This window comes from Sphingobacterium humi (assembly GCF_009768885.1).
In the GTDB taxonomy this organism is placed as follows: Bacteria; Bacteroidota; Bacteroidia; order Sphingobacteriales; family Sphingobacteriaceae; genus Sphingobacterium; species Sphingobacterium humi.
On record NZ_WSQA01000018.1, the window covers coordinates 1 to 80,982 of the forward strand.

Sequence of the window (80,982 nt, forward strand, 5' to 3'; positions counted from 1 at the left end):
AAGGATCTTTAGGCTATCACTATGAACAGCTTGTCCTCCTGTTTTACGTTTCTTCTCCGGATTTCTCATAACTATTAAAGTTAATTCTTAATGTCCGCTTTTTGTAAACCATTTTTAGGAATGGACAGAGATATGAGATATGAGATATGAGATGTGAGATGTGAGATGGGTGGGCTGCTGTCATCGTTTTGTTATCGTTTTGTCATCGTTTTGTCATGGTGAGCGGAGTCGAACCACGAACCACGAACCACGAACGACTGGTACGTCAGTGCAATCAATCATGTTTAGTGTATTGATTGTCAACGCTTTGCAAAGTGTGTCATTGGTAACGGTGTAAGCAAATAAAGCAGTTGTACGTCGGTGTATAAAGTGATTAGCTTTGCTTTTGCAAAATAGTTATCACAGTAAAATGCTCTATTTTTTAGGTAAAAGAAAATGGCAACCTGTAAAGATTGCCATTTTTATTATTTGAGTGCTGTTAAAGCTATTTGTTAATGTATTGACGTACCAGTCGTTCGACTCCGCTACCAATGACATATTATTAAGGAGTGTTCGTAGTAAGCTTGTTATGCATGATGGTTTGCACTGACGTACCAGTCGTTCGACTCCGCTCACGATGACAAAACCATGACAGCACGGGCCAAAATGATGACAGCACGCTCTAAATACTAACTACTCCATACTAACTACTACGAATTAATGCTTAAAATGTCTCACACCCGTCGTTACCATGGCTACTTTCTTTTCGTTGGCCATATCGATTGATAACTGATCTTTAATAGATCCTCCGGGTTGTAATACGGCTGCTACGCCGGCGTCTCCAGCGATTTCAACACAGTCTGGGAATGGGAAGAAGGCGTCGGAAGCCATGACGCTACCTTTTACGTCAAAACCAAAAGATTGTGCTTTTTCGATGGCTTGTTTCAAGGCATCTACACGGGAGGTTTGACCTACTCCTGATGCGATTAGCGTGCCGTTTTTTGCAAATACGATGGTATTTGATTTGGTATGTTTAACAATTTTGTTGGCGAAGTAAAGATCTTTCAATTGCTCGGCGGTAGGTTGTACATCTGTTACGGCATTCATTTGATCTGGACCTTCAACGGTATTGTCTTTATCTTGTAGAATGACCCCGTTCAATAAAGTTTTGAATTGCTGGGTTGGCAAAACCACTTCTTTGCGACGTAAGATAATACGGTTTTTCTTTGCTGTTAGAATTTCTAAAGCATCTGCGCTGTAAGAAGGAGCAATTAATACTTCGAAGAATAAGTTGTTGATTTCTGCAGCTGTTGCTTGATCTACCTCGCGGTTACAGATAAGCACACCACCGAAAGCAGATACAGGATCGCAGGCTAAGGCCGCATCCCAGGCATCTTTGATGGAATCGCGAGAGGCAACACCACAAGCGTTTGTATGTTTTAAGATGGCGAATGTAGGCTCTTCGAACTCGTCGATAATGGCTACAGCAGCATCTACGTCAACCAGGTTATTGTACGAAAGCTCTTTACCATTCAACTTATCGAACATAGCGTCTAAGTTACCGTAGAATACCCCTTGTTGGTGTGGGTTTTCGCCGTAACGTAAAGTTTGCGCTTGTTGTTCAGATTGTTTGAAAACCGCTAAAGGCTCTTCTTGGTTGAAGTAGTTGAAGATGGCCGTATCGTAGTGAGAAGAAGTGTTGAAGGCACGTTTCGCGAAGGATTTACGTTGCTCCAAGGAAGTTGCTCCTTCTTGGTTTTTCAAGATTTCTTCTAACTCTTGGTAATCATTTTTTGAAGAGATGATTACGACGTCGTTGAAGTTCTTGGCTGCGGCACGAATTAAAGAAATGCCACCGATATCGATTTTCTCGATGATATCTTGCTCAGCAGCACCTGAAGCTACGGTTTCTTCGAATGGATATAAATCAACAATTACTAAGTCGATTTCTGGAATATCATACTGTTCCAATTGTTTTTTGTCATCAGCCAATGGGCGACGGGAAAGGATTCCGCCGAACACATTAGGGTGTAGCGTTTTTACGCGTCCACCAAGGATGGAAGGGTAACCGGTTAGGTCTTCAACACGTTCAACAGGGATGTCTAGATCGCGGATAAAGGCTTCTGTACCACCGGTTGAATAAAATGTAACACCGTACTGATGTAATAATTGAATTAAGGGCGCAAGGTTATCTTTATAATATACGGAAACCAATGCATTTTTAATCTTAACAGGATGATTCATTGTATTTTGTTTGGAGCCGCAAAGATAAAGATTTTAATATATTTTTCGCGAATATTATCATAATAATAAAGCTTGCTGGAATCCATTATCATTTTTATTATCTTTAAGGAAGATTCATTTCAACCCCGCTAACCAATGAAACGTAGCTTTTTAATCCTCTTTAGCCTGTTGTTTAGTTTTGTTTGCCCTGTTTGTTTTGGGCAGGAGAATATTGCTAAACGGCCGGAGCAGCTTTTGTCGCCTGAAGTGAAGGCCGATAATACGGTTGTTTTTCGATTATATGCACCCGAGGCAAAGTCTGTTGCCTTACTTGGCAATTGGATGGATGCAAATAGCCCGGGGGGCAATAAGCGGGAGATGGAGAAAGGCGCGAATGGGGTTTGGACGGTAGAACAGCCCGCTATGGCGCGTGATCTGTTTATTTATAATTTCTTGTTGGATGGGGTGCGCATCAGCGACCCGTTGAATGTGTATCAGATTCGCGATGTGGGCAATATCTTCAATTATTTTATTACCCATGGCGGGCAGGCGGAGCTGTATAAAAATCATGTTGTTCCACACGGAACCTTAAGTAAGCGCTGGTATGCTTCAAGCTTAAATGCAGCCGAGCGTAGATTGAGCGTGTATACGCCACCCGGCTATGAAGCGGGGAAGCAGAAATACCCGGTATTGTACCTTTTACATGGCATGGGTGGCGATGAGGAGGCTTGGCCAACCCTGGGTAGGGTTTGTCAGATTATGGATAACCTGATTGCTGCTGGTCGCATCGTACCGATGATTGTGGTGATGCCGAATGGGCATACAGCCAATAGCGCGGCGCCGGGCTATTCAGAAAGAGGGGAATATCCGGTGACTTTCGCCAGTCCCGATGTCGGATCTGGTGCCATGGAATCTACGTTTATGGAAGTTGTAGCCTTTACGGAGAAGAATTACCGCGTGAAGAAGGATAAGAAACACCGGGCCATTGCAGGCTTGTCGATGGGCGGATCGCATAGTTTGTTTATTGCGGCAGCAAATGCAGGAACTTTCGATTATGTGGGTTTATTCTCCGCTGCCTTTCGCATCAATGATAAAATAAAACAAGCGGTTTACGATGATTTCCCGGCAAACTTACAGCGCCAAAAGGAGAAAGGATATCGCTTGTACTGGATAGGTATGGGGAAAACGGATTTTTTATACCAAGTGGGGGCCGACTATAGAAAGCGATTGGATGAGATGGGCATGAGCTACAGCTATTATGAGTCGGAAGGCGGCCATACCTGGTCGAACTGGCGGGATTATCTGGTTAAGTTTTCCGAGCAATTGTTTCGGTAGTTTTGATACTGGGGAAAACTGATTATATTTGGGCTTAACCTTATAATAAAACTAATCCATTTAAAATTGGGAGCGTTTATTTAAGCAGCATGTTTTTGTAAATGCTTAGTTCAATGGTTGTTAAAAATCCATTTGTCATCAGGTCTTCGTAAGATGTTAACTACCTGTGGTAAAACCTTAATGGAATTATATTAGAAGCGCTTATCGCTTAAGTAAACTTAAACCTACAAATACTCAAAAATAATACCATGAAAAAAATAATTATTCTATTAATTACTTCTGTTATCGGGGTTCATTTCTCTTTTGCCCAGCAGCAGAAACCAAATATTATCATTGTGTTTATGGATGATATGGGCTATGGCGATGTATCCGTAAATGGCGCCTTGGATTACCATACACCTATATTAGACAAGATGGCCGCCCAAGGGATTCGCTTTACGAATTTCTTAACACCACAGGCAACCTGTACGGCATCTCGCTCGGCCTTATTGACGGGAAACTATCCCAACAGAATGAATATGTTTGGTGCTTTTGGGCCGAATGCGAAAATGGGGCTCAATCCGCAGGAGGTAACCATTGCGGAAATGCTGAAGGAATTTGGCTACCAAACGCACATGATTGGTAAATGGCATTTAGGCAACGAACCTGAGTTTTTGCCGACCAAACAAGGTTTCGATAGCTATGTAGGTTTGCCTTATTCGAATGATATGTGGCCGGTAGAATATGATGGTACTCCTGCCAAGGCCGGTGGTCGGGTAGCGCATTACCCGGTTTTACCTTTATTATCCATCAACAAGAACCAGCAAATACCGGATACCTTAAGGAAAATTCAAACGTTGAAAGATCAAGCCAGTCTTACCGGTACTTATACCAAGGATGCGGTTCGATTTATCAAGGAAAATAAGAAAAAACCTTTCTTTCTATACCTCGCCCATAGCATGACCCATGTGCCTATTGCGGCCTCTGCTGCCTTTGCAGGGAAATCTAAACAAGGTGAATTTGGCGATGTGATGATGGAAATCGACTGGTCTATGGGTCAATTGTTTAAAACGCTGAAGGAAAACAAGCTGGATAAAAATACACTGGTTATTTTTACCAGTGATAATGGTCCTTGGTTAAACTTTGGCAATCATAATGGCAATGCAGCGGGTTTTCGGGAAGGAAAAGGAACCAGCTGGGAGGGCGGTACCCGCATTCCATGTTTTATCAGCTGGCCTGCGGTTATTAAAGAAGGTCGGGTGGTCAATCAGTTGAGCAGTTCCATGGATATATTCGCCACCATTGCTGATGTGCTTGGCTATAAATCGCACCCCTACCAAATTGATGGCATTAGTTTTCTGCCTTACTTGAAGAAACATACCGATGAAACCCTACGTCGTGAGTTTTATTACTATTACAATCGGAACGACCTGGAGGCGGTGCGTCTGGATCAATGGAAGTTAGTGCTTCCGCACAATTATCGTTCATACGAAGGCGTAGCGCCGGGGGATGATGGGCAGGGTGGGCCTTATGCGAAAGGACAACAGCGAGAAATGGCTTTATATGACTTACGTCGGGATCCGGGAGAACGTTATAATGTTATTGCGCAATATCCGGAGAAAAAGGCAGAGCTGTTGAAATTAGCTGAAAAAGCGCGTCAGGATCTGGGCGATAATTTAACCAATCAGGAAGGGGCTAATCGTAGGCCTATTGGAAAACTTAAGGATTAACCGATGCAAAAAATAGCAATTTTAATGGCTGTTTTCGGGCTACTAGGCGGAATGCTCAAGGCACAGGAAAAGCCTAATATTATTTATATCTATGCGGATGATTTGGGTTATGGTGAATTGGGGCCTTATGGTCAAAAGATAATCAAAACACCGCATTTAGATAAGATGGCCAAGGAGGGGATGAAATTTACCCAACACTACACCTCAACACCGGTTTGTGCGCCGGCAAGGGCAATGCTCCTGACCGGAAAACATGGGGGCCAAAGTTACATTCGTGGGAATTATGAAATGGGTGGTTTTAAGGATGAGGAGGAAGGCGGACAAATGCCTTTGCCTGAAGGAACCTATACCCTGGCGCATATGTTGAAAAATGTAGGCTATACCACAGGTATTACAGGGAAGTGGGGCTTGGGTATGCATTTTACAAGTGGTAATCCGAATAAGCATGGCTTTGACTATGCCTATGGCTACCTGGATCAGAAACAAGCACATAATTATTACCCGACCCATTTATGGGAGAACGGTAAATGGGATAGCCTGGATAATAAAGCCATGAATGTGCATGTGCGTTTGCAAGAGCATGAAGCCACAGATGCCGCCTTTAACCAATTTAAAGGGAAGGAAAATGCCATTGATAAAATGACCGAAAAAGCCTTAGCCTTTATAAAGGATAATAAAGAAGGACCATTTTTCTTATATGTTCCTTATACGCTTCCGCATGTGGGGCTACAAGCTCCAGATCGTTGGATAGACCATTACAGAGCCGTATTTAAGGACGAGAAGCCTTATTTAGGCACGCAGGGCTATAATCCTCAAAAATATCCGTTGGCCACCTATGCGGCCATGATTAGCTTCTTGGATGAACAAGTGGGCCTATTGATGCAAGAGCTAAAGCAGCTGGGACTGGATAAAAACACCATCGTGATGTTTTCTTCTGATAATGGTCCTATCTTTAATGGAGGTGTGCGTGCTGATGTGTTTGAAAGTACAGCGGGCTACCGTGGCTTAAAGATGGATGTCTTTGAAGGAGGAATTCGCGTTCCTTTTATTGCGCGTTGGCCGCAGCATATTCCTGCCGGACAAACCACGGAATTGCCTTCGGTGCAATATGATTTAATGGCGACCTTAGCGGAGCTGACGGGAGGAAAGATTAACCAAACGGATGGTACTTCTTTTTTACCGACGCTTTTGGGTAAACCTGGGGAGCAGCATGCGCGGGAGTTTATGTATTTTGAATACCCGGAAAAAGGAGGGCAAATTGCTATCCGCGTGCAAGATTGGAAAGGCGTAAAAATTGGCGTGAAGCAAAACAAGGAAGTGCCTTGGCAATTGTTCGATCTAAAAAACGATCCGAAAGAAAGTCGGGATGTAGCCAAGCAGCATCCGGAAATCATCCAGAAACTCGATGCTATTTTAGCTAGGGAACATCAAAACGCACATATTAAAGAATGGGAGTTTATCAATAATAAAATGCCTGAATAAACGGCCTTAAAACAAGAAACGGCTATAGGGATACTATAACCGTTTCTTGTTTTATATCGTATCTTAATTATACTTTTTCAGTAAATTTTCAATGACTTTCGGGTAGTGTAAATGCTCCAATTGTTGGCCATTAAATTTAATGATTTCTAAGGTGTCGCCAGGTTCCACACGGAACTTCGCCTGATAGATCACTTCCCCTTCATCGAAATGCTCGTTTACAAAGTGGATGGTAATGCCATGTTCTTCCTCGCCAGCTTCCAATACTGCTTTATGCACTTTATCGCCATACATGCCTTTGCCACCAAACTTTGGAAGCAGGGCAGGGTGGATATTGATAATTTTGTTAGGGAATGCCTTCAATAAGTTATCGGGCACCAACCATAAGAAACCGGCAAGCACGACAATGTCAATCTCCAAGCGTTTCAATAGATTGACTACGTCGTCGGTTTGGTAGAAGTCGTGTTTATCAAAAACATGTGTTGGGATTTCGAAATTATCAGCCCGTTGTAAGACATAGGCTTCGGGGTTATTACTTAAAACTAAGGCTACTTCGGCGCTATCTGAATATTTGAAATGCTCCATGATTTTTTGAGCATTTGAACCAGAACCGGAAGCAAAAATAGCGATGCGTTTTCTCACAATGTTTTCTATATTGATAAATAAAATAAATGAATAGCCATCCAAATATAAAGGTTTTTTTGTAAAGAAGGGTTAAAAAGGGGGTAGTTTGCTTGGAATTCAGTAGATTTAGAAAGGTTTTTAGCTGAATTTACGATTTTATGAATAAAGTATTTGCCCTTCTCGCCCTATTGATGTTCTCCTGTTTGAGCCTGATGGCTCAGGTTCCGAAAGAACTGCCTGCTTTTGCCAAGATGGTTAACCTGAAAGATGGAACGCCTTTTAGCTCGGATTCCCTACGAACAGAAGGCCCAAATGTGCTGGTTTTGTATGACCCGGGTTGTGGCCATTGCCAAGAGTTAGGGTCAGAAATTGCTGCCGCCTTAGGGAATGTGGATAAAAAAATACACTTCTATTTTATCGCTTTACAAGGCAACCCCGAGGTGGAGGGCTATATCAATATGTTTGCAAAGGGCTTAAAAAATAACCCTCAAGTTCATTTTATTCATGATCCTGAGGGTCAGTTTATTTTGAGCTTTAATCCGAGTAATTTCCCTTTCACTTACATCTATGATGGGAAAACCAAGCAAAAGCTTCAACATTTTAATGGGGAGAGCAAATTTAAAAAACTTGCTCCTTTTTTAGAGGTAAAAGAACCCGCAGTTAGGCCCCTCTAGTCTTTTGTTTTCAACACTTTCTCCAGCAGCTTCACGCCAATAGATTCACAGCTTAAGGCTGAGTTGGATAAAACTATGACCACTGATTTTTCATCAGGAACTATGGCTATAAAACTCGATGAACCACCTGTTCCACCGCTGTGGTGGAAATAGATTTGATCTTCTACCATATTCATGTGCCAAGCCAAACCGATGTCGGTATTGGGTGGGTTGAAATAGGTGAATTGTAAGGTCTGTGCCATCGCACGTTGTATGTCTGTTTCCGGGAATTTTAACTGGGCAATGCTATAACGTAGCAGGTCGTCCATGGATGTTTTAATAGCACCCGCACCAGCCATGGCTTGAAAGTTCCAGAAAGGGACTTCCTTTCCGGTTTTATCATGCGGTTTCGCGATGTTTTTATTTTTAGGATCTATTTTATCGGAGGAAGCCGTCATTTCCAATGGGGTAAACAACTGCTCTTTCATCACCTGCATGAAAGGTTTTTTATAGATGATGCTGATCAATTCGCCTAATAGTCCAAACCCTAAATTGCTGTACTCGTAGGCAGTTTCAGGTTCGCGGTTAAGTTTAGCGTCTTTTAAATAGCTGAATAAGGCCTTACGATCGTATATAGCATATGGGTCAGCATCTTTAAACTTAGGCATTTTACCGATGTTTCCAGGAAGTCTTGGTAGACCGGAGGTATGGTTGGCCAACATTTTAAAGGTAATTTTCTGGATATCCGGATTTTGTGCGACCGAGTCTGGTAAAAACTTAGCGATAGAATCATCCAATGCAATGGTACCTTTGTTAACCAACTCGGCCAACAGCGTGGCGGTCATGGTTTTGCTGATGGACCCTATTTCATAAATGGTATTCCCATCGGGTAAAGTGCCATTGCCCGGTGCTGTTTCGCCATAGAAAAAGCTGTTTAATTTATTCTTATGGATGACAGCTACGGCCAGCGATTGTGCATGTTGCTGTTGCACATAGGTGCGCGCTAAGGAGTCAATAAAAAAGTCAAGTGGATTCTTTGTTTCTACTTTAGCTAACACTTCCTCCTTTGGCTTTAGGTTTACTTGTTTCGCCTCAATGGCCTGGAACAATAAACCTGTATACTGCATGTTAGCGTCTATGCTTAGCACCATACCGAGGTCGGTACTTTCGAAACTTAAGCGATATAGAGCTGCCCCTTTGCTGAATTTTTCGACATTGGAGTTTTTGATTTTTCCTAAGGCATACAGATTGGTTAAGCTGCTGCTTAAATTTTCCTTACTGATGGCTTCCTGAAAAGAAGGAGCTGCCATGGCATAGATGGAGTCGGTTTGCTGCGTATTGAGAAAGAATTCTAATTTGTTAAATACAGCTTTATTGCGTTGTTCCTCTTCCGATTGTGCGAAACTATTCGTCGTAAACACAAAGATGGCAACTGAGAGGATGCTTAAATTTTTAAAAATCATTTTCAAAAATACAAAACTAATTACAAACCAATAACCTGTTTCAAACGGGCATATCCGGATTTGGAGATGTTGACTTTTCCACCGCTGCTTAAGGTGGCGATGTAACTGTCTTTTTCCATCGGTTCTATCTTTTGCAGTAATTCTACGCGAACAATAAAGGAACGGTGAACGCGGACAAACTGCTTGTTGTCAAGCTGTTTCTCGAAGGAACTCATGGTTTTGTTTTTCAAATACATGCCATCGTTGGTATGGATCTTCACATAATCGTCGTAAGCTTCCAGGTAGTTGATCTGTTGAACAGGAATAATTTTGATCTGTGATCCTGTTTTTACGACAATTCGCTCTAAGGACTCCTCTTCGGCGAGGGATTCCTGCAATTTCTCGGTATCTAGTTTTGGTTGGGTATTCGATTGAAAGGCCGACTTGAACTTATCGATGGCTTTTTCAAAACGATCAGGGCGGATAGGCTTTAACAAATAGTCAATGGCATTTTTCTCGAAAGCCTTTAAAGCATATTCATCAAAAGCTGTTGTGAAAATAATATGCGGGTGGCTATCGAGTAATTCTAGCATTTCAAAGCCCGTAAGTTTGGGCATTTGTATATCTAAGAAGATCAGATCAGGCTGGTGTTGCTGTATGGCTTTCACCCCTTCAAACCCATCGTTGCATTCGGCTAAAACCTGGAATTCAGGATGCTGTTGTAAATATTCCAAGACCATGCTGCGTGCTAGGGGTTCATCATCGATGAGGATCGTCTTTATCATGATTGTGGTATTCTTAATGTGGAAATAAATATGTGTTCGTGTGTTTCTGTTTGTAAAAGGTCGGTGCGGCTAAATAACAGGTACAAGCGTCGTTGTATGCTAGATAAACCAAAACCTGTCCCTTTTTTCTGTTCGGTTTGATCCGTCTCAAAGGGGTTGCTGATTTTGATGGTCAGCATTTGCTCGTCTAAAGTTAATTGTATTTTTATTAAAACTTCCTCTGTTACGTTATATAATCCGAATTTTATGGCATTTTCTACTAAAGGCTGTAGAATCATAACGGGGATTTTGCTGCTTAATACATAGTCATCAAATTCAAACTCTGTGGATAAGCGATGACCGAAACGAACCTTTTCGATATCTAAGTATAGCTTCAGGTGATTGATCTCTTCTTCCACCGTGGTAAATTGCTTCTCATCTTTACGCATAGTGCCCCTGAGAAAGTCGGATAATTGAAAGACCATATTGCGGGCTTCATTAGGTTTGCTACCTATGAGGGCAATAATGGAGTTTAAACTGTTGAATAGGAAATGGGGCTGAAGCTGTTGCCTTAAATTGTAAAGCTCTGCATCGCGGACCATCCGCTCACTTTCATCTTTGCGACGTTTGTTTTCCAATAGCTCCTCCTGTATGTTCCAAAAGATATTGATGATCATGACGCAGGTGATAATCAAGAAATTTATTACAAACCGGAAGGGTAGACTGAACGTGAGGTAAATAAGATCCTCATTCGGTAGGAATTGGATAATGAGAAAACGCGTAATCAGGATACTGATCAACGTATAAATGGCTGCAATGGAAAATAGCTTCCAGATGTTTTTGTTGTTAGGCAAATAGTACTGCAAGGAGCTATAGACCAAGTAGGTGATGCCCGTAATGGTTAAAGCACTAATGATAGCATCATACAGTGCAGCATCTTTGGCCACCTTAGACCACCATAATAAGCTGTAAACTATCAAAAAGTATAAAACACAAATAATCCAAGAGGAAGCATGGATTACAGATCGTTTACTTTGTTCGTTAAGTGGCTTTCGCATATAGGCTGTTAGCTATTTTTTATGGTTAATCCACCGAAGATTGACGTTCCGGTAATATAGATCTTCTTATTCTCATCCGTGGTTACTTCCATAATAGGTCTGCGGTCATCCAGTTCGCCAAATACAGAGGCCACATTGGAGGATACACGCCAGTTGGTAGGAACGATGATTTTAGTGCTTCCGAACAGTTGAAAGGTGTCAATAACAACAGGTTGCTTTAAGTCCGCCTGTAGGAAATTCAAATTGGTACTGCCGAATATGCTGGTGATATTGCCTCCCAAGAAGTTCTTGCTTAAGATGACCTTCTTGGTGTCGGAAAAGAAGTTGTCGACTTTCAGGTAGTTCTCAAAATCGGGTTGGTAATTACGGAATCCAGTATTCTTATGCTCATTGCTAGTCGAATGAGCATAAGAATCGTTGTTTGCATTGTTGTTGTCGTTGTTATTATTTTCGGCGCTCGGCTCACCATAGCCTACGCGTTTGTCCCAATCGTACTCATCATCTTGTGGTGAGGTAGGGGGCAATTTTGGGGTAGTTCTGTTGCGGTTGATCAGGTAAAACCCGAGGATAATAGCTGCAACCGGAATAATAAAGCGACCCATGGAAAGATTCAGCTCGTTCTTTAAGAGGAAGATACTTCCGATGGCAATTAAGATCACGGAAGATTTCTTTTCGAATTTTGAGTTTACCCCGATTACTAAGCCGATAATAATAAGGATTGTTTCCCAACCGAAGAGCCATGATGGGAATAGGTTGCCCATGTTCATGTTCTTGAATAGAATGGCCAGTCCGAAGAAAACGATCAATACCCCGGCCATGGTAGACGAGCGATTGTTTCTTGGTGGTTTTTCAGTGTTGTTGTTAGCCTGTTGGTTGTTCATAGCGTTGCGTCATTTAATTAAGTATGCCCAAAAGTAGAGCGAATATAAGGATATGGCCATAGCTACTAGGTCTTCGGGGCATTTTTTTCGGTGAATGCACAGAAAAAATCGGTGAATTACTTTTTGTTTGCTTCCTAAGCTTTACAGGCTAGGCGATTAGCACTATAATATAATAATATTTTTTTTTAATAAAATTTGGATGATTGATTTTAATTATTATATATTTATAACTGAAAATAGAGGGTTAAACTTAAATTTTATACTAATCTAATGGGAGATTTTGATAACAAAGAGCGTGAAGAGGTATTTTCAAAAAAGGTGAGAGCAGGTAAGCGTACTTATTTTTTTGATGTAAAAGCAACCCGCTCCAACGATTATTACGTGACAATTACGGAAAGCAAGAAACGCTTTGAGGACGGACAATTCATTAAACACAAGATTTTCTTGTATAAGGAAGATTTTGAGAAGTTTGCTGAAGGATTGCAAGATGTGGTAGAATATATCAAAGCAAACCAAGAAGTAGTAGAGAAAAGATACGAACCTAACCAAGACGATTCTAATTTTGAAAACAACGGTCAATTAGTACAAAAGGACGATTTTTCGTACTAAGAAACCTGGAAACGAAATATGAGCCACTGTTGAAGTGGCTTTTTTTTATCGCGGTATTTTACCTATTTAGACCAATTATTAGCGTATTTTTCTTTCAACTAAAGAAGTTACAGCGAAAAAGAATAAGAACGATTTGTTTTTCTTAATTTCGGAACTTCACTACGTTAAATAAACATTTTTTATGAACAGACTTTTACCTGTTGCTTATGTGGCCTTATTGTTTTTGACAGTAGATGCTGCCACTGCGCAAACTAAAAAATTGTCTTTTGAACAATCTTGGGGGCAGCAAGCTTCCTTAACAAAGCCTATCAGTTCGTTTCGCGACTGGGCTGATGCCTCACATTATATTGAAAGTAGCCAAGGCAAGCTTTACCAAGTCCATATTAAAACTGGCGAAAAGCAAGCGTTTAGCTATCCTACCAATTCATCTACGACGGTTTTTGTAAAAGATAAGGATGTATTCATCAAATATCCGGATGCTGCAGCCAAGCAATTGACGCAGTCGCCGGAAGTGGATGAACAAAACCCTACGCTTTCACCCGATGGGAAATATGTTGCTTTCACACGCAAAAGTAACCTGTATAGCATTGAAGTGGCTACCGGAAAAGAAGTGCAGTATACCAACGATGGCACAGACGTAATCTATAATGGTTGGTCCTCATGGGTATATTATGAAGAAATTCTAGGTAGACCTACCAATTATAAAGCATTTTGGTGGTCGCCAGATAGCAAGGGAATTGCTTTTATGCGTTTTGATGATACCCAAGTGCCGATGTTCCCGATTTATGTTTCGAAAGGACAACACGGTTATTTGGAGGAAACTCGCTATCCGAAAGCTGGGGATCCTAACCCGGAAGTAAAGGTTGGTTTTGTGAAAGTTGAGGGCTCGCCTGTGGTATGGGCAGCTTTTAACGAGAAAGATGATCAATACTTTGGAGAACCGTATTGGAGTTACGATAGCAAGTCGATTATGGTTCAATGGATGAACCGTGATCAGACGAACTTGAAATTCTATGCTGTAAATCCGAAAGATGGCAGCAAAAAAGAAATCTATAACGAAGAGCAAAACTCTTGGATTAACCTAGATCACGCTGAACGTATTACCTACTTAGCCGATAATAAGCATTACATCTTAAAGTCAGATAAAACGGGATGGGCACATTATTACCTGTATACCTTGGATGGTAAATTGGTAAATCCAATGACAGCCGGCGATTGGCAGGTTACTGAAATTAAACACATCGATGAAAAAGGAAAGGTGCTTTATTTTACCGCTAGAAAGGAAAACTCGGCAACCGTAGATCTTTACCGTGTTAATTTCAATGGTAAAAACCTTAAGCGTTTGACCTTTGGTGACTATACTCACGATGTGGTGGTCGCTCCGGATGGAAAACACTTTATTACAACCTATTCCAATATCCATACGCCTTTTAAAGTGGCCTTAGTGGATAATAATGGGAAAGTAATGAAGGAATTGGCCGACAGTAAATCAGAGAACTTCGATAGTTATAAGGTTGGAAAACGGGAGTATTTCACCATTCCTTCAGAAGATGGTAAATTTAACCTACCTGTCATCATTACCTATCCTACAGATTTCGACGAGTCTAAACCTTACCCGGTTATCATGAGTATTTATGGTGGGCCAGATGCAGGTACGGTTCGGAATACATGGAAAGGTATAAATGGACAATACTGGGCTAATGAAGGTGTTGTTCAAATTGAATGTGACCATCGCGCGTCCGGACATTTTGGTAAGCAGGGTGTCGCATGGATGCACCGTAATTTAGGTAACTGGGAGTTGGTCGATTACATTACTATTGCGAAATGGTTGAAAGCTAAGCCCTGGGTGGCCAAAGATAAACTGTTGATTACCGGACATAGCTACGGAGGCTACATGACTTGCCTGGCCTTGACCAAAGGTGCTGATTATTTCGATTACGGAATTGCAGGCGCCCCAGTAACCGGTTGGGAACTCTATGATACTCATTATACCGAACGTTGGATGGATACACCACAGGATAATCCGGAAGGCTATAAAAACGGATCGATCTTAAGTTATGTAGATCAATATAAAGGTACCTTACGCATTATGCATGGTGATTTGGATGATAACGTGCATATGCAGAACACCATTCAACTGGTGGATGCCTTGACCGATCGCTCGGTTCCTTTCGAACTGATGATCTATCCGGGAAGTCGTCATGGTTTTGGACGCTCTAAGCAAGCTTATGACTTTAAGGAACGCGTAAGATTCTATTACCAATATCTATTAGAAAAGCCTGTTCCAGAGGCTATGAAATAAACAAAAGGCTAAGAGAAATCTTAGCCCTTTTTATTGCTTCCACCAAAAAAATTATCATCTTTGCAGTAATACAATAGCCATGCTTAATTTTCTCAAAGACATTACTTTCAAAGCGAATGAAGTATTTTTTAGGGCGATCGATATTTTAATGCGTAATTATATTTCGATAGCCGGATTATGCTTTCTACTTTTCATTACGTCTAATCTTTCCACCTTCCTCGCGCTTTATCTTGATGGTACCAGTCTGTTTATTAAAGTAGTTTTGCTTTTAGCCTTTGTGGGCTTGTACTTTAGCTTGCAGCTCGTGTTGCTGAAGAATGCTATTACGCTGGCGAAAGGGGAGAAAAGCCCCGGCTTTTGGGGCTATGTGCCGTCCTTTTCGCAATTCGCCAATTACATCTTTGGCTTGATATTGTACAGCTTAATTACTTTGCTGGTCTATTCCATTATGTATGTGTTGTGCTTCCCATTATTGTTCTTGGGCATAAGCATGGATACCGTACGTTATGAAGTGCATCCCTTCCTAACGGGTGTAGTGATGTTGTTTATTTTAATTCGTACCACCTTTTATCCATTCTTCATTATCGAGAATGGCTTTAATACCATCCGATCTTATAAATTCAGTTTAGCAATGACCAAGGGGAATGTGATGCGCCTATTGGTGATTATATTGGTTATTGCCTCCACGCATTTGATGCAACTGGGAGCTGAATATTTTGGGTATATGCTGGTGTCAAAGATCCTAAGCTTAGTGAATTCGTTTATTATTATCCCTGTGGTGAGTGTGGTCATGTCTGTGGTATACATCGATATGATGAAAGCCTATAAAGGCGGTTCTGACCCCTCAGTAATGGATAATATTATTTAACTTACCGAAAACAAATACCTTGAAGAAGAAAAACATTGCCATATTAGGTTCTACAGGCAGTATTGGTACACAAGCATTAGAGGTTATTGAATCTTTTCCGTTGCATTTTGAGGTTTCTGTATTAACAGCTGCACGCAATGCCGCGTTGCTGATCCAACAGGCTTTAAAATTTCAACCTCAGGTAGTCGTGTTATCTGATGAAATGGCTTACCAGCAGGTGAAGGAAGCATTGGCAGGAACGAATATCCGGGTATATTTCGGAGAAGATGCCATTGTAGATGCGGTGCAGCTGGATGAAATCGATGTGGTATTAACAGCGGTTGTAGGTTCTGTGGGCCTTCGTCCAACCGTAGCTGCTATCAAAAAAGGTAAAGACATTGCCTTAGCCAATAAAGAAACGCTGGTGGTAGCCGGCGAATTGATTACGCAATTAATCGCAGAACATCAAGTCCGCCTATTACCGGTGGATTCGGAGCACTCTGCTATTTTTCAATGCTTGGTAGGTGAAGCTGATAATCCCATTGAGAAGGTTATCTTGACGGCTTCTGGCGGCCCCTTTCGAGGGAAAACAAAAGCTGAGCTTGCCCATGTGACCAAAGCACAAGCCCTAAAACATCCGAACTGGACGATGGGCGCTAAGATTACCATCGACTCGGCATCCTTAATGAATAAGGGGCTCGAAGTTATTGAAGCCAAGTGGCTGTTCGATCTGCAACCTCATCAGGTTGATGTGGTGGTGCATCCACAATCTATTATACACTCCCTGGTGCAATTTCAAGATGGTTCGTTGAAAGCGCAGATGGGATTGCCAACCATGAAGCTGCCTATTCAGTATGCATTGACTTATCCGGAGCGTTATGAAAATGGATCGGAACGTTTTAACTTTATAGATTATCCGAATCTTAGTTTCGAGCGTCCAGATCGGGAAACCTTCAAGAACCTGGAGCTGGCTTTCCAAGCCATGGAAGAGGGCGGGAATAAACCTTGTGTCATGAACGCAGCAAACGAAGTGGTGGTTGCTTCCTTTTTAGCGGATGAGATTAATTTCTTGGCCATGAGCGAGATCATCGAAGAGACAATGTGTCAGGTGGAACAACAAAATCAATTGGCTCTGGCCGATTATTTGTATTTTGATGCAGAAAGTAGGAGAGTGGCACGAAGTTTAATAGAACGAAAATATAAATAAATCATAATTAGAAATAGATGGGAGTAATCATCATGATAGGACAGGTTTTATTAGGCCTGTCGTTATTAATTATATTACATGAACTTGGCCACTTCCTGGCGGCACGAGCTTTTGGAATTAAAGTAGAGAAATTTTACCTGTTCTTTGACGCCTGGGGTGTCAAACTTTTCAAATTCAATTATAAAGGATGTGAGTATGGTGTGGGCTGGCTTCCATTAGGGGGCTATGTGAAAATCGCCGGAATGATCGATGAGTCGATGGATACCGAGCAGATGAAAGGCGAGCCACAGCCTTGGGAGTTCCGTTCTAAACCAGCCTGGCAGCGCCTAATCGTGATGCTGGGAGGGATTATCGTGAATGTTATTGTCGGTATCGTGGTATTCTGGATGCTGACCTTTACTTACGGGTCCAACGATTTGGATACCCATAAACTTTATGGGGTGAAACCCGGAATCATCGGCCAGAAGGTAGGTCTTCAGAATGGCGATAAGATTCTTGCTGTAAACGGTAAAACTACCAACCTTTTCTATGCCGACATCATGGCTTCGGAAGTGCTGATGGGAGATGCTGAATTGACGGTAGAAAGAGCAGGTCAACAAATGCAGATCAAAATGCCGGCAGATATCTTAAACGATGTTTCAGAGCATAAGAAGAACGAATTTGTGGAACCTATGTTCAAGATGTTGCCTGTTGTAGAGGTTGCCAAAGATTCGCGAGCCGAGAAGATGGGACTAGCTGTAGGTGATAGTATTGTGGCTATTAATGGGGTGCCCGTTGTTCAATTGGAACAGTTTAAGCATGAATTAGAAGCTAACAAAGGAAAAGAAATCAACCTGGCAATCGTTCGCCAAGGTGCTGCCATGGAATTAAAAGGTGCAGCCGATACAACCGCTGTATTAGGCTTTAGTAATCTTCCTTTGGTGCAGCAGAAATATGGCTTTATGGAATCCCTGCCGATTGGTGCTTCCAAAGCCTTCTCCGTGATTACCGATAATATTAAAGGGTTTGGAAAGATCTTTAAAGGTGAAGTACGTGCCGACAAGGCACTATCAGGCCCGGTAGGTATTGCGACCATGTTTGGAACCGAAGTAAACTGGCTTCGTTTCTGGGGATTGGTTGGTATGCTTTCTATGGCTTTAGCTTTTATGAATATCCTGCCTATTCCAGCACTGGATGGTGGACATGTCATCTTCCTCTTAATCGAAATGATACAAGGGAAACCACTCAGCGAGAAATTCCTGGAAAGAGCCCAGATGGTCGGCTTCTTTATCCTAGTCGCCCTGATGATATTCGTCTTTGGAAACGACATCTTTAAATTATCGAAATAACTTAACCAAAGAGGCTGCCCGCAAGGCAGCCTCTTTGGTTAGATATGAGATATGAGACAGGAGATTTGAGACCGTAGTTGGTTAGGAAAAACTTGTTAAAGGAAGGAGAGATGCTAATTCCGCTAAGCTTAGATTTTCAGTATACATTAGCTTATTTACTTTCAGGGAATACAAGGAGCTTTCTTTTAATTTAAAGGATTACAAAAAGCTATTCCGCCATACAATTCTCATATCTCATATCTCACATCTCATATCTTCCTTCATAAGTTTGAAAAAAAATATTTTTTTTTCAAACTTATGAAGGCTATTTACTACCTTTGTCTCCCAATAAAATGAAAGAGACCTTCTTCCCAATATCGTTGCAAATCGTATCTGTACAACAGATCAATTCATAAATTGATACAATAGCCCGTTTGGGCTTTTTTTGTGCACGATGGGGAAGGGTTTTCAGGAATGAAGAATTAATTTAACTCGAAATAGAAATGACCAACTACAGCAAATTGCCGGCAATTTTAGTCCTTGAGGATGGAACTGTTTTTCATGGGAAAGCAGCAGGGAAAATTGGTACCACGACGGGAGAGATTTGTTTCAACACCGGAACCACGGGTTACCAGGAGATTTTTACCGATCCTTCCTATTATGCGCAGATTATGGTAACCACCAATGCCCATATCGGAAACTACGGTATCGATGATGCGGACGAAGAGTCGAATAAAATACAGATTGCTGGATTGGTTTGTAAGAACTACAATATTAACTACAGCCGTAAAATGGCTGATCAGTCTATTCAGAATTACTTTGAAGAGGGCAATTTAGTAGGTATCTCCGATATCGATACCCGTTCTTTAGTGCGTCATATTCGCAGTAAAGGTGCCATGAATGCCATTATCTCTTCAGAGAATTTAGATGTAGATTCCCTGAAAGCAGCTTTAGCGAAAGTGCCTTCCATGGATGGCTTGGAGCTATCTTCTCAAGTATCTACGAAAGAACCGTACTTCTACGGGGAGGACTCAGCACCTACGCGTATCGCTGTACTTGATTTAGGTATTAAAAAGAATATCCTACGCAACTTCGATTCTCGTCAGGTATATGCGAAGGTATTCCCAGCGAAAACAACCTTTCAGGAAATGGAAGCTTGGAATCCGGATGGATACTTCATTTCGAATGGCCCTGGCGATCCAGCAGCCATGGATTACGCTATCCAGACCGTAAAGGATATCCTGGAAGCTGATAAACCGATGTTCGGTATCTGCTTAGGACACCAGATCTTAGCCCTAGCAAATGATATCCGTACGAGCAAAATGCACAATGGACATCGTGGTATCAACCACCCGGTTAAAAATATCATTGCCAACAAATGTGAGATTACCTCTCAGAACCATGGCTTCGGTGTGGTAGCAGAGGATATTGAAAAATCAGATAAGGTAGAAGTAACCCACGTGAATTTGAACGACAATTCCATCGAAGGTATTCGCGTGAAAGGCAAGAAGGCATTCTCGGTGCAGTATCACCCAGAATCTTCTCCAGGTCCACACGATTCCCGTTACTTATTCGATGATTTCGTAGCGATGATTAAAGGATAAGATAAGCTATTATAAAAAGCCTCAGGAATTCCTGGGGCTTTCTTATGATTTCTAGTCTATAATTGACAAAAAAGGGAATTGCTTAGCTTTAACCTTATACTTTTTTCCTATTTTTGATTAAGACATATAAATTACTATATTAGTTTCTTTAATACACTAAGCAAATACAAGAATTAAAATAAACCACAGAAAAATGAGCTTGATAATCGATGTACATGCGCGTCAAATTCTAGATTCGCGCGGAAACCCTACTATAGAGGTTGATGTAACTACACAAAACGGTTTCGTAGGCCGTGCAGCTGTTCCTTCCGGAGCATCTACTGGAGCACACGAGGCTGTTGAATTGCGTGACGGCGACAAAAAACAATACCTAGGAAAAGGCGTATTGAAAGCGGTAGAAAACGTAAATACCAAAATTGCGAAAGCCTTAGAAGGAGTTGATGTATTCGAGCAAAATGCCATCGATAAATTGATGATCGATCTTGATGGATCAGAAAACAAAGGTAAATTAGGCGCTAACGCGATCCTAGGTGTATCCTTAGCTGTAGCAAAAGCAGCTGCGCAGGAAAGCCGCCAGCCATTATACCGTTATATTGGCGGTGTAAATGCCAATACATTGCCATTGCCGATGATGAACATCGTGAATGGTGGTGCCCACTCTGATGCACCGATTGCTTTCCAAGAGTTTATGATTATGCCTGTAGGCGCATCTTCATTCTCTGAAGCGTTACGCTGGGGTGCAGAAGTATTCCACAACTTAAAGAAAATCTTACACGATCGTAACTTATCTACTGCCGTAGGTGATGAAGGTGGTTTTGCACCTACATTCGAAGGGACAGAAGATGCGATCGAAACGATCCTTGAAGCCATTAAAAAAGCAGGTTACAAACCAGGAAAAGATATCTGTTTAGCATTAGACTGTGCTTCTACCGAGTTCTTCGTAAAAGGTAAATACGACTATGCGAAGTTTGAAGGAAAAGGTGGAGCTGTTCGCACGGTTGAAGAGCAAGCACAATACTTAGCAGACTTAACGGCAAAATACCCAATTATCTCCATCGAAGACGGTATGGCCGAAGACGATTGGAAAGGTTGGAAGTTATTAACAGAGAAAATCGGCGACCGCGTACAGTTGGTTGGTGACGATTTATTTGTTACAAACACAAAACGTCTTCAAGACGGAATCGATAAAGATACAGCAAACTCGATCTTAGTAAAAGTAAACCAAATCGGTTCTTTAACAGAGACGATCAATGCGGTACACTTGGCTCAAACAAATGGCTATACGTCTGTAATGTCGCATCGTTCTGGTGAAACAGAAGATACCACAATTGCTGATTTAGCGGTTGCATTAAACTGTGGACAGATCAAAACCGGTTCTATCTCTCGTTCAGATAGGATTGCAAAATACAACCAATTGCTTCGTATTGAAGAAGAATTGGGAAGCAATGCGAAGTTCATCGGAAAGGACTTCAAATACGCACCTAAAAAATAAGGGTATAAAGGGAGCTTCGAATAAGCTCCCTTTTTATTTCTCCTATCTTCCGTCAACATTCCAACTTGTTTTCTTCCACAGTAAATTCTATCTTTATCGAGGTTTTAGGCTTTATATCAATCCCTATGGAACGTTTTATCAATACCATCCGAAATAAGTACTTAATTGCAGGTGTCGCCTTTGTGGTGTGGATGTGCTTTTTTGATCGTTATGACTTCGCCACGCAGTATAACTTTCAATCGGAGAAATCGAAATTAGAGGAGGAGAAGGCCTATTATACCAAGGAGATTTCCACTATTGAAACAGCCATTAAGGATGTGCAATACAATCCCAACGAAATCCAACGCATCGCGCGGGAGAAGTATAAAATGAAAAAAGATAAAGAAGATATCTATATCGTCACGGAAGTAGAAGCGACGACAAAAAATTAAAGCTAGCCTCAGGCTAGCTTTTTTATTAGGCTGATTTCACCAGCGAAATCTCTTGATAGGTATCTGAAATAGCAAAAATCCGATAACCATGTTGATACAAGGCTTTAAAGAATTTATCGCCTTTCGCTTTACCATCCGGAAAGAAGCGTTCATGCGTTTCAATCAGTATTTGTTTTATACTAACACCTGAGTTTAGAATGCCTTCAATTACAGCGTATTCAGAGCCCTCAATATCCATCTTTAACACATCGATGTGTGTATGCCCTAATTCCGTAGTGATGTCCTTAAAGTCTTTTAAAAGCACCTCTACAGCATTATGCTCATCCACCAATTTATGCTCATATACACTACCCGACACATGGTCCTTATTCTTGGGCAGGTTAAAAGTTACTGTACCGGTTTGTTCGCCAATGCCAAAGGGATGGAAATGGAACCCCGCGGGAATATCCTGCTTACTGATGTAATCGATAGACTTCGGGGTAGGGTCAAATCCAAAGACCTGACTGCCATGTTTCGCGATGATATCCAGGTCGAAGGAGATGTCTTCGCCAATTCCGAAAGAATAGACAATGGCATCCTCAGGTACGAGGGTAGGGTCAATATAGAAGCCACCATAGCCGTTGCCATACCATTTCTTTTCGTGTTTCTCTTCGATATCGATAAACGATATTTTACCAATACGGGCTTTTATCCAGTATTCTAGACGTTTTAGGTTGCTATTTCTTTCCATTCTTTTTGGCAGATATTATTAAATATAGCCAAAAAATTGAAAAAACTATATTTCTGAAATCGCTGAGATAATATCGTATTGGGTAATGATATTGAATTTCCCAAACTCATCCTCTACCAGAACGGCCTGGGTATCTTTATCGATCAACCTGGAGATCTTTTCAATGGAGGTGTTTAAATCCACAAACGGGAAAGGTTTGGAGGCAATGCTCTGCACTTCGGCCGATTTTAACGCCGGATTTTCCAATAAGGCAGTCAAGATATCCGCTTCGGTCACTTTGCCAATCACCATACCTTGTTGGGTTAAAGGGATTTGGGAAATGTTCAAGGACTTCATGATGTTAAAGGTCTCCATTACCGATTGGTTTACATCGGCCGTTACGATTTCCTGATGTCCACGTTTCTTCAAAATAGATTTGGCGGTTAATTTCTCATCTTTCAAGAAGCCACGCTCACGAAGCCAATCTTCATTATACATTTTACCCATATAGCGGGATCCATGATCGTGGAAGATCACGACGACCACATCATCCTCGTTCAGGCTGTCGGCTAATTGTAACAGGCCTGCCACTGCAGCACCTGCCGAGTTGCCCGCAAATATACCTTCCTTACGCGCCAGTTCACGCGTCATTAACGCGGCGTCCTTATCGGTTACTTTTTCAAAGAGGTCAATAACACTGAAGTCCACATTCTCAGGTAGGAAATCCTCGCCAATGCCTTCGGTGATGTAAGGATAGATCTCGTTTTTATCGAAGATGCCTGTTTCTTTATATTTTTTAAATACGGAGCCAAACGTATCGATGCCCCATACTTTAATGTTCGGATTCTGCTCGCGTAGATAGCGTGCTGTTCCAGAAATAGTACCACCAGTACCTACACCAACAACCAAGTGGGTAATCTTTCCTTCGGTCTGTTTCCAAATCTCCGGACCCGTCTGTTCGTAATGTGCTTTACTGTTCGATAAGTTGTCGTATTGATTGGCCTTCCAGGCGTTTGGCACTTCTTTCTCCAGACGGCTGGATACGGAATAGTAGGAGCGGGGATCTTCCGGATCCACGTTTGTCGGACATACGATTACTTCCGCGCCAAAGGCACGCAGGGCATCTATTTTCTCTTTGGATTGTTTATCGGTGGTGGTGAATATACATCTGTAGCCTTTCACTACGGCAGCCATGGCCAGCCCCATGCCTGTATTTCCCGAGGTGCCTTCAATAATGGTTCCTCCAGGTTTCAAGAGGCCCGCCTGTTCGGCGTCCTCAATCATCTTTAAGGCCATCCGATCCTTAATCGAGTTACCGGGGTTGGTCGTCTCTATCTTGGCCAGGATGGTCCCTTTAATATGTTTTGTCACTTGGTTTAATTTAACCAAGGGCGTGTTTCCAATGGTTTCTAAGATGTTGTTATACCACATAGGTGAAAATATTTGCTTTCCTTTTTGGAGCTACAAAGGTAGCCAAATTTTAGAACTTCAAATGTTTCACCGTCAGGCCATTGTTAATAAGTTGTTTAAGCGCATCGATTCCAATTTTCAAATGCTGCTCCACATAAGATTTGGTAACCGATACATCCGATATTTCTGTTTTCACGCCTTCCGGAATCATCGGCTGATCCGATACCAATAATAAGGCGCCGGTTGGGATTTTATTGGCAAAGCCTACGCTGAAGATGGTGGCAGTTTCCATATCAACGGCCATGGCACGAATGCTCTTCAGGTATTTCTTGAAGTCCTTATCATGCTCCCATACGCGTCGGTTGGTGGTATACACCGTACCGGTCCAGTAATCTCTGGAATGATCACGGATGGTGGTCGAGATGGCTTTCTGCAAGGCAAAGGCCGGTAAGGATGGTACTTCGCTTGGGAAGTAATCGTTGGAAGTCCCTTCACCGCGAATCGCTGCAATGGGAAGGATCAATTCGCCAACACCGATTTTCTTTTTCAAGCCTCCAGTTTTTCCCAAGAACATCACGGCTTTTGGGCCAATGGCCGATAGTAAATCCATAATGGTGGCTGCCATCGGGCTTCCCATCCCAAAGTTAATGATGGTGATGCCTTCGGCTGTACAGCTTTGCATGGGCTTGTCCTCGCCAAGAATCGGCGCATCGCCATGCATCTGCGAAAACAGCTTTACATAGTTCGAGAAGTTCGTCAGGAGGATGTATTCGCCAAATTCAACTAATGGTCGGCCAGTATAGCGCGGCAACCAATTATTCACAATCTCTTCTTTGGTTTTCAAGCCTGCTTTTACAGGCGAGTTTACTTCTTCAACTTTCTTTTTCGACATAAATTCTCCTTTCTTAAAAATGTATAGATATAAAAAACCCTCGCGGCAAGGCGAGGGTCAATAGCTTAGGCAACTTGGAGCTTCTTAAAGTCGGTCTTTGCGAATTTGTTCTTCGCATAGTCCAACGTAATCTGCAGATCCTTGTCGTTGCTTTGCTCTTTGCTGCTTGGTATCTCGAACATGGCGTCCAGCATGATCGCCTCGCAGATACTTCGCAAGCCACGAGCACCTAATTTAAATTCCCAAGCCTTGTCTACAATAAACTCATAGACGGCTTTGTCAAACTTCAGGTTTACACCTTCATATTCAAATAACTTTTTATATTGCTTCACCAAGGCGTTCTTAGGCTCGGTCAATATACTTAATAAGGTCTCTTTATCCAATGGGTTCAAATGCGTCAGCACAGGTAAACGACCGATCAATTCCGGAATCAATCCGAAGTTTTTCAAATCCTGCGGCGTAATATACTTATACAGGTTGTTTAAATCGATCTCTTGTTCCTCATCCGACATTTTGTAGCCCACAGTCTGTGTCCGCAAGCGGTTGGCGATTTTCTTCTGGATACCATCGAATGCACCACCACAGATAAATAAGATGTTGCTGGTGTTCACCGAGATCATCTTCTGATCCGGGTGCTTCCGGCCACCTTGCGGCGGAACATTGACGTTCGTTCCTTCTAAAATCTTCAATAAGGCCTGCTGCACCCCTTCGCCAGAAACATCTCTGGTAATGGATGGGTTATCGCTTTTGCGGGCAATCTTATCAATCTCATCGATGTAGATAATGCCACGCTCGGCTGCGGCAACATCATAGTCTGCAGCTTGCAATAAGCGGGTTAAAATACTCTCCACATCTTCCCCCACATAACCTGCTTCTGTCAACACCGTTGCATCTACAATACAAAAAGGAACATTTAAAATCTTGGCAACCGTTTTTGCCAATAAGGTTTTACCGGTTCCCGTTTCGCCAACAATAATTAAGTTCGATTTCTCAATCTCCGTTTCATCATTGTCAACGCGTTGGTTTAAACGCTTGTAGTGATTGTAAACCGCCACAGAAATTACTTTCTTAGCGTCATCCTGACCGATAACATATTGGTCTAAATGTTCTTTGATCTCTTTCGGGCGAATTAATTTCAAGGCTGTTTGCAGCGATTTATTCTTGCGTTGCTTCAGCTCCTCGGCCAAGATCTCTCCAGCTTGTTGAACACATCTGTCGCAGATATGGGCACCATCGCCTGCAATAAGCATTTGGGCTTCATTCTTACTGATGCCACAAAAAGAGCAATGGATGTCTCTACTGTTCGATTTACTCATTTTCTTTATTTATTTTCCTTCTTGGGAAGCAATACCTCATCAATCATACCAAATTCTTTGGCTTCTAAGGCACGCATCCAGTAATCACGATCCGATGATTTTTCTACCCATTCGTAAGATTGGCCAGAGTGCTCAGCAATAATCGTGTATAATTCTTCTTTCAATTTCAACATTTCACGTAGGTTGATCTCCATGTCAGAAGCCACCCCTTGTGCACCGCCTGAAGGCTGGTGAATCATGACGCGGGAGTGTCTCAAGGCTGCACGCTTTCCTTTAGCGCCGGCAACCAATAATACAGCACCCATGGAAGCAGCGATACCTGTACAAATGGTCGCTACATCGGGTGAAATGTACTGCATGGTATCATAAATACCTAAACCGGCATATACACTACCACCTGGTGAGTTAATGTAGATTTGAATATCGCGTTGGGCATCGGTAGACTGTAAGAACAGCAACTGAGCTTGTACGATATTGGCAACCTGGTCATTGATGGCATCTCCTAAAAAGATAATGCGGTCCATCATCAAACGAGAAAAAACGTCCATTTGTGCTACATTTAACTGACGCTCCTCAATAATATAAGGGGTTAGGTTGGCAGGTACTTGTTGTTGTAGGCGAGAAATATAACCGTCTACATGTTGGCTACCGATTCTATGGTGCTTAATTGCGTACTTTCTAAATTCGTCTTTATTGATATCCATGTTGTATTTCCTCTAATTTGACTTACTAATATAATACTAATTTTAAAATCTCCGATAGCTAGCGTTGGAATGTTGGTAAATCCTCCAAAAACTGATAACTACCGCTATCGAAATCTATCTTACAATAATGGTGCTCAATTCCATTACTGACTAAAAGTAGCGGAATTTTGTAAATACTGTTGTAATTGGCAATCTGATGGAAGGTTTTTTCGGTAATTTTGACAGTCGGTGCTTTAAATTCTGCCAAAAGAATACGCTCGCCATCGGTGTTATAAATTAATAAATCGCTACGTTTTTGCAGGGAATTGAGAATTAAGCCGCCCTCGATTTTCATTAATGCTAAGGGGTATTTTTTCTCCTGATGTAAATACTGAACCCAATGTTGCCGAACCCACTCCTCCGGAGTAAGTAACAAATTCTTCTTCCGCAAGACATCAAAAATAAAATACTGGTCTTGTTTTTTACTGATCTTCGCCGGATAGGGAGGTAAGTTTAATGGGACTGGCCTAAACATTTACAAAAATACGAAAAATTATCCCCATTGGCAACGCGCCAACCGCAATTGGAATCGCTAAAATATATCCCCCGGCGCAGCAAGCGTTTCCTGCGTATTTTTTGTATTTTCGTAGGGCATGAATACCTCTTCTATTTTAGCAGATATTAAAAAGAAAAAGCTCAGTCCTGTATACCTCTTACATGGGGAAGAGCCTTATTTTATCGATCTGATCGCCAATGCGATTGAAAGCCAGGTCTTGGAAGAAGCCCAAAAAGGCTTCGACCAATCTATTGTCTATGGCAAAGAAACCGATTTTTCCACCCTCATCAGCATGGCCAAGCGCTATCCGATGCTAAGTGATCATCAGGTGATTATCGTCAAAGAGGCACAGAACCTAAAATGGAAAGACGATGAACTTTTGTTAAAATACCTGGAACAGCCAACACCATCTACCGTGCTTGTCTTCGCCCATAAATATGGCAAATTTGATAAACGGAAGAAATCCTATAAAGCCATGGATAAGGTAGGCATCGTTTTAGAATCCAGTAAATTATACGAAGATAAGGTGGCCGGCTGGATCAATGAGCAGCTTTCGGCGGCAGGTAGAAAGATCCACCCGCAAGCCGCAGCCATGATGGCGGATTACTTAGGAACCGACCTTTCTAAAGTGGCCAATGAAATTGAAAAGCTGCTGCTTAATGTGGCGGCCAGCCAGGAAATAGGCCCCGCAGAAATAGAACGTAACATCGGGATCTCCAAAGATTTTAACGTCTTCGAATTAAATACGGCCCTGTCAAAACGAAATGCCGTCAAAGCCTTTCAAATCGTCAATTACTTCGCCGCGAATCCCAAGTCGAACCCTATTCCCGTGGTCATCGGTTCTTTAGGTACCTACTTCACCAAAATACTCAAGTATCATTACCTGCCCGATAAGGCCTCTGCGGTGGCAGCAAAAGCATTAGGGGTACATCCTTTCTTTGTGAAAGAATATGAATTTGCAGCCCGGAACTTCAACCGCCGCAAAACCTTCGAAATCATTCACCTGATCAAGGAATATGATTTAAAATCCAAAGGGATGAATGTTGGCCAGCTCACCAGCGCGGGCGATTTAATGAGCGAGCTCATCTATAAAATTCTAAACTAAGCACACATGTTCAAACGATTTTTACCGCTCTTGTTGCTTCCATTTTGTTATACGCCTTCGGCACAAGCGCAACAGTCCTATTACACCCTGCTTCAAGGTGGTGGGCAATTAGGCGTCCTTAACCCCGGCAATGACGGCACCTTCAATGGCTATACCCTACATTTTATTTTTGGACGTAATTTTGATGAGAAGGCTTTCCTAGGCTTCGGACTTGGCAATGAAACCCTACGTGGCGACTATAGTAAGGCAGCAAGCGCCGAGGCGGAAGCAAGAACCTATGGCTATGATCGAAACTTGTTCCCTATATTTATCGATGCCCGATTGCCTTTTGCTGATTTCGGCGCCGCATCCCGCATCGGGGCACTGGCCAACGCCGGTTATTCGGTGAAGCTAGGGGCCGTTTATGATAAAGGGCCTTTGGCTAAAATAGGCTTCTTCTATTTACATGATAATATGAAACGCAGTAACTTCACCGTCTCTGCAAGTTATGCCTATCAGCAGCTCAATTATGGTGCCTTTCACGAACGCATGAATCACCAGAGTATTCAGCTTGCGGTCGGTTTAATGTTAAAATAAAAAACCCACATCATAAGAAAAGGCTATCCCATCGGATAGCCTTTTCTTGTTATATAAACCTAAATCCCTTAATGGGCACTTAGGTTTTTCTTTTTCTCTTCGTCGAAATTTGCTTCCAACTCCGCTAGTTTTTTCTTTCCGTAGGCCAATCGGGTAATCACCACGAATAGCACCGGAACGATAAAGATTGCTAAGAAGGTTGCTGCGGTCATCCCGCCGAATACCGTCCAACCGATGGTTTGACGGGAGATAGCACCCGCACCGGTGGAAAGCATCAATGGAATAATACCTAAGATAAAGGCTAGGGATGTCATGATAATCGGACGCAGACGCAGTTTAACTGCATCGATGGTCGCATCCAAAAGGTTCATCCCGATATCCACCCGTTCTTTGGCAAATTCCACAATCAAAATCGCATTCTTCGCCGCCAAACCAATAATAGTTACCAAACCAATCTGCGCATAGATGTTATTATCCAAGGCCGGGATTAAGGTTAAGGCCAAGATCGCCCCGAATACCCCTAATGGTACTGATAATAGAATTGAGAATGGAACCGACCAGCTTTCATATAAGGAAGCGAGGAGTAAGAACACGAACAAGATACAGAGCGCAAAGATCTGAATGGTTTTACTGCCCGATTGTTTTTCTTGTAAAGATAGACCGGAGAACTCGTACGAGTAGCCATCAGTCAGGGTCTGCGCAGCCACTTCTTCCAATGCCGCAATGGCATCACCCGAAGAATAACCTGGCGCCGCTTCACCTGAAATCTGAATCGCACGGAAGATGTTAAAGTGGTTGATAATCGATGGGTTGGTAATCAAATCGTATTTAATCAAATTACTAACCGGCACCGGTTGTCCTTTCACATTCTTCACATAGAGTTTGTTCAAGTCTTCAATATGCATCCGGTAGGAGGTATCTGCCTGGGTCACCACACGGAAGTTACGGCCGTATTTGGTAAAGTCGTTCACATAGCTGGAACCCATATAGGCTGAAATCGTACTGTAGATATTATTCAAAGGTACCCCCATGCGTTTAGCCATTTCACGGTCTACATTTAATTTGTAGTTCGGTGAATTACTGTTGAATAGGGTATAGGCCATGCCGATTTCCGGACGCTGATTGGCCGCCATCAAGAACTTGCCGATCATGCCTTCAAACTGCTTGATATCTACCGTTTGGTTATCCTGGATTTCCATGGTGAAACCACCCGATGATCCTAAACCTGGAATTGGTGGCGGTGTTGCCGCAATAACGTTCGCTTTGGTATAGCCTCGGTATTTACCCATAATGGCACCTGTAATATCGCTTGCTGTTTTCGAGCGCTGATCCCAAGGATATAGGGAAACAAAGAGTGAAGCCCCGTTAGGTTTTGCTGAACGGTTCAATAAGTTCATCCCGTTAATGGCCGTCACATATTGAATTTCTGGGAAAGTCTTGCGTAAGTCTTCCGACAGTTCCATCAGCACTTCTTCCGTACGCGCACTGGAAGCACCTTCCGGTAAGTTTACACCCATAAAGAAGATACCCGCATCCTCGGTCGGAATAAACCCGGTTTTCTTGCTGTTAAACATCAAACCAGTTCCTACGAAAATACAAACCAAGATAATCAGGGCCAATGGCGCCGCTTTAATCGCTTTTTTAACCCCGTTAGAATACCGGTAGGTCACCTTATCGAACCATACGTTAAAGAAGTAGAAAAATTTATTTAAGCCTCTGGAGTTTTTATGAATTTCCGAAGGTTTCAACATCAAAGAACAAAGGGCTGGCGTTAAGGAAAGGGCAATAAAAGCCGATAGCATAACGGATACCGCAATGGTAATCGCAAATTGCTGATACAATTGCCCCACCATACCTGGAATAAAGCCTACCGGAACGAATACCGCCGCCAAGATTAAGGCAATCGCAATAACCGGCGCCGTAATATCTTTCATGGCCAGGCGTGTTGCTTCCTTGGCATCCATCTTATAATGGTCGATGTAATGCTGCACGGCCTCCACCACCACAATGGCATCATCCACCACAATACCGATGGCCAGCACGAAGGCCAGCATCGTTAAGTTATTGATCGAGAAACCAAAGAGGGTAAAGAAAATGAACGTACCGACAATGGAAACCGGAATCGCTAATAAAGGAATCAAGGTTGCTCTCCAGCTCTGTAAGAAGAAGAACACCACCAAAGTTACCAAAATTAGAGCCTCTATAAGCGTATGGATTACCGAAGAAATGGAAGCATTCACCACCGATACGGTTTCGTAAGCAACCACATAATCTACCCCTTTAGGGAAAGATTTCTTCAATTGTTCCAAGGCAGCATAGATACCTTCGGCTGTTTCCACCGCATTTCCACCTGGAGTCTGCGATATCATCATCCCTGAAGTTACCTGTCCGTTTACTTTGGTAGTAATACCGTAGTTGAATTGTCCCAACTCTACGCGGGCCACATCTTTTAACAATAAGATGGAACCATCGGTATTGGTTTTTACCACAATATTTTCAAAGTCTTCCACCTCTTCCAAGTCGGAGTCTAAGATAATCGGGTATTCAAATACCTGCGCATTTTCCTGCGGACGTGCACCTACGGAACCACCGGCCATACGGGAGTTCTGCTCGTTAATGGCTTGGCTCACATCGGCTGGCGTTAAGCCTACGTTGGTCAACTTATTGGCATCTAACCATACACGCATGGCGAAGGGCTGCCCGAAGGCCTGCACATCACCCACACCTTTCACACGCAATAAGGCGTCTTTCAGGTATAAGTTCACGTAGTTGGCCAAGAAGTTGGCATCCCGGGAACCGTCAGGTGAGGTCAGGGAAATCATCATTAAGATATCCGTGTTCACCTTCCTGGTGGTTACCCCTAAACGGCGTACCGCTTCCGGAAGCACAGGCTCCGCAATACTCACGCGGTTTTGCACATCCAGGGTGGCAATATCAATATCGGTACCTACTTCAAAGGTCACGGTAATCCGCGATCCCCCGTCGGAGGTACTGTTTGAACTCATATAAATCATCCCCGGGGTACCGTTAATCTGACTCTCAATCGGGGTGGTTACTGTTTTTTCTACGGTTTGCGCATCGGCCCCGGTATAATTGGCCATTACCGATACCGTAGGTGGCGCAATATTGGGGTACTGACTAATAGGTAAGGTCGTGATGGAAATCGCTCCAATGATCGTAATCAATATGGAGATGACCATCGCGGTTACCGGTCGTTTTATAAATACTTCTGAAATCATTAGCTATGGAATAAATGAGGATCTCGCAATTATTATTTTTTCTGTGGATTATTTGCCGGATTAGCTGCGGCGTTATTTTCAACGATTTTGGCACCTTGTTTCAAGGCTGCAACGCCGTCTACAACAATACGCTCGCCTGCTTGTAGGCCTTGGGTTACCACTACTTTATCACCCAATTTCTGACCCAGTTTCACCTGTTTCAAATCCACGGTACTGCTATCGTTCACGGTGTATACCGAGAAGGTTCCTAATTGTTCGAAAATCGCACGGTAAGGAATCACCATTTCTTCGTGCGCGGTGGTGCTTTTCACGTTTAAGGTTAAGTTTAAGCCTGCACGTAAGGTGTTAGCCGGGTTATCAAAGGAGGCACGCACCTTCAAGGTTCCTGTTTGTGGGTCTACAGCACGGTCCATGGTCGAAATACGGCCTAAGCTACCATAGGTGCTCCCATCTGGCAAGGTCAGGTTAATTTCTGTGGATGATTTACCGGTTTGCAGGTTGCTGAATTCGCCGATTTCTTTTTCATTGATCTGGAATTCAACCGCAATAGGGTTGGTGGAAGATACCGTGTTCAATAGGGTAGAACCTGCGCTCACTAAGGCTCCTGTACGCACTTGTGAAATACCGATGTTTCCGGCAAACGGAGCAACAATAACGGCTCTGTTCAAGTTTGTTCTTGCCGTCGTTAAGGCTGCTTCTGCTGCTTGAACCTGTGCTTTCTGATTGTTTACATCGGTGAACGCATAATCTAAGGTTTGTTTCGCAATCGCGTCTTGATCGGCTAATTTCTGATAGCGTTGTAAGTCTTTCTCTACGCGGGCCAAATTCGCACGTGCAATTTCCAGATTTGCACGTGCTTGGTCTACTGCAGCAGAATAACGTACGCGATCGATCTCGTACAAGCGTTGACCTTTGCTCACATAGGCACCATCGGCAACATAAATATTGGTAATATATCCGGTTACTTCAGCACGGATTTCGGTTTCTTGCAAGGGAACAACATTGGCCGGATAGGCGCGGATGCCTGTCACCACTTCTTGCCCAACTTGGGCCGTGGTTACAGGAACGGCTGCGGCTTGCATATGTGCTGCTGCACCTTGCTTGCCAGCCTCTTTATTGCCGCATGACTGCAGCAACAATCCTGTTCCTAAAAGTAAAGCTGTAACTAAGTGATTCGTATTCATTATGTCGTGGATTTCTATGTATGTGGTTGATTAATTCTTAATTTCTACAGTGCCTAAGGCTTTCTGGATGTCCAGTTTGCTTGATAATACCGCGTATAGGGCATTTAAATAATTCAATTGCGAAGTTTTTAAGTCGGTTTCCGCAGTCATCAGTTCCAGGTATGTTTTTACCCCGGCGTCGTATTGCAACTTAATGGTGTTGTATACTTCCTCGGATAGACTCATGTTTTCTTTCGCATTGCGCCATTCATTCATGTTGGCGCGGTAACCGGCCATGGCAGCGGAATATTGCGCACCAATTTGGTTCTCCAAGTTTTCGATGTCCAGGGCAATTCTTGCTTCCTGTAATTCAGATTTGCGCACCTCTTGAATGCGTTTTGTGCCTTGGAAAATAGGAATGGTTAAACTTAAACCTACTCCTGAGTTTGGAATATTATCTTTAAATAAATCGCCAAATTCATTGTTACGGTAGTTCAGGGCGTAGTTGGCAAAGGCGCCTAAACGTGGTAGGTAGTTCCATTTTTGGTACTGCGTATTCAATTTTTGAATGTTCTGCAAGTTCTCCAATTGCTTAATCTCTACCCGGTTGGCATATTGTAAAATCTCTGTCGTGTCCAATAAGATATTGGATTCCATATTCTGATTCTCGAAAGAAAGGGAAATCGCGTTCCCAGCATTCATGCCCAAGAGGGTTTTTAAGTAATCGTATTTATACTTACGGAACTCACTTGCCGTTTTTAACTCCGCATTGGCATTGTTTAGGGAGATCTGCGCCCTTTTATAATCTGTTTTATCCACCAAGCCGGTTTCATAGCGCGCATTGGCTTCGGTATACTGTCTTTTTAAACGGGTGATATTCTCGTTAATGATGTTGATCTGTTCCTCACTGGTCAGAATATCGTAATAGGCCTTGCTGACATCAACGATGGTGTTGATGCGGGTATCTTCTACGTTTAAGTTATTTTGCTGACGGATATATTGTGCCGCACGGGAAGCCTGAAATAAACCCGGATTAATAATGGCTTGTTCTGCTTGAAACACCATACTGGCGGTGTTTTTTTGCCCCATCGGGATATTGCTGCCATTCATGTTAATGGTTGGCACCTGAATATTATGGGTATAGTTACCGGAAGCATTTAATTGCGGATACCAGCCGGATAAGGCCGAAGCAATCTCCCGTTCGCCGATTTCTTGATCTATTTGTGCTTGTTTCAGTTCAATCTTATTGCTCAACGCATAGTTAATCAGCTCATCCAAGGTTGCGTTGCTGTTCAAGTTGGGGGCTTGTTGTGCCTGGCTGATCCCGAGGCTCAAGCAGCCAAGGGATAGGAATGTCATCATTTCCTTAATTCGTAATCTCATGTTTCTTCTAATATTTAACGCCGTTCCAAATAATTTCTAGTAATTGATCGATCTCTTCTTTTTCCACCTTTTTCTTTGTCCATATGCAATTGCGAATCAGGGTGATAGGGCCGCCAAGGAACATGGAGATTAATAATCGAACACTTAAATCTTTTAAATGTTTTTCTCGCTTTCCCAGTTCCAAAAAATGCCATAGTTTGTTGCGCTCGGGTTTCTGCACGAAGACATTATTTCGCACCTCCTCGTAAAAAGGCGAGCCGTAAAACTGATCTAAAAAACTGAACAGTTCGATATGGCCTAGGTAAAACACAATCCAACGGCGAAAGACAATCTCAAACTTCTCCTGGTAGGAGAGCTCGGGATCGATCTTGTCAAATACGGCGGAGTTGAGTTTTTCCTTGCAATACCAATACAGTTCAATAATCAAATCTTCCTTCGAAGGGAAGTAATGATAAATAGAGCCAACCGCCACTTCGGCATGTTTGGCGATTTTACTCATAGGGCTGCCATGGAATCCATAGAGATGGATAAAATGCAGGGTACTGAGGAAAATCTGCTCTTTTTTGTCTGTCAATTGAATGTTCATTCGGTTGCAAATGTAGGCATTTTAAAGGGGGAATTGTGTCAAAAAATCGTTATAATTACCCTTTTCAAGCGGCATAAAAAATCCCAATGTTAACAAATTGTTAAATTTCACAAAAGCCCTTGACTTGTGTAGAAAATACACTTACCTTTGTGGTATCATAATTTAGGTTTATAATTGGTTATTAAAGGTTTTCATTCTCCCCGTTTGAAAACCTTTATCTTTTTATAGCAAGACCGGTTAATAAGATGAAAATCTAAGAATTAGGTGAGGAATTACACATTTGTTTAGGTAATCTGTCAAGGTGATCTGTCATGGTGTTGCCATGGTGTTGTCATGGTGTTGTCATCGTGAGCGGAGTCGAACGACTGGTACGTCAATGCAATCAAACATGTTTTTCATATTTGTCATCACTTGTTTTTTCTCCACAATTTTAATTAAGTAGATATGTTTTTTTGAGTGCATTGACGTACCAGTCGTTCGTCCTTCGACTTCGCTCAGGATGACAAAGCGGATGACAAAGCGGATGACAATTACGCTATAAAAAAAACTACGACCCACCTTCCACCCACCTCCCTTCTTCCAACGCTTTTTACGCCCCATTTCTCTCCCCATCATCACCCCTTTGCCAACGCCTTTGAAAGGGGTTTGAATTGGGTTTGAAAGGGGAGTGAAAGGGGACAAAGCCGAACAAGAAAGCCGGCTATTCCTAGCCGGCTCTTGCGAACATTTAATTGTTGGTATATTATAGGTTATTCGCTTCTTTTTCGATGGCTTGTATGGTTGGGCTGTAATCTACGCCTAACCCTTCTTGCTGATAGACCAATTCGCCGGCGCCGTTAAACAGGCTGATGATGTTGGAGTGGGAGAAGTCGATGGGGGAGATCTGCTTGTAATTGACGGCCAGGGTGGCGGCAAATTCTCGGGTGCTTTCTTCGTCGGAACGGAGAAAGAGCCATTGGGGGCCATCCATTTCGTTTTCTTTAGCGAAGGCTTTCAAGCGTTCCGGCGTATCGACCTTCGGATCGATGCTCACCAAGAGGTATTTGATGTTTGCTTTGTTCTTGGAGGCCACGGTTTTCTCGATATGGCGCATATCGGCCACTAAGCGTGGACAGGCGGCCTGGCAGGAGGTGTATATCATGGCGACGACCACAATATTTCCTTGTAGGTCTTTTAATTCCATTTCTTGACCATCCTGATTGGTCCATTTTGCAGGTAAGTTATAAACCGAGAGTTCAGAAAGGTCTTCCGTCAGGGTGGGTTGTTTTTCTGTTTGTGGGCTGTCTTCTGCTGGCTTAGATTGGCAGCCGATCAGGCTCATGGCCATCAGGAAGCTGGCCATAGCACTGTAAATTATTCTTTTCATAATCATATTCGTTAAAGAGGCTTTACCTCGCGCAGCGGAACCCTAAATTCCTGCTGCTATAATTAGCTTTCATACTACCGCGAAAGGCATAACGCATAAAGGCGGCATAGTTCATTAAATCACTGGCATTCACGGAAGCACCACCGCAAAATAGGTTGCTATCCTCACCCTTGTCTTTCCGCGATTCGCCGGATAAAAAGATGGAGTTGAAATCGGCCGTCCATTCCCACACCAAGCCATGCATATCATAGACGCCCCAAACGTTTTTAAAGGTACTGCCCACCGGGTTGTTAAATGTTTTGGAGGTTTCATACCAGCGCAGGATGTATTGGTTGTAGGATTCTTTTTTTCGGGCGTCCAGTTGTTTGGCATCGGCCATGGCCGCATATTCCCATTCGTCCATACTAGGCAGCCTTTTTCCTTTGCTCTCGCAGTATTTTTTGGCGGCAAACCAAGAAACTTGTGTTACCGGTGCTTTGGGGTTGGCGGCACCAAAATCCAGATCCCCTTTCCAATAACCCAAATAAGACTTGTCGGCAAAGATCCGCTTGATGGTCGACTTGCGGTAAGCCGGGTTCTTTTTTAGGAAGTCTAGGAAATCTTGATTGGTAACGGGGTAGATGTCCAATTGAAAGGCGGCCACTTGAACCGGCTTTTTATCGGCAGAGCCATACAGGGGGATATAGCTTCCTTTTTTTATCTGTACCATATCCTGCCCATGCAACGAGAGGTTTCCAAGGAGCATAAAGAATAAGCAGGATAGGGTATAGATGGTTGTTTTCATGTTATTTTCCGCGATGATTTTTAATATCTGCAGGGCTCAGCACTGTTTTATTATTGCCCCAGTTGTTATATACATAATTCAGCACGTCGGCCACTTCCTGGTCGGAGAGGGTTTGGCTCGGCATCACCGAGTTGTACTTCTGTCCGTTCACGGTAATTTCACCTTTTACGCCATTCAATACGGCGTCAATAGCTTTATCCTTGCTGTTGTTGAGGTAATCGGATTTGGCGAGCGGCGGGAATACCCCTTTTACGCCTTGGCCTTCGCTTTGGTGACAGGCAAGACAGGTGCGGCTGAAAATCGCTTTTCCATCAGCAATGGATTGCTCGGGCGTTTTGGCCACAGTGGATTCCACTTTCTTGCTGCTCGGCATTTTTTGAATGGTTCCCCCTTCCGGTAGGTAGATGCCATCCATCTGTTTTCCGGAATAGATTTTCGGGTTTTCCTCGCCTTCAATTTTCATCATACCTAAGGCTCCTTTGTTGAAGGCCCTGAAGATGGAATGGTCTACCAACACTAAGGTGCCCGGTACATCCACTTTAAATTCAACGATGGCAGCACCGCCGGCCGGAATCAAGGTGGTTTGGATATTTTTATTGATAAGGTCGCCACCTTCCACATGCACGCGGTCGAATATCTCGCCGATTACGTGGAAAGAAGAAACCAAGTTTGGTCCACCATTTCCCACAAACAGGCGGATGGTTTCTCCTACTTTAGCTTGCAAGGCATTATCGTTTACCAAGGCGTTTACATGGCCATTGAATACCACATAATCAGCTTCTTCTTTAATGGCCTTGTTCATATCAAAAGCTTGCAGGCCTTTATCGCCATAGCCGCCTTCGGTGTAGAAATCGCCCTGCATCACATAATATTCGCGATCTACAGGTGCTAAACCACCCTCAGGTTCCACGAGGATCAAGCCGTACATGCCGTTGGCAATATGCATACCTACAGGTGCAGTGGCACAATGGTAAACATAGAGGCCCGGATTTAAGCATTTGAAAGAGAAGGTTACCTCGTGACCAGGCGCTACCAAGGAAGATTCCGCACCACCACCAGGGCCAGTTACGGCATGGAGGTCGATATTATGGGGTAGCTTATTGTCGGGGTGGTTTTTCAATAAGAATTCCACTTCATCGCCTACGCGTGTGCGGATAAATTGGCCGGGAACAGAGCCCCCGAACGTCCAATAGGTATATTTTACGCCATCTACAATTTCACCTTCACATTCTAGGATTTCCAGATCTACTTTTAATTTGGTTGCCGCACGATTGCCGATGGGTTTTGGAACATGGGGAGGCGATGTCAATTCAGCTTGCGCTTCTCCTTTCACTTCAATTTTACTGCTATCGATCGGTTTTTCGCTGGCTGTATTTTGCTTACAGCCCCATGCCGCCAGTGCCAGAACGCAAAGCATGCTGTATAACTTCATGTTGTTTTTCATAGGATTGGATTTTTAAATGAATCGGATTCATTGTTATTTCAATAGTAAATTTAGGGGTGAAACAGCTTTTAAAACATGATGAAGGCCGTTTAAAAAAGTAAGTGTCATTACATTTTCATGACAATTGAAAATAGGCCTACCTCATTGTTGAACGGTCTGTGATAAAAAGTAGAGGACAGGAAGATATCCTCTACTTTTAGGTTCAACTTATACCCGCTTGGTAAAGCTTAGGGTTTCGTATGCTTGTTTTTCAAGGTTAATTCAAAGACAAACCAGGCGCAGGCAAAAATACCGATGGCAAATAAGACATCTCCTGGCGTACGCATCCATTTCAGGAAGACCATGCCTGGTTTTTGCATTAATTCAGCCGATCGGGCATACCACATGCCTTTGCTGATGCTTTCTACGGCCTGCCAAATGCCAATTGGTAGTAAACTGAGGAGGGCCATGCCCAATAGGCCAAAGTTTAAGCTCCAGAAACCGATTTTAAGGAGTTTATCGTTCCAGGTTACGTGTCGGTATAAACTGCGTAGCACAAAGAGCATTAGGCCGATGCCCAGCATCCCATAGACACCGAATAGGGCGGTATGGCCATGCAGGGGCGTGGTGTTTAAGCCTTGGACATAATACAGGGCGATGGGCGGGTTGATGATAAAACCGAACACACCGGCACCTAGGAAGTTCCAGAAGGCCACCGATATCATAAAATAGATGGGCCATTTATAATCGGCCAACCATTTGGTGGCTTTCGAGATTTTATAGTTATGGTAAGCCTCAAATCCGATAATGGTTAAGGGCACAACTTCCAATGCACTAAAGGTGGCACCTAAGGCCATAACGGCTGTAGGCGTACCGGAGAAGTACAGGTGGTGGAAGGTTCCTAAGATACCACCAGAGAGGAAGATGATGGTCGAGAAGAGCACACTGGCGGTGGCACTTTTAGGTTTCAATAGGCCTAATCGCACAAAAAGGAACGCCATCACCACGGTTGCAAATACTTCAAAGAAGCCTTCTACCCACAGGTGTACCACCCACCAGCGCCAATATTCGGCGATGGCTAAGTTGGTTTGTCGGCCCCACATTAATCCGGCACCATAGAACAGCGCGATGGCCGAGCAGGAAATCAGGAACATAATGATGAGGTTCTTTTCTTCGCCGCCGTTTTTGAGGATCGGAATTAAAGGACGAATCATTAAGGCCAGCCATACAAAGAGGCCTACGAAGAGGAAGAGCTGCCAGAATCGGCCTAAATCAACATATTCATAGCCTTGGTGACCAAACCAGAAGTTCTGGATCAGGTTTAGTTTTTGCATCACGCCAAACCACTGACCTACCATCGATCCAACGACAATAATCAATAGCGCGATAAACAGGAAGTTGACACCGAAGACTTGGAATTTAGGATCTTTGCCCGATACGGCCGGCGCAATGTATAAGCCGGTGGCCAGCCAGGCCGTGGCTATCCAAAAGATCGCTAATTGCGTATGCCAGGTTCGGGTAACAGCATAAGGCAGGAATTGATCGATCGGGATGCCGTAGAGGCCATCGCCCTCCACGCCATAGTGAGCTGTTACAATGCCGAGGCCCACCTGTACCAGCATCAATAGGCTAACTACCCAGAAATACTTTTTAACCAGTCGCATGGAAGGGGTAATGCCTTGGCGCAAAATCGGGTCTTCGGCAGGGTAGAGCAATTCATCGTCTTCCCCCTGTTTTACCTGCCAGAGCACCAAAGCACCTACGGCAAAGATTAACAGAATAATACTGACGCCAGACCAGGCCAATAGGTCCATGGTTACCTCATTGCCTACCAGTTTTTCATTGGGCCAGTTATGGGTATAGGATACGCTGGATCCGGGGCGTTCCGTTACGGTTGCCCAGGTGGCCCAGAAGAAGAAGGCATTCATTTTCTCCATCCGCGTATCATCGTTGATGGCATTCTCGGGAATGGCGTAATCTTTCCGCAATTGGTCGAATTTTGGATCGTTGCGGAATAAGCCTTGGTAATAGTTGGATAATTCCTGAATGGCCGAAACGCGGTCGGCATCAATTTGCAGCGTTTTGGTTTCCGGATTATAGGTGTTTTTACGGATGTTCGTTTTTAAGCGGGATTCCAAGAGGGCTTGTTGTTCCTCTGGGAGGTCTTGATAGCCTTTTGCATATTCGCGTTGGGCATACAGATCGAGTAGGTGTAGGGCTTCACGGTGTAGCCAATCTGCCGTCCAATCGGGAGCCACATAAGCGCCGTGACCCCAAATGGAGCCGACCTCTTGCCCACCCATACTCTGCCAGATGTTTTGCCCATCTTTGATATCTGCTGCGGTAAAGATAACCGTACCTTGGCTATCGACAATTTTTTCGGGAACAGGAGGGGATACTTGGTAGATTTCATAGCCATAGTAGAGCAAGACGCCGAAAGACAACAAGACGACCAGGATGAAGGTCCACCATAATTTTTTTTCTTTATTCATTTTTCATGGGTGTTAAGATGATAAAGACCGTGCTTCATAGCCCGCACGGTCTGTGTGGATGCTTATTCAGCGATGATTTTCCCTTTCATGATGCCGACGTGGCCCGGGAAGGAACAAATGAAATCGTAGGTGCCGGCTTCGGTCAGGGTAAAGTCGATGCTGGTTTCCTCGCCTCCTCCAATGAGTTTGGTATGGGCGATTACCTCATCCCCCGCAGGGATATAATCCGTGTCTTTCGCGTTGATGGCTGATTCGGCAAATTTGGTCACATCGGTGCCTGCTTTTAGCACCACCAGGTTGTGGCCCATGACCTCTTTGGCCATTTTGCCCACATGTTTTAACGTAAGATGAATCGGTTCGCCGGCTTTCACCTTCAGCTCGTTGACATTAAACTGCATCTGATCGTTGCTCTCTACCACAAGGGTATTGGAGCTTGTACTTGCGGAAGGGCTTTCTGCGGTGCTGCTTGTAGGTTCGCTGGTTTCTGCGGCATGCTCGTGTTGGGCATGATCGTTTTGTGCAGCTGAATTATCCGCAGAATTTCCACAAGAAGCTAAAAATAATCCTGTTATACAGGCGATAGTCATGATGTTAAATGTCTTTTTCATATGTTAATTTCATTTACGACAAATTTGTCTGTTTTGAATATGAAAAAAAGTTCGATTCATCACATTTTAGCGTGAGTGTGGTAATATATTGGATAAAATGGGAGGTTTGTAGTAGAATGACTACAGAAATAGGGGCGGTTAAAGGATTTAGTAAGGCATTGGATTTTGAGGGGATGGGAAATGGAGGAGATATAGGTAAAAAAAACGGGATCTATGTTGTACATAAATCCCGTTTTAGGTCAGTGTTTGCTGATCTATTATTTACACTTGGCTAAGAAGGCTTCAATTTCCTCCTGGCTGAAATGGGTTTTGCTTTTTCCGAAGGTGGTGGTCACATAGGTGAGTACATAGGCAATGTCTATGGCCGACATTTGCGGAACACCCGGCATTTGCTGATTGTAGGTTTTACCGTTCACGGTTATTTCGCCGGCCATGCCATTTTTAACAATGCAGGCCAGTTGCTCCCGATGCTGGGTAAAGAATTGATCGTCGGTTAGGGGCGGATACAATTGACCTAACCCTTCGCCTTGGGCACCATGGCAATTCTGACAATGGGTAACATATAGTTTTTGCCCATTGGTGGCATATTGCATGGTTTTAATGCTCAGGTCAGATTGGCAAGAAAAAAGCAGATACAAAGCCCCAATGATGCTGCTAATATATAAGGTAGATCGAATCAGCATTATTGGTATTCTTTCAGAATGACATCCAAATCTTCCAATAGTTTGTCCACTTGCTCCTGATTGGTACCATCATAAGCACCGCGCATACGTTTTTCCGGATCGATAATTACGAGGTAGCCGGAATGATCATAGCCACCCGGTACGGAGGCATCCTCCTTGGTATAGACCAAGTATTTATCGGCCATGCCATAGATGGCTTGTTTAGTGCCGGTTACAAATTGCCATTGATCGTTATCTACGCCTAGTTTATTGGCGTAATCTTTCAGGATGTAGGGTTGATCGTATTTGAAATCGATGCTATGCGAAAGGAAGGCAATCTTTGGGTTGCCTTTGTACTTTTCGTAGGCCTTCAGCAAATTACGCTGCATGGTCGGGCAAATACTCGGGCAGTGCGTAAAGAAGAAGTTGGCCACATAGATTTTGTCTTTAAAGAAATCCTGGGTCAATAATACCGAATCTTGATTAAGGAAAGCGAAGTCAGGGATAGTTTGATACACCGTATCGACCTGTACTTTACCGTCGACTTCCTTTTCAACGGTACTGCGTTCACCATAAATCGGTAGCTTTCGTTCCGGAGAGGAACAGGCGAAGACGCCACTAAGTAAAACAGCAAATAGGGCTGAACCCAATAGTCTGTTCATAGAAATATTAGTTAAATGGGGTTAATGATTTCGTGATATGCTCGCCAACGCGTTCAAATTGTTGTTTCATGGCGGTAATCTTGTCGAGCTCTTTTTGTTGATAGGCTGCATCGGTACTGGTGGCATCATAATCCTTCATCCATACCATCATGTTGTCTGTAGCCGCTTCAATGCTATCTTTCAGGTTACTTAAATCCTGGCGCGTTGCGGTGGTATCTAAATCGGCCTTGCTGGCTTTGATTTCCGTTAAATTCGAAAGGATGGAATCGATTTTAATAGTCGATCGATCGAAGCTTGAAATCTGCGGCATGATTTCGTCATGCACTTTCATGGCTTCTGCGGCTAACTTTTGATTTTCTGTTTCGCTATTGTTTTGACATGCTGTCAATGCCAGGCTGATACCTACTGCCATTAAAGCTAAATTTTTCATGTTTTTATGATTCTTGGTTAAAAATGCGAGCATCTTGGGAGGCTCGTTGTTGATAATACGTGTCGAAATCGAAGTCTAAATCTCGGATATAGATTTCATTATGTGCCACGGCACAGAGGGTACCGTTTTTATCGTAGACATGGGTAGCAAATGTTTTGACTACCTTTCCTTGGGTCTGAATGATACTTAAGGCTTCTTTTAAAACAGCTTCATCCAAGCGGATACTGAATTGCAGATCGGTTCTTCCGGGTTTGCGGTATTCGATATGTGCGGTTTTTAACCAAGCAACCGTCCGCATAATACCTTGATGTTTGAAATATTGATCGAGGAGGATAGGATAGAAGGGGTCTATCGCCGAAAAGATGGTTCCGCCGAAGATTGTTTTATTGGAATTGATATTCAACAGGCTCTTATTAATTTTTAAGTCGGCACCCAAGTAATTATCCAAGATCGTTTTTACCCAAATACGTTGGAAGAAAAAAGGTGGATATAAGCGGAGTGCCCATTTCATGGCCTTTGGCGACAATCTCATAGGGCAAAAATAAGGCTTATTTACAAGATTGTTTCCCTTTTTATTGTAATAAAAATAAATCTATATTATCTTAATGTGATATTTAAAACCCCATGCATAACCAAGCACCTAAAACCAAGAATGTCTGGATATTAGTATTTGCAGCAGCCCTAGGCTATTTTGTGGATATTTATGACCTTTTAATTTTTTCCATTGTTCGTTTACCATCCTTTTCCGATATCGGTGTGCACCCGAATAACATGCGAACGGAAGGGGAGTTTGTACTGAACATGCAGATGGGCGGCCTACTGATCGGCGGGATTATTTGGGGGATTTTAGGCGATAAATACGGACGCATCAAAGTGCTATTTGGTTCCATTTTGCTGTATTCCCTGGCCAATATTGCCAATGGTTTTGTACAAGATGTGACAACCTATGCTATTATTCGATTTATTGCGGGCATTGGTCTTGCCGGGGAGCTCGGTGCGGGGATTACCCTGGTTAGTGAAACCATGCATCGCAAGAAAAGAGGCTATGGTACCATGATCGTGGCGGGCGTAGGGGTGCTGGGCGCCATCTTTGCTTATTTTGTGTCGGAGTGGTTTAGTTGGCGTACCGCTTATTTTGTTGGCGGGGGTATGGGCATCGTCCTGCTGCTGATGCGGATTGGTGTGTTTGAATCGGGCATGTACAATCAAATGGAAAGCAAGCAAGTGGCAAGAGGGGATATCAGCATCTTATTTAAAGATAAAAAGCGAATGGCCCGCTACCTGTATTGCTTATGTATTGGTCTGCCTATTTGGTTCGTAATCGGTGTATTGGTGACCCAGGCGCCAGAGATTGGCCTTGCCCTAAAAGCTGAAAATATCCTGAGCGCCGGAAAAGGCGTGATGATTACCTATATCGGCATTTCATTAGGCGACTTTATTGCTGGTTTCATGGCGCAAATGTTCAAGTCCCGAAAAAAAGTGGTGTTAATTTATCAGCTTATCATCCTGCTGTTTTCCTGCTTATACCTTACGCGGGAAGGTATTACAGAGACGGAGTTTTACTGGCTTGCCTTTTTTATGGGGATTGGGGTTGGCTATTGGGCTACCTTTATTACCATTGCTGCGGAACAGTTTGGTACCAATATTCGCGCGACGGTGACTACGACGGCTCCGAATTTTGTGCGGGGTTCTTTAATTCCTTCCACCATCCTTTATGGTGTTTTCGTACATTGGTTTGGGATTGTTGCGGCGGCATTGATTATGATCGTGCTGCTAACAGGGATTGCCATCTTTGCCTTAAGCCGCTTAGAAGAAAGTTTTGACAAAGATTTGGACTATTTAGAGGAATAAGCAGCAACTACCTATCGGGGCACTTTTTACAACGTTTGCCCCGCTTATATTTTTTGCAACACTTTTTAAATACGCAATCGCCCTGTTCCTGGAAAGCGGAAAGGCCTTTTTTGTCTTCATAGGGAGTGGCATCCAATACCTGTAGCCGTATCATGTTATCGAACATGGTACAAATATAGGTAATTTAGATTAATTAAAAATAGTTAGTAAATTCTTTTCCGCAGTGTGGAGGCGATGTCATTGGTGAAATGTTGAATCACCAAGGGATCATCAATGTTGTTTTGAATCACCAAATCACATTTTTCACGGTAGGGAAGCAGATACGAATTATAAGATGGTACGACATGGTTGACCCATTTATACATCACATCATCATGGTCATAGCCTCTTTCAATAAGGTCACGACGCAAGCGACGCTCCAAGGCAATAGACTCATCGGCATCTAGGAATACGCGATAATCCAATAACTCATTGATCTCTTCGTAATGGAAAATAAAGAGTCCTTCTACTACTAAGATATGGGCGGGTTTAATTTCCAACATCTTAGGTTTGAGTAAGGGGTTGTTGAAGGTGTATTCTTCTTTATAGATTGTTTTTCCTTCAAATAAGTCCTTAATATGACTGTAGAAGGTGTTTCTGTCGATAGAAGTTGGCAGGTCGAAATTGTATAATCTATTTTCTTCCTGGGTTTTGGTATTGGCCGGAATGTAATAATCATCTTGGGAGATGAGGGTAATTTCTTCCGGTGCGAAATGATCTAAAAAACTTTTTAAGAAAAAGGTCTTGCCTGACCCACTACTTCCTGCTATACCTATTACGTAAGGTTTGTCCATGCTCGTCACTTAATTTTCCACTGGGGCACCGTAGGTAATCTCGATTAAAAAACGTCTATCGAAAGCACCGATATGGGTGGCTGCCGATTTAGAAAGAATGACAATGGCGTCATGACTTTCGGCCGTATTGGAGAATTTTCCTACAACTTTGGCAAAGGTAATACTTTTCGTCAAAGGATTTGTAATCTTTAGAATGGTTCCTACCGGTGCGGTGCGGTGTAGGGCTAAGTTGCTTTTGCCGCTAGACTCCAGGTTGTCCATCCAGATGCCGATTCCTTTTTCTTTTTTCTCGCGAATACCGTAGCGGTTTGTTTCGAACTCGATCTCCTGCTCGCGGTTCACATCGGGAATAGGTAAGTTGATAGGCTCCGGTAAGCTAGGCTCGGGCTTGGCGGCCACGGTTCCGTCTGGAATTTTTAAGGTCTGACCTTCGCGTACGATATCGCTGCTTAGGTTATTCACGGCCTTAATACTTTCTACATTGGTGGCAAAGCGCTTGGCAATAGAGTACAGCGTTTCATTGGCTCCAACCTTGTATTGGGTTAGTATTTGGGCCTGCACTTGTTGGGTTGCTGCGGGCTCTTGGGTTTGCACTTTCTCTTTTGTTGTATCTTTTACCGGTGCAGTGCTGCTGGCAACAGCCTGACTAGGAATACGTACGACATCGCCTACACGCAGGTTCTTCTGGTTATTTGCGGTCATGATTTCTTTAACAGGAACACCGTATTGTCTGCTTAATTGATAATAGGTGTCTTTGGCAGCAATGGTATGAATGATAAAAGTTTTACCGTTTATAACTTCGGTTTTCTGGCCTGTTAGGGTTTGCGCTTGGACACTGGCTACACCCATGAACATAAAACAGGTAGAAAATATGATAAGGGTCTTTGAAAAAGACCGTAGTTTGAATGCTTGTTTCATTATTAAATGCAATTATACTAAATATGCTATAATTTCCCGCTTATTGAACGACATAAAGAAGAGTTGCGGGCCTATTTGAAAGTAAGGCTGCGGAATCATCTTATCCATATTCTCCATAATGACTTGTCGGTCGTGGCTATGGTTTAAATCACTTAACGTTAAAATCAGATTAAAATTATCTCCGTTTTCAACATGATAACACCAGATATAATGATGTTTGTAGGTGCTTAACCAAATAGGGCCGGTTATGGATTCTTGGGCAAGGAAGAGGGGCTTGCCGGTATAGGTATTGGGGTATTGAATTTTATTGCACACAAATTTCAGCTGCCTATCGCTGAGGGGCGCATAGGTGCCACTATAGATATCGATGGCAATCGTTTCGCCACTCGTGATGCTGCGGTGCCGTGCTTGTACAACTTTATCGTACACATCTAATAAGATAAACTCGTAACTGGAGAAGATAACTTGTTCCGTTTGGATATGGATAATCTGGATGCCTTCTTGGATAGGGGTATGCTCGCCGATGCGTTTAAGGATCAAATGCCCGTCTTGTATGGCGTCTAAGGTCCATTCCTTGGCTTCAGCTTTGCAAGGGGCTTTTACGGTGTTTCCTTGGAAGTCGAACACCGAAAAGGAAGCCACGGTGCTATCGATATCGCGGGTTTCAACGGCAATAAGCGGTTGCACCGGGTCGATTTCGATTTTCCAGATATTGGCCGGAAAGCTTCGTTCAAAAACTTTATTTATTGTATATTTAGTCATCCGATGGGTATTTCTTATCGGTGATAAAAAAATTAATATGAACAAATTTACAAAATACATTTTAGGTATTCTCGTCATTTGTTTGCTGAGTGTGGTTTCTGCCTTGGGTCAAACGGTTTATTCGGTACAAATTAAAGAGGATATCGGACCGAATGCCTGGCGCACCTTGAAGAATGCTTTAAAAGAAGCGAAGGCGGCCAATTCGGCGTATTTTTTAGTGGAGCTAAATACCTATGGCGGCGCGTTGAACTTTGCCGACTCCATGCGTACAGCCTTGCTGAATGCAGAGCCCATGAAGACCATCGCCTATGTAAATAATAATGCCGCCTCTGCTGGTGCGTTGATTTCCCTGGCTAGCGATTATATCTATATGCAAAAAGGAGCTAGCCTAGGTGCGGCCTCCGTGGTGAACCAGCAAGGGGAAATTATGCCCGAGAAGTACCAATCGTATATGCGTGGCTTAATGCGGGCTACGGCCGAGGCGAAAGGTCGGGACCCGAAAGTAGCTGAAGCCTTTGTGGATGAAAGCATCTCGATTCCTACCTTAAAAGAGGATGGGAAGCTATTGACTTTAACAACTGAGGAAGCCCTTAAGATTGGGCTGGCCAAAAAGGAAGTGAGTAAACAGGCTGATATTTTCACGGATCTGGCGATCTCTAAACCGGATGTAACCTACCATCGCCTGACCTGGGTGGATATGATTATCGGCTTTTTGATTAATCCCTTGGTCAGTGGTATCCTGATTATGGGGATCATTGCCGGTATTTATTTCGAATTGCAATCGCCGGGCATCGGTTTTGCGCTGGTATTAGCTTTGATTTGTGGGGCTTTGTTTTTTGCGCCTTTATACCTGCAAGGCCTGGCCGATCATTGGGAAATCGCCTTATTTATCCTGGGTGTCATCCTTGTTACTCTAGAAATCTTTGTTATTCCGGGCTTTGGCGTTGCAGGAATTTCAGGAATTATCCTCATATTGTGTGGCTTAGCCTTCTCGATGGTGGCTAATGATTATTTTGATTTTAAATTAGCACAACCCGGATTATTAATGAATTCATTTATCATAGTAATAGGCGCGATGATTGGTGCAATCGTCCTGGCCGTCATTTTTGGGAAAAATATCCTGCAGTCCTCCGGTTTCAAGAAATTGGTGTTGGAAGATGAACAACGTGCCGATGTGGGCTATACCTCTTCGGTGCAAAAAGCCAACCTGATCAACAAAGTGGGCATTGCCAAAACCGTACTCAGACCGGGTGGGAAAATAGAAATAGACCAAGTATGGTATGATGCCGTAGCGCTGGACGGATTTATTGATGCAGGGGAGGAGATTTACGTGGAGAAACACGAAAACTACAACCTCTTTGTACGTAAGACCTCAGAGCGGAAAGCGTAAAGATTACCCATCAATAAATAAAGAAGCCACTTTTATCCAAGTGGCTTCTTTATTTATTAGCTATTTTAAATGTTGTTGTTTGCTAGAATTTTGCACCAAGGGTAAATACGATATTGGTGCGGTTATTTTTGATCGTAGCCTCCGGTGCTGGGCTGTTCCAAGCTCCCGATAAGGAATAGGGGCTACTGTAGCTCGTTAAGGACTTGTATTGCACCGCTGCAAGGTCTACATAGAGGTTTTTAGTTAGGATATAGCCTAAACCGATACTGCTCATGTAATCGCCTTCATTGGAGTTTTTATAGGGACTGCTGAAATAACTGAATCCGGCACGTCCGGTAAAATAATCCGTAAATAGGAATTCGCCACCCACGCGGAAATTAAATGCCGCCTTATAGGTTTCAGGAATATCGTAGCGGTTCATATCGTCTTCAAACTGATAATCTGGATTGTTGACATTGGTTTCTTCATACCGAATCGTACTGTAATCGACTAATTCGATATCTGCCGATAGAAGGCCGCGGCTGAAGAACTTGGTTAATCCCACAGATGCTTTCATCGGCGAGATTACGCCATAATCAAAGGATGAACTGGATACCTTAGAACGATAGGTTGGATGTAAAGACGTTGTTGCATTTTCATCCTTATAATAATCGGCTATGGTTTCTAATTCTTCTTCTTCATTGACGGTGGTCCAGGTTGGTGTGACGATATTGATACCGATGTTCCAGTCCCAGGTTGGTTTAAAGATAACACCCACGCCGACATTGACACCTGTCCCGCGCAGGGAATTATCCTGATAGTCGGTCAGGTCGTAATTGATATCGGTGTATTTGTATTTGGGATTCGGAGGGTCTGCGAATTCGGAATTTGGGTTGTCTTCTGCGATTTGATTAGGAGTTTTTGTCCATCCGGATTCCAAGATATGAAAGTTTCGGTTGTATTTAAAATTGACTAAGCCCAAGCTACCGCCGATATAAAACTTATTGTTGTAGTTCCCTCCGACAGAGAAGGTCGTTTTCGCTTTATAACCTTTGGTTAGGAACTCCACTTGTTGTGCTTTATCACCGATTTCCACTGCGGTAGGGTAGTAGCCATCGGAAGGGTTGGTGAAAATTTCTACCAGATTGGAATTGCGAAAATCGTTGGTAAATGCGGAGGATGAGAACATCTGATCAGAAAGGTATTGCACCAAGGTGTTCTCTGCGTTTATGCCGCTGTATACAATCCGGTCGGTAAAATTATCGGTTCGGTCATAACTAACCCCAAGGTTTAGATTTTGCCAACCATAACCATTGTTATAAGATGGGAAATGTAAAACCACACCGACATTTTCTAAGCCAAACTTCCCTTGGGTATGGGAGGTTGACTGGTTAAAATAGTTGGCCTTATTTGTATTGTTCAAGTAATTAACCGTAACAGCTACATCGGATTGGCCATAAAATCCTAATCCTGCGGGGTTACCATTAATGGAACTGATATCGCCTCCTAAGGCTGTATTGACACCTCCCATTGCTTTAAACCGTGCCGTGCCCGTGGTTCGGTCATTGGATACTTTGTGCACATAGTCTAAGGTTGTTTGTGCTTGTAGTTCGGAGTAACCGAAGCTGAGGGCAAGAAGGGAAAGTGAGAGTAACGATTTTTTCATTTATAAGGATATGCTTGCAAAAAAAAGATATAGCCAATATAAGGGTATATATTGGCTACATCGGATATATTAATTTAATTAACGTCTTCCACTGCCAGATCTAGAAGATCCACCGCTGCTGCGACCTCCCCCTCCGGAGCCCATGCTGCTACCTGATGATCCTCTGCTGAATCCGCCACCACTGCTTTCCGAAGAACGGCCGGAAGATCCGCGGTCAAAGCCTCCGCTAGGACGTGATGAAGAACTTGGACGGCTAGGTGCCGGTCTTACCGTTCCTTGGTTGCGGCTGCTTGGCTGTCTGCTGATATTGCCTTGCGGTCTAGATGCTGGGTTTCTGGAAACTCCACCATTACGGCTGCTCGGTGTTCTGTTGATGGTTTCACCAGCGCGTGACGATGGGTTTCTGTTGATCGTACCTTGTGAACGAGAGGAAGGGTTTCTCGACGATGTATTTCTGTCGATGGTTGTTCCTCTGTCGGTGCGGCTGCTAGGGGTGCGGTTGACACCGTTTCGATTGGATACCGCATTTCTAGTGCTTGCCGAACGTCCGGTTAAGATTCTACCACTGGCATCCCGGGATACATATGCACGGCTGGAACTGTTGCGCTGGCGTGCAGCGACATCGTTTCTGTTGGATGCTACGCGACGGTTATTGTTGTAGTAATTTCCGTAGTAGCCATTTCCATAGCCGTAGTTATAATATGGATTTCCCCAATGGCTGTAGTAGGAGTTGTAACCCCAATAGTTACCATAGCCATAGTATGGCCATCCGTAGCCATAGCCGAAACTGTGGTAAGGATATCCCCAACGGAAGCTCCAGTAAGGGTCGCCCCAGCCCATCCCGAAGGATAAGCCCCAGCTTGGTCCCCAGCCCATTCCGAATCCGCTGTATCCGTACCATGGATCAAACCATGGGTCGTAATACATCATCCCCGGAGAGTTATAATAGAACCGATTAATACGGTTGGCATACTCTAAATCATCATATTCCATTCCTCCTTGCGCATAAGCCTCATCGCTGTATTCATCTGCGTAGTATTCTGCATCTGTGGTCGAGCCTTCGGCTGTGCCATCGGTATAGTAATAATCAGGACTTTGGTATACTTGTCCCGCATCACGGTTGTTGTAGACGTCGTCTTGATAGACGGTACGCCTACTTGTTGAACAGGAGCTGATTAAAGCCACTAGTGCGATGGCCACTCCTCCTAAAAATATCTTGTTGCTTTTCATGATGCTAAAACAGTTAAAATTCGATTTTACAGTCTTTAATTATTATCTTAGACCCCGCATAATGCCCGAGGTTTAATGCTACCAATCAAATTTACGAATATTTTTTTGTTATGGTAATATTACCCACCCAGAGGGCATTAGAATCGGTATTTAAAAGGTAAAAAAATAGTTTAATACGAATGAGTAAAGGAATTACAAGCCGTAGTGAGGATTATTCGCAATGGTATAATGATCTGGTGATTAAGGCAGATCTGGCAGAGTATTCTGCCGTTCGGGGATGTATGGTGATTAAACCATACGGTTATGGGATCTGGGAGCGTATGCAAGCCATCCTAGACAAAAGATTCAAAGAAACCGGGCACTCCAATGCCTACTTCCCCTTGTTTATTCCCAAATCATTCTTCTCTAAAGAAGCTTCCCACGTGGAAGGTTTTGCTACGGAATGTGCCGTGGTGACTCACTACCGTTTGAAAAATGATGGCAATGGAAACATCGTGGTAGATGAAGAGGCAAAATTAGAAGAGGAACTCATCGTACGTCCGACCTCAGAAACCATTATTTGGAATACGTACCGGGGCTGGATTGAATCGTATCGTGACCTTCCTATCTTGGTAAACCAATGGGCAAACGTAGTACGCTGGGAAATGCGTACGCGTCTGTTTTTGAGAACCGCAGAATTCTTATGGCAAGAAGGCCACACAGCCCATGCCACACAGGAAGAAGCAATTGCTGAAGCCGAGCAAATGTTGGATGTATATGCTGAATTTGCCGAGAAAATATTAGCTGTTCCTGTTGTTCGCGGTCGTAAGACGGAAAACGAACGTTTTGCCGGTGCTTTAGATACCTATTGTATCGAGGCTTTGATGCAAGACGGAAAGGCTTTACAAGCTGGTACTTCTCACTTCCTGGGGCAGAACTTCGCCAAAGCATTTGATGTGAAGTTTACTTCAAAAGAAGGTAAATTGGAACATGTTTGGGCTACATCTTGGGGTGTTTCTACCCGCTTGATGGGCGCATTGATTATGGCGCATTCGGATGATCAAGGTTTAGTATTGCCTCCGCGATTAGCACCAATTCAAGTGGTTATTGTTCCGATTTTTAAAACAGAAGAGGAGAAAGCTAACCTAGATACCTATGTGGATGGCTTAAGTGCGGAATTGAAACAATTAGGTATTTCGGTGAAATATGACGACCGTGATACGCAACGTCCGGGCTTTAAGTTTGCCGAATGGGAATTGAAAGGGGTGCCTTTGCGCGTGGCTATCGGTGCGCGTGATATGCAAAACGGCACAGTAGAATTAGCCCGTCGGGATACCCAAACAAAAGAAACCGTTCAACAAGCTGGTTTAGCAACTACCATCAGTAACTTGCTCGATGAAATTCAAGATAACATCTTCCAAAAAGCATTGAAATTCCGTGATGAGCATATTACAGAGGTAAATTCTTACGATGAATTTAAACAAGTACTGGAAGAAAAAGGTGGTTTCTTAAGCTGCCACTGGGATGGAACCGTTGAAACCGAAAAACGTATTAAAGAAGAGACAAAAGCAACCATTCGTTGTATTCCTTTGGATGCCAAGGAAGAAGAAGGTATTTGTATTTTTACAGGTAAACCTTCAAAACAACGCGTGTTGTTTGCGAAAGCATATTAAATATGAAACAGCTATTAATCTTAGGTTGCGGTTGGTTGGGTGAGGAACTCGCCAGACGTTATCAAAGCAAAGGCTGGCAAGTATGGGCCACAACAACCCAAGAAGAAAAATACCATCGCCTTAAAAGCGATGGTATTTTTGCTTACATCCATAATTTTGATGAAGAGGGAACTCTTGATTTGCCATTGGAGGTTCGATTCGATGCGGTGATCACGTCTGTTCCTGCCAGTCAGAAGAATGAGTCGGAAGTGTTGGAAGCTCGTTTTAGCCGGATATTCCAAAGCTTATGTAGCATTGCTTATGATCAGCATTATTTTTTGAGTTCAGTGGGTGTCTATCCGGATTTGGATGCTGATTTTGATGAGCTTTATCCCGACGAAACGGCGATGAATCCTAAATTGCGACTGGCTGAAAAGAAGATGTTGAGTTTGCCGGCTACCTCGGTATTTCGCTTGGGTGGGCTGTTTGGCAAGCAACGGATCTTCGCCAAGTATTTCCAAGGGAAAGTAGTGAGCAGTGGTGATCAACCGGCGAACTTTGTTCATTTGGACGACGTGCTGGGTATGCTGGAAGGCAGTATTGCGCGCCATATTCCTTCAGGGCTGTACAATGTGGTCTGTCCGGAACACCCCAGTAAAAAGGAAGTGATTTTAAAATCTGCCGAGAAGTATATGTTTGAATATCCGTCTTCTTTCGAGCCGCAGGCTTCCTTTCAGAAGCGGGTGAGCGGCAAGAAATTGACCGACTTATTAGATTATACTTTTAAATACCCCTCTCCATTAGATTTTTGATAACTTAGCAGGATAAATTTGAGAATTATGGCTTATAAATTTGCAACCAAGGCCATCCATGCTGGACAACAAGCAGACCCCACAACAGGGGCAGTGATGACGCCTATATATCAAACGTCGACCTATCAGCAAAAAGCGCCTGGCGACCATAAAGGTTTTGAATATTCACGTGGTACTAACCCTACACGGAAAGCACTAGAAGACTGTCTGGCAGCCTTGGAAAACGGTCAACATGGATTGGCTTTCTCCAGTGGAATGGCAGCGACAGACTGTGTGTTACGCCTATTGAAACCCGGAGATGAAGTGCTAACTGGGGATGACCTGTATGGTGGTTCTTACCGTATTTTCACGAAAGTATACGAGCCGCTAGGCATCAAGTTTGTATTTGTGAATACTTCTGATGTAGATGCCGTTCGCGCAGCTATTACAGCGAATACCAAGTTGATATGGCTGGAAACACCAACTAACCCTACGCTTAAGCTGGCAGATATTGAGGCTATCGGTAAAATAGCTAAAGAAAAGCATATTTTATACGCGGTTGATAATACCTTCGCTTCGCCTTATTTGCAAAATCCTTTGGATCTAGGTGCCGATATCGTGATGCACTCCGTGACTAAATACTTAGGGGGACACTCGGATGTTGTAATGGGTGCTTTGATTATGAACGATGAGCAATTGTATAAAAACCTGTGGTTCTATTACAATGCTTGTGGTGGTACGCCGGGTCCTCAAGATGCGTTCTTGGTATTGCGTGGTATTAAAACCTTGCACTTACGCATGAAGGCTCATTGCGAAAATGGTCGTAAAGTTGCGGAATTCTTAAAGGATCATCCGAAGGTAGAGAAGATCTACTGGCCAGGATTTACCGATCATCCGGGACATGAAGTTGCTAAAAAGCAGATGAAGGATTTCGGAGGTATGGTATCTATTGTATTGAAAGGTGCTGATTTGCAGGAAACCTTCCGCATTGCTTCTCAATTTAAAGTGTTTACATTGGCGGAATCATTAGGTGGTGTTGAATCCTTAATCAACCACCCTGCAACGATGACCCATGGCTCAATTCCGAAGGAAACCCGCGAAAAAGTAGGGGTAGTAGACAACCTTTTGCGCCTTTCCGTTGGTATTGAAGATGCCGACGATCTAATCGCCGATTTAGAACAAGCATTGGCTTAATAATTTATTGTAATTATTATTTTAATTAGCACATAGACTTTTGTACATTTGTGCAGCTTTAATAAGGATTTTATCAATTATGGAAAATACAACTGTAGAAAGACCAGCAAAACATACGGATAACAATGCAAACCGTACTGAATATTATGTTTCTTTAACTGTAGCCATCGTTATTGGTTTAATTGGGGTATTTATTCGCTTTGTACCAGATGTAGTACCTGCATTGGATCAGTTAGCATCGGTTTTCTCTTGGATTGCTAATATCGCAATCATTATTGCTTCCTATTTAGCATTCAAAGTAGTATTTGCCATCTTAGGATTCAGTAAGAAATAAAACAGTTTTCTGAATAAAACATACAAACCGCCCGGGAACTCCCGGGCGGTTTTGTTTTATAGCTAAATGAAAGAACCTAATAGGTGCAATAAGGAACGCCGCTATACCTAATATGTTAAAAGTGAAAGCACGAACATGAAAGCTATTTAATATGCAAACACTATAGCACTGAAACCTTATATGCAAAAGAAAGCGCCGATGGAAATCCCATCGGCGCTTTTAATATCTCAAATCTCAAATCTGATATCTCCAGTCTAATTAAAAATAGACCAAGTAGAATATGGGATTCTAGAAAGGATTAAAATCAAGCCTAGGATATAAAAAATCAATACGGTTTGATTTGCTTTCTTTTGATCTACAATTCTTTTTGCTTTGGAGAATCCTACGGTAATTAGGATAATACCGATGATCATCATTAAGGGGTGTTCTAGAAAATAAAGTCTAGATAAACTGTTTTTCATGTTTTCGCCGGAAAAGCTTTGAATTCCCAAAGGGGAAGTAAAGTACAATACCAGTCCGATAACCAATTGCAAGTGGGCTGAAATAAGACCTAGTAAGGCAATTTTACGGTTGTACGGTTTGTTTCCTGCATAGTTGATAAGCGTAATTACGATAGCAATTACGAGTGCTGCCAATAAGACGATGGCGAGTGTTGAGTGTAAATGTTTCATTCCTTTAGCTTAGTGTCTAGTTTAATTCCTACGCAAATATACTATTTTGAAAGTCGTTTATCGCCTAATTCTTTAAACTCTGATTTTGCTTTGAAGTTAGGGAAGGTTTTTTCCATACTTAGCATATAGCCGATTTCGAAGTAGAGGCGGCTATCGGCGATAGGTCCGTCAAAGTTCCAATGTTCGTCTAATTCATCAGCAACCGTATGGTATCGACCTGATAAGGCTGTCTGTCGTTTTTTCAAAAGAACAGTATCTTGTTCTAGGAAATCGCCGGCACTGCCCATGTATAATCCAGGAACACCTACCTTCACAAAATTGAAGTGGTCGGAGCGGTAGAAGCCTCCAGAGCTAGGGCTGCCTTCCGGTTGTAGTGTTCTATTGAATTTCGCACCGGCCTTGATGGCATAGTCTTCTAATTCTGTTTGTCCGGTTCCTACGACGCGAAATCCATTCATTGCACCCACCGGATTAAAAGAGTCCATATTTAAATTGGCGACGGTTTTCTTTAAGGAGAAGATAGGGTGTTCGGCGTAATATTGAGAGCCTAGCAGTCCTTGTTCTTCCGCTGTAACGGCTAAGAAGACGATGGTTCTTTCCGGTTTTACTTTCGTTGCTTTAAACGCTTTGGCGATTTCAAATAAGGCCGCTACCCCGGTAGCATTGTCTATAGCACCATTGAAAATAGAATCGCCATTGCTTACCTCGCCGACACCAAGATGATCCCAATGTGCCGAGTAGATAATCGTTTCATCAGGACGTTGGGTTCCCTCTATTTTAGCAATAACATTGTTTGATTTAGATTCCCGATAACTGCTTTTCAACGCAATATTGGTTTTTACATTCATCGGCACGGCTTTGAAGCCTGGTTTCTTTGCTGCTTCCATTAAATCAGATTTTAGCCCGCCAAGTTCAAATAATTTGTTTGCTGTTTCATGGGAAACCCAACCTTGAAACTTCACGAGATTGGCACCTTTATTTTCTGGAACTAAGGACAGTTGTGGTCCCGACCAGCCACTGCGCACGACATTCCAGCCGTAGGAGGCTGCCGCCGTTTCATGGATAATAAGCACCCCTGCAGCACCTTGCCGCGAGGCTTCCTCAAACTTATAGGTCCAACGGCCGTAGTAAGTCATGGTATCGGCCTTGAATAAGGTCTTGTCGTAGCGACCAGGATCAGAAACCATCACCACCACTGTTTTGCCTTTCACATCCAAGCCTTCATAATCATTCCAATTGTATTCCGGAGCGACAATGCCGAAGCCTGCAAAAACAAGTTCTGTGTCTTTTACATCGATGTTCGATGTCATTTGCGGAGTGGCAAGCACGTAATCTGACAGGTGCTGAACCGTGAGGTCCTTATTCTTTCCTTGAAAAGTAAGTGCATTTTCAACTGGGCTGGTGGTAATTTCCACCATGGGTACCTCTTGAAAATAAGAGTCACCATTTCCGGGAGCTAAGCCTAGGGCTTTAAACTGCTCTTCTAAATAATTTACAGTCAGCGTATCGCCCTTGCTGAAAGGCATGCGTCCCATAAATTCATCTGAGGATAGTTTTTCTACATACGCTCTATAACCGGCTTCGGTGATCGCATTTATGGCACCTGAATCCAGGCTATTCGCATCGTATCCAGCAGAGTCTCCAGCAGATTTGCAGGAAGCTAATCCAAGTAATACGGCTGTTCCAATGAATAGTTTAGTTTTCATAATGAATGATATATTGCTAGGTAATATGTTGTTTATGTTAAGAGGCAGTATCTACGGGCTGCTCGATTGGAAACACTTCAGCCACCGGATGAAACAGATAAATCCTTTGTGTTGCCAATTCGATACACTTATAGCGCTTGCGTAGCTTCTCCTGCTTTTGAAAAACACGACCCGATTTTATCGAGAAATATGCCTTCTCGCTAATAGATTCTATGGTAATTATTTCCGTCTGCTGCTTATCGTAATTCTTCAGTACGCGATACAGCTGTAAATCGGTGCAGGAAGATGCCGCCGGATTGTTCATGTATTTCAATAGAGCGTGGCAGATATCCTGCGGGAAAATATTCAGGCGTAGAAAAGGATCCATTAAACTTTTAAAGTTTTGTTTCCATTCAGAGCCATGGGGTTTTACCTTATTCTTGTGCTGTTGCCATGTTTTAAGGTGGGCAAATTCATGAACCGTAGTAATCAGAAAAGAGTAGGGGTTCAGGTCGTGGTTCACGGTGATTTGATGCGGTTCATCCTTGTATGGCGATCGATAATCACCGAGTTTGCTCGCCCTTGATTTAGTCACCTTGAAACGACATGCCGTATCATTAATCCATTGGGAAATGATAGGAGCTGCAGCAGCAGGAATATACTTACTTAATTGTTTGCTGAAATCAGGCATTCCCTACAAACTTAATCTATAATTGGCAGAATGAAGAATAGAAAAACCATTATTTCGGGGAGGAAATAGAAAACACTATATTTGGTTTCAGAACATTGGATAGGGCATGCTAAGTAAACTACAGATAAAAAACTACGCATTAATAGATGCATTAGATATTGAATTCGATAGCCAATTAAACATCATCACGGGAGAAACAGGAGCCGGAAAGTCCATTATTATGGGAGCTCTAGGGCTTATTCTGGGCAATAGAGCAGAAAGCAAGCATTTTTTCGATGAAACCTCCAAATGTATAATTGAAGGCCATTTTGAAATTGCGCCCTATGAGCTGCAGGAGATGTTTTTGAGCCTAGACCTCGATTACGAAGACCGCACAATCATACGCCGCGAACTGCATGCCGATGGTAAATCCAGAGCTTTTGTAAACGACACACCTGTAACCCTGCAGACCTTAAAAGCATTGGGTGAAAAGCTAATCGACATCCACTCGCAGCATGCTACCTTGCAAATCAATACCGAGTCTTTTCAATTATTAGTGCTTGATACCGTTGCTGCCCAACAACCCTTGTTGTCGACCTATAAAAAGCAGTACCAAGCCTATAAAAAAGCCGTCGCAGACTTACAGGAACTGGAAGAAAGCCTCGCGAAGTCTAGAGCAGAATACGATTTCAATCAATTTGTATTCCAAGAGCTGGAGCAGGCGAATCTGCAAGAGGCTGAACAGGAGGAGCTGGAAGCCGAGCAAAGCCAGTTGGAGAATGCCGAAGAAATCAAAAAGCATTTTCATGGTGCCGTAAGTTTGCTGCAAAGTGAGGAGATCAATGTGCTTGATGGGTTAAAATCAGCTGTGGCCATGGTGCAATCCGGAGCCCGTTACTTGCCGGCTGCCGAGTCTTTGTACGAGCGTCTGCAAAGTAGTTTGATCGAGCTTAAAGATGTGTCTGCGGAACTAGAACAACTTGCTGATGGCGTCCTAATGGACGAAGAACGACTATCTATTGTTGCCGAACGCCTATCCTTAATCTATAGCATGCAAAAGAAACACCGCGTAGATACGGTAGCCGCATTATTGACCCTACAGCAAGAATTTGAACATAAGTTGCTCGATTCTGATCAACAGGAAGAGCAGATAGACCGCTTGAAAAAAGAGATCGAAGCGCTCCGAAACAACCTGATTACTTCAGCCAAGCAAATAACAGCCAATCGAATGGACGTTAAAGGTCGTATCGAAACGGAAGTACAGTCGGTATTAGCAAAAGTAGGCATGCCTAATGCCCAGTTGCAGATTGACTTGATCCAACGGGAAGACTTCAAGTCATCCGGACAGGATGAAGTCGCCTTCTTATTCTCTGCCAATAAAGGACAATCCTTGCAGCCCATTCATAAGGTAGCATCAGGAGGTGAATTGTCCAGGGTAATGTTGGCCATCAAATCCTTAGTTGCCAAATCCTCATCCTTACCGACGATCATCTTTGATGAAATTGATACCGGCATATCCGGCGAGGTTGCCTTACGGGTAGGGGAGATCATGGAGCAGCTGGCTGCCCATATGCAGGTTATCAGCATCACCCACTTACCGCAAATAGCCTCTCAAGGAAATGCGCATTTCAAAGTATATAAAGAAGATCTGGGGCAACGAACGAAGTCTAATATCGTGCTGTTGAAGAAAGAAGAACGCGTGCTGGAAATCGCGCAGATGCTTAGCGGCGCCAATCCGGAAGCCACAGCCATTAAACATGCAGAAGAAATGTTAAAATAAAAAAAAGGAGCCTAGGCTCCTTTTTTTATATCGTGTTGAATCTTACTTAATTTCCAACTTCTGCATCTGATAATACAATTTTCACTAACATGTTCTCGGGAGCTTTAACACCTGAAGCACCTTTGAATACCGCATAAACATTTACTTTCCCTACTCCATAGTTTGCACTGTAAGAGTAGTTGCCGATTTCGGCAGGAATGTTTTCATACACAGAAGGATTGCTATCCATGGAGATCGACACGTCTACATGCCCATCTTGAAAATATTTATCATCCAATTCAGGCATATTAATGCTGGTGCTATATTCCGTTCCATTCTTACTCCAATCACCCGGGGCTACTTCAATAACATAGCTTACACCTGGTAAATAATTGTTGGTGATATATTCTTTTGTACAGCCAGTAAATCCAACAAGAGAGGCTGTTCCTATGGCGAATGCTAATAATAGTTTTTTCATGCGAGGTAAGTGTTAATAGTAAATAAATAATTTGTTTATTTTAATTTAAGACAAATAGCAAGCCGAAAAGTTTAATGGGAAGGAAAATAAATGGAATAAAAAAGGGCGAATACACTAGGTATTCGCCTTTTTTACTGGTAAAAATGAAAGGACTTAATCTTTCTTTTTACTGTCTTTTACATCGGGGGTTAAGTCAGAATCATCATTTTGATCCTTTCCTCCGGCAGCAACGGTAATCTCTTTTTTCTCCTCATCGAAGTCAACTAAGATGGTTTCACCGTTCTTTAATTCCCCTTTTAATATTTCTTCAGCAATCGGGTCTTCCAAGTATTTCTGGATGGCACGTTTCAATGGTCGTGCACCGAAGTTGCTGTCGTATCCTTTCTCGGCAATATAATTCTTCGCAGTTTCAGTCAGGTTGATACCGTGGCCCAAACCTTGAATTCTTGCGAATAAAGATTTCAGTTCAATATCAATAATCTTGAAGATATGCTCTTTGTTTAACGAGTTGAATACAATCACATCATCAATACGGTTCAAGAACTCTGGTGCGAACGCACGTTTCAAGGCCGTTTCAATAACCCCTCTAGAGTGCGAGTCGGCTTGATTCTCTTTGGCAGCGGTGGTAAATCCAACACCTTGACCAAATTCTTTCAACTGACGAGCTCCAATATTGGAGGTCATAATGATAATGGTATTTCTGAAGTCGACTTTACGACCTAAGCTATCTGTTAATTGGCCTTCATCCAACACCTGCAACAATAAGTTGAAGACATCCGGATGGGCTTTTTCAATCTCATCCAATAAGACTACAGCATAAGGCTTGCGACGAACCTTCTCGGTCAACTGCCCACCTTCTTCGTAGCCCACATATCCCGGAGGCGCTCCGACTAAGCGAGATACAGCGAATTTCTCCATGTACTCACTCATATCGATCTGGATCAAGGCATCTTCCGAGTCAAACATAAAACGAGCAAGTTCTTTCGCCAACTCTGTTTTACCCACACCCGTAGGACCTAAGAAAATAAAGGAACCAATAGGTTTCTTCGGATCTTTCAACCCTGCACGCGTACGCTGAATAGCTTTTACTAATTTCTGCACAGCGTCGTCCTGACCAATAATACGGCCTTTCATCGATTCCGCCATGTTCAATAGCTTTTGGCTATCCGATTGGCTCACACGCTGAACAGGAATACCCGTCATCATCGAAACAACTTCAGCTACGTTATCTTCCGATACCGTATAGCGCTTCGTTTTTGTTTCGGCTTCCCAGGCAGCTTTTTCTTTCTCCAATTCCTCGATCAGCTTTTTCTCGCTATCCCGAAGCTTGGCGGCTTCCTCATATTTCTGGCTGCGTACAACCTTATTTTTCTCTACTTTTACCTCTTCAATTTTCTCTTCAATATCGATGATGCTCTGTGGCACATGGATATTGTTCAAGTGCACGCGAGATCCCGATTCATCCAAGGCATCAATAGCCTTGTCTGGTAAGAACCGGTCAGTAATGTAGCGTGTAGTTAAAGACACACAGGCCTCAATTGCTTCCGGCGTATAAGTTACATTGTGGTGTTCCTCATATTTATCCTTAATGCGGTTTAAGATTTCGATTGTATCATCGTAAGTAGTCGGTTCAACCGTTACTTTTTGGAAACGACGATCCAAGGCACCATCTTTCTCGATATACTGGCGGTACTCATCTAGCGTTGTTGCACCGATACATTGAATCTCGCCACGCGCTAAAGCAGGTTTAAACATGTTGGAGGCATCCAAGGAACCTGAAGCTCCACCGGCACCTACAATGGTATGGATTTCATCGATAAACAAAATCACATCCGGCGATTTTTCCAACTCATTCATCACCGCTTTCATGCGTTCTTCAAATTGCCCACGGTATTTTGTGCCGGCAACCAAAGAGGCTAAATCCAAGGTAACTACGCGTTTGTTGAACAAGACACGTGAAACCTTCCGCTGTATAATGCGCAGTGCTAAGCCCTCAGCAATTGCTGACTTACCCACACCGGGCTCACCGATTAAAATCGGATTGTTTTTCTTCCGACGGGAAAGAATCTGCGAAACCCGCTCAATTTCTTTCTCACGGCCCACAATAGGGTCTAATTTCCCTTCTTCCGCAGCTTTCGTTAAATCGCGACCAAAGTTGTCTAATACCGGAGTCTTCGATTTAATATCCGACACTTTCTTCGGGGTGGAGAATTGCGATTCCTCATCTGCATAGTCATCATCACCGCCAGAAGGGGTGTTCGATGCCTCATCGCTGATGCCTGCCGCATTTTGCTCTACTTCCGATTTAAAGGAATTGTAGTTCACTTTATATTGTTGCAATATCTGCGAAGCAATGTTCTCTTCGTCCCGCAAAATCGCTAATAATAAATGCTCCGTTCCAATAATGTCGCTTTTGAAAATCTTGGCCTCCAAATACGTTATTTTTAAAACCTTTTCCGCCTGCTTTGTCAGGGGCATATTGTTGTTCACTGGAGAACGCGAAACAGAAGAACCTTTCACAGCATCCTCCACCGACTGACGAACTGCCGCCATGTCTATTCCGATATTCTTCAATATCTTGATGGCAACACCATCGCCCTCACGTATTAATCCGAGTAAAAGGTGCTCTGTCCCAATATAGTCGTGGCGAAGACGTAAAGCCTCCTCACGGCTGTAGGAAATAACATCTTTGACACGGGGTGAAAATTTTGCTTCCATTTATATTACCTTTCTCTATTAGTGGATGTACCAATTGTATAAATGTAATAAAAATACACGGTACAGCCTTTTGTTATAGATATTATTTATCAACAATTAGACCATACCCATAAAAGTACCAATTTGTCAGTATTTCCATTATCTTTGTGTAAAAAGTTACATTATACTTATGTCTGACGAAAAAATTATCTTTTCAATGGCAGGGGTGAATAAAATTTACCCTCCATCCAAACAAGTTTTAAAGAATATATACCTTTCCTTTTTCTATGGAGCTAAAATTGGCGTCATTGGTTTAAATGGCTCCGGAAAATCTTCCTTGCTCAAAATCATCGCCGGACTCGATAAGTCATACCAAGGAGAAGTGGTTTTCTCCCCAGGCTACTCTGTAGGCTACTTAGCCCAGGAACCTGAGTTAGACCCTCAAAAAACAGTAAAACAAGTCGTAGAAGAAGGGGTGGCCGAAACAACAGCCATTCTTCAAGAATACGAAGAGATAAACGAGAAATTCGGATTGCCGGAGGTGTATGAAAACCCCGACGAGATGGATAAGCTCTTGGCACGCCAAGGCGAGCTGCAAGATAAAATCGACGCCTCAAATGCTTGGGAATTAGATGCTAAGTTAGAACGTGCGATGGATGCCTTACGCTGTCCGGAGCCCGATGCCCTAATTGCCAATTTGTCAGGTGGAGAACGCAGACGTGTCGCTTTATGTCGCCTGCTTTTACAAGAACCAGATGTATTATTGCTCGATGAGCCTACCAACCACTTGGATGCCGAATCTATTGATTGGTTAGAGCTGCACTTGCAACAATACAAAGGAACGGTAATCGCGGTAACCCACGACCGTTACTTCCTGGATAATGTGGCTGGTTGGATCTTAGAATTAGACCGCGGAGAAGGAATTCCTTGGAAAGGAAACTACTCTTCCTGGTTAGATCAAAAAGCTAAGCGCCTCTCGCAGGAGGAAAAACAAGAAACCAAACGTCAAAAAACATTAGAACGCGAATTAGAATGGGTAAGAATGGCGCCAAAAGCACGCCATGCCAAGTCCAAAGCGCGTTTACATAATTACGAGAAACTAGCCTCCGAGGAAACCAAAGAGCGAGAAGAAAAATTAGAATTGTTCATTCCACCGGGGCCACGTTTAGGGAATGTGGTGATTGAGGCCAATGGCGTTTCTAAAAGCTACGGCGATCGGATATTATTTGAAAACCTAAGCTTCTCCTTGCCGCCAGCAGGAATCGTAGGGATTATCGGCCCCAATGGTGCTGGTAAAACAACCTTGTTCCGCTTGATTACAGGACAGGAGCAACCTGATGCGGGAACTTTCCGTGTAGGTGAAACTGTAGTGCTAGGCTATGTTGACCAGATGCATGATGACCTGGATCCAACGAAAACCGTATGGGAAAATATTACCGGAGGAAATGAAACCATGCTGCTCGGCAATAAGCAGGTAAACTCGCGTGCCTATGTCTCTAAGTTTAACTTCAACGGCGGTGATCAGCAAAAGAAAATCGATGTGCTTTCCGGTGGTGAGCGCAATAGGGTACACTTGGCAATTAGTTTGAAAAAGGGATCTAACGTACTTTTGCTGGATGAGCCTACCAACGATATCGACGTGAATACCTTACGTGCCTTGGAAGAAGGCTTAGAGAACTTTGGAGGTTGTGCAGTTATTATTTCCCACGACCGTTGGTTCTTGAACCGGATCTGTACCCATATCTTGGCCTTTGAAGGCGACTCGCAAGTCTACTTCTTCGAAGGAAACTATACCGAGTATGAGGAAAATCGGAAAAAACGCCTTGGGGATGTAGCACCTAAGCGTATTAAATATAAGAAATTAGTAAAATAAGAGCATATTGGAATCATCAAAGCTACTTGAAGCCATTATTGAAAATGCCATCGATGGAATCATCACGATAGACCGTTACGGGATTGTGGAAAGCATCAACCCGGCGGCCTTGGTATTATTTGGCTATGAAGCAAAAGAGGTCATCGGCAATAATATTTCTATGCTGATGCCTGAACCAGACCGATCGCGCCACGATCGTTATATTTCTACCTACGAGGAAACTGGCCATAAGAAAATTATCGGTATCGGCCGCGAGGTACGAGGACTGAAAAAAGATGGAACCACTTTCCCGTTCCGCTTGGCGGTAAGTGAAGTGTTCTATAAGAATGGTAAAATATTCACCGGCTTTGTGCACGACCTGACCAAGGAGAAACAGGCGGAAGATGAGCTGAAAAAGCATACTTTGGAATTGGAAACCAAGGTTCGCGAACGCACCAAAGATTTGATTAAACTGGTGTCCGAGCTTGAAAAAGCGAAGGCCGATGTATCGGTTTCCTTGGAAAAAGAAAAAGAATTAAATCAACTCAAGTCGCGTTTTGTATCCATGGCATCCCATGAATTTAGAACGCCTTTAAGTTCGGTACAATTATCCGCTTCTCTGATCGACCGCTATGTAGAGAAGGAAGAGTATAATACCATTGAGAAGCATACCACCCGCATCAAAAGCTCGGTACAGTTGCTCAATACCATCTTAAACGATTTCCTTTCTTTAGAAAAACTAGAGGCAGGCGTGGTTGTGGTGAATAAAAACGAAACCAATATCATCCATTTAGGCGAGGAGATTGCCGAGGAGATGCAGCTGATCTGTAAGAAAAATCAGCATATCGTGTATCAACATACCGGGGAATCTTCCGATTTTTATATCGATCCAAACTTATTGAAGAATAGCATTATCAACTTGGTTTCCAACGCGATTAAGTATTCCGGAGAGGATACCTTTATTGAATTCAGTACCGAAATAGATAAAGACAACCTCATCGTTACGGTCAAAGATAATGGTATCGGTATCCCGGCAGAAGAGCAGGTGAACCTTTTCGAGCCTTTCTTCCGTGCTAACAACACCGGCAATATCCCGGGAACAGGTTTGGGATTGAATATCGTGAAACGCTATGTCGTTTTAATGGGCGGCACCATGGAATATTGGTCCGAAGTAAATCAAGGTGCTATTTTTAAAATGAGTTTTACCCAATTGTAATGGAAAAAAGAAAAATCTTAATCATAGAAGATAACAGCGACATCCGCGAAAGTACAGCCGAAATCCTGGAACTCACAGGGGAGTATACCGTACTGGTGGCGGAAGAAGGAAAAACAGGCGTCGATATGGCCATGAAGCACCATCCCGATCTGATTCTTTGTGATATTATGATGCCGGAGCTCGATGGATATGGCGTATTATACATGTTGGGAAGACATGAGGAAACACAGCATATTCCCTTTATTTTCCTGACAGCGAAAACCGAAAAGGCCGATGTTAGGAAAGCAATGGAAATGGGTGCCGACGATTACCTGACCAAACCCTTCGATGACCTGGAATTGCTGAATGCCATTGAAAGCCGGTTTAAAAAACGACAACAATTGCAGGCAAAGGCCAGCCCTTCCATGGATAGCCTGCGCTTGGACGAAACCGAGCAAGCTTACTTATTGCAAGATTTAGCCAATAACGGCCGCATAAAATCCATTAAGAAAAAGCAAACCATTTACGAAGCTGGAGATACGCCAGTCTATGTCTATTATATCAAAAAAGGAAAAGTTCGCAGCTTCCTGAACTATAAAGATGGTCGCGAGTTATCCACCAACATCTATATCGAAGATCAATTCTTCGGCTTAGAGTCGGTTTTATTAAATACCAAATACGGCGATAATACCGCTACGTTGGAGGATGCCGAAATTGCCCTGATCCATAAGGATAACTTTTTTGAACTCATGTATAAGAAACCGGCCATTGCCACTAAGCTTATCAAGCTCTTATCGCAGAATATTCGCGATAAGGAGGAGCAGATGTTGGGCTTTGCTTATGATTCTGTGCGCAAGCGCGTAGCCAATGCTTTGGTGAATGTGGCAGAAAAATCGAGCAATGAACAGGACGAGGTGACCATTAAAATTTCTAGAGATGACCTTGCAGCCCTTGCCGGTACAGCTAACGAAACAATTAGCCGCATGCTTGCCGATTTTAAAGATGAAAAATTATTGACCAAAGAAGGGAATGCCATTAAAATATTCTCGGTAAGTCGATTGAAAAATATCAAGCAATAAAGTTTTTACCTCTTGCTAAAAAAACAGCCTTCACCCAAAACGTGAAGGCTGTTTTTTTAGCGTTACTTTCCTTTTTATCCTATTCTTTTTCGCAACCTAATCCCCTTATTTAGCTTTGTTTTTAATTAGTTGCATAGATTTTTAGCTACAAGATTAAATAGGGCTTAGGTATTCACTTTTCTTGCTAGAAAATTAATTCATGGAAGATAAAATTCTAAGCCTGGAAAAGATGAAAACCCACTTTAAACAGGATAGGCGCATTTTTTAACCCCTTTTAGAACGTGATATAAATCACTTCTTTACCTGACCCCCTTCACTAGTTACGCTTAGTTTTTGGCCTACCTTTGAGCAAATATCTTTTACATTAGGGATGAGAGTGATTGCATATAACATATTAGATCAAGAAAAAGTGTTTTTGGCCAAAGCAAATGCCAAGGTGCACGACCTGACGTTAATATCCAACGGGTTGAACTTTAGTACCATTCATTTTGCTGCCGGAAAAGAGGCTGTATTGGTGTCCGAACGTGATATTCTTGATAAAGTCATGTTATTCGAATTATTCAAATTAGGCGTAAAAAGCATCATTACCCGCTCAAAAACAACCGATCATATCGACCTGGATTATGCCGGTGAGTTAAAGATGCATGTCGCCAATGTTCCTTTCGATCAAAGCATGGAAAGTATTGCCAAGCAAACCATTCAAAATCTAACCCAATGGATGGTAGGGGGATGCGCTGGCGATGCATGTCAATGTCGAATGGACTGCGCTAATAAGCAAAAACTAGGTTAATATGGAAAACAGTACCTTAAACCAACTCATCAGCAAATACAATGTTGCTGCTCCTCGCTATACCAGCTACCCAACCGTACCGTTCTGGGAAAATGAGGACTTCAAAGAACACGAATGGCGATTCCGCGTATCGCAGAATTATAAAAGTTCAAAACAAAATGGCATCAGCATCTATGTGCACCTGCCTTATTGTGAAAGTCTATGTACCTATTGCGGCTGTAATACCCGCATTACCAAGAATCACCAAGTCGAAGATCCATACATCAGTTCCCTCCTAAAAGAGTGGGCCATGTACAAACGGATATTAGGATCGGAAAGCTTAATGATCGCTGAAATACACTTGGGCGGAGGAACACCCACCTTCTTCCAAGCTGAAAACCTCAAACGCTTGATCGATGGCCTGCTGGCTGGAAATAAAAAAACGGCAGAAGCATCCTTTTCCTTCGAGGCTCACCCAGCAAATACCACCTACGAGCATCTGAAAACCTTATACGATTTAGGATTTAAACGCTTGAGCTTAGGCATTCAAGATTTTGATGAGAAAGTGCAGTTTATCATCAACAGGCATCAAACCGTTGAAGATGTAGATCGGGTGATGAAAGATGCCCGCGAAATTGGATACGATTCTATTAACTTCGATTTGATTTATGGGCTGCCTATGCAAACCCAAGAGTCGGTAAAGATGACGATTGAACATTCGCTACGCTTAAACCCCGATCGGATATCGTTTTACAGCTATGCCCATGTGCCTTGGATTAAACCCGGACAACGCCGCTTCACCGAGCATGACCTGCCTGTGGGTGAGGAAAAACTAAACCTTTACCGCCTTGGCAAAAGCATGATTCAGGAAGCCGGATTTAAAGATGTGGGCATGGACCACTTCTCGAAAGTCGAAGATGCTTTGTATATTGCTTCTAAGAATGGGGGGCTACACCGTAACTTCATGGGCTATGCCGATAGGTATACACCCCTGTTGATTGGTCTGGGTGTATCATCCATCTCCGATGCCTGGTCGGCCTTTGCGCAAAATGTGAAAACCGTAGAGGAGTATCATGCGTTAATAGGAGAGGGGAAACTACCTGTGGTGAAAGGACACTTGCTAACCGAACAAGACACCTTAATTCGTCAATACATCTTGGATATGATGTGCCGCGGAAAGGTTATCTTGAAAGATGGGGCCAGCGAAAACGAGGCTATCGTGGAACGCTTGCAACCCATGATTGCCGATGGCCTGGTTAGCCATAAAGCGAATAAAGTAGAAATAACCGAACTCGGAAAATCATTCCTGCGCAATGTATGTATGGCGTTCGACGTGCGGTTACATCAAACCAAAGAAAGAGAAAACCTATTTAGTCAAGCCATATAAAGCGATTGCCATGGATGTGAATAAGGAATTGAAGATAGATACCAGTTGTTACCACTGCGGAGATCCTATAGAAGATACCTCTTATCAGTTGGATAGCCACCGTTTCTGCTGTTTGGGTTGCCAAACGGTTTATCAAATCCTGAATGAAAACAACATGGCCAGCTATTATCGCTATAATAGCCATCCGGGAAAATCCCAGAAAATCCAAAAGGAAGACCTGGCCTACCTGGATGAGCCTAATATTATTGCCAAACTCGTCGATTATCAAGACGAGGAATTGGCCATCATCACCTTTTACGTTCCTGCCATACACTGCAGTTCCTGTATCTGGCTCTTGGAAAACCTGTATAAACTAAATCCCGGTGTGAAAACATCGCAGGTAGATTTTATGAAAAAACAGGCCAGCATCACCTTCTTCAAAAAGGAAATATCCTTACGCGAATTGGTGCAACTGCTCCATCAAATCGGATACGACCCGAAAATTACCCTCCAAGATGTGGTAAAAGAAGGAAAGAAGCTCAATCAGAACAACCTTATTGCTAAAATTACCGTCGCCGGTTTCTGCTTCGGGAACTCCATGATGATTTCCTTCCCGGATTATTTTGGCATGGCCGATTTTGAAAAACAATATGCCAGCTTCTTTGGCTATATGAACCTGGCCTTCGGTTTACCGGTGCTGTTGTTTTCAGCCTCCGATTATTTTAAATCAGCCTGGTACAGCTTAAAACAAAAACGCCTCAACCTGGATGTGCCTTTGGCTCTGGGGATATTCGTGTTGTTTTTCCGCTCCGCCTTCGAGATTATCTCCCAAACGGGAGCCGGATTTATGGATACCCTCTGTAGTTTGGTGTTTTTTATCCTGATCGGAAAATGGGTGCAACAAAGAACCTATTACCATATTTCCTTTGAGCGCGATTACCGTTCGTATTTCCCTGTAGCCGTAACGGTATTGGAGGGCGAACAGACGAAGCCTACTCAAATTGCCGATTTACAAATCGGCGATCGGATTATGGTGCGCAATAATGAGATTATTCCCGCCGATGCTATTCTTTTAAAAGGAAATGCTTCGGTCGACTTTAGCTTCGTAACAGGGGAGAGTAAACCGGTAGAAAAGGTGCTAGGCGAAGTCGTATATGCCGGTGGGCGGCAAATTGGGGAAGCCATTGAGTTGGAGGTCGTAAAAGCCGTCTCGCAAAGCTACCTGACCAAGCTCTGGAATAACGAAAGCTTTAAACACGTCGAGAAGAAGTTCGAAACCTTTATTGGCTATATCAGTAAATACTTTACGATAGGCTTATTGTTGGTTGCCTTTTCTGCAGCCTTATATTGGATTCTTGGCGGCAATGCCGATAAAGCCTGGGCCGCTTTTACCGCTGTACTTATTATCGCTTGTCCATGTGCCTTAGCCTTAAGTTCGCCATTTACCCTGTCTGCAGCCTTAAGCATCTTCGATAAAAATAAACTGTACATCAAAAATACGGCAGCAATAGAGCAGATGGCTGCCATAGATACCGTGGTATTTGATAAAACCGGAACGATATCTTCGCCGAATGTGTCGAGTATGTATTTCGAAGGCGCCCTTTCCGCACAAGAGAAAAGCATGATCTATGCCATCTGTCGAAACTCCAATCACCCGCTTAGCCGCGAAATTATCAAATGGCTTGGCGAAGTGCCCTTGATTCCGATTACAGCCTATGCCGAACGGGTGGGTAAAGGACAGGAGGGAACCTACCAAGACCTGCATATGAAAATCGGATCGGCCAGCTTTGTGGGCACAGCTAAAAAAGAAGCAGAAGGATCGGTGGTGTATATTGCTGTCAATAACGTCGTGAAAGGTTTATTTACCCTGGAGCAATCTTGGCGAGAAGGCCTCTCTAACGTAATCAACTCCCTCGAGGGAAATGAATACCAATTACATTTGATTTCCGGAGACAATGAGCGCCGTGCCGATGCCTTGCGCATGATCTTCCCCAACCAGGCCAATCTCTTGTTCAATCAATCGCCGGCAGATAAACTCCATAAAATTGAAGCATGGCAAAATCAGGGACAAAAAGTATGTATGCTGGGAGATGGTCTGAATGATGCCGGAGCGCTTCGCAAGGCTGATTTAGGTATCGCAGTTTCCGACGATATCAATAATTTCTCGCCCGGTTGTGATGCCATTTTAGATGGGGAAGCCTTCCATAAACTCCCGAAATTCTTTCAGTTTAGTAAGGATGCCGTCAAGGTCATTAAAATGAGTTTTATCATTTCCTTACTCTATAATACCATTGGCTTAAGCTTCGCCGTGCAGGGAACTATGTCGCCACTGTTTGCCGCCATTTTAATGCCCATCAGTACAGTTACTATCATCTCCTTCACTAGTTTAATGACTAGGGGATATGCAAAACGTAGAAAATTAATATAACTTTGTAATATGGATATCATCTTTATGCTTATCGGTTGCAGCGTCATCATCGCCCTTTTCTTTTTGGGTGCCTTCTTCTGGGCCAGCAAAAATGGACAGCATGAGGACACTTATACGCCTTCTATCCGTATTCTATTCGATGACGAGCCTCAACAAGTCAGCGAGGAAGAACCCAAAAAATAGCCCGCTAAACCGTTTATATCACATTTTTTTTACAATAGGATTGGCCTTCTGCCTTGCCATCTTGCGTATCTTTGCAGCATATGTTCAAACTGCTACACTTCTTGGCACTCTTTGGCTACCTTAACATCCTATGTTACGAGGTGAAGCAGGCAGATTACTTTGGGCTAGCACCCCAAGCATCCAATGAAACATTCGTAGAAGTCGTTCTGGAGGAAGTGTTGAACTTCAGCCATTCCGACGAACCTGAAAACCTACCTGATATTATTTTCGACGACTATCGAATCTTTGCCCTCATGTTGGGTTTTCTACCTTTAGTACTCTTGGTTTCTTGGCTCTTAGCCAAAGTAACCCTATTGATCAACGACCGAAAACATCCTTTTTACCTATCAAAAACGAGATGCCGCCCCGGCTATTATCACTTTTTGTATAGGTACCGTCCTTTCTAAGTCCAATTTCCCTTTGGCCTTGAATCGTGTGGCATTTCCCTAGGAAGTACCCGCTATTCGCTTGTTATCTATTTTATTTTATATACCCACTATTTTTTAATTGCAATGAAAAACAATCTCTTGCTGTTGCCCCTTCTTGGATGGGCCGCTCTTGCTGCATCATGTACAGCGAATTCGAATGAAAAAACAGCGGTGATGGAGCCTAAACTTGTTCCAGTTACCCAATTAACACACATGGATACCGTGATTTACAAAGAGTATATTGCCGATATCCAATCCCAAAGAAATGTTGAACTACGTTCCAGATTAACCGGATTCCTGCATAAAATCTATGTAGATGAAGGTGCACATGTTCGCAAAGGTCAAGTGCTATTCTCCTTGATGGACGATGAGTACAAGGCTGATTTTGCACAGGCGCAAGCCCTATTGAACTCTGCACAAGCCGAAGTGAAAAAAGTAGAACTCGAAATGGAACGCACCAAAAAATTGGTGGATAAAAATATTGTCAGTCAATCGGAGTATGAACTGCTGCGGGTACAGCTGCGTGCTGCCCAAGCCAAAGTGAAAGAGGCCGAAGCGGTGTTGAACCAAAACCGAACGAAATTGGCAAATACCCAAATCCGTGCCCCTTTTGATGGCCGAATAGACCGGATTTTATTAAAAGAAGGATCCCTATTGGAAGAAGGATCCCTCATTACCAGTATTTCCGATCTGGCCCATGTGAATGTGTATTTCGATATCTCCGAGCCGGAGTACTTAGCCATTGTTACCGACCCGACCATCAATAAAGCCGCACGCTTCAAAAAAGAAGTGCAGCTGATTCTAGCCAACGGTCAGCTATACCCGCATACCGGACAAGCAGAAATTGTAGAGTCGGAGTTTGAAGCCAGCACAGGTTCCATTTCCTTACGTGCGAAATTCCCGAATCCTGAAGGCATCTTAAAGCATGGCGCAACAGGACGTATCGGTGTGCCTACACAAACCGGAAACTTAGTTATGGTGCACCAGAAATCGGTGGTCGAAATTCAAGACAAGGCCTATGTGTATACCTTGTATGGCGATACAGTGCGCATGACGCCATTTAAAAACGGACAGCGCGTGGGCCATTATTATATCGTAGAAAATGGACTGCCGAAAGACGCTAAAATTGTATACGAAGGGGTGAAATCCCTACGCGACGGCATGATTGTGAAACCTAAACTGGTAAATAACTAAAGAGAGGACGGGCATTCATGTTTGAGAAATTTATTAAAAGACCGGTGTTATCACTGGTCATATCCATATTTATTACCCTATTGGGGCTGTTGGCACTCTTTACCTTGCCCATCACCCAATTCCCGGATATCGTACCGCCATCGGTGGTAGTAACCGCCAATTATACCGGTGCAAATGCCGAGGTGAGTACCAATGCCGTCGCCATTCCCTTAGAAAAAGCCATTAACGGGGTGGCCGGTATGACCTATATGAATACCGTTTCTACCAATAACGGAACCACCCTTATTCAGGTGTTCTTTAAGGTAGGAACAGACCCGGATATTGCTGCGGTAAACGTGCAAAACAGGGTGACAACCGTGCTCGATGAATTACCCGAAGAGGTGATTAAAGCCGGGGTTACCACCGAAAAAGAGGTGAACAGTATGTTGATGTACTTAAACCTCTATACGGATGATGAAACCGCCGATGAACGATTCATCTACAACTTCACGGATATTAACATCCTGAAAGAGTTGAAACGGATTGAAGGGGTTGGTTTTGCGCAGATTATGGGTATGAAGGATTACGCCATGCGTATCTGGGTGCGTCCGGATCGTATGTCGGCCTATTCCATTTCTACGGAAGAGCTGGTCGCTTCCCTTCGTCGCCAAAATATCGAAGCCGCTCCCGGACAAACGGGGATCAGTTCCGATAAGACCGTCAACATGCAGCAGTATGTTTTACGCTATCCGGGTAAATTTACCGAGGTGGCCGAATATGAAAATATTCCGATCCGTGCCAATGTAGATGGTTCGGTAATCCGTATCAAGGATATTGCCGACGTAGAATTCGGTTCCTTGGATTACGAAATGGTGTCTAAAACCGACGGACGTCCTTCGGCTTCCATCATGTTGAAACAGTTGCCGGGCTCCAATGCGCAGGAAGTTATACAGCGTGTGAAAGACCGCATGGACGAACTCAAAGGCGCAACTTTCCCGCCGGGAATGACCTATACCATGGGTTATGACGTATCCCGATTCTTAAATGCCTCCATTTCCAGCGTATTGATTACCCTGGTCGAGGCCTTTATCTTGGTATTCTTGGTGGTATTTATCTTCCTACAAGATTTCAGAGCCACCATTATCCCTATTCTGGCGGTACCGGTGTGTTTAATCGGATCCCTATTCTTTATGCAGATGATGGGCTTCTCGATTAACCTTTTAACCTTATTTGCCTTAGTCCTTGCCATTGGTATTGTCGTCGACAACGGTATTGTCGTCGTCGAGGCCGTCTACGCCAAGATGGAGGAAGAGCACCTTTCTCCCATGGAGGCAACCTTGGCGGCCATGGACGAAGTAGGTTCAGCAGTAGTTGCCATTACCTTGGTGATGTCGGCGGTATTCGTACCGGTGGCCTTCTTAGATGGCCCGGTCGGTATTTTCTATCGGCAGTTCTCCTTAACCTTGGCTGCAGCGATTGTTATTTCAGGAATTAATGCCTTGACCTTAACGCCGGCACTTTGTGCCATTATCTTGCGCTCGCCGCACGATAAGAAACCGAGCAATAACTGGTTAGATAAATTCTTCCGCGGATTCAACCGGGTATACGATCGGATCTCGGGTGGCTATAAAGGCGTCCTCGGAAAAATAGCCGGCCGCCGCCTAATTACCCTAGCCGCATTGGCCATTATGTTCGTGCTGACTTGGGGCTCGGCAGCGGTATTGCCTTCGGGCTTTATTCCAACCGAAGACCAAGGGATGATTTACGTAGCAGTGACCACGCCGCCAGGGGCAACCGTAGACCGTACGGAAGCTGTGTTGAATGAGGTGGATGCCATCTCACGTGAATTGGATGTCGTAGAAACCGTATCCATCTTGGCCGGTTATAGTATTGTTACGGAAGTATCCGGTGCCTCTTATGGTATGGGGATGATTAACTTAAAGGAGTGGAAGAACCGCGACCAAACGGTAGATGATGTGATGCGGGTATTACGTGAAAAAACAGCCCATATCGCCGATGCCGAAGTGGAATTCTTCCCGCCGCCAACCGTACCGGGTTTCGGTAACTCCTCCGGTTTTGAACTTCGCTTATTGGATCGCTCCGGAAACGAAGACTTATCGGAAACTGATAAAGTAGTAAAAGACTTTATGGCAAAGCTGAGCGAAGATGAAGTGATCGAAAGCGTAAGCTCTACCTTCGACGTGAACTTCCCACAATATATGTTGGAAATTGATTACGACTTAGCGGCCAAGAAAGGGATTTCCGTAGAGAACTCCATGAATACCTTACAAACCCTATTGGGTTCGCAATATGCAACCAACTTTATTCGCTATGGGCAGATGTATAAAGTTATGGTGCAGTCGGATGCTTTCTCGCGTCAACGACCGGAAGATATCCTGAATCTCTATGTGAAAACCGCAGAAGGGGAGATGGTGCCTTATTCGTCCTTTATGACGATGAAGCGAATCTACGGACCGGAGCAGATTACACGCTATAATATGTTTACCTCAGCCATGATTACCGGGCAAGCCGCGCCGGGCTTCAGCTCCGGCCAGGCCATTGAAGCGGTGGAACGTATCACTGCCGAATTGCCGCAAGGCTTTGCCATCGAATGGTCAGGGATGACGCGTGAACAGAAAATTTCAGGAAACCAGGCGGCCTATATCTTCTTGCTGTGTTTGGTGTTTGTGTACCTCTTGTTATGTGCACAATACGAAAGTTTCCTATTGCCATTGCCGGTTATCTTATGTCTGCCGGCGGGTATTTTCGGTGCCTTCTTCTTCCTGAAAATATTCGGATTGGAGAATAACATCTATGCGCAGGTATCCCTGGTGATGTTGATTGGTTTATTAGGTAAAAACGCCATCTTAATTGTGGAGTATGCCAACTTAAAACGGAAACAGGGCATGGATGTACTTGAAGCTTCTATTGAAGGAGCGGTAGCACGTTTGCGTCCAATCTTAATGACTTCCTTTGCTTTCGCCGCCGGTCTAATTCCATTGATGCTGGCCTCAGGTGCCGGTGCTATCGGTAACCGGACCATCGGTACGGCTGCGGTAGGCGGTATGGTGATCGGAACGATCGTTGGGGTACTGGTGATCCCGGGATTGGTGGTGCTATTCTCCCGTAGAAAGAAGAAAACGAGCCCCAAAAAGCCGACCAAGCTGAAGGAAGCAGCCGTGGCCATGACGGTTATTTTGTTGATTGCTTCTTGTTCGGTGCCGAAACAAACGACCCAACAACCTGTGGATCCGACCATGCAAACCGAAGCCAAAGAAATATTGACGGATTCCAGTACGCTGGCGAATCTGCCATGGCGGGAGGTCTTTACCGATGCGAACCTGATTAGTTTAATCGATTCGGGGATGCTGTATAATCGGGACCTGCGCCAGGCGCTCCATCGCATTGAAATGGCACAGGCCAATTTTAGGTTCCGCAAATCGGCCCTTTTCCCTTCGGTGGATGCCGCCGTGGAAGCTGGATTGCGTAAGTATGGCCATTATACGGAGTCGGGAATCGGTAATTACGATTCCAATTTCTCGGAAAACTTAACCGACGACGAGAAACTACCGGAGCCTTTTATCCCCGATTACTTCGTTGGGGTGCGGGCTTCTTGGGAAATCGACCTCTGGGGCAAACTCCGCAACCGCCGGGAGGCCGCATTTATGGGGCTGATGGCAGAAAGTGAGCTGAAACGCTTAATGGAAACCGAACTGATCAGCAGCATTGCCTCGGCCTATTATGAGCTGATTAGTCTGGACCAAAAGATTAAGGTGTACGAGGAGAACATTACCCTGCACGAACGCGCCCTCGAAATTGTGGAAGCACAAAAGGAAGCCGGACGTTCCGACGAACTTGCCGTACAGCAGTTTAAATCAATTCTTGCCGAATCTAAAGCGGGAAGAGCGAACGCCATGCAGGAGATATTAGCCTACGAGCACCAGATTAATGCCTTACTGGGTAGGGTATACCAACCTATTCTGCGCAGTAATATGCCGATTCGCGATAACCTCCTGTTTGCCGACCTTTCCGTGGGTAGCTTGGAAGACTTATTCAATAATCGCCTGGACATCCGCCGCGCCGGATTGGACCTGAAAGCAAATTACCATGATCTCGAAACATCCCGCTTATCCTTCCTGCCTTCGGTAGCCATTAGTCCATACCTGGGCTTGCAAAGCTTTAGCATCGACAAGCTGTTTAATATCGACAAATCGCTAACCTATGGCCTTTTTGGAGGCGTAACGGTACCCTTATTTAAACAACGCGAACTTAAATCGCAGTACGAAACCATGAAGGCGGCCTATGGCATAGGCTTCCTAGAATACGAAAAGGTAGTGCTAAACGCCGTAAACGAGGTGTCTTTAGCCTTGAAAACGCATGGCACCATCCAAACCCGTGAAGATTTCGTACAAGAACAAGTGCTGGCCCTGGAATCGTCGATCCAGGCTGCCGAAGAACTATTTATCGCCGGACGGGTCACCTACCTGGACGTCATCACCACTCAAAAGGGATTGGTTGCCGCACAGGTAGCCGAGGTAGAAATCCTCAAAGAGAAAATGCTGAATCAAGTCGTATTATATAAAGCACTTGGTGGTGGCTGGAAATAAATGGGTATTATAAAATAGATGGAATGGGGAAGCAATCGCTTCCCCATTTGTTTTGATGAACCTTTTTGGAGTGTCCTTGTTGTCTTTTTTGTGACCCCTTGTTCAGCCTATTGCAAAGGGGATTGATACGGGTGAGAAAGGGGAGAGGAAGGGGTGAGGAAGGGGTAGTCCCAGTAGTTAGTATGGAGTATTTAGTAGTTAGAGCCTGCAGGCGGGGGTGGGGATGGAAGCTGCTGCCCGCCTTTACTGCGTTGTGGCCTGTGCTGTCATCGTGCTGTCGGCGTGCTGTCATCGTGCTGTCGACGGGTTGTCAACGTTTTGTGGACGGGTTGTCATCGTGAGGGGGGTAAAATGTTTGCAAAATTTATTGGAAGGTGATGACATTAAGTAGCATTGCTTGAAAGCTTTGCTTACAAACTGTGGCACGCTTTGTACCGCGTTGTGGCGAGAGTTGTCATGGTGAGCGGAGTCGAACCATTGGTACGTCAATGCAAATCATAATGCATAACCACCTTACTTACAGTGTTTTGAACAAACATGTCATTGGTAGCGGAGTCGAACGACTGGTACGTCGGTACAGGTAGCACGCTTTGTTCAACTTTTTATTGCACGCTATCTTATAAAACTACTACCAATCATACGACAGCACTTGCAAAAGTTTTGCAAGCAATGCTTGTTTATGTAAGCAATGCTTGTTTATGTAATCAATGCTTGTTTATGTAATCAATGCTTTCCTTTTTCTTTAAACAAACTTTGTTATTATGCGCTACCTGTACTGACGTACCAGTCGTTCGTGGTTCGACTCCGCTCACCAGGACAGCTCACCAAAACAACAGCACGAGCACATAAAACCCCCATAGTTTACCTCCAAAGGCTCCCATCTACTAAATTTATCACGCATTGTCCTAGCGAGTTACGCTATTTCCACAAAAATACTTTGCTGTATCTCTTGGAAGTGAAGGTAATTTGTCCCTATCTTTGCACCACTCCGCAAGGGAGGGACGGCTGGAAGCAGCCATGACAAACAGAAGGGAATGGGCGGTTGAGACTAAGCAATTAGCAGCAACACACACCATACAAAAAGAGTCTCGAAAATTATTTTAAAATAAATTTTGCAGAATCAAAAAAACCTTCTACCTTTGCAGTCCCAACTACGGGGAACGGCCAAAAGCGCAAGGCTAGCGGCAGAAAAAAATGATAAGTTCAAGGGTTCAACGCAAGGAGAACCTGATAACATAACAACAGCGGAAGCGAGATGCGGAAGCGATAAGTTCTTTAAGAAATAATGATCAAGTAGCGCAGCGAGTAGTCGAGAGACGAAAGTTGAACAAGA

66 protein-coding genes are annotated in these 80,982 nt (G+C 43.5%); 31 read left to right on the forward strand and 35 right to left on the reverse strand.

Annotation, left to right across the window (positions count from 1 at the left end; translation table 11 throughout):
• Nucleotides 1–696: 696 nt before the first annotated feature.
• Nucleotides 697–2,223: a bifunctional phosphoribosylaminoimidazolecarboxamide formyltransferase/IMP cyclohydrolase gene (gene purH, locus GQF63_RS18125; RefSeq protein WP_160370665.1), complete on the reverse strand. Its 1,527-nt coding sequence runs from the start codon at nt 2,221–2,223 to the stop codon at nt 697–699.
• A 135-nt stretch (nt 2,224–2,358) separates the two neighbouring features.
• Here purH and GQF63_RS18130 point away from each other — a divergent pair, with 135 nt between their 5' ends.
• The 3 genes from GQF63_RS18130 to GQF63_RS18140 all read left to right on the forward strand — a co-directional run bounded on the left by GQF63_RS18130 (nt 2,359) and on the right by GQF63_RS18140 (nt 6,728).
• Nucleotides 2,359–3,537 carry an esterase gene (locus GQF63_RS18130; RefSeq protein WP_160370666.1) on the forward strand — a complete coding sequence of 393 codons (1,179 nt, stop codon included), beginning with the start codon at nt 2,359–2,361 and terminating at the stop codon, nt 3,535–3,537.
• Nucleotides 3,538–3,785: 248 nt separating this feature from the next.
• Nucleotides 3,786–5,246 (forward strand): sulfatase family protein, encoded by a 1,461-nt coding sequence (locus GQF63_RS18135; protein WP_160370667.1) that lies wholly within the window; start codon nt 3,786–3,788, stop codon nt 5,244–5,246.
• Between the two features lie 3 nt (nt 5,247–5,249).
• On the forward strand, nt 5,250–6,728 hold the full coding sequence (locus GQF63_RS18140; protein WP_160370668.1) for an arylsulfatase: 1,479 nt from the start codon (nt 5,250–5,252) through the stop codon (nt 6,726–6,728).
• A gap of 63 nt (nt 6,729–6,791) precedes the next feature.
• Here GQF63_RS18140 and purN read toward each other — a convergent pair whose 3' ends face one another.
• Nucleotides 6,792–7,367, reverse strand: a complete 576-nt coding sequence (gene purN / locus GQF63_RS18145; RefSeq protein ID WP_160370669.1) for a phosphoribosylglycinamide formyltransferase — start codon at nt 7,365–7,367, stop codon at nt 6,792–6,794.
• A gap of 140 nt (nt 7,368–7,507) precedes the next feature.
• Between purN and GQF63_RS18150 the strand changes: the two genes are divergently transcribed.
• On the forward strand, nt 7,508–8,023 hold the full coding sequence (locus GQF63_RS18150; RefSeq protein WP_160370670.1) for a TlpA family protein disulfide reductase: 516 nt from the start codon (nt 7,508–7,510) through the stop codon (nt 8,021–8,023).
• On the opposite strand, the gene GQF63_RS18155 is transcribed toward GQF63_RS18150, so the two are convergent.
• The 4 genes from GQF63_RS18155 to GQF63_RS18170 are packed head-to-tail and all read right to left on the reverse strand — an operon-like array spanning nt 8,020 to nt 12,147.
• Entirely contained in the window at nt 8,020–9,465 is a 1,446-nt protein-coding gene (locus tag GQF63_RS18155; protein ID WP_160370671.1) for a serine hydrolase domain-containing protein, read from the reverse strand. The two genes, GQF63_RS18150 and GQF63_RS18155, sit on opposite strands and share 4 nt — an antisense overlap.
• Nucleotides 9,466–9,485: 20 nt before the next feature.
• The gene (locus GQF63_RS18160) at nt 9,486–10,229 is read right to left on the reverse strand and encodes a LytR/AlgR family response regulator transcription factor (protein WP_160370672.1); all 744 of its coding nucleotides are present in this window, start codon (nt 10,227–10,229) and stop codon (nt 9,486–9,488) included.
• On the reverse strand, nt 10,226–11,266 hold the full coding sequence (locus tag GQF63_RS18165; RefSeq protein WP_160370673.1) for a sensor histidine kinase: 1,041 nt from the start codon (nt 11,264–11,266) through the stop codon (nt 10,226–10,228). The genes GQF63_RS18160 and GQF63_RS18165 overlap by 4 nt, the downstream gene beginning before the upstream one ends.
• Before the next feature lie 8 nt (nt 11,267–11,274).
• The gene (locus GQF63_RS18170) at nt 11,275–12,147 is read right to left on the reverse strand and encodes a LiaF transmembrane domain-containing protein (protein WP_160370674.1); all 873 of its coding nucleotides are present in this window, start codon (nt 12,145–12,147) and stop codon (nt 11,275–11,277) included.
• A gap of 270 nt (nt 12,148–12,417) precedes the next feature.
• Here GQF63_RS18170 and GQF63_RS18175 point away from each other — a divergent pair, with 270 nt between their 5' ends.
• From GQF63_RS18175 to GQF63_RS18210, 8 genes are all read left to right on the forward strand, one after another.
• Entirely contained in the window at nt 12,418–12,756 is a 339-nt protein-coding gene (locus GQF63_RS18175; RefSeq protein WP_160370675.1) for a DUF3276 family protein, read from the forward strand.
• 181 nt (nt 12,757–12,937) lie between these two features.
• The gene (locus tag GQF63_RS18180; RefSeq protein WP_160370676.1) at nt 12,938–15,058 is read left to right on the forward strand and encodes a S9 family peptidase; all 2,121 of its coding nucleotides are present in this window, start codon (nt 12,938–12,940) and stop codon (nt 15,056–15,058) included.
• Nucleotides 15,059–15,137: 79 nt separating this feature from the next.
• Nucleotides 15,138–15,926, forward strand: a complete 789-nt coding sequence (locus tag GQF63_RS18185) for a hypothetical protein (RefSeq protein WP_160370677.1) — start codon at nt 15,138–15,140, stop codon at nt 15,924–15,926.
• Nucleotides 15,927–15,945: 19 nt separating this feature from the next.
• Complete coding sequence (locus GQF63_RS18190) at nt 15,946–17,112, forward strand: 1-deoxy-D-xylulose-5-phosphate reductoisomerase (protein ID WP_160370678.1); 1,167 nt, start codon at nt 15,946–15,948, stop codon at nt 17,110–17,112.
• A 17-nt stretch (nt 17,113–17,129) separates the two neighbouring features.
• Nucleotides 17,130–18,440, forward strand: coding sequence for an RIP metalloprotease RseP (rseP, locus tag GQF63_RS18195; RefSeq protein ID WP_160370679.1), 1,311 nt, complete (start codon nt 17,130–17,132; stop codon nt 18,438–18,440).
• Nucleotides 18,441–18,922: 482 nt separating this feature from the next.
• A complete protein-coding gene (gene carA / locus GQF63_RS18200) occupies nt 18,923–20,023 on the forward strand; it encodes a glutamine-hydrolyzing carbamoyl-phosphate synthase small subunit (RefSeq protein WP_160370680.1) in 1,101 nt (366 codons plus the stop codon).
• Between the two features lie 193 nt (nt 20,024–20,216).
• Nucleotides 20,217–21,515, forward strand: a complete 1,299-nt coding sequence (gene eno, locus GQF63_RS18205) for a phosphopyruvate hydratase (RefSeq protein WP_160370681.1) — start codon at nt 20,217–20,219, stop codon at nt 21,513–21,515.
• A gap of 125 nt (nt 21,516–21,640) precedes the next feature.
• Entirely contained in the window at nt 21,641–21,946 is a 306-nt protein-coding gene (locus GQF63_RS18210) for an FtsB family cell division protein (protein WP_160370682.1), read from the forward strand.
• Between the two features lie 25 nt (nt 21,947–21,971).
• On the opposite strand, the gene GQF63_RS18215 is transcribed toward GQF63_RS18210, so the two are convergent.
• The 6 genes from GQF63_RS18215 to GQF63_RS18240 form a co-directional block, all read right to left on the reverse strand.
• Nucleotides 21,972–22,676 carry an FkbM family methyltransferase gene (locus tag GQF63_RS18215; protein WP_160370683.1) on the reverse strand — a complete coding sequence of 235 codons (705 nt, stop codon included), beginning with the start codon at nt 22,674–22,676 and terminating at the stop codon, nt 21,972–21,974.
• 45 nt (nt 22,677–22,721) lie between these two features.
• The gene (locus GQF63_RS18220; RefSeq protein ID WP_160370684.1) at nt 22,722–24,086 is read right to left on the reverse strand and encodes a pyridoxal-phosphate dependent enzyme; all 1,365 of its coding nucleotides are present in this window, start codon (nt 24,084–24,086) and stop codon (nt 22,722–22,724) included.
• A 49-nt stretch (nt 24,087–24,135) separates the two neighbouring features.
• On the reverse strand, nt 24,136–24,957 hold the full coding sequence (locus GQF63_RS18225) for an AMP nucleosidase (RefSeq protein WP_160370685.1): 822 nt from the start codon (nt 24,955–24,957) through the stop codon (nt 24,136–24,138).
• Nucleotides 24,958–25,022: 65 nt separating this feature from the next.
• On the reverse strand, nt 25,023–26,273 hold the full coding sequence (gene clpX, locus GQF63_RS18230; protein ID WP_160370686.1) for an ATP-dependent Clp protease ATP-binding subunit ClpX: 1,251 nt from the start codon (nt 26,271–26,273) through the stop codon (nt 25,023–25,025).
• Between the two features lie 5 nt (nt 26,274–26,278).
• On the reverse strand, nt 26,279–26,977 hold the full coding sequence (clpP, locus tag GQF63_RS18235; protein ID WP_160370687.1) for an ATP-dependent Clp endopeptidase proteolytic subunit ClpP: 699 nt from the start codon (nt 26,975–26,977) through the stop codon (nt 26,279–26,281).
• A gap of 58 nt (nt 26,978–27,035) precedes the next feature.
• Entirely contained in the window at nt 27,036–27,491 is a 456-nt protein-coding gene (locus tag GQF63_RS18240; RefSeq protein WP_160370688.1) for a type I restriction enzyme HsdR N-terminal domain-containing protein, read from the reverse strand.
• Nucleotides 27,492–27,609: 118 nt separating this feature from the next.
• Between GQF63_RS18240 and holA the strand changes: the two genes are divergently transcribed.
• Both holA and GQF63_RS18250 read left to right on the forward strand, forming a co-directional pair.
• Nucleotides 27,610–28,617, forward strand: coding sequence for a DNA polymerase III subunit delta (holA, locus tag GQF63_RS18245; protein WP_160370689.1), 1,008 nt, complete (start codon nt 27,610–27,612; stop codon nt 28,615–28,617).
• 6 nt (nt 28,618–28,623) lie between these two features.
• Nucleotides 28,624–29,193 carry a hypothetical protein gene (locus tag GQF63_RS18250; RefSeq protein ID WP_160370690.1) on the forward strand — a complete coding sequence of 190 codons (570 nt, stop codon included), beginning with the start codon at nt 28,624–28,626 and terminating at the stop codon, nt 29,191–29,193.
• Nucleotides 29,194–29,261: 68 nt separating this feature from the next.
• Here GQF63_RS18250 and GQF63_RS18255 read toward each other — a convergent pair whose 3' ends face one another.
• From GQF63_RS18255 to GQF63_RS18315, 13 genes are all read right to left on the reverse strand, one after another.
• Nucleotides 29,262–32,432, reverse strand: a complete 3,171-nt coding sequence (locus tag GQF63_RS18255) for an efflux RND transporter permease subunit (protein ID WP_160370691.1) — start codon at nt 32,430–32,432, stop codon at nt 29,262–29,264.
• A 32-nt stretch (nt 32,433–32,464) separates the two neighbouring features.
• A complete protein-coding gene (locus GQF63_RS18260) occupies nt 32,465–33,616 on the reverse strand; it encodes an efflux RND transporter periplasmic adaptor subunit (RefSeq protein WP_160370692.1) in 1,152 nt (383 codons plus the stop codon).
• Between the two features lie 30 nt (nt 33,617–33,646).
• The gene (locus tag GQF63_RS18265) at nt 33,647–34,978 is read right to left on the reverse strand and encodes a TolC family protein (protein ID WP_160370693.1); all 1,332 of its coding nucleotides are present in this window, start codon (nt 34,976–34,978) and stop codon (nt 33,647–33,649) included.
• A gap of 7 nt (nt 34,979–34,985) precedes the next feature.
• Nucleotides 34,986–35,564 (reverse strand): TetR/AcrR family transcriptional regulator, encoded by a 579-nt coding sequence (locus GQF63_RS18270; protein ID WP_160370694.1) that lies wholly within the window; start codon nt 35,562–35,564, stop codon nt 34,986–34,988.
• Between the two features lie 742 nt (nt 35,565–36,306).
• Complete coding sequence (locus GQF63_RS18275) at nt 36,307–36,930, reverse strand: SCO family protein (protein ID WP_160370695.1); 624 nt, start codon at nt 36,928–36,930, stop codon at nt 36,307–36,309.
• 22 nt (nt 36,931–36,952) lie between these two features.
• Nucleotides 36,953–37,714, reverse strand: coding sequence for a formylglycine-generating enzyme family protein (locus GQF63_RS18280; protein WP_160370696.1), 762 nt, complete (start codon nt 37,712–37,714; stop codon nt 36,953–36,955).
• 1 nt (nt 37,715) lies between these two features.
• Nucleotides 37,716–39,158, reverse strand: a complete 1,443-nt coding sequence (gene nirK, locus GQF63_RS18285) for a copper-containing nitrite reductase (RefSeq protein ID WP_160370697.1) — start codon at nt 39,156–39,158, stop codon at nt 37,716–37,718.
• Between the two features lie 227 nt (nt 39,159–39,385).
• Entirely contained in the window at nt 39,386–41,629 is a 2,244-nt protein-coding gene (locus GQF63_RS18290; protein WP_160370698.1) for a nitric-oxide reductase large subunit, read from the reverse strand.
• A 62-nt stretch (nt 41,630–41,691) separates the two neighbouring features.
• Nucleotides 41,692–42,237 carry an azurin gene (gene azu, locus GQF63_RS18295; RefSeq protein WP_160370699.1) on the reverse strand — a complete coding sequence of 182 codons (546 nt, stop codon included), beginning with the start codon at nt 42,235–42,237 and terminating at the stop codon, nt 41,692–41,694.
• Nucleotides 42,238–42,494: 257 nt separating this feature from the next.
• Nucleotides 42,495–42,920, reverse strand: a complete 426-nt coding sequence (locus GQF63_RS18300; RefSeq protein WP_160370700.1) for a c-type cytochrome — start codon at nt 42,918–42,920, stop codon at nt 42,495–42,497.
• Nucleotides 42,920–43,561, reverse strand: coding sequence for an SCO family protein (locus GQF63_RS18305; protein WP_160370701.1), 642 nt, complete (start codon nt 43,559–43,561; stop codon nt 42,920–42,922). The genes GQF63_RS18300 and GQF63_RS18305 overlap by 1 nt, the downstream gene beginning before the upstream one ends.
• 7 nt (nt 43,562–43,568) lie before the next feature.
• Nucleotides 43,569–43,991: a transposase gene (locus GQF63_RS18310; protein ID WP_160370702.1), complete on the reverse strand. Its 423-nt coding sequence runs from the start codon at nt 43,989–43,991 to the stop codon at nt 43,569–43,571.
• 4 nt (nt 43,992–43,995) lie between these two features.
• Nucleotides 43,996–44,523 carry a DUF4442 domain-containing protein gene (locus GQF63_RS18315; RefSeq protein ID WP_160370703.1) on the reverse strand — a complete coding sequence of 176 codons (528 nt, stop codon included), beginning with the start codon at nt 44,521–44,523 and terminating at the stop codon, nt 43,996–43,998.
• Between the two features lie 92 nt (nt 44,524–44,615).
• On the opposite strand from GQF63_RS18315, the gene GQF63_RS18320 reads away from it, so the two are divergent.
• Nucleotides 44,616–45,842 (forward strand): MFS transporter, encoded by a 1,227-nt coding sequence (locus GQF63_RS18320; RefSeq protein ID WP_160370704.1) that lies wholly within the window; start codon nt 44,616–44,618, stop codon nt 45,840–45,842.
• A 203-nt stretch (nt 45,843–46,045) separates the two neighbouring features.
• Here the strand turns inward: GQF63_RS18320 and GQF63_RS18325 are convergent, their stop codons facing one another.
• The 3 genes from GQF63_RS18325 to GQF63_RS18335 are packed head-to-tail and all read right to left on the reverse strand — an operon-like array spanning nt 46,046 to nt 48,355.
• Nucleotides 46,046–46,675: a uridine kinase family protein gene (locus GQF63_RS18325; RefSeq protein ID WP_160370705.1), complete on the reverse strand. Its 630-nt coding sequence runs from the start codon at nt 46,673–46,675 to the stop codon at nt 46,046–46,048.
• Nucleotides 46,676–46,684: 9 nt separating this feature from the next.
• Entirely contained in the window at nt 46,685–47,593 is a 909-nt protein-coding gene (locus GQF63_RS18330; RefSeq protein WP_160370706.1) for a LysM peptidoglycan-binding domain-containing protein, read from the reverse strand.
• Between the two features lie 12 nt (nt 47,594–47,605).
• Nucleotides 47,606–48,355 carry a hypothetical protein gene (locus GQF63_RS18335; protein WP_160370707.1) on the reverse strand — a complete coding sequence of 250 codons (750 nt, stop codon included), beginning with the start codon at nt 48,353–48,355 and terminating at the stop codon, nt 47,606–47,608.
• Nucleotides 48,356–48,392: 37 nt separating this feature from the next.
• Between GQF63_RS18335 and GQF63_RS18340 the strand changes: the two genes are divergently transcribed.
• On the forward strand, nt 48,393–49,745 hold the full coding sequence (locus GQF63_RS18340) for an NfeD family protein (protein WP_160370708.1): 1,353 nt from the start codon (nt 48,393–48,395) through the stop codon (nt 49,743–49,745).
• A gap of 82 nt (nt 49,746–49,827) precedes the next feature.
• Here the strand turns inward: GQF63_RS18340 and GQF63_RS18345 are convergent, their stop codons facing one another.
• Together GQF63_RS18345 and GQF63_RS18350 are read right to left on the reverse strand one after the other, a co-directional pair.
• Entirely contained in the window at nt 49,828–51,390 is a 1,563-nt protein-coding gene (locus tag GQF63_RS18345; protein WP_160370709.1) for a porin family protein, read from the reverse strand.
• 78 nt (nt 51,391–51,468) lie between these two features.
• Nucleotides 51,469–52,620, reverse strand: a complete 1,152-nt coding sequence (locus GQF63_RS18350; protein ID WP_160370710.1) for a hypothetical protein — start codon at nt 52,618–52,620, stop codon at nt 51,469–51,471.
• 179 nt (nt 52,621–52,799) lie between these two features.
• Here GQF63_RS18350 and proS point away from each other — a divergent pair, with 179 nt between their 5' ends.
• The 4 genes from proS to GQF63_RS18370 all read left to right on the forward strand — a co-directional run bounded on the left by proS (nt 52,800) and on the right by GQF63_RS18370 (nt 56,570).
• Nucleotides 52,800–54,272, forward strand: coding sequence for a proline--tRNA ligase (gene proS, locus GQF63_RS18355; RefSeq protein ID WP_160370711.1), 1,473 nt, complete (start codon nt 52,800–52,802; stop codon nt 54,270–54,272).
• A gap of 2 nt (nt 54,273–54,274) precedes the next feature.
• Nucleotides 54,275–55,063, forward strand: a complete 789-nt coding sequence (locus GQF63_RS18360; protein ID WP_160370712.1) for an NAD-dependent epimerase/dehydratase family protein — start codon at nt 54,275–54,277, stop codon at nt 55,061–55,063.
• Between the two features lie 27 nt (nt 55,064–55,090).
• A complete protein-coding gene (locus tag GQF63_RS18365; RefSeq protein ID WP_160370713.1) occupies nt 55,091–56,236 on the forward strand; it encodes a cystathionine gamma-synthase in 1,146 nt (381 codons plus the stop codon).
• Between the two features lie 79 nt (nt 56,237–56,315).
• Nucleotides 56,316–56,570 (forward strand): hypothetical protein, encoded by a 255-nt coding sequence (locus GQF63_RS18370; RefSeq protein WP_160370714.1) that lies wholly within the window; start codon nt 56,316–56,318, stop codon nt 56,568–56,570.
• 254 nt (nt 56,571–56,824) lie between these two features.
• Here the strand turns inward: GQF63_RS18370 and GQF63_RS18375 are convergent, their stop codons facing one another.
• The 3 genes from GQF63_RS18375 to GQF63_RS18385 are packed head-to-tail and all read right to left on the reverse strand — an operon-like array spanning nt 56,825 to nt 59,617.
• A complete protein-coding gene (locus GQF63_RS18375; RefSeq protein ID WP_160370715.1) occupies nt 56,825–57,241 on the reverse strand; it encodes a hypothetical protein in 417 nt (138 codons plus the stop codon).
• Nucleotides 57,242–57,282: 41 nt separating this feature from the next.
• Entirely contained in the window at nt 57,283–58,947 is a 1,665-nt protein-coding gene (locus GQF63_RS18380) for a M28 family metallopeptidase (RefSeq protein ID WP_160370716.1), read from the reverse strand.
• A 37-nt stretch (nt 58,948–58,984) separates the two neighbouring features.
• Nucleotides 58,985–59,617, reverse strand: a complete 633-nt coding sequence (locus GQF63_RS18385) for a SprT-like domain-containing protein (protein ID WP_160370717.1) — start codon at nt 59,615–59,617, stop codon at nt 58,985–58,987.
• A 106-nt stretch (nt 59,618–59,723) separates the two neighbouring features.
• On the opposite strand from GQF63_RS18385, the gene recN reads away from it, so the two are divergent.
• The gene (gene recN / locus GQF63_RS18390; RefSeq protein WP_160370718.1) at nt 59,724–61,376 is read left to right on the forward strand and encodes a DNA repair protein RecN; all 1,653 of its coding nucleotides are present in this window, start codon (nt 59,724–59,726) and stop codon (nt 61,374–61,376) included.
• 46 nt (nt 61,377–61,422) lie between these two features.
• Here the strand turns inward: recN and GQF63_RS18395 are convergent, their stop codons facing one another.
• Both GQF63_RS18395 and GQF63_RS18400 read right to left on the reverse strand, forming a co-directional pair.
• Nucleotides 61,423–61,833 (reverse strand): hypothetical protein, encoded by a 411-nt coding sequence (locus GQF63_RS18395; RefSeq protein ID WP_160370719.1) that lies wholly within the window; start codon nt 61,831–61,833, stop codon nt 61,423–61,425.
• 153 nt (nt 61,834–61,986) lie between these two features.
• Nucleotides 61,987–64,551 (reverse strand): ATP-dependent Clp protease ATP-binding subunit, encoded by a 2,565-nt coding sequence (locus GQF63_RS18400; RefSeq protein WP_160370720.1) that lies wholly within the window; start codon nt 64,549–64,551, stop codon nt 61,987–61,989.
• Nucleotides 64,552–64,720: 169 nt separating this feature from the next.
• On the opposite strand from GQF63_RS18400, the gene ettA reads away from it, so the two are divergent.
• The 10 genes from ettA to GQF63_RS18450 all read left to right on the forward strand — a co-directional run bounded on the left by ettA (nt 64,721) and on the right by GQF63_RS18450 (nt 79,649).
• Nucleotides 64,721–66,403, forward strand: a complete 1,683-nt coding sequence (gene ettA / locus GQF63_RS18405; protein ID WP_160370721.1) for an energy-dependent translational throttle protein EttA — start codon at nt 64,721–64,723, stop codon at nt 66,401–66,403.
• Between the two features lie 7 nt (nt 66,404–66,410).
• Nucleotides 66,411–67,598, forward strand: coding sequence for a PAS domain-containing sensor histidine kinase (locus GQF63_RS18410; protein WP_160370722.1), 1,188 nt, complete (start codon nt 66,411–66,413; stop codon nt 67,596–67,598).
• On the forward strand, nt 67,598–68,656 hold the full coding sequence (locus tag GQF63_RS18415) for a response regulator (RefSeq protein WP_160370723.1): 1,059 nt from the start codon (nt 67,598–67,600) through the stop codon (nt 68,654–68,656). Before GQF63_RS18410 ends, GQF63_RS18415 begins: the two co-directional genes overlap by 1 nt.
• Before the next feature lie 370 nt (nt 68,657–69,026).
• Nucleotides 69,027–69,446, forward strand: a complete 420-nt coding sequence (locus GQF63_RS18420) for a Rossmann-fold NAD(P)-binding domain-containing protein (RefSeq protein WP_160370724.1) — start codon at nt 69,027–69,029, stop codon at nt 69,444–69,446.
• A 1-nt stretch (nt 69,447) separates the two neighbouring features.
• Nucleotides 69,448–70,812, forward strand: coding sequence for an oxygen-independent coproporphyrinogen III oxidase (gene hemN, locus GQF63_RS18425; RefSeq protein ID WP_160370725.1), 1,365 nt, complete (start codon nt 69,448–69,450; stop codon nt 70,810–70,812).
• Nucleotides 70,813–70,822: 10 nt separating this feature from the next.
• The gene (locus GQF63_RS18430; RefSeq protein ID WP_160370726.1) at nt 70,823–73,219 is read left to right on the forward strand and encodes a heavy metal translocating P-type ATPase; all 2,397 of its coding nucleotides are present in this window, start codon (nt 70,823–70,825) and stop codon (nt 73,217–73,219) included.
• A gap of 9 nt (nt 73,220–73,228) precedes the next feature.
• Nucleotides 73,229–73,402, forward strand: coding sequence for a cbb3-type cytochrome oxidase assembly protein CcoS (ccoS, locus tag GQF63_RS18435; protein WP_160370727.1), 174 nt, complete (start codon nt 73,229–73,231; stop codon nt 73,400–73,402).
• 80 nt (nt 73,403–73,482) lie between these two features.
• Nucleotides 73,483–73,848 (forward strand): hypothetical protein, encoded by a 366-nt coding sequence (locus GQF63_RS18440; RefSeq protein WP_160370728.1) that lies wholly within the window; start codon nt 73,483–73,485, stop codon nt 73,846–73,848.
• Between the two features lie 105 nt (nt 73,849–73,953).
• A complete protein-coding gene (locus GQF63_RS18445; protein ID WP_160370729.1) occupies nt 73,954–75,063 on the forward strand; it encodes an efflux RND transporter periplasmic adaptor subunit in 1,110 nt (369 codons plus the stop codon).
• A gap of 17 nt (nt 75,064–75,080) precedes the next feature.
• On the forward strand, nt 75,081–79,649 hold the full coding sequence (locus GQF63_RS18450) for an efflux RND transporter permease subunit (protein ID WP_160370730.1): 4,569 nt from the start codon (nt 75,081–75,083) through the stop codon (nt 79,647–79,649).
• Nucleotides 79,650–80,982: the final 1,333 nt, after the last annotated feature.

Bases quoted from the DNA above. Each gene is read 5' to 3' on its own strand.
- purH (WP_160370665.1), bottom strand. From the start codon at position 2,223: ATGAATCATCCTGTTAAGATTAAAAATGCATTGGTTTCCGTATATTAT.
- GQF63_RS18130 (WP_160370666.1), top strand. From the start codon at position 2,359: ATGAAACGTAGCTTTTTAATCCTCTTTAGCCTGTTGTTTAGTTTTGTT.
- GQF63_RS18135 (WP_160370667.1), top strand. From the start codon at position 3,786: ATGAAAAAAATAATTATTCTATTAATTACTTCTGTTATCGGGGTTCAT.
- GQF63_RS18140 (WP_160370668.1), top strand. From the start codon at position 5,250: ATGCAAAAAATAGCAATTTTAATGGCTGTTTTCGGGCTACTAGGCGGA.
- GQF63_RS18150 (WP_160370670.1), top strand. From the start codon at position 7,508: ATGAATAAAGTATTTGCCCTTCTCGCCCTATTGATGTTCTCCTGTTTG.
- GQF63_RS18155 (WP_160370671.1), bottom strand. From the start codon at position 9,465: ATGATTTTTAAAAATTTAAGCATCCTCTCAGTTGCCATCTTTGTGTTT.
- GQF63_RS18160 (WP_160370672.1), bottom strand. From the start codon at position 10,229: ATGATAAAGACGATCCTCATCGATGATGAACCCCTAGCACGCAGCATG.
- GQF63_RS18165 (WP_160370673.1), bottom strand. From the start codon at position 11,266: ATGCGAAAGCCACTTAACGAACAAAGTAAACGATCTGTAATCCATGCT.
- GQF63_RS18170 (WP_160370674.1), bottom strand. From the start codon at position 12,147: ATGAACAACCAACAGGCTAACAACAACACTGAAAAACCACCAAGAAAC.
- GQF63_RS18175 (WP_160370675.1), top strand. From the start codon at position 12,418: ATGGGAGATTTTGATAACAAAGAGCGTGAAGAGGTATTTTCAAAAAAG.
- GQF63_RS18180 (WP_160370676.1), top strand. From the start codon at position 12,938: ATGAACAGACTTTTACCTGTTGCTTATGTGGCCTTATTGTTTTTGACA.
- GQF63_RS18185 (WP_160370677.1), top strand. From the start codon at position 15,138: ATGCTTAATTTTCTCAAAGACATTACTTTCAAAGCGAATGAAGTATTT.
- rseP (WP_160370679.1), top strand. From the start codon at position 17,130: ATGGGAGTAATCATCATGATAGGACAGGTTTTATTAGGCCTGTCGTTA.
- carA (WP_160370680.1), top strand. From the start codon at position 18,923: ATGACCAACTACAGCAAATTGCCGGCAATTTTAGTCCTTGAGGATGGA.
- eno (WP_160370681.1), top strand. From the start codon at position 20,217: ATGAGCTTGATAATCGATGTACATGCGCGTCAAATTCTAGATTCGCGC.
- GQF63_RS18210 (WP_160370682.1), top strand. From the start codon at position 21,641: ATGGAACGTTTTATCAATACCATCCGAAATAAGTACTTAATTGCAGGT.
- GQF63_RS18215 (WP_160370683.1), bottom strand. From the start codon at position 22,676: ATGGAAAGAAATAGCAACCTAAAACGTCTAGAATACTGGATAAAAGCC.
- GQF63_RS18220 (WP_160370684.1), bottom strand. From the start codon at position 24,086: ATGTGGTATAACAACATCTTAGAAACCATTGGAAACACGCCCTTGGTT.
- GQF63_RS18225 (WP_160370685.1), bottom strand. From the start codon at position 24,957: ATGTCGAAAAAGAAAGTTGAAGAAGTAAACTCGCCTGTAAAAGCAGGC.
- clpX (WP_160370686.1), bottom strand. From the start codon at position 26,273: ATGAGTAAATCGAACAGTAGAGACATCCATTGCTCTTTTTGTGGCATC.
- clpP (WP_160370687.1), bottom strand. From the start codon at position 26,977: ATGGATATCAATAAAGACGAATTTAGAAAGTACGCAATTAAGCACCAT.
- GQF63_RS18240 (WP_160370688.1), bottom strand. From the start codon at position 27,491: ATGTTTAGGCCAGTCCCATTAAACTTACCTCCCTATCCGGCGAAGATC.
- holA (WP_160370689.1), top strand. From the start codon at position 27,610: ATGAATACCTCTTCTATTTTAGCAGATATTAAAAAGAAAAAGCTCAGT.
- GQF63_RS18250 (WP_160370690.1), top strand. From the start codon at position 28,624: ATGTTCAAACGATTTTTACCGCTCTTGTTGCTTCCATTTTGTTATACG.
- GQF63_RS18255 (WP_160370691.1), bottom strand. From the start codon at position 32,432: ATGATTTCAGAAGTATTTATAAAACGACCGGTAACCGCGATGGTCATC.
- GQF63_RS18260 (WP_160370692.1), bottom strand. From the start codon at position 33,616: ATGAATACGAATCACTTAGTTACAGCTTTACTTTTAGGAACAGGATTG.
- GQF63_RS18265 (WP_160370693.1), bottom strand. From the start codon at position 34,978: ATGAGATTACGAATTAAGGAAATGATGACATTCCTATCCCTTGGCTGC.
- GQF63_RS18270 (WP_160370694.1), bottom strand. From the start codon at position 35,564: ATGAACATTCAATTGACAGACAAAAAAGAGCAGATTTTCCTCAGTACC.
- GQF63_RS18275 (WP_160370695.1), bottom strand. From the start codon at position 36,930: ATGAAAAGAATAATTTACAGTGCTATGGCCAGCTTCCTGATGGCCATG.
- GQF63_RS18280 (WP_160370696.1), bottom strand. From the start codon at position 37,714: ATGAAAACAACCATCTATACCCTATCCTGCTTATTCTTTATGCTCCTT.
- nirK (WP_160370697.1), bottom strand. From the start codon at position 39,158: ATGAAAAACAACATGAAGTTATACAGCATGCTTTGCGTTCTGGCACTG.
- GQF63_RS18290 (WP_160370698.1), bottom strand. From the start codon at position 41,629: ATGAATAAAGAAAAAAAATTATGGTGGACCTTCATCCTGGTCGTCTTG.
- azu (WP_160370699.1), bottom strand. From the start codon at position 42,237: ATGAAAAAGACATTTAACATCATGACTATCGCCTGTATAACAGGATTA.
- GQF63_RS18300 (WP_160370700.1), bottom strand. From the start codon at position 42,920: ATGCTGATTCGATCTACCTTATATATTAGCAGCATCATTGGGGCTTTG.
- GQF63_RS18305 (WP_160370701.1), bottom strand. From the start codon at position 43,561: ATGAACAGACTATTGGGTTCAGCCCTATTTGCTGTTTTACTTAGTGGC.
- GQF63_RS18310 (WP_160370702.1), bottom strand. From the start codon at position 43,991: ATGAAAAATTTAGCTTTAATGGCAGTAGGTATCAGCCTGGCATTGACA.
- GQF63_RS18315 (WP_160370703.1), bottom strand. From the start codon at position 44,523: ATGAGATTGTCGCCAAAGGCCATGAAATGGGCACTCCGCTTATATCCA.
- GQF63_RS18320 (WP_160370704.1), top strand. From the start codon at position 44,616: ATGCATAACCAAGCACCTAAAACCAAGAATGTCTGGATATTAGTATTT.
- GQF63_RS18325 (WP_160370705.1), bottom strand. From the start codon at position 46,675: ATGGACAAACCTTACGTAATAGGTATAGCAGGAAGTAGTGGGTCAGGC.
- GQF63_RS18330 (WP_160370706.1), bottom strand. From the start codon at position 47,593: ATGAAACAAGCATTCAAACTACGGTCTTTTTCAAAGACCCTTATCATA.
- GQF63_RS18335 (WP_160370707.1), bottom strand. From the start codon at position 48,355: ATGACTAAATATACAATAAATAAAGTTTTTGAACGAAGCTTTCCGGCC.
- GQF63_RS18340 (WP_160370708.1), top strand. From the start codon at position 48,393: ATGAACAAATTTACAAAATACATTTTAGGTATTCTCGTCATTTGTTTG.
- GQF63_RS18345 (WP_160370709.1), bottom strand. From the start codon at position 51,390: ATGAAAAAATCGTTACTCTCACTTTCCCTTCTTGCCCTCAGCTTCGGT.
- GQF63_RS18350 (WP_160370710.1), bottom strand. From the start codon at position 52,620: ATGAAAAGCAACAAGATATTTTTAGGAGGAGTGGCCATCGCACTAGTG.
- proS (WP_160370711.1), top strand. From the start codon at position 52,800: ATGAGTAAAGGAATTACAAGCCGTAGTGAGGATTATTCGCAATGGTAT.
- GQF63_RS18360 (WP_160370712.1), top strand. From the start codon at position 54,275: ATGAAACAGCTATTAATCTTAGGTTGCGGTTGGTTGGGTGAGGAACTC.
- GQF63_RS18365 (WP_160370713.1), top strand. From the start codon at position 55,091: ATGGCTTATAAATTTGCAACCAAGGCCATCCATGCTGGACAACAAGCA.
- GQF63_RS18370 (WP_160370714.1), top strand. From the start codon at position 56,316: ATGGAAAATACAACTGTAGAAAGACCAGCAAAACATACGGATAACAAT.
- GQF63_RS18375 (WP_160370715.1), bottom strand. From the start codon at position 57,241: ATGAAACATTTACACTCAACACTCGCCATCGTCTTATTGGCAGCACTC.
- GQF63_RS18380 (WP_160370716.1), bottom strand. From the start codon at position 58,947: ATGAAAACTAAACTATTCATTGGAACAGCCGTATTACTTGGATTAGCT.
- GQF63_RS18385 (WP_160370717.1), bottom strand. From the start codon at position 59,617: ATGCCTGATTTCAGCAAACAATTAAGTAAGTATATTCCTGCTGCTGCA.
- recN (WP_160370718.1), top strand. From the start codon at position 59,724: ATGCTAAGTAAACTACAGATAAAAAACTACGCATTAATAGATGCATTA.
- GQF63_RS18395 (WP_160370719.1), bottom strand. From the start codon at position 61,833: ATGAAAAAACTATTATTAGCATTCGCCATAGGAACAGCCTCTCTTGTT.
- GQF63_RS18400 (WP_160370720.1), bottom strand. From the start codon at position 64,551: ATGGAAGCAAAATTTTCACCCCGTGTCAAAGATGTTATTTCCTACAGC.
- ettA (WP_160370721.1), top strand. From the start codon at position 64,721: ATGTCTGACGAAAAAATTATCTTTTCAATGGCAGGGGTGAATAAAATT.
- GQF63_RS18415 (WP_160370723.1), top strand. From the start codon at position 67,598: ATGGAAAAAAGAAAAATCTTAATCATAGAAGATAACAGCGACATCCGC.
- GQF63_RS18420 (WP_160370724.1), top strand. From the start codon at position 69,027: ATGAGAGTGATTGCATATAACATATTAGATCAAGAAAAAGTGTTTTTG.
- hemN (WP_160370725.1), top strand. From the start codon at position 69,448: ATGGAAAACAGTACCTTAAACCAACTCATCAGCAAATACAATGTTGCT.
- GQF63_RS18430 (WP_160370726.1), top strand. From the start codon at position 70,823: ATGGATGTGAATAAGGAATTGAAGATAGATACCAGTTGTTACCACTGC.
- ccoS (WP_160370727.1), top strand. From the start codon at position 73,229: ATGGATATCATCTTTATGCTTATCGGTTGCAGCGTCATCATCGCCCTT.
- GQF63_RS18440 (WP_160370728.1), top strand. From the start codon at position 73,483: ATGTTCAAACTGCTACACTTCTTGGCACTCTTTGGCTACCTTAACATC.
- GQF63_RS18445 (WP_160370729.1), top strand. From the start codon at position 73,954: ATGAAAAACAATCTCTTGCTGTTGCCCCTTCTTGGATGGGCCGCTCTT.
- GQF63_RS18450 (WP_160370730.1), top strand. From the start codon at position 75,081: ATGTTTGAGAAATTTATTAAAAGACCGGTGTTATCACTGGTCATATCC.